We start from the raw sequence: 115,343 nt of genomic DNA on the forward strand, positions 1-115,343 counted from the left end.
TTCCTTGAGGTCGATCTTGCTGTACGAGATCAGCACGGACAGCTCGGGACGGGTCAGGCCATGGCCTGCCGCAACGCGCTCGTTGATCTGCTCTTCGGTCGGCAGGAACTCGATGGCACGGTCCAGCTTGCCACGGCCTTCCAGATCGCTCATCAGACGCTTGTACTCGGCAATGCGCTCGTAGGCACGACGCGCCGCCAGGGACAGAGCCTGAGTCTGCTTGTAGTTGTTGCCCAGCACCAGACCACCGACTTCGTCGGTCATGCTCGCCAGCAACTGGTTGCGTTGCTTGTCGGTCATGTCGCCGGCCTGAACCACTTCGTTCAGCAGGATCTTGATGTTCACTTCGTGGTCGGAGCAGTCCACGCCACCGGCGTTGTCGATGAAGTCGGTGTTGGAACCGCCGCCATTGAGACCGAATTCCACGCGACCCAGCTGGGTCATGCCGAGGTTACCGCCCTCGCCCACGACTTTGCAGCGCAGCTCGTTGCCGTTCACGCGCAGTGCGTCGTTGGCCTTGTCGCCCACGTCGGCATGGCTTTCGCTGCTGGCCTTGACGTAAGTGCCGATACCGCCATTCCACAGCAGATCCACCGGCGCCTTGAGCAAGGCGTTCAGCAGTTCGGTCGGGGTCAGCTTGTCGGCCTTGATGTCGAAGCGTTCTTTCATCTGCGGCGAGATGGCGATGCTCTTCGCGCTGCGCGAGAAGATACCGCCGCCTTCGGACATGATGCTGGTGTCGTAGTCGGTCCAGGCCGAACGCGGCAGGTCGAACATGCGCTGACGCTCGACGAAACTGGTGGCCGGGTTCGGGTTCGGATCGATGAAGATGTGCATGTGGTTGAACGCAGCAACCAGTTGCAGCTTGTCGGACATCAACAGGCCGTTACCGAATACGTCACCGGCCATGTCACCGACGCCGACCACGGTGATGCTGTCTTCCTGGACATTGATGCCGCGCTCGCGGAAGTGGCGCTGTACGCCGACCCACGCGCCCTTGGCGGTGATGCCCATTTTCTTGTGGTCGTAACCGGCGGAACCACCGGAAGCGAACGCGTCGCCCAGCCAGAAGCCGTAGTCGATGGCGATGCCGTTGGCGATGTCGGAGAAGGTCGCAGTGCCCTTGTCCGCTGCCACCACCAGGTACGGGTCATCGTCGTCATGCCGCACGACGTTGGCCGGCGGTACCAGCGCGCCGTCTTTCAGGTTGTCGGTGATGTCCAGCAGACCGGAAATGAAGATGCGGTAGCAGGCGATACCCTCGGCCGCGATCTCGTCACGGCTGCCGCCCAATGGCAGACGACGCGGCAGGAAGCCGCCCTTCGCACCCACCGGCACGATGACCGAGTTCTTCACTTGCTGGGCTTTTACCAGGCCGAGGACTTCGGTACGGAAGTCTTCTTCACGGTCGGACCAGCGCAGACCACCGCGCGCAACGTTGCCGAAGCGCAGGTGCACGCCTTCGACGCGTGGCGAGTAAACGAAGATTTCGAACTTCGGTACCGGCTTCGGCAGCTCTGGAATTGCGTGCGGGTTGAACTTGAAGCTGAAGTACGACTTGTTCTGGCCGTTGGCGTCAGTCTGATAGAAGTTGGTGCGCAGCGTGGCTTTGATCAGGTCCAGGTAACGACGCAGGATGCGGTCTTCGTTGAGCACCTGAACATCGTCCAGTGCGGTCAGAATCGCCTGTTCCAGACGCTGTTGCTTGTCTTCCAGATCATCACTGCCCAGCTTGCGCGCCAGGTAGAAACGGGTCTTGAACAACCGGGTCAGCTCGCGAGCGATGTCGGTGTGGTTGTTCAGGGTGCTGGCGATGTAACCCAGGTCGAAGCCCAGACGGATCTGCTTCAGGTAACGGGCGTAGGCGCGCAGCAGCGCCACATCGCGCCATGGCAGACCGGCGGTCAGCACCAGACGGTTGAACGCATCGTTCTCGGCATCGCCACGGACGATGTGGACGAACGCGTCCTGCAGGGTGTCGTTGAGTTGCTGGATATCCAGCTCCAGACCTTCGGCTGCGGTGAACGCGAAGTCGTGGATCCAGAACTCGCGGCCATTGGTGTGACGCAGACGGTACGGGAACTCACCCAGCACGCGCAGGCCGAGGTTTTCCAGAATCGGCAACACGTCGGACAGCGCCAGCGGGGTGTCGGCGTGGTACAGCTTGCAATGCAGCTCGCGCTGACCAGACACCTGGCCCAGCGGCTGATAGAAGCTCATCACCAGCGGATTTTTTTCGTTCAGGCTCAGCAGGTGCTGCATGTCGACCACGGCCGAATGCGCCGCGAAACGCTCGCGGTAACCTGCCGGGAAGCCTTTCGGGAAATCCGCCAGCACGTTGGTGCCGTGGGCTTCGCCGAAGCTTTCGACGGTCAGGGCGGCGTAGTCGTCCTGCCAGCTGCGGCAGGCCTGTACCACTTCTTTTTCCAGCAACAGCGGGTCGATGTCGATGCGGTTCTTCGGATCGACACGCAGGATCAACTGCACGCGAGCCAGCACGGACTCGGAGAAGAAGGTCCAGAACTCGCAGTCGGTGGCCTTCAGACGCTCCATCAGCACCTGCTGGATCTTCTGGCGCACTTCGGTGGAATAGATGTCGCGCGGCACGTAGGCCAGGCAGTAGCAGAAGCGACCGTACGGGTCTTTGCGCAGGAACACGCGGATCTTGTTGCGTTCCTGGATCTGCACGATCGACATCACGGTGCTGAACAGTTCGTCGACCGGGGTCTGGAACAGGTCGTCACGCGGCAGCACTTCAAGCACCTGCGCCAGTTCCTTGCCCAGGTGAGCCTTGGACTGGAAGCCGGAACGGCGTTCGATTTCTTCGACCTTGCGGCGGATGAACGGGATGACCCGCACGCTCTCGCCATACACCGAGGAGGTGTACAGGCCCATGAAGCGGTGTTCCTTGATGACGTGGCCGTCGGCGTCGATTTCACGGATCGACACGTAATCCGGGTAAGCCGGACGGTGTACGCGGCTCGGGTGCGCAGCCTTGGCGAACGACAGCAGGGTCGGTTCGCGCAGGTAGTTCACCGCGTAGTCTTCGATGTGCCGGTCTTCGTTGGTCAGGCCGGTGCGCAGCAGCTTGGTCAGACCGAGGAAGGAATTCTGGTCGTATTCGATATGGCCGCCATCGGCCTGATCGACAACGGTGAACTCTTCGTAGCCGAGGAAGGTGAAGTGGTTGCCCACCAGCCATTCCAGAAAGCTCTTGATTTCGCTCTTTTCGTCGGCATCGACGGCGAATGCGCTGTGATCGAGCTTGGTGAGGATCTCCTGCACCTTGGCCTTCATCGGCTCGAAATCAGCGACCGCGACGCGCACTTCACCGAGCACTTGCTCCAGCTCTTTGCTCAGCACATTCAGTTCGGCCGCGTTGGCGCAGCGGTCGATTTCCAGGTACATCAGCGACTCGTGCAGCACGCCTTCGCCGGTGCTGCCCTTTGGCAGGATTTCCAGCAGCTCGCCCTTGCTGCCACGACGCACGCTGAGCACGGTGGTCTGCAGGGTGTGGATGCTGTAGCCGCGACGGTTCAGCTCGGTGCGCACCGAGTCGACCAGGAACGGCAGGTCGTGGTGCAGCACTTCGACCGCGGTGTGGGTCGACTGCCAGCCATGACGCTCGTAATCGGGGTTGTAGACGCGCACTTGCGGTTGCGCGTGATCGAAGCGCTCAAGCAGGCGCCACGCGGAAAGAGTACAGCCAGCGAGGTCGGAGAGGCGACGTTGGGTCAGCTCGTCCAGGGAAATGATGCCGAAGAATTGTTCAGCGAACAGCGCCACTTGTGGCAGTGCCTGTTCACTGATGTGCTGCGCCAGTGCCGCTTGCAGTTGGTGCTGGAAGTCGGCTTTGCTGGCTGCGGTGAAGAACGCCATCTGTGGTACTCCGCTTAAGCTTGTTATTGATGGAAAGCGTCGCGTGCAACACCCCTTGCGGGGCTTGTGTCGCCCTGTTCCTGAATCTCGGGCAGAGGAAACAGGGGGACAGGTGGGTGAAGCTGGACGAGACACTCAGGTCACATTCACCTTCCATTGAATGGGCATCTGCAAAAACGACTGTCGAGGCTGCCGACAATGCCTTTACGGGTGCTCATCCGTTGCGCAGCTTAATGGGTGCGACAATGTGTCTGCTTGCGGTGCTGCGACATATTCGGTCATTGGCACGTAAACCAAGGCTTTGGCAACGGTAAACACTAGCATTCATGGCGGAAAACGGCGGCCTGAATACCCGTATTTACGGTACATCTGTGCCAGAAGTGACCTTTGACCTGTGTCGCGTTCACGACACATCCTCTGACACTCTCACATGCAGAAATTCCCAAGGGCTGGCAGAATCGCGCCCAATTGCGACCAACACGCCCGCCGAGGCAGGAATTCCCCCATGCAAATGACCACCGCCCTACTGATCGTCAACCCATGCGACGACGAAGAGGACAACATGGCCATGCTCTGCTGCCATAGCGACAAGGGCGATATGTTTCTGATGAGCCGCTATCCGGACGAGGACGAGTTGGAGATCACTCTGGATGGCGAGCCTTCGACGCTGGACGGCGTAAAGGTAACCCTGAGCAAAACGCAGTTGAAGATCGAGATCGCGGCGGCGGATGCCGATGCGCTGAATGGCGATGATGTGCTGGAGATTACCTTCAACCCGGATATGGTTGATCTGGCTGAAGTTGAAGAAACCCTGAAGAATATTCTGGATGGGACTGGCACCTACATCAGCCAGATTTAAGGGTGCCTGAGCCGGCCTCTTCGCCGGCAAGCCAGCTCCCACAGAGAGCGATGTGTTGCATAAATCGCATTCGCACCGCTGATACCTGTGGGAGCTGGCTTGCCAGCGATGGGGCCAGAACTGCCACCTCACCACTCCCCTGCTACAAAATTCCAACAAATCCCCCAGTCATTTCCCGCACTTTGCGCAAAATGCCGTTAGTCGCCACCCCCCTCGATGGATTAAAGTAACGCCCCCAGCCCCGGCGTTATCCGAACGCCTGCGGCCACCCTTTCCAGGAACAGTCACCGATGGAACATCGTGAAGCGCTGCTGGCGCTGCGAACCTTTCTTTCAACGCAGATTCTCGGCCAGGAAAAACTCATCGAGCGTTTGCTCATCGCCCTGCTCGCCGACGGCCACATGCTGGTCGAGGGCGCTCCGGGTCTGGCCAAGACCAAAGCGATCAAAGAACTCGCCGAGGGCATCGAAGCCCAGTTCCATCGCATCCAGTTCACCCCGGACCTGCTGCCGGCCGACATCACCGGCACCGAGATCTATCGCCCGGAAACCGGCAGTTTCGTGTTCCAGCAAGGCCCGATCTTCCACAACCTGGTGCTGGCGGACGAAATCAACCGCGCCCCGGCCAAGGTGCAATCGGCGCTGCTCGAAGCCATGGCCGAGCGTCAGGTCAGCGTCGGGCGCAGCACGTATGAACTGTCGCCACTGTTTCTGGTGATGGCGACGCAGAACCCGATCGAGCAGGAAGGCACCTACCCGCTGCCGGAAGCCCAGCTCGACCGCTTCCTGATGCACGTCAAAATCGGTTTCCCGGACGCCGCCGTCGAACGCCGGATCCTGCAGCAGGCCCGTGGCGAAGCGCTGAATGGCGAAACCAAGCCTGAACGCCGGGTCAGCCAGCAGGCGATTTTCGCCGCGCGCAAGGAAATCCTCGGTCTGTACATGGCGGACGCCGTAGAGGAATACCTGGTGCAACTGGTCATGGCCACGCGCACCCCGGCCAAGTTCGACCCGGAAATGGCCGAGTGGATCGCCTACGGCGCCAGCCCGCGCGGCTCTATTGCCCTCGACCGTTGCGCCCGGGCTCACGCCTGGCTGGCGGGTCGCGATTTCGTCAGCCCCGAAGACATTCAGGCGGTGCTGTTCGACGTGTTGCGTCACCGCATCATTCTGTCGTTTGAAGCCGAAGCCGCCGGCATCGATCAGGATCGGGTGGTGCAGCGGATTCTCGACGTCGTAGCCGTCGCTTGACCCCCATGAACGTCCCCCTGCCGTCCGAACCGGGCATCCGCATCAGCCTCACCGACCTGATCGAAATGCGTCACCGTGTGCGTGAAGTGCAGCTGTTTTCCACGCCAAGTCAGCGCAGCCCGCTGATCGGCCTGCATCACTCGAAATTTCGCGGACGCGGGGTCGACTTCGATCAGGTGCGGGTGTATCAGGCCGGCGACGACGTGCGCACCATCGACTGGCGCGTGACCGCGCGCACCCAAGAGCCGCACACCAAGCTGTTCCACGAGGAGCGCGAACGACCGATTTTTATCATGGTCGAGCAAAGCACGCGGCTGTTTTTCGGCTCTGGGCTGATGTTCAAGTCAGTGCTCGCTGCGCAAGCAGCGGCGCTGATCGGCTGGGCCGCGCTGGGGCACAATGATCGGGTTGGCGGGCTGGTGTTCGGCGACAACGAGCACTACGAAATCAAGCCGCGCCGCAGCAAGCAGAGCCTGCTGCAATTGCTCAACCGTCTGGTCAAGGTCAATCAGTCGCTGCACAGCGAACGCGAGCCGGACCGCGACGCCCTCGGCGTGGCGTTGCGCCGGGCGCGCGAAGTGTTGCGCCCGGGCAGTCTGGTGATCGTCATCTGTGACGAGCGCGCGCTGACCGACAGCGCCGAGCAGCAACTGAGCCTGCTGGCGCGCCATTGCGACCTGCTGATGCTGCCGCTGTCCGATCCACTGGACCACGCCCTGCCCGCCGCCGGGCTGCTCAGATTCGCGGAAAGGGGCGCGCAACTGGAAATCGATACCCTCAATTTCGAGCTGCGCCAAACCTATCGCGCGCAGGCCGAGGCCCGTATCGCCCGCTGGGAATTGCTCGCGCAAAAACTGCGGGTGCTGCTGATGCCGTTGAGCACGCAAAGCGAAATGGTCGAGCAGATGCGCGAGTTCCTCAATCCGCAGCGCCCGGGGAGCAGTCGATGAACGGCCTCGAGCAACTGCAACCGCTGATTTCCCCGCCACCGATCGACTTTTGGCCGCCAGCACCCGGCTGGTGGCTGCTGCTGTTATTGCTGCCGCTGCTCGGGTTCGCGGCGTGGCGTTTGCGCCGGTTCATTCCGCTCAAGAAACGCCCGATCGTGCGCGCCGAACAGCCGCTCGATCCGCTACGCATCGCCGCGCTGGCCGAACTGGCACAAATGCCCAAACCCTACGATGGTGCACCGGCCGGGGCGTGGCTGCAGCAGCTCAACGGATTGCTCAAGCGGCTGTGCCGCAACCACTACCCTTACAGCCAGAGCCACACGCTCAATGGCCGCAAATGGCTGGCATTTCTCGACAACCGTTGCCCGGCGGCCGGTCTGACGCGCTGGATGGTGCTGGTCGAAGGCGCCTACAAACCGGAATGCAAACTTGACGACAAAGCCATCGCCGGCCTGACCCAAGCCGTCGAAACCTGGATTCGCAAGCATGTTTGAGTTCGCCTGGCCGTGGATCTTCGTGCTGCTGCCGCTGCCGTGGCTGATGCGTCTGGTGCTGCCGGTGGCCGACAGTGGCGAGCCGGCGTTGCGCGTCAGTTTTCTCTCGGACCTCGAAGGCCTCGCCCGTCGCCGGGCCCGCGCCAACCTGCCGGCGTGGCGTCAGCAGGCGCCGTTTCTGTTGCTGTGGCTGCTACTGCTGAGCGCCGCGGCGCGCCCGCAATGGCTCGGCGAACCGTTGCCGATTGCCGCCAGCGGCCGTGATCTGCTGGTGGCGGTGGACGTGTCCGGTTCGATGGATTTCCCCGACATGCAGTGGCAGGACGAAGACGTCAGCCGCTTGTCGCTGGTCCAGCATCTGCTCGGGGATTTCCTCGAAAGCCGTGATGGCGACCGCGTCGGTCTGATCCTGTTCGGCAGTCAGGCGTATCTGCAGGCACCGCTGACGTTTGACCGCCACACCGTGCGCGTCTGGCTCGATGAGGCGCGCATCGGCATTGCCGGCAAGAACACCGCCATCGGCGATGCGATCGGTCTGGCGCTGAAGCGCCTGCGCCTGCGTCCGGCGCAAAGCCGAGTGTTGATTCTGGTCACCGACGGTGCCAACAACGGTGGCGAAATCGATCCACTGACCGCAGCAAAACTGGCCGCCAGCGAAGGGGTGAAAATCTACCCGATCGGCATCGGCGCCGACCCCGAAGACAGTGGCAGCACCGGCCTGCTCGGGGTCAATCCGAGCCTGGACCTCGACGAGCCGGCGCTCAAGGCGATCGCCGCAGCCACTGGCGGCCAATACTTTCGCGCCCGCGACGGCAAAGAGCTGCAAGCGATCAGGGACACCCTCGACCAACTCGAACCGGTCACCCAGCAACCGACCCAGGCGCGCCCGGCGCAAGCCTTGTATCACTGGCCGCTGGCGTTGGCCCTGCTGCTGAGCCTGTTGCTGGTCGTCCGCGAATTGTGGCCGGACAACCCGCTGCAACGCCTGTTTACCAAGGAGCTGTATCTGCAAAGTCCGTTGCCTGACTGGCGTGAGCGTCTCAAACGCCTGCGTCTGCGGAGGCGCCGATGATCGCGCTCTGGCCGCACTGGTTCCGCCCTTGGTGGCTGCTGCTCTTGCCGCTGCTCGGCTGGCTGCTCTGGCAACTCTGGCACCGGCAGAAACGCGCCGGACGCTGGCAGATGATTCTGCCGCCAGCGTTTCACTCGACGTTGCTCAGCGGTGGCGGTGGACGCGACAGCAAGCTGCCGTGGGTTGCCCTCGGCGTGGCGTGGTTGCTGACCCTCGTCGCGCTGCTCGGGCCGAGCTGGGAGCGCGTCGAACAGACCAGCCAGAAACCCGCCGATCCGTTGGTGGTGGTGCTGGAGCTGACCCCGGAAATGCTCGCCACCGACTCGCCGCCAACGCGACTGGAACAGGCCCGGCGCAAGCTGTTCGACTTGTTGCAGGCGCGCAGCGATGCGCAGACCGCGATCGTCGTCTACGCCGGCAGCGCGCACACGCTGGTACCGCTGTCGGATGACCTGGCGACCAGCCGCAACCTGCTCGACGCCCTCAAGCCGTCGCTGATGCCGGAAAGCGGCCACCGCGCCGACCTCGGCGTGGGCAAAGCATTGGCGTTGCTCAAGCAAGGCGCTCTGGGCCAGGGACGCATCCTGCTGATCGGCTCCTCGCTGACCGAGGAGGAACGCCAAGGCATCCGCCGTGCCCTCGGCGAGCAATCGGCGCAACTATTGATGCTCGGCATCGGCACCGCTGAAGGCGCGCCCATCGCTCAGGAGGACGGCAGTTTCCTCAAGGATGAACAAGGCGCGATTCGCGTACCGCAACTCGACAGCCCGGGCCTCGGCGCGTTCCTCGCCAGCGTCGGCGGTGAATACCACAGCGCGCGTCTGGACGAGTCCGACTTGCGCGCCCTCGGCCTGCTCGATGGTCCACGCAGCCTGCGCAACCATGGTCAGACCGTGCGTCTGGAGACCTGGGCCGATCAGGGCTACTGGCTGTTGTTGCCGCTGTTGCTGCTCGCCGCGTGTGCCGGACGGCGTGGCTGGTTATTCTGCCTGCCGCTGCTGCTGTGCCTTCCGCAGCCGAGCTACGCTTTCGACTTCGAAGACCTGTGGCTGCGTCCTGACCAACAGGGCTTGCACCTGCTCAAGCAGAAGCGCCCGGCCGAAGCCGCCGAACACTTTGAAGATCACCAGTGGCAAGGGCTGGCGTTGTATGAGGCCGGCGATTACAGTGGCGCCGCTCAGCGTTTCGCCGAAGGCAGCGACGCCCGTGCCCACTACAATCGCGGTAATGCGCTGGCGAAAAGTGGCGAGCTGGAAGCGGCGATTGATGCCTACGAGCAAGCGCTGGAACTGCAACCGGATTTGCGCCCGGCGCTGACCAACAAGGCCCTGGTGGAAAACCTGCTCAAGCAGAAGAACACCCCGCCGCCGGCCGAACCACAGCCGCAAACGGCCCAGCCGAACGTGCCCGGCGATGAACCACCGCCAGCGACCGCGCCGCCACCGACGGTCAAAAACGAGACCCCGAGCGAGGCTCAGCCCGGCGAGTCGGCCACCGAGCCGCCGACCACGCCCCCGCAACCGGGCCCCAACGAGGTGCCGGGCATCGACGAGACGGAAGAAACGGACACCGTGCCGACGCTGCGCCCGAGCGAGGACAACCTCGAAGGCGAACAGCGTCAGGCACTGGAACAATGGCTGGGCAAAATTCCGGACAACCCGGGCGAATTGCTGCGACGCAAATTCTGGTACGAACAGCAACAACATCAGGATCAGGAAAAAACTCGATGACCCGCTTCAGCGCCCTCTTGCTACCCCTGCTGCTCTGCACGGCCACCGCCCAGGCGGCCGAGCTGACGGCCAGCGTGGATCGCAGTCGCCTGAACTCCGGCGAGACGGTCGAGCTCACCCTCGAAACCAGCGATGTCACCCAGTTCGGCAAGCCCGACCTGACCCCGCTGGAACCGTTGTTCGAGGTGCGCGGCACGCGTCAGGTCAACCAGTTGAACACGCTTAATGGCGACAACCGCGCCACCACGCGCTGGATCATCACCCTGCTGCCGAAAGAGAACGGCAGCGTGGTCATTCCACCGCTGCAACTGGGCGATGTGCAGAGCCAGCCTATCACCGTGCAAGTGGTCGAGAGCGATACTCGCGAAGAAAAAAACAACCCGAACCCGGTGTTCATCGAGGTCAGCCTCGATCAGTCCAGCGTTTACGTGCAAGCCCAGGCGGTTCTGACCCTGCGCATCTACCATTCAGTGTCGCTGTACGACGACAGCAGCCTGACCCCGCTGCAAATCGCCGATGCGCGGATCGAACAGCTGGGCGACATGCGTACCTATGAGAAAGACATCAACGGCGTGCGCCATGGCGTGATCGAGATGCGCTATGCGATCTACCCGCAGCACAGTGGTTTGCTGCTCATCGCCCCGCAAACGTTCAGCGCCACGCTGGTCGACACCCAGCCCAGCCAGGACGCCACCGCGCAAGGCCCGAAACCGGGCAAATTGCTGCGGGTCAATTCCGCCGAGATCGCCCTGACGGTCAAACCGAAACCGCTGACCTATCCGGCCGATGCGCCGTGGCTGCCCGCTCGCAGCCTGAGCCTGAGCGAAAGCTGGAACCCGGAGCCGGAGCACATTCAGGTCGGTGACTCGCTGACCCGCAGCCTGACCCTGAAAGTCGAAGGCCTGGCCAGCTCGCAGTTGCCGGCCCTGCCCGGCACCGAAGCCAACGGCCTGCGCCGTTACCCGGATCAACCGGTGCTGAGCAACCAGAGCGGCGAGCGCGGCCTGATCGGCAGTCGTGAAGAACGCGAAGCACTGGTGCCCAGCCGCAGCGGCAGCATCGAGCTGCCCACCGTCGATGTGGTCTGGTGGAACACCTTCGAAGATCATCTGGAACACACCAGCCTGCCGGCGCGCACCCTGCAGGTGGCGAACAACCCGAGCCTGCAAGTCGACACCCCGGCGGGCACCCTGCAATCGGGCAGTGTCGACAGCGACACCCTGTGGTGGTGGAAACTCAGCACGCTGATCCTCGCCTGCACCACCCTGCTCGGCTTCGGCCTGTGGTGGCGCGCGCGCTGGCAACCGGCGGTGCATCGCGCCGCCCAGACCGGCCCAAGCCCGCGCACCTTGCTGGACGACATCAAGCGGGCGTGCCAGGCGAATGATCCGCAAGCGACGCGGCAGGCACTCGATGCCTGGGCGCGGCAGCAGCCGGAGACACTGGCGGACATGGCGGCGCGGTTTGTGCCGTTGTCCGACGCGCTGGACGGGCTCAATGGCGCGCTGTACAGCGAGACCGGGCAGCATTGGCAGGGCGAGGATCTGTGGCGGGCGATCCGCACGATTCCGGCGGCGGAGCGGGTGCAGGATCCGGTGGGTGACAGCGGGTTGCCGCCCCTTTATCCGAAGTAAAAAGTAAAAGATCGCAGCCTGCGGCAGCGCCTACAGGGATCACATGTAGGCGCTGCCGCAGGCTGCGATCGTTCAGGCGTTGGCGATGTTATGAGGTTTGTTGACTTTCTGCCGTTTCTAGCAATCGCGTCTCACGCATTCCCAAACCACGGGACAGCGCTGTAGCTTCGTAGAAGATTTTGCCGTTGAGCTGATCGGCGACGGCATCGCTGTCCCCACCGGCCGGACCACTCCCCCAGGTCACGACGTCTCCGCTGGACGTCAGTGCAGCGAAGGCATGGGTGTTGCCATAAATGGCACGGACGTTGATCAATCTGGCCGTAATGGCATCCGGGATTTCACCGCCTCGATCAGCAGCCCCCCAAGCTAAAACGGTGCCATTGGCCCGCAGCGCGGCAAAAGCAACTCCCCCACTTACCACCTGAACGATGTCAGTCAGCGCTGCAACCGACGCCGGAATTGCCAGGTTCCCCCACCCCACTACACGCCCACTGCTCAGCAGTGCGACGAATGATGCGTAGTGCCCCGTCACCGTCCGGATATCCGTCAGGGCTGCGATTGGCGCAGGAACGGATGCGCCATATGTCGAGTACCCCCAAGCAACGACGCTGTCATTGCTTCGTCGGGCGGCAAATGCCCTTTGAGTAGCGCTCAGTTCGATAATGTCTGTGATGACTCCAATCGCGGCAGGCACACTCCCACCGCTGAAGCTGGATCCCCAGGCCACGACCTCACCATTGGCACGCAAGGCTGCAAAGGCGTAGTCGTTAGCCACTATATCGACGATGTCAGTCAAGGCCGCAATGGCCGCAGGCACATTTCCTCCGTTGCTTTGGTGCCCCCACGCCACGACCGAACCATTGGCTCGAAGCGCAGCAAAGGCGTAGAGGTTGCCAATCACTCTGACGACATCCCTCAATGCAGGGATTGGCTGTGGAAGCGTCGCCCCCATACTAGGGTTTCCCCACGCCACCAGACTCCCATCGCGACGCAGCGCGCAGAATGCATAACCGTTGCCACTCACTGCCACGATATCCCGCATGAGACTGATGGGTTCGGGTAGCGCTCCTCCGCCTGTTTCGGCCCCCCATGCCAATACCCCACCGCTGGCCTGACGCGCCGCAAAGGCATAACCGCAGGCACTCAGCGATAAGGCATCAGAAACGGTCGGTAACGAATCCCCCAAATCCCCACCACTGCTGCGCTTGCCCCAGGCCACCAAGGCTCCACGTTCAGTCCGTGCTGCAAAGGCTGCGTTGTTTAATTCAGAGACAGAAACAAAATTACCGTTCCCGCAAAGGTTCAGCGGATTGACTGTCACTTGATCATCACTGATCCGCACATGCAGCAGTCGGTCCGGGCGGGTGTCACGAAACGTCATACCACTGACCTCGCCCTCCTCGCCGTTATAACGCCACCAGGCCTTGACCGGCTGCCGGGTGGTTGCCTCCAGCGCAGTCAACCAAGCAGTCCCGCCGCCATAAATCTGATAATTGCCCCGCGAGCGCGCGCCCATTACCAGCAAGCGGCCTGTCCCCAGCGAAGCACGCACGTCATAAACCGCCACGCGCGAGTACTGTTGACCACCGGCCTGACGCACTACGGTGCAATCCAGCGAGATCTCCTGCCCGACGTTGGCCAACACCACTGACTGCGGCACGCTGATCAGTTTGTCGCGTCCCGCTTCTCCGCTTTCCACGCGAAATGGCACCATCGCCGTGCCCTCTCCGGCAACGCCGATCCAGCGGATCTCGCCGCGGTCGCCAACCTTCAGGCCATACGTCGCGGCAAGGCGCACGGTGGCACCCACCGCAGGTACCGCGCTCGCATCGATCTGGTCGCCGCGAGCGCCATCGATTGAGGGCGGATCGAAATCCAGCAGGGCATTGCCGACCCGCAAGGTCAACGGAAAGGAGTAACCCAGGGTCTTGCCGTTACGCACGATAAAGTAGTCGATGACGATCCGCCGATTGAGGTTGTTGGTCACAAACTGTTTAGGCACGGTGAACGGCACCTCTTTGCCGGCGGTTTGCGATGTCAGGTGCAGCGAGCCGCTGGTACTGCCGCTGGCGGCCGACCCGCGCCAGCGATAATTCACCACGTCTTCGGGCAGCGTCTGCAGATACGGCACAATCAATTTACAGCCCAGCGGCGGTACGGCTTCCGGATCGATCAACGACGTGCCAGGCACCGCCTCTTCCACGCGCGGCGTCACGAAAAGCGGTTGCACCTCGCCCACCTGCATCTCGAACGGCAACGACTCGCGCACGTTGAGTGTCGCCTCGTCATCATTGGCAACGGTATAGAACACCGAAACCTTCAACCCGTCGAAACGCTGGATCACCACATTCGAGACGTTGCGCAACACCGGCTCGTCATCCGGCAAATCACCAACCGGACGCGGATCTTCGTAATAGACGATGCCGCCGCCGGGACGCGTGGCCTGCCAGATCAACGTCAACAGGTCACTGGCGGCACGTCCCGCAAACCAAGGAATGCGCACGGTGGCCCAGCGTTCGTCCGGGTTCAGCGTACCGGTAGGGGCTTCGTCCACTGTAGGAGAAGGCAGTCGGAAGGCCTCCCCCGTCACCGAGATACCGACGGTCTTGGACGGCCGATCAGCCTCGCCCGCTCGCTTGAGGATGTAGGAGACGCTGGCCCGGCCTTTGGCAATGGCCCGTACCTTGTCGTTCGGGACGCTGAACGGCAGCGCAAGACCGACTCGCGTCACCGGCAGCTCTACCGGGCCATGGTTGATCGGTGCGCCCTGGGCGTTGGTTCCCAGCCAAGTCAACGCGACGATATCCTGTTCCTGGAAGGAGCCGGCGGGGGTGTTGACCAGAACGTTCACGTCGTCATCGTTCAATTCGTCGAGGTCGATTTCGTCAGTCTGCGGATCGGCCTCCAGCACGATAGGCGCATCGAGGCGATTTTCTTTCAGATCCACCACGACGCGGGTTTCCGCTGACCACGGTGAACGCAGATCGGGATAATTGCCGCACTCATCGATCACCTGGTACGTCACGATCACCCCGGCGCTGTCGCCCGCCTGCTCGATCAGTGGTTTCTCGATGGTCACGACCAGCGGGTTATCGTCAGGGTCGTCAATATGTCTTTGCTCGACAAGGACGGTTTTCTCTACGCTGCCCCATGCCACTTTTACAAGGTCGTTGATGCGCATGAAGAGGTACGGCAGGATCGTGATCGGCACACCCGCTGCGGCCTCTTCGGGGCCAACACCGCTGTCGATGATGCTCTGGGGAATATGGTAACGCAGGTTCTGGTTACCGGGCGTCGACTGGTCGTCATCGAAGCCGCCGGGGCGATCCAGTTTGACGAAGAACCTCTCCGGCGGAGTTGACTCAGGCTCCTGAAACGGCCGGGTCACGCGATAGAAAACCGGATAGGCCTCCCCCTTGCGGATATGTCCCTCATCGATAATCCCTTTGATGAGTTCGTTTTCATCTTCTGGCTCGATGTCTTTGCTCCAGACCGGCGTCTGCAGGTCGCCCCAGAACACCTCAATCAGATCACCCGCCTTCATGACCAGCCAGGGAGGCACCAGAAACTCGACGCCTCCCTCCACAGCGGCCACCGGCAACCCACCGTCATAGCCCTGCACGGGAGTCCTGAGCTTGGTGATTTTTAAGGGCTTGAGTGCGCTCACGCCTGGATCAGAAGACGTAGAGGCAGACGATGATTGCGTTTTCATACGAGCAATTCCTCAGGTGACAGAAAGTCCTGGCTTGGCGCCTTGGCGACTGCGGTATCCCATCACCCGACGCCATCTGTCGCTACTGTCAGATCTGACAGTAGCGACAGATGGCAGCGGCTACGGCCTCTTGATCTTGCAAGCCTTTGGGCAAGCCCGCCCGTTTGCCAGTAAACTCCCCCCTCTTTGCCGCCCATCATTTCCCCCGCGGCCATCACCTCTTTCTGTAGCGGAGTCCACCTTGCGTCTGTTCCACACCTCCGACTGGCACCTTGGGCAAAACCTGCATGGCCAGGAGCGCGATTTCGAGCATGCGTGCTTTCTCGATTGGCTGCTGCGCCAACTGCAACTGGCGCAGCCGGATGTGCTGCTGATTGCCGGGGACATCTTCGACACGGTCAACCCACCGGTCAAAGCCCAGGAACGCCTCTACGACTTCATCGTCAGCGCTCACGAACAGCAGCCGTTGCTGACCATCGTAATGATCGCCGGCAACCACGATTCCGGCTCGCGCATAGAACTGCCCGCGCCGTTGATGCGCCGTTTGCGCACCCATGCGCTGGGTCGGGTGTTGTGGCTGGATGACGGGCAACTGGATGCCGAACGCCTGCTGCTGCCGTTGCCGGATAAAACCGGCGAAGTCGCCGCGTGGTGCCTGGCGCTGCCGTTCCTGCGTCCGGCGGAAGTGACCGGTGCGCATCTGGGCGACGACTATCTGCGCGGTATCGGTCAGGTGCATGAGTGGCTGATCGAAGCGGCGAATGCCAAGCGCCAGCCGGGTCAGGCACTGGTCGCCATCAGCCACGCGCACATGGCTGGCGGCTCGGTCTCGGAAGACTCCGAGCGCAGCCTGATCATCGGTAATGCCGAGGCGCTGCCCGCCAGCCTGTTCGGGCCGAGCATCAGCTACGTTGCCCTCGGCCATTTGCACAAGCCGCAGAAGGTCAACGGTGAAGAACGCATTCGCTACAGCGGCTCGCCGATTCCGCTGTCGTTTTCAGAGATCGGCTATCAACACCAGATTCTCGACATCACCCTCGACGGCGAAACCCTGGTCAGCGTCGAGCCGAAACTGATCCCGCGCTCGGTCAACCTGCAACGCATCGGTCCGGCGCCGCTGGCGGAGATTCTGCTGCAACTGGCGGACTTGCCGAACATCGATCTGCTCGCTGAAACCCAGCGTCAGCCATGGCTGGAAGTGCGCGTCACCCTCGACGAGCCGCAGCCGGATCTGCGCCATCAGGTGGAAAACGCCTTGCAAGGCAAAGCCGTGCGCCTGGTGCGGATCGCCGCCGAGTACGCCGGCAACCGTGGCGCTGAGGGCAGCGATGACGGCAGCGCACTGGTCGAACTGGATCAACTCACTCCGCAGGAGCTGTTCAGCCGCGCCTGGCTCGACAACTACGGCAACGAGGTCGATGAACAGACGCTGAAGGACTTCGCCGAGCTGCTGCAGGACGTGCAACTGGAGGGCGAGCAGCCATGAAGATTCTCGCCATTCGCTTGAAGAACCTCGCCTCTCTGGCCGGGCCGTTCGAGATTGATTTCACCGCCGAACCGCTGGCCAGTGCCGGCCTGTTCGCGATCACCGGGCCGACCGGCGCCGGTAAAAGTACCTTGCTCGACGCCTTGTGCCTGGCGCTGTTTGGCGCCGTGCCACGGCTGAACAACACCGGTCGTGACGCCAAGGTGCCGGATGCCGACGGCGAAATCGCCACCGGCGACCCGCGTACCTTGCTGCGCCGTGGTACCGGTGAAGGTTACGCGGAAGTGGATTTTGTCGGCGTCGATGGCCGGCGTTATCGCGCGCGCTGGGAAGCCAACCGCGCCCGGGAAAAGGCCGGCGGCAAGTTGCAGGCCAGTCGCCAGAGCCTGCGCGACATCGATCAGGATCAACTGCTCGCCAGTCAGAAAGGCGAATACAAGACCCAACTCGAAGCCGCGCTGGGCCTGAACTTCGAACAATTCACCCGTGCCGTGCTGCTGGCCCAGAGCGAGTTCAGCGCGTTTCTCAAGGCCGACGACAACGACCGCAGCGAACTGCTGGAGAAACTCACCGACACCGCGCTCTACACCCGCCTCGGTCGCCGCGCGTTCGACAAGACCAAAGAGGCCCGCGAAGCGCACAAGCTGCTGCAGGATCAGGCCACTGGCGTGACTCCGCTGACGCCCGAAGCGCGGGCCGAGCTGGACGAACGCTTCAACGCCGCCCAGCAACAGTTGAAGTTGCAGCAGGCCCAGCTCAAGCAACTGGAACAACAGCACAGCTGGCTCAAGGATTTGCGCCAATTGCAGGACGCGCAACAAGCGGCCGCCGAACAACTGCAGAGTGCACAGCAGCAGTGGGAAGGTCTGGCTGGCGAGCGCCTGAAGCTGACGCGCCTGGAGCAACTCGCGCCGCAACGCCACCAGTTCGCGCGCAAGACTGAACTGGATGCGCAACTGACGCCGCTGGCGGCACAGATTGCCGCGCATACCCAACAACACGGCGAGCTCAACGAGCGCCAGACGCAACTGGAACAGGCGCTCAATGCGGCAAACATCGCCCTGAGCGAAGCGCAGCAGCGGCACAGCGAAAGTGCCCCGCTGCTGCGTCAGGCCTTCGACGAGCAAAGCACCCTCGCCCGCCTCGCCAAGGAAACAGCCCTCAGCGCCGAAACCCGGCAAGCCGCCGAGCTGGCCTGCAGCGAAGGCCAGGGCGCAATTCAGGCCTTGCAGACGAAACAGGCCGAAGTCGCTGAACGCCTGCAGAAAATCGCCGCCGGGCTGGAGCAGAGTGCGGGTCTGGCGCCGCTCAGCGATGCATGGAATGCCTACCGCGATCGCCTGCAACAGCTGATGCTGATCGGCAATCGCCTGAATAAAGGTCAGGCCGAACTGGCGACCCTCGAACAGAACGCGGCGCTCAGCGCCGAGACGCTGGCCGCGCAAAAACAACAACTGGAAGTGCTGTTCAAGGAGGCCGGCGCCGAGCCGGATGCCGTCGCCGAACAGATCGGCATCCTTGGCAATCTGCTGCAGGACAACCGCAAACAACTGCGTGCCATCGAAGACCTGACGCGGCTCTGGGCCAGTCAGCAGGCGCTGGAAAAACGCGGCGTAGAGCTGCAACAGCGTCTGCTCGATGCACAGCAGGAACGCGAGCGCCTGACCCAGGACGGGGTGAAAACCAAGGCCGAACTGACTGTCGCTGAGCAAACCCTCAACGTCACCCGTGAGCTGCTTGAACGCCAGCGTCTGGCCCGCAGCGCCAGTGTCGAAGAGCTGCGCGCGCAGTTGCAGGACGATCAGCCGTGCCCGGTCTGTGGCAGCAACGAGCATCCGTATCATCAGCCGGAAGCGCTGCTGCAAAGCCTCGGCCGTCATGATGAAAGCGAACAGGCCAACGCCCAGCAAGTGGTCGATCAGCTCAAGGAAAAGCTCATCGAACTGCGCGCCGAAGTCGGTGGCGTGATCGCTCAACAAAAGGAGCTGCTGCAACAACAGGAACAACTGGTCGCGCAGCAACAGGCACTAGCGCCGAGCCTCGACGCCCATCCGCTGTCCGCTCAGTTACTGAATCAGGACGCCGACAAGCGCGACGCCTGGCTGACCCGGCAGAACGATCAGCTGAACCAGAGCATCACTCAGGACGAACAACGCCAGAGCGCCCTGCTCACCCTGCAACAGGATGCGGCGCGCTTGACCCAGCAACTGCGCAATGCCGAAACCGCACATCAGCAAGCGGCGCAGCACCTGAGTAACCAACAACGCGAACTGAGCAGCGACCGTCAGCGTCTCGACGAAGAGCTCAGCGCGTTCGCAAGCCTGCTGCCAGCCGACACCCTCGAAGCCCTGCGCGTTGAACCGGCGGCAACCTTCATGCAGCTGGATCGGCAGATTGCCGAGCGTCTGGCGCAGGTTGAGCAGCAGAAGGAAGAGTTGGCCGAACAGCAACAACGCCAGCAAACGCTGGAGAAAGAACAGGACCGCCAACATAGCCGTGTACAACAGCTGCAAAGCGCCGAGCAGCAGTTCAGCGCCCTGGCCGAGCAGCAACAGGCCAGTCAGGAAAAACTCGCGCGCCTGCTGGGCGAGCACAGCAGCGCCGAGCACTGGCAGCAGCAGCTGGAACAGGCTGTGGAACAGGCGCGCAACGCCGAAACCAGCACTGCTGCACAACTGCAGAGCGTGCGTACGCAACTTGTGCAAATTGGCGCCGAACTCAAGGCACAACAAGAACGCTTGCAGGCACTGCAAAGCGAAGACAGCGAACTGACGCAGAAGATTGCCGACTGGCGCGCACGCCATCCTGAATTGGATGACGGCGGCCTCGAAGACCTGTTGCGCGTCGATGACACACAGCTCAGTGAACTGCGCCAGCGCTTGCAGCACAACGAAAAAGCCATCGAACAGGCCAGGGTGCTGCTGCAGGAGCGCGATCAGCGCCTGGCCGATCATCAGGCGCAGCACAACGGCAATCTCGATGCCGAGCAACTCGCCAGCGCTCTCGCCGAGCTGCAGAACCAGTTCAATCTCAGTGAACAACAGTGCGCCGAACTGCGCGCCGAGCAGGCCGAAGATCAGCGCCGGCAGAACGCCAATCAGGCACTCGCGCAGCAGATCGCCGACGCTTACGCCGAGTACCAGCGCTGGGCGCGCCTGAACGCGTTGATCGGCTCGGCCACCGGCGACACCTTCCGCAAGATCGCCCAGGCCTACAACCTCGACCTGCTGGTGCATCACGCCAACGTGCAGTTGCGCCAACTGGTCAAACGCTATCGCCTCAAACGCGGCGGCAGCATGCTCGGCCTGCTGGTGCTGGATACCGAGATGGGCGACGAATTGCGCTCGGTGCATTCGCTGTCCGGCGGCGAGACCTTCCTGGTGTCACTGGCCCTCGCACTGGGCCTGGCCTCGATGGCGTCGAGCACGCTGAAAATCGAATCGTTGTTCATCGACGAAGGCTTCGGTAGCCTCGATCCGGAATCGCTGCAACTGGCCATGGACGCCCTCGACGGCTTGCAGGCCCAGGGACGCAAAGTCGCGGTGATTTCCCACGTGCAGGAAATGCACGAACGGATTCCGGTGCAGATTCAGGTACAACGCCAAGGCAACGGCTTGAGCACACTGGAGGTGAAATGAACACGCTGTATTCGTTCCGCCGCTGCCCCTACGCGATGCGCGCGCGGATGGCCCTGCGCTATTCGGGGGTACCGGTGGAGATCGTCGAAGTCAGCCTCAAGGCCAAACCGGCCGAGATGCTCGCGATCTCACCCAAAGGCACGGTACCGGTGCTGGAGGTCGATGGACAGGTGATTGATGAAAGTCTGGAGATCATGCGCTGGGCGTTGGCGCAGCACGATCCGGATGATTGGCTGCTCGATGGCGATTCACGGATTGCCGGGTTGATCGAGGCCAATGATCAGGGGTTCAAGGTGCAGTTGAACCGCTATAAATACGCCGAACACTATCCGGAGCAACCGATGGAGGTTTATCGGGCCGAGGGCGCGGTGTTTTTGCAGCGGCTGGATGGGTTGCTTGAAGGTCGGGATTATTTGCTGAGTGATCATCCGTGTCTTGCGGATATCGCGCTGCTGCCGTTTGTGCGGCAGTTTGCTCACGTCGATCGTGAGTGGTTTGCGCAGACGCCTTACGTTCGCTTGCAGGTCTGGTTGCAGCGTTTCCTCGACTCCGAGCTGTTCACCTCAATCATGAAGAAATAACTTTCTCTTCTTGCTTGCCGAACACCTGTGGCGAGGGGGCTTGCTCCCGCTCGGCTGCGCAGCAGTCGCAAATCCATTCAACACGGATCATCAGAAATAGGGGATCGCCGCATTTGGGGCTGCTTCGCAACCCAGCGGGAGCAAGCTCCCTCGCCACAGGTTATGCAAGAGCATCGCACATGCCCAACGCCATGCAATCCACTTCAAACGGCCCAAGAAAATCGACCTCAGCCTTGATCGGCGGATTACCGGCCAGCAACCCCTGCGAATTGGCCCGTTCGATATTGTGCGCAATGCTGTGATTGGCCTCTATGGCCCGCGCCAGCGCACCCACCGAACCCTGGCCGAAGCCGAGTAACGCCGCGCCATTGGTCATCAGTGCCAGTCCGGCGATGACCCAGAGTCTGTAGCCTTTCATGCGCCGCTCACTCCTGCGAGTTCAGCACGATCAACCAGCACGTCTGCGCGGTGTTCGAACTGGATGCCGGGGTGTGCGACCTCGATCGGTGCGTCGAAGCTGTGTTGGGTTTGCGCAGCGATGCTGACGAACAGCACCAGGGCCAGGTAAAGACCGATGGCCAGGTAGGCGCCGCGCTTGGCTGAGGTGATGATTGAACTGGCCATGATGTGCTCCGTGGGCATGTTTCAGTGCCGTCAGGATCAATCAAAAAAGCCGTGGTAACCACTCAGGGTTTGCCATAGTAAACATCAGCTTCGTTGATTATTTAGGCCGTCTATCTCAGCGTTGGAGAAAACCTATCGAGCGGAGATTTTTTGATCACGCATACGTGTAGGAGCTGCCGAAGGCTGCGATCTTTTGACGTTGAAGATCAAAAGATCGCAGCCTTCGGCAGCTCCTACAGGGAGTTGTTCGAAGCGGGCATTTCAGTGTTGGGCTTTGTGATCCAGAGCGGCGTAGAAGTTGGCGCTCTGTTGCAGGTATTTCTGGGTGTAGCTCTGGGTGTGGGATTTTTTGCTGGCGATTTCAACGTTGGCACTGGCTGGCAATGCAACGGTGGCAGAGATGGCGGAAGCGGCGATGACGGAGAAGAGATTGAAGTTCATGGCGGTAACCCTCGTGTTCGGTTGGCTTGCTTTGCCCGGTTGGGCCGTGAAGCAAACTTAACGCTCGAGGGTTGATCGCTTGAAATGCTTTGTAGCATTACCGGATATCAGCGCGATTAATACAAAGAGACAGGCCCCGTAAACCGGGGCCTGTGGCTTATTGTCGCACGATAAACTTCAGGTCACTGGGCGCGTCCATCGGCAGTTTCTGCACGGTTTTGCCGAGCAGACCGGTCTTGGCGTCGCGCTCGACGACGACAATTTCGTTGCTCTTCTGGTTGGCGATCAGCAGGAATTTGCCACTTGGATCGAGGCTGAATTCGCGCGGGTGATCGCCTTCCACTGAACGTTTTTGCAGTTCCTTGAGCTGGCCGGTTGCCGGATCGATACTGAAAACCAGTAGCTGATTGGCGGTACCACGGTTGCTGACGTAGAGGAACTTGCCATCGGCCGAGGCATGCAGCGCGGCGGCGGCTTTGTCCGAAGTCGGCTGACCGGCGGCCAGATCGACCAGTTGCGTCTGGGTCAGCACGCCATCGTGGTAGTCGAACACCGCGACCTGCGCGCTCATTTCCATGGTCAGCCAGGCATGTTTACCGTCCGCGCTGAACAGCAAGTGACGCGGGCCGCTGCCGGCCGGCAGGCTCACCGAAGCAGTTTTCGCCGGGGTCAACGGCAGCTCCGGGTTGGCTTTCGGGTCGAACTGGTAGATGAAGACCTTGTCCGCCCCCAGGTCGTTGGAGAACACGTAGCGGCCATCCGGCGAGGACACCGTCGAGTGCACGTGGTTCGAGGCCTGACGCTCGGGGTTGACCCGGCTCGCCGGGTGCGCGCTCATCTGCACCACCGGTTTGAGTTTGCCATCGGCACCGACCGGCAACACCGCGAGGGTGCCGCCCGGATCTTCGACCACCGAATAGTTGCTGACGAACAGATGGCTGGCATCGCCGCTGAGGCTCGAATGGGTCGGCTCGTTGCCCAGGCTCTGCACTTGATTGATCAGCGTCAGGACGTGGGTCTTGGGATCGATCGAATAGCTGCTGACGCGGCCGACCGGGTCTTTCTGGCCGGGACCGTTTTCATTGACCACGAACAGCTGCTTCTGGTCTTTGGACAAGGTCAGCCATGATGGGTTTTCGCTCTTCACCACTTGCAGCGGCTTGGCGGCGATCTGGCCTGTGGCGCTGTCGAAATTCATTCGATAGATGCCCTGGCTGGTGCCGGCGGTGTAGGAGCCGACCAGCAATTGATAGCTCTCGGCGCTGGCACTGGACAGGCCCATCGCACCGACGCTGCCAGCCATCAGCAATGGCCAGAATTTACGCATGTTCATTAATTGTCATCCTCGTCGTCGCTGCTGCTGAGCACATCACCGAGGCACACCAGACGGTGTTCGCCAGTGGTCTTGGTGTCGCTGGCGTAGCCAATGATCAGCCAGCTCTGCAGGTCTTCGTCAAACGTCGCTGCTTCAACCTGAGCCGGCGTGAATTCCCAATGCTTGGCCTCTCGGCCGTCGATGCATTCAATGTGCAGGTTGTCGTCTTCGTCGAGGGCGAATTCGAAGGCGTGCAAGCCATCGATTTCGACCATGCCGCAGTGTTCGAGGGCGTTGAGAAGGGTTTGGGCAGTCATGGCAATCAAGTCTTTCAGGGAGGGAAACCGGCAATGATAGCTCATTGTTGACGCAGGACCCTGTGGGAGCTGGCTTGCCAGCGATGGCAATTTGTCAGACACATCAATGTTGAATGTGCCGTCCTCATCGCTGGCAAGCCAGCTCCCACAGGGAAATTGGCGGACCGTTACAACGCGTCGCGCGAGGGCTTGCCGTCTACCAGCCGTTGAATGCGCAACGGGTTGGCGTTTTTCAGCGGTTCCGGCAGCAAGCTATCGGGGTAATTCTGGAAGCATACCGGGCGCAGGAACCGATCGATCGCCAGCGTCCCCACCGAGGTACCGCGCGCATCGGAAGTCGCCGGATACGGCCCGCCGTGCACCATCGAATCACACACCTCCACACCCGTTGGATAACCATTGAGCAGGATTCGTCCGACTTTCTGTTCGAGCAGCGGCGTCAGTTCCGGGAAGCGTTCGAAGTCAGCCTGCTCGCCGATCATCGTCGCCGTCAGTTGGCCGTGCAGCCCCTGCAGCGCCGCGCTGAGCTCGGCCTTGTCCGCCACTTCGACGATCACCGTGGTCGGGCCGAACACTTCTTCCTGCAGCACTTCATCGCCGTTGATCAACAGGCTGACATCGGCCTTGAACAGTTGTGGCTGCGCCTGATTGCCCTGTTGCGGATTACCCGCCAGATGCTCGATGCCGGAATGTGCCAGTAACTTTTGCAGACCTTTGCCGTAACTGCCAAGGGTGCCGGCGTTGAGCATGGTTTGCGCCGGTTGGTCGCCAATCAGCCCGGCGACTTGCTGGACGAAGGCGCTGAACTGCGGCGAGCGAATACCAATGACCAAACCCGGATTGGTACAGAACTGACCGCAGCCCTGCACCACCGAGGCGGTCAGGTCGCGGGCGATGGCTTGCGAGCGCTCAGCCAAGGCTTGAGGCAGAACGATCACCGGGTTGATGCTCGACATTTCGGCGAACACCGGAATCGGTTGCGGCCGCGCCGCTGCCATGTCGCAGAGTGCCCGACCGCCCTTGAGCGAACCGGTAAAACCCACTGCCTGGATCGCCGGATGCTTGACCAGCCATTCACCGACGCCACCGCCGTAGATCATGTTGAACACGCCTGCCGGCATCGCGGTTTTTTCGGCGGCACGAATCAGTGCGTCGGCAACAAGTTCAGCGGTTGCCATGTGGCCGCTGTGCGCCTTGAACACCACCGGGCAGCCGGCGGCCAGCGCCGCAGCGGTGTCGCCACCGGCCGTCGAGAACGCCAGCGGGAAGTTGCTCGCACCGAACACTGCGACAGGGCCGAGGCCAATGCGGTATTGGCGCAGATCTGGACGCGGCAATGGCTGACGATCCGGCAACGGCAAATCGATTCGCGCACCGTAGAAATCTCCGCGCCGCAGGACTTTGGCGAACAGGCGCATCTGCCCGCTGGTACGCCCGCGCTCGCCCTGAATCCGCCCCGTCGGCAGCGCGGTTTCGCGGCAGACCAGCGCGACGAAATCATCACCCAAGGCATCCAGTTCATCGGCAATCGCGTCGAGAAATTGCGCGCGACGTTCGGCGCTGAGGCTGCGATAGGCCGGGTACGCTGCGGCGGCGGCTTTGGCGGCGGCATCGACTTCGGCTTCAGTCGCTTGAATGAATGCGTACGGCAGCTGTTCGCCAGTGGTTGCGTCGACGCTGTGCAGTGTCACGTTGCCCGCTGCGCTGCGCTGTCCGCCAATGAAGTTGTGTCCAAGAATCTGCGTCATGGGAGCTCCTTAAAGGGTGCCGATGCTGTCCGGTTGAAAGGCCGCTGCTGCCGGCGCGATGCCGTTGACCAGCGGTGCGCCGAATTCGGCCTGGCTGATTTCAAACTGGTCGCCCGGTTGGGTGCGGATGCCATCGGCGAACGACAGGGTCGCGGTGCCGAAAAAATGAATGTGCACGTCGCCCGGACGCAGGAACTGACGGTATTTGAAGTGGTGGTATTCAAGGTTGGCGAGGCTGTGGCACATGTTGGCTTCGCCGCTGAGAAATTCGTTTTGCCACAGCACTTCGCCGTTACGCAGGATGCGACTGCTGCCGGCCAGATGTTGAGGCAATTCACCGGTGCGCAGTTCCGGGCCGTAGCTGCAACTGCGCAGTTTTGAGTGGGCCAGGTACAGGTAATTCTTGCGCTCCATGACGTGGTCGGAGAACTCGTTGCCCACCGCGAAACCGAGGCGATACGGTTTGCCGTCATGACCGATGACGTAGAGCCCGGCCATTTCCGGTTCCTCGCCGGCATCCTCGGCAAACGGCGGCAACGGAAAGGCCTCGCCCGGACGCACGACGATGCTGCCGTCGCCCTTGTAGAACCATTCCGGTTGCACACCGGCCTGCCCTGCCGCCGGTTTGCCGCCCTCCACGCCCCACTTGAAGATGCGCATGGTGTCGGTCATTTGTGCTTCGTCGCCAACCTGCTGGTGCATCTTGTCCCGCGCCGAGGCGCTACCCAGATGCGTGAGGCCGGTACCGCTGACCAGCAAGTGCGCCGGGTCCGGGTGATCCAGCGGTGGCAGGATGCGCCGGTCTTTGAGCAACTGCGCATAGTCATGACTGATGCCCAGGCCGTGGGTTTGTACTTGCTGCTCCAGAGTGCCGCCGGCCTCAATCGCGGCCAGCGCGAGATCGCGTACGCTGCGGGCGTCCTGCACTTCGCGGATCAGACCGTTGTCGACCATACCGACTCGGCGCTCGCCGTTGATCAATTCGAATTGAACCAGATGCATAAATTTCTCCTGTAAACAAAACTTCGAAACACTGCAAAACCCTGTGGGAGCTGGCTTGCCAGCGATAGCAATCTGTCAGATACCGCTATGTTGGATGTGCCGCCGCCATCGCTGGCAAGCCAGCTCCCACAGGGTTTGCGGTGATGGTTCGTTTGATATCAGGTGCGGGTGGCGCTGCGTGCGCTGGCGGCGAATTGCTCGGTTGGCAGGACGTGTTTGCGCTCAAGCACGCGGTAAACCACGCCGGTCAAAATCAAACCGAACACCATCACTGCGCTGAGGAAATACAACCCCGAACCCAGATTCCCGGTGTATTCCTTCAATGCGCCAATCACGAACGGCCCGATGTAACCACCGAGGTTGCCCACCGAGTTGATCAAGGCGATCCCCGCTGCCGCACTCGCGCCGGCAAAGAACCGCCCGGGCAAGGTCCAGAACACCGCCGTGCAGGAAAACAGCGCGAACGCCACCAGACACAGCGCCGCCAGTTGCGCCACCGGCAGGGTCAGCCAGGCGCTGAAAAACAGGCCCAGTGCACCCAGCACATAGAGCACCGCCAGGTGGCCGTAGCGATCGTTCATGCGGTCGGAGCTGCGTGGCACGATCAGCAGACCAACGATGCCGAAGATGTACGGCACCGACGAGACGAAACCGGTGACCAGATCGCTGCCGCCGAACTGTTTGATCAGCGTCGGCAGCCACAGGCCGAGGCCGTAAATGCTCAGAGTCACCGGCAGGTAGAACAGCGCCAGCAGCAACACGCGTTTGTCCTTGAGTGCATGCAGCGGGTTGCCGTGACGGGTCTGGCCGTATTCCTGCAAATCCTTTTTCAGTTCGCCGGTCAGCCAGTCCTTCTCGGCCCGATCCATCCACTTCACGTTTTGCGGGCCATCGGGCAGCCAGCGCAGTACTGGCCAGGTCAGCAGGATCGCCGGGGTGCCGATGACGATGAACAGCCACTGCCAGCCGTGCAGCCCGAGGATGCCGTCCATGCCGAGCAAGCCGCCGGACACCGGGCCGGTGATCATCATCGCAATCGGTTGCGAAAGGATGAACAGGCCGAGGATCTTGCCGCGATGGCGCACCGGGAACCATTGGGTGATGTAGTACAGAACACCGGGGAAGAACCCCGCCTCCGCCGCGCCGAGCAGAAAGCGCATCACGTAGAAACTGTGCGGGCCCTGGACGAACGCCATGCCGATGGTGATCGCGCCCCAGGTGATCATGATCCGCGCGAACCAGCGCCGCGCACCGAAGCGTTCGAGCATCAGGTTGCTGGGGATTTCGAGAAGAAAGTAGCCAATGAAAAACAGCCCGGCACCGAGACCGTAGGCCGCATCACCGATGCCGATGTCAGCGCCCATGTGCAGCTTGGCGAAGCCGACGGCGGAGCGATCCACATAGGCGATCAGGTACAGCAGGATCAGGAAGGGAATCAGTTTCAGCGTGATGCGGCGGATAAGCCGCAATTCCTGGCTCATGGGATCGGTCTCCGATTGTTGTTTTTATAGAACCTCGGGGGACGCCTCTCGCGAAAAATCGCCAGGGCCAATCCCTCCGTCGAAAACGACTATATAGTAATACTAATTACCCAACAACACTTCCAAAGCGGCGATTTTGCGCTTATGTTTAGCCATGACTCGCAAACAATAGTCTTACAATAAGAGAATCGATCATGTCTGAGAAGAAACCCACCCTGCGCTCCGCCCAATGGTTTGGCACGGCCGACAAGAACGGCTTCATGTACCGCAGCTGGATGAAGAATCAGGGCATCGCCGACCACCAGTTCCACGGCAAGCCGATCATCGGCATCTGCAATACCTGGTCGGAACTGACCCCGTGCAACGCGCATTTCCGCCAGATTGCGGAGCACGTCAAACGCGGGGTGATCGAGGCTGGCGGCTTTCCGGTGGAATTCCCGGTGTTCTCCAATGGCGAGTCGAACCTGCGCCCGACCGCAATGCTCACCCGCAACCTGGCAAGCATGGACGTCGAAGAAGCGATTCGCGGCAACCCGATTGACGGCGTGGTGCTGCTGACCGGCTGCGACAAAACCACCCCGGCGCTGCTGATGGGCGCGGCCAGTTGCGATGTGCCGGCGATCGTCGTCACCGGCGGGCCGATGCTCAACGGCAAGCACAAGGGCAAGGACATCGGCTCGGGCACCGTGGTCTGGCAGCTCAGCGAGCAGGTCAAGGCCGGCACCATCACCATCGACGACTTCCTTGCAGCCGAGGGCGGTATGTCACGCTCGGCGGGCACCTGCAACACTATGGGCACCGCGTCGACCATGGCTTGCATGGCCGAAGCACTGGGCACGTCGTTGCCGCACAACGCGGCGATTCCGGCAGTCGATGCGCGGCGTTACGTGTTGGCGCACATGTCCGGCATGCGCGCGGTGGAGATGGTGCGCGAAGACTTGCGCCTGTCGAAGATCCTGACCAAGGAAGCCTTTGAAAACGCCATTCGGGTCAACGCCGCTATTGGCGGATCGACCAACGCGGTGATCCACTTGAAAGCCATCGCCGGGCGCATCGGTGTCGAGCTGGATCTGGACGACTGGACGCGTATCGGGCGCGGCATGCCGACCATTGTCGACCTGCAACCGTCCGGGCGTTTCCTGATGGAGGAGTTCTACTACGCCGGAGGCTTGCCGGCGGTGCTGCGGCGTCTCGGCGAGGCTAATCTGATCCCCAATCCGAACGCGCTGACCGTCAACGGTAAATCGCTGGGCGAGAACACCAAGGACGCGCCGATCTATGGCGAGGACGAAGTGATCCGCACCCTCGACAATCCGATCCGCGCGGACGGCGGTATCTGCGTGTTACGCGGCAACCTGGCGCCGCTGGGAGCGGTACTCAAGCCGTCCGCCGCGACCCCGGAATTGATGCAGCATCGCGGTCGTGCGGTGGTCTTCGAGAACTTCGACATGTACAAGGCGCGGATCAACGACCCGGAGCTGGATGTCGATAAAGACTCGATTCTGGTGATGAAAAACTGCGGGCCGAAGGGTTATCCGGGCATGGCCGAGGTGGGCAACATGGGCTTGCCGGCCAAGCTGCTGGCCCAAGGCGTGACCGACATGGTACGCATCTCGGATGCACGGATGAGCGGCACGGCGTACGGCACCGTGGTTTTGCACGTTGCCCCGGAAGCCGCTGCCGGTGGGCCTTTGGCGGTGGTGCAGGAAGGCGACTGGATCGAGCTCGATTGCGCCAGCGGGCGTTTGCACCTGGACATTCCGGATGCCGAACTGGCGGCGCGCATGGCCGATCTGCAACCACCGCAGCAGCTACTGGTCGGCGGCTATCGTCAGCTGTACATCGACCATGTGCTGCAGGCGGATCAGGGCTGTGATTTCGACTTCCTGGTTGGCTGTCGTGGAGCGGAAGTCCCACGCCATTCCCACTAACACCGTCACCCCTGTGGGAGCTGGCTTGCCAGCGATTACGGTCTGCCAGCTGACATTCATGTTGACTGACACCCCGCCATCGCTGGCAAGCCAGCTCCCACATTTGCTTTGTGTATCCACCTCAAGATTGTCTGGTGCCTGCTATGATGCGCGGCATCTCCATCGCTCAGGATCGCGCCGTTCCCCATGGATTACCGCAAACCTTCCGACCGTAAAAGCATGCACTCGCGCATTGTCCAGGAACTGGGCATGCAGATCGTCTCCGGACGTTTTTTGCCCGACGACAAACTGCCCGCCGAAGCACTGCTGTGCGAGGAATACGCGGTCAGCCGCCCGGTGTTGCGCGAAGCCACGCGAGTGCTGGTGGCCAAGGGGCTGGTGTACTCCAAACCACGCGTCGGCACGGTGGTCAAGGCGCGCCGCGAATGGCACATGCTCGACCCGGACGTGCTGCACTGGCTGATGCAAAGCAGTCCGCAGAATGAATTCTTCAATGTGCTGACCAGCGTGCGCAGCATCATCGAACCGGCCGCTGCCGCCCTCGCCGCCCAGCACGCGACCGAGGCCGACATCGCCGCCATCGGCGAGGCCTATCAACGCATGGAAGCCGCGCCGACCCCGGAGGCCTTGCTGCAACCGGACCTGGACTTCCATAGCCGGATTGCCGATGCGACGCACAACGATTTGCTGGCGAACCTGTGCAACATGCTTTCGGTGGCGATTGCCGAGGCGTTGAAGCATTCCAACCAGCGACCGAATCTGCATGAGCTGGCGTTGCCACGGCACAAGGCGATTCTTACCGCGATCGAGAACCGCGATGCACTGGGTGCCCGCCACGCGACGCTGGTGCAGCTGGATGATGCGCGCAGTGCGTTGAGTGTTGTGCTTGGGGCGGATCTTTCGTAAGCCTTGAGACCGCTTGCCCTCACCCTAGCCCTCTCCTCGAGGGAGAGGGGACCGATCCGGGAATATTGACGACCTACACCGACGTGAACGATTTTCTTTGAATCCATAATCGGCTGGTATCTCAAATCTCATGATTTGCTGTGAATCCATAATCGATTCGGTATTTCCAGGTCGATGTATCAAGCCGCACACCTCGGTCAGTCCCCTCTCCCTCTGGGAGAGGGCTAGGGTGAGGGGCTTTTGATCTTGACTCATAAAAAAGCCGCAACCCTGAGGTTGCGGCTTTGTCGTTTCAGGCGTCCGGATCAGTGAGCAAACAGCGAGTTGCCCTTCTGCCCCGCCAGTTTCTCCGGCTTGATCAAGAACTTGGCCAGGGCCGGCAACAGCCACAGCGCACCGAACATGTTCCACAGCAACATGAAGGTCAGCATCAGGCCCATGTCGGCCTGGAACTTGATTGCCGAGAAGATCCAGGTGCACACGCCGATGGCCAGGCACAGGCCGGTGAACAGCACCGCTTTACCGGTGGATTTCAGGGTCTGGTAATAGGCTTCCTGCAACGGCAGACCGGCGCGCAGGAAACTCTCCAGACGGCTGTAGATGTAGATGCCGTAGTCCACGCCAATCCCCACGCCCAGTGCCACCACCGGCAGGGTCGCGACCTTGACGCCGATGCCCATGAACGCCATCAGTGCGTTGCCCAGCACCGAGGTCAGTACCAGCGGCAGGACGATGCACAGCGTCGCCGCCCATGAACGGAAGGTGATCATGCACATCACTGCGACGCAGATGTACACCAGAATCAGGATGGTCAGCTCGGCCTGTTTGATCACCTCGTTGGTGGCTGCCTCGATCCCGGCGTTACCGGCGGCGAGGATGAATTCCAGACCGTCCTTGTTGTTGGCCTTGGCGAATTCCTGCACCGCATGCACCGCGCGGTCGAGGGTTTCGGCCTTGTGGTCGTTGAGGAAAATCAAAACTGGCGCCAGCGAACAGCTGTTGTTGTACAGGCCGTCGGCGCGGGCGATCGAGTTGTTCAGCACGTCCGGGTTGCGCGACAGGGTTTCCCATTTCAGGTTGCCCTCGTTCATGCCCTTGATCATCTGCTTGGATACGGTCACCAGCGAGATCGCCGACTGCACGCCCTCGGTGTTCTGCATCTTCCACATCAGTTCGTCGATCGGCGCCATCGCTTCGTAGCGCGAGCAACCTTCAGTGGCGGTCTTGACCATCACCACCAGCACGTCGGAACTGGTGGAATAGTTGTTGATGATGAAGTTGTTGTCCTTGTTGTAGCGCGAGTCCGGACGCAGCTCCGGCGCGCCCTGGTCGAGGTCGCCGATCTTCAGGTTCTGGCTGTACCAGAGGCCGCCGCCGAAGGCGAGCAGCGCCAGAGCAATCGAAACCGGGGCAACTTTCGGGCTGGCGAAATTCGACAGCAGGCGCCAGAACGGATGTTCGCGATTCGCGTCCTTCTTGCTCTTGGCAATCGCACGCTTGCTGATGCCGACATAGGAAATCGCCACCGGCAGCAGAATCAGGTTGGTGAACACGATGACCGCCACGCCGATGGACGCGCCGATCGCCAGTTCGCGGATCACCCCGATATCAATGATCAGCAGGGTGATGAAGCCCACGGCGTCAGCGAGAATCGCGATCATCCCCGGCAGGAACAGTTGCCGGAAGGTGCGCCGCGCGGCAGTCAGGGCGTTGTCCGCTTCACTCGATTGCAGGGCGATACCGTTGATCTTCTGCACGCCGTGGGAAATGCCGATGGCGAAAATCAGGAACGGCACCAGCATCGAATACGGATCCAGCCCGAAACCGAAGAAGTGCATCAGCCCGAGTTGCCAGACCACCGCCACCAGCGTGGTGCTCAACACCGCAATGGTGCTGCGCAGGCAGTTGGTGAACCACAGCAGCAGAATCAGGGTGATGACGAAAGCGATGCCGAAGAACATCACCACCATCACCAGGCCGTCGATCAGGTCTCCGACCTTCTTGGCGAAGCCAACGATGTGGATCTTGACGTTGGGGTTCTGCGCTTCGAACTTGTTGCGGATCTTGTCTTCGAGCTCATGGGAGAACTGGCGGTAGTCCAGCGCCAGCAGCTTGCCCTGATCCTGCGGGTCCGGGTAGGACTCCAGCAGCGGGATATCGACGATGCTCGATTTGAAGTCGTTGGCCACCAGGCGCCCGACCTGCCCTGACTTGAGCACGTTGTTGCGCAACATGTCGAGGCTGTCCGGCGAGCCGTCGTAGCTCTGCGGAATCACTTCCCCGCCGGCAAAGCCCTCTTCGGTCACTTCGGTCCAGCGTACGCTCGGACTCCACAGCGATTTGAGGCCGGAACGGTCGACGCCGGAGATGTAGAACACCTCGTCGTTGATCTGGCGCAGGGTCTCCATGTATTCCTTGGAGAAGATGTCGCCGTCTTTGGCTTCCACCGAAATCCGTACGGTGTTGCCCAGGTTCGCCAGATCGTTGCGGTGCTCCATCATCTTCTCGATGAACGGATGCTTGAGCGGGATCATTTTTTCGAAACTGGTGGAGGGGCGAATCAGCGTGGCCTGCCAGAACAGGAAGACGCTGACCACCAGGCAGATCAGGATCACCGCCGGGCGGTTGTTGAAAATCAGACGTTCGAGGAACGTCGCCTTGTCCTGATGATGAGTGCTCAAGGAAGTCATAGCCCCGCCTTCTTATTATTGATGTCGGCGCCGTTGGGCTGCGTGGTGTGCACGCCGCCCTGCCCGGTCAGAATCAGATTGCCGTCGCCGGCCGCTGTCACCGAGGACAGCGAAATGCGGTCCGGGCGGTTGAACACGCTGAAGGTTTCGCCGTTGTCGCTGCTGCTGATCACCGAGCCGCCGTTGCCGACGATCACGATCGAGCCGTCGGCGAGCAGCGTGGCGCCGGACAGACCGAACTCCAGCGCACCACGCGCGGCTTTGAGTTCGACCTGCTGCCAGGTGCTGCCGAAATCGCTGGAACGATAGAGGTTGCCGCGCAGGCCGTAGGCCAACAAGGTCTGCGCCTGGGCGGTGCCGATCACGCCGAACAGCGAGCCTTGATATGGGCCCTGGAGTTTTTCCCAGGTCTGGCCCCAGTCCGGGGAGCGGAACATGCTGCCCTGCTCGCCGACGATGAACAGCCCGGCGTCCTTGACCGCCGAGATGGCGTTGAGGTGGAACTGGTCCTGGTTGTCGAGGCGGTCGCTGACGTCCTGCCAGTTCTTGCCGCCATCGGTGGTTTCCAGCAAGGCACCGTAGGCGCCTACGGCGACGCCGTGGTTGACGTCCTGGAACCAGACGTCGAGCAGCGGTGCTTCGCGCTTGAGGTCTTCGAACTGTTTGCTCCAGGTCAGGCCGCCGTCAGCGCTGGCGAGGATCTGCGCGTCGTGGCCGACCGCCCAGCCGTGCTTGTCGTCGGCGAAATACACCGCCGTCAGCAGTTGCCGGGTCGGAACCTTAGCCTGGGTCCAGGTCTTGCCTTGGTCATCGGAATAGAGAATGTGCCCACGATCACCCACCGCCACCAACCGGGTGCCGGCGTGGACAACATCGAGTATCAGGCTTTTGGCGGCTTTGGCCGATTCGGTGGAGTACACCCCGTCGGCGGGCGCTTCGGCGGCCAGAACGGGTGCCGACAAGGCAGCACAGCCCAGCAGTGTGAGTGCTGTGGCCAGCAACGCGGTGTTGCGTAACGCCGGCGGGCGGCAACGACTCATAGACCTTCCCCTATTTATTATTGTTAGGCCATTGGGCCTTAGGGCGCCGCAAGGGTGCTCGTGGTGACTGATGGGTCACAAGCATAGCCGTGAAACCCGCAGTCCAGAGCGCCTTGGGAAGCTGGCTCATCCTATCGGGCTTTGGAAACGTCTGACAATCGGCGCCACGTTATCTTTTGTTAACCAAATGACCCCGACACAACCCCCTGTAGGAGCTGCGGCACGCTGCGATCTTTTGATCCGGGTTTTTAAAAACAAGATCAAAAGATCGCAGCGTGCCGCAGCTCCTACATCGATATCGCGTCGTGGCGGATTGATGAGGATGGCAGGCGAATACACCGCCATTCGCCGGATCGATGCGGCAAATCTTGCGTGGGGGACTTGCGCGATCGGTATTATGGTATACCATCAGACGCACAGACACTCTCAATTCCCCTACGGAGCAGCTCATGAGTTTCGAAATTCGCAAGATCGTCAGCTATGTCGAAGAAACCTTCATCGAAGGCGGCAAGGCCACTGACAAGCCAGTGACCATGGTTGGCCTGGCCGTGGTGATGAAGAACCCGTGGGTCGGCAACGGCTTCGTCGAGGACCTGAAACCGCAAATCCGCGCCAACTGCTCCGACCTCGGCGCAATGATGGTCGAGCGTCTGGTGGGCATCATCGGCGGTGCCGAGAAGATCGAGGCTTACGGTAAAGCCGCAGTGGTCGGCGCCGACGGCGAAATCGAACACGCCTCGGCGGTGATCCACACCCTGCGCTTCGGCAATCACTACCGCGAAGCGGTCAAGGCCAAGAGCTACCTGAGCTTCACCAACAAGCGCGGCGGCCCGGGCACGTCGATCCAGATCCCGATGATGCACAAGGACGACGAAGGTCTGCGCTCGCACTACATCACCCTGGAAATGCAGATCGAAGACGCGCCGCGTGCCGACGAAATCGTCGTGGTGCTCGGTTGCGCCGACGGTGGTCGCCTGCACCCGCGCATCGGCAACCGCTACATCGATCTGGAAGAACTGGCCGCCGAAAAAGCCCAGTAATCACAATAAAAAGGCATTGCAGGAGCGCTCCATGATTCGGCTCACCGCTGAACTCACCCCGGCTGGCACCAGTTACCTGGCGACCGGCCAAGGCCAGCCCGTGGTCTTGATCCACGGCGTGGGCCTGAATAAAGAAATGTGGGGCGGCCAGATCGTTGGCCTGTCTGCCCAATACCAGGTGATCGCCTACGACATGCTCGGCCATGGCGCCAGCCCGCGCCCGGCCAGCGGCACCGGCCTGCTCGGTTATGCCGATCAGTTGCTGGAACTGCTCGATCACTTGAATCTGCCCCAGGCAGCGGTGATCGGTTTCTCCATGGGTGGCCTGGTAGCGCGGGCGTTTGCCCTGCATTACCCGGAGCGCCTGCAAAGCCTGGTGGTGCTCAACAGCGTGTTCAACCGCAGCGAAGAACAACGCGCCGGGGTCATCGCCCGCACCGCGCAGGCCGCCGAACACGGGCCGGACGCCAATGCCGAAGCGGCGCTGTCGCGCTGGTTCAGCCGCGAATATCAGGCGGCGAACCCGGCGCAGATCGCGGCCATTCGTCAGACCCTGGCCGGCAACGACCCGCAGGGTTATCTGACTACCTATGAATTGTTCGCCACTCAGGACATGTACCGCGCCGACGACCTCGGCAGTATTCAGGCGCCGACGCTGATCGCCACCGGCGAATTGGACCCCGGTTCCACCCCGGAAATGGCCGAGCAACTGGCCCGGCGCATCCCCGGTGCGAAGGTTGCGGTACTGCCCGAGCAACGGCATATGATGCCGGTAGAGTCGCCGCGCCTGGTCAACCAGACGTTGCTGGAATTTCTCGACTACGCACACGCCCGACAAAACCCTATAAAGGGGATCGTTGCATGACACTCCAACGCTTCCAGATGTGCATCGGCGGAGAATGGGTCGACGCCCTCTCCGGCAAGACTTTCGAAAGCCTCAACCCGGCCAGCGCGCAAGCCTGGGCCGAACTGCCTGACGCCGATGAAGCCGATGTCGAACGCGCCGTGCAAGCGGCGCAGACTGCCTTCGACAGCCCGGCCTGGCGCGGCCTCACCGCCACCGCCCGCGGCAAACTGCTGCGGCGTCTCGGTGACCTGATCGCGGAAAACAAGGAACAACTGGCGCAGCTGGAAAGCCGCGACAACGGCAAGCTGATCCGCGAAACCCGTGGTCAGGTCGGTTATCTGCCGGAGTTCTTCCACTACACCGCAGGTCTGGCCGACAAGCTCGAAGGCGGTACGTTGCCGCTGGACAAGCCCGACCTGTTTGCCTACACCGTGCACGAAGCGATGGGTGTGGTTGCCGCGATCATTCCCTGGAATAGCCCGCTGTACCTGACCGCGATCAAACTGGCGCCGGCCCTCGCCGCCGGCAACACCATCGTGATCAAGCCGTCCGAGCACGCTTCGGCAACCATCCTTGAGCTGGCACGTCTGGCCCTCGAAGCCGGAGTTCCGCCGGGCGTGGTCAACGTCGTCACCGGTTACGGCCCGAGCACCGGCGCCGCCCTCACCCGCCATCCGCTGATCCGCAAGATCGCCTTCACCGGCGGCGCGGCCACGGCCCGGCATGTGGTGCGCAGCAGCGCCGAGAACTTCGCCAAGCTGTCGCTGGAACTCGGCGGCAAATCGCCGAACATCATCTTCGCCGACGCCGATCTGGACAGCGCGATCAACGGCGCCATCGCCGGGATCTACGCCGCCTCGGGCCAGAGCTGCGTGTCCGGTTCGCGCCTGCTGGTGCAGGACGAAATCTATGACGAGTTCGTCAACCGCCTGGTGGAACGCGCCCAGCGCATCCGCATCGGCAACCCGCAGGAAGACCACAGCGAAATGGGCCCGATGGCCACCGCGCAGCAATTGGCGGTGGTCGAAGGTCTGGTGGCTGACGCTATTGCTGAAGGCGCGCGGTTGCGCACCGGCGGCAAGCGTCCGGCCGACCTCGGTGACGGCTGGTTCTACGAGCCGACGCTGTTCGAGTGCGACCGCAACTCGATGAAGATCATGCAAGAAGAAGTCTTCGGCCCGGTGGCATCGGTGATTCGCTTCAAGGATGAAGCCGAGGCGCTGGCGATTGCCAACGACTCGCAGTTCGGCCTTGCCGCCGGCATCTGGACCCGCGATCTGGGCCGCGCCCATCGTCTGGCCCGGGACGTGCGCTCAGGGATCATCTGGGTCAACACCTACCGCGCGGTATCGGCCATGGCGCCAATTGGCGGTTTCAAGAACAGTGGCTATGGACGCGAAAGCGGCATCGATTCGGTGCTGGCCTACACCGAACTGAAAACGGTGTGGATCAATCTCTCTCAGGCCCCGATGCCTGACCCGTTTGTGATGCGCTAGGAGTCCTGCGACATGATCGAACCCGGCATTTACAAAGACGTCATGAGCTCGTTTCCGTCCGGGGTCACGGTGGTCACCACCCTCGACCCGGATGGCGCCATCGTCGGCATCACCGCCAGCGCCTTCAGTGCGCTGTCGATTGACCCGGCGCTGGTGCTGTTCTGCCCCAACTACGCCTCCGACACCTACCCGGTGCTGCGCGACAGCCAGAAATTCGCGATCCATTTGCTGTCCGCCGAGCAGACCGCCGAGGCCTACGCCTTCGCCGGCAAAGGCAAGGACAAGGCCAAAGGCATCGAGTGGCACTTGAGCGAACTGGGTAACCCGATCCTCGCCAAGGCCACGGCGATCATCGAGTGCGAGTTGTGGCGTGAATACGACGGTGGTGATCACGCGATCATTGTCGGCGCGGTGAAGAACCTGATCCTGCCCGAGCAACCGGTGACGCCGATGATTTATCACAAAGGCAAGCTCGGGCCGTTGCCGACCCTTGCTTGAAAGAACAATGCAAAACCCTGTGGGAGCTGGCTTGCCAGCGATGACGTCGGAACATTCAACATCAATGCTGACTGAACCACCGCTATCGCTGGCAAGCCAGCTCCCACCGGGATTGAGGTGAGCCGAAGAATATGAGTAACGAAAAATACGAAAAAGGCCTGAAGATCCGCACCCAAGTGCTGGGCGAAGCCTACGTGCAACGCTCGATCGAGAACGCCGACGACTTCACCCGCCCACTGCAGGAAATGGTCACCGAATACTGCTGGGGCCACGTCTGGGGCCGTGAGGGTTTGTCGCTCAAGGAGCGCAGCATGATCAACCTGGCGATGATCTCGGCGCTCAACCGCCCGCACGAACTCAAGCTGCATGTGCGCGGCGCCTTGCGTAACGGCCTGAGTCGTGAGCAAATACGCGAAATTCTGCTTCAGGTCGGTATTTATTGCGGCGTCCCGGCAGCCGTGGACAGTTTCCGGCTCGCCCGTGAAGCCTTCGCCGAAGCCGACGCCGAGGCCTCCAGTTAACCCCTCGGCTGTTTAGATGCCCGTCTGGCATGGACAGCCAACTTAAAGAGCGGACCCCATGAAACGCCAGCCACTCGACGACAGCTTCAAGGTCAATCGCAACCCCGTTACCCTGCGCGAAATCGTGCTGGACAAACTGCGTAGCGCGATCATGAATTTCCAGCTCATGCCCGGCGATCGTCTGGTTGAGCGCGATCTGTGCGATCGCCTCGGTGTCAGTCGCACGTCGGTGCGTGAAGCCTTGCGTCACCTGGAGTCCGAAGGCCTGGTCGAATTCGCCGATGCCAAAGGCCCGCGCGTAGCGATCATCACCCTCGCCGATGCAGTCGACATCTATGAACTGCGCTGCGTGCTCGAAGGCCTGATCGTCCAGCTGTTCACCCTGCGCGCCAAGGCCAAGGACATCAAGGCCCTGGAAAAAGCCCTCGACGAGAACCGCAAGGCACTAAAGGACGGCGAACTGCAACAGGTGATCGACTCGGTGCAGGGCTTCTACGACGTATTGCTGGAAGGCTCGGGCAACCATGTTGCGGCCACGCAGTTGCGCCAGTTGCAGGCGCGCATCAGCTACCTGCGGGCGACCTCGGTGTCCCAGGAAAACCGGCGCGGCGCGAGTAATCACGAAATGGAAAAAATGGTCGAGGCGATCAAGAGCGGTGATCCGCTGGCGGCGCATCAGGCCTGCGTCGATCACGTGCGTGCGGCGGCTGCCGTGGCCCTCGATTATCTGAAGCGCAAACAGGAAGAGACCGGCGCCACGCCGGCGATCACCCTGCCCATCGCGCTGAAAGAACCGCGCATAGGTCACTGACATGTTCAGCCCGAGCTTTTGCCCGAAATGCGGTGGCCCTGACCTCGGTCAGCAAGTTCCGCCGGGCGATACGCACGAGCGCCTGATGTGCCGCGGCTGCGGCTACATCCACTATGTGAACCCGAAAATCATCGCCGGCTGCATCATCGAGCAGGACGGCAAATACCTGTTGTGCCAAAGGGCGATCCCGCCGCGCCCCGGCACCTGGACGCTGCCCGCCGGCTTCATGGAAAGCGGCGAAACCACCGAGCAGGCGGCGCTGCGCGAAGTCTGGGAAGAAAGCGGCGTACGCGCGGAAATCGTCTCGCCGTATTCGATCTTCAGCGTGCCGAAAATCAGCGAGGTATACATCATCTTCCGCGCGATCGCGCTGGAAATCACCGGGCAGTACGGGCCCGAGACTCTCGACTACAAGTTCTTTGCCCCTGAAGACATTCCGTGGGAGCAGATCTATTACCCGGCGATCCGGCAGATCCTCGAGCGTTACATCGAGGAGCGTCAGGCCGGGGTGTATGGGATCTACATGGGTAATGATGACAGCGGCAAGATCCACTTTATCCGCTGATACCTGACCCCTGTAGGAGCTGCCGCAGGCTGCGATCTTTTGACTTTGATTTTAAAAAAACAAGATCAAAAGATCGCAGCCTGCGGCAGCTCCTACAATGGCTAGGGTGCCAGACCTTCGACGATAACGATCTCCGCCCGCGCCCATTCCTCGCGATAATGTTTCGCTTCCTGATACACCGCCGAGTGGTAGCACGCCAGCGCCTGCTCGTAGCTCTCGAACTCGATCACCACGCTACGCTGAGGCGTAGCCCTGCCCTCCAGCGCTTCGCTGCGCCCGCCACGCGCTAAAAACTTCGCGCCGAATTCGGCGAACGCTTTCGGCGCGCGCTGGGTGTATTGGCTGTAGTGCTCGGCATCGTCGACATCCACGTGAGCAATCCAGTACGCCTTCATAGTGACCTCATTGTTGATTTTGTATTATGGTATACCAATATTATTTGCAACCAACCCTGAGAGTCCAGCATGGCCTTCAACAGCATCGAAGAAATCCTCGAAGATTATCGCCTCGGCAAAATGGTCTTGCTGGTCGATGACGAAGATCGGGAAAACGAAGGCGACCTGCTGCTGGCCGCCGACTGCTGCACACCCGAGGCGATCAGCTTCATGGCCCGTGAAGCACGCGGTTTGATCTGCCTGACGCTGACTGACGAACACTGCCAGCGCCTGGGCCTTGAGCAGATGGTCCCGAGCAATGGCAGCGTGTTCAGCACCGCGTTCACCGTGTCGATTGAAGCAGCGGTCGGCGTCACCACTGGCATTTCTGCGGCTGATCGCGCGCGCACGGTCGCGGCCGCTGTGGCGAAAGACGCCCGCGCTGAAGACCTGGTGCAACCCGGCCATATCTTTCCGCTGCGCGCCAAGGAAGGCGGCGTACTGACCCGCGCCGGCCACACCGAGGCCGGTTGCGATCTGGCGCGCCTCGCCGGTTTTACCCCGGCCTCGGTGATCGTCGAGGTGATGAACGACGACGGCACCATGGCCCGCCGCCCGGATCTGGAAGTGTTCGCGCGCAAGCACGGGATCAGGATCGGCACCATCGCCGACCTGATCCACTATCGCCTGAGCACCGAGCACACCATCGAACGCATCGGTGAGCGTGAGCTGCCGACGGTGCATGGCACCTTCCGCCTCATCACCTTCGAAGACCGCATCGAGGGTGGCGTGCACATGGCGATGGTCATGGGCGATCTGCGCCGCGAAGAGCCGACGCTGGTGCGCGTGCATGTGATCGATCCTCTGCGTGATCTGGTCGGCGCCGAGTACAGCGGGCCGAGCAACTGGACGCTGTGGGCGGCGCTGCAACGGGTCGCGGCGGAAGGTCATGGGGTTGTGGTGGTATTGGCCAATCATGAATCGTCACAGGCGCTGCTTGAGCGCGTACCGCAACTGACTCAGCCGCCACGGCAGTTCAGTCGCTCGCAATCGCGGATTTATTCGGAGGTCGGCACCGGGGCGCAGATTCTGCAGAACCTCGGCGTCGGCAAACTGCGCCATCTTGGGCCGCCGCTGAAGTATGCGGGGCTGACCGGGTATGACCTGGAGGTGGTGGAGAGCATTCCGTTCAGCGAATAACTCCCAGACACAGGTGATTTCCTGTGGCGAGGGAGCTTGCTCCCGCTGGACTGCGCAGCAGGCCTCAGCTTTTCAGAGAAGCGAGGGTCGCTTCGCAACCCAGCGGGAGCAAGCTCCCTCGCCACAATTTTCCATCTGTCACAAAACTTCCAGCGGTAAAAAACACATTCCCCAGATAACCGGTAAGGCAAAGTGCTTGCACAAAGTTTGGAATACCATAATATGATATTCCATAGACCGGACGACCTGAAAAACCGTCCAGCTACTGCTCCCGACAGGCGGGCAACAACGCAAGCCCGCTCAAAAACACAACAATGAGGGCGTAAAAATGGTGTTGAACAAAGCTGCAACCGCAATCCTTTTTGCGGGACTGCTGAGCGTGACCGGCCAGGCTGCAATGGCCGCCGAGAGTGTGAACTTTGTCAGCTGGGGCGGTAGCACCCAGGATGCGCAGAAACAGGCCTGGGCCGATCCGTTCAGCAAGGCCAGCGGCATCACCGTGGTGCAGGACGGCCCGACCGACTACGGCAAACTCAAGGCCATGGTCGAGAGCGGCAACGTGCAGTGGGACGTGGTCGACGTCGAAGCCGACTTTGCCCTGCGCGCCGCTTCCGAAGGCCTGCTCGAACCCCTCGATTTCAACGTCATCCAGCGCGACAAGATCGACCCGCGTTTCGTCAGTGACTACGGCGTCGGCTCGTTCTTCTTCTCCTTCGTCCTCGGCTACAACGAGGGCAAGCTCGGCGCTGCCAAGCCGCAAGACTGGAGCGCCCTGTTCGACACCAAGACCTATCCCGGCAAACGCGCGCTCTATAAATGGCCAAGCCCCGGCGTGCTCGAACTGGCGCTGCTGGCCGACGGCGTGCCGGCCGACAAGCTCTACCCGCTGGACCTTGATCGCGCCTTCAAAAAACTCGACACCATCAAGAAAGACATCGTCTGGTGGGGCGGCGGCGCGCAGTCGCAGCAACTGCTGGCCTCCGGTGAAGCGAGCATGGGTCAGTTCTGGAACGGCCGGATTCACGCCCTGCAGGAAGATGGCGCCCCCGTCGGTGTGAGCTGGAAACAGAACCTGGTCATGGCCGACATTCTGGTGATTCCAAAAGGCTCGAAAAACAAGGACGCGGCGATGAAGTTTCTGGCCAATGCCAGCAGTGCCAAAGGCCAGGCGGACTTCTCCAATCTGACCGCCTACGCCCCGGTCAACGTCGACAGCGTGGCGCGCCTGGACTCGGTGCTGGCCCCGAACCTGCCGACGGCCTACGCCAAGGATCAAATCACGCTTGATTTCGCGTACTGGGCCAAGAACGGTCAAGCCATCGCGACACGGTGGAACGAATGGCTGGTCAAATGAAAATGGCGGCCACTGCGCCCCGCCCCGCAACGGTGACCGGGAGCGCCACTGGCGCTGCCGGCTCGTCCCCCACCTTCAGACAACGCTGGAAAGGTGCCGGCAACCTGGTCCCGGCACTGCTGTTCCTCGGTTTGTTCTTTCTCGCGCCGTTGATTGGCCTGCTGTTGCGCGGCGTACTGGAACCGACCCCGGGCCTTGGCAACTATGAACAACTGTTCGCCAACTCGGCGTATGCACGGGTGCTGCTCAACACCTTTTCGGTGGCCGGGCTGGTGACGATTTTCAGCCTGTTGCTGGGTTTTCCACTGGCCTGGGCGATCACCCTGGTGCCGCGCGGCTGGGGACGCTGGATCCTCAACATCGTGCTGCTGTCGATGTGGACCAGCCTGCTCGCCCGCACCTATTCGTGGCTGGTATTGCTGCAGGCCTCGGGGGTGATCAACAAGGCGCTGATGGCGCTGGGGATCATCGATCAGCCACTGGAAATGGTGCACAACCTGACCGGCGTGGTGATCGGCATGAGTTACATCATGATCCCGTTCATCGTCCTGCCGTTGCAGGCAACCATGCAGGCCATCGACCCGATGATCCTGCAGGCCGGCTCGATCTGTGGCGCCAGTCCCTGGACCAACTTCTTCCGGGTGTTCCTGCCGCTGTGCCGGCCGGGGCTGGCGTCCGGCGGGTTGATGGTGTTCGTGATGTCGCTCGGTTACTACGTCACCCCGGCGCTGCTCGGCGGGGCGCAGAACATGATGCTGCCGGAGTTCATCATTCAGCAGGTGCAATCGTTCCTCAACTGGGGCCTGGCCAGTGCCGGCGCCGCGTTGCTGATCGCGATCACGCTGGTGCTGTTCTACTTCTACCTGAAGCTTCAGCCGGAATCCCCGGTTGGCGCCAGCAACGCGAGGTAAGCCGAGATGCTCCTGACTCCCAATGCCATGAGCCGGCGGATGCGTTTCGGCTTGTACGCCACCACCGGACTGATCGGTTTATTTCTGCTGTTGCCGATCGTGTTCATCGTCCTGCTGTCGTTCGGTTCGTCGCAGTGGCTGGTGTTCCCACCGCCGGGCTGGACGTTGAAATGGTACGGCCAGTTCTTCTCCAACGCCGACTGGATGAACGCCGCTGCGGCCAGCCTCAAGGTCGCGGTGCTGACCACGATCTGCGCCGTGGCCCTCGGTTTGCCGACGGCGTTTGCCTTGGTGCGCGGGCGTTTTCCCGGACGGGAAATGCTCTACGGCCTGTTCACCCTGCCGATGATCGTGCCGCTGGTGATCATCGCCGTGGCGGTGTACGCGCTGTTTCTCAAGCTCGGTTACACAGGGACGATGTTTGCCTTCGTGGTCAGCCATGTGATCGTCGCGCTGCCGTTCACCATTATCTCGATCATCAACTCGCTGAAGCTGTTCGATCAGTCGATTGAAGACGCGGCGGTGATCTGCGGCGCTTCACGCCTGCAAGCGGTGTTCAAGGTGACCTTTCCGGCGATCCGTCCGGGCATGGTCGCCGGCGCCCTCTTCGCCTTTCTGGTTTCGTGGGACGAAGTGGTGCTCAGCGTGATGATGGCCAGCCCGACCCTGCAAACCCTTCCCGTGAAAATGTGGACCACCCTGCGCCAGGACCTGACCCCGGTGATCGCCGTCGCTTCGACGCTGCTGATCGGCTTGTCGATTTTGGTCATGGTCATCGCCGCCGCGCTGCGCCGGCGCAACGAAATCAGCGCCTGAGCGCCCAGGAGTACGACATGAGTGCCGTGATCAAAGACGCCTCCCTGCAGAACGACAAACCTCTGGTCAGCCTGCGCAACCTGAACAAGCACTACGGCGACTTTGCCGCCGTCGACAACATCTCGCTGGACATCAAGGACGGCGAGTTTCTGACCTTCCTCGGCTCCAGCGGCTCGGGCAAAAGCACCACGCTGTCGATGCTCGCCGGCTTCGAAACGCCGAGCAGCGGCGAGATCCTGGTCAACGGGCAGTCGCTGGTCAACGTGCCGCCGCACAAGCGCGACATCGGCATGGTGTTCCAGCGTTATTCGCTGTTCCCGCATCTTTCGGTGCGCGACAACATCGCCTTCCCGCTGGCGATCCGCAAACTCGCCGCCGCCGAACGTGACAAGCGTGTCGATGCGATGTTGAAACTGGTGCAGCTCGAACAATTCGCCCATCGCCGCCCTTCGCAATTGTCCGGCGGCCAGCAACAACGCGTCGCCATCGCCCGCGCGCTGGTCTACGAGCCACGCATTCTGTTGATGGACGAACCCCTCGGCGCGCTGGATAAAAAACTGCGTGAAGACCTGCAGGATGAACTGCGCCAGTTGCATCGGCGCCTGGGCATCACCATCGTCTACGTGACCCACGATCAGGAAGAAGCCATGCGCCTGTCGCAGCGCATCGCGATCTTCAGTCACGGCAAGATTGTCGGCCTGGGCAGCGGTTACGACCTGTACCAGAATCCGCCGAACGCGTTTGTCGCGTCGTTCCTCGGCAACTCGAACTTCCTCAAGCTCAAGGCCCAAGGCAATGCGGCGGCTTCGTTTGAAGGACAGTCATTGTCGATTCGACTGACCGCCGGGTTGCACACCGATCAGGATGTGCTGCTGATGGTGCGTCCGGAAAAGGCTGTGGCGCTGAGCGTGCAGCAGGCGAGCGCAGAGCCGCTGGCAGCGGGTTGGAACGAGGTGTCGGCGCAGGTTGTGGAAGTGTTGTTTCTCGGCGAAAGCCAGACCTGCAGCGTGGTCACTTCGGGCGGTACTTCGATGACGGTGAAAGCCTTGTCAGCCGCCGGCATGCCGCTCAAGGCTGGCGACCCGGTGCGGGTGCGCTGGGCGACAGCGGATGCCTGTGTCTACAGCGAATGGGCTGAAAGCGACCTCAACAAAGCCGCCGGTTCTCACTGATATACCCCGCGCAATACACCTCCCTGTGGGAGCGGGCTTGCCCGCGAAGAGGCCGGTACATTCAATATCAATGTTGAATGTGCTGACGTCTTCGCGGGCAAGCCCGCTCCCACAGGAATCTCAGTGTTCAGGCGATCGGAGTGAACCCTTCAATTTCGTCCGGCCACGCCGTGAGGATTTCGAAGCCGGTTTCGGTCACCGCGACCATATGCTCCCACTGCGCCGACAACGAGCCATCCTTGGTCAGCACGGTCCAGCCGTCCGGCATGTTCTTCACATGGCGCTTGCCGGCGTTGAGCATCGGTTCGACGGTGAAGATCATCCCCGCCTTGAGCTTCAGGCCCTGATTGGGGAACCCGTAATGCAGGATCTGCGGTTCATCGTGGTAGACCTTGCCAATGCCATGCCCGCAATACTCGCGCACCACGCTGAAGCCTTCTTTCTCCGCCAGACTCTGGATCGCATGGCCGATGTCACCCAGCGTCGCTCCGGGACGCACCCTGCGAATGCCGGCGCACATGGCGTCGTAGGTGGTCTTGATCAGGTGTTGCGCCTCAGGCGACGCCGTGCCGACCACGTACATGCGGCTGGTGTCGCCGAACCAGCCATTCTTGATTACCGCGATGTCGAGGTTGACGATGTCGCCATCCTTCAGCGGCGTGCCCGACGGGATGCCGTGGCACACCACGTCGTTGACCGAGGCGCAGACGGTTTTCGGGAAGCCGTGATAACCGACGTTAGCCGGAATCGCTTTCTGCACATTGACGATGTAGTCGTTGCACAGGCGATCCAGTTCATCGGTGGTCACGCCCGCCTTCACATGCGGTACCAGCATCGCCAGCACCTCGGCGGCCAGCTTGCCGGCAGCGCGTGACTGAGCGATTTCGGCGGGGGTGTTGATCTTGATCTGGTTTCTCATGCGCTGACGGCTTCCTGAGTCAGTTGGTGCAGATCCAGCCCGCCGTTCTGTACGGCGCGGATCAGCAAGCGGCAAATGGCGCTGTGGTCGAGGTTGGGGTGCAGTTCGGCAAGCATGCCGATGCGCATCCAGTGCTCGGCCTGCGCGTTGATCGAGCGGCTGAGCGCGGTGCTGGAGATGCGCAGGTTCTCGTGCATGTCTTCTGAAATCTTTACGATGCCCATATCCGAATCCGATACGAAGTGTATATGGATCGTATATTAGCCAAGCGACACCCACGATTGCAAACCTTGCGCACGGATTGCCAAATCGCAGGCAAAAAAAAGCTGCCAGAAGAGGCAGCAAATACTTTAAGAACACGCGATGTATTGGGTTCAGGATAGACGCCGGATAATGACAGTGTCATGACAGCCAACCCTTCACTGAAGCGCCCCTGCCCCGTCATCAGGATGTCATCAACCGCACCGCAAAATCCTCGCAAACCGTCTTGAGCCTTCGACGGATGCTTTGCAGGGATTCCCATGAAACAAGACGCCTCGCTGTTTGCCGCCATCGACCTGGGTTCGAATGCGTTTCGCCTGATGATCGGCCAGTCGGTACGCAGTCGACAGGGCTTGATGATTCAGGAGGTCAAAACCCTGCGTGAGCCGGTGCGACTGGCCGAAGGTTTCGAAGGCGGTGCTCTGGACGCACTGGCGCTGGATCGGGGCTGGCAGGCGCTGGCGCGGTTCGGCAAGAAACTGCGCGGATTCGAGGCCGGCAAAGTGCGGGCCGTGGCAACCAGCGCGGTACGCGAGGCCGACAATGCGCAGCTGTTTCTGCACAGCGCCGAACGTCATCTGGGGTTTCGCATCGATGTCATTTCCGGCCATGAAGAGGCGCAACTGGTCTATGCCGGCGTCGCCCATTCCCTGCCGGGCGCTGAAGACATGCGGTTGGTGGTCGATATCGGCGGTGGTTCAACCGAGCTGATTCTCGGCCAGGGGTCGCAGCCGCTGCTCACCGAAAGCATCGCCATCGGCAGCGGCACGCTGGGCGCACGCTATTTCCCTGACGGGCGCATCGCGCCCGGTGCGCTGCAGGAAGCCGAACGCGTGGCGATCCTGCAATTCGAGAAAGTCGCCCGCCGCTACCGCGCACAGGGCTGGCAGCAGACCATTGGCTCGTCCGGCACGGCGCGGATGCTGGCGAAAGTACTCAAGGCCAATCGCTTGAACGACCTCGGCCAGGATGGCATTACCTATGGTGGGTTGTTGCGTTTGTCGCTGTTGCTGCTGAAGGTGAAGAACGTTCAGCAGTTGAAGCTGGCAGGTTTGCAGCCGCATCGCCAGAGCATTTTGCCCGGCGGATTGGTATTGATGCTGGCGGCGTTCAAGGCATTCGGGATTTCGCAGATGGTGCCGTCGGAACCGGGGCTGCGCCTGGGTGTGCTGCATGGTTTGATTAGCCGGCACTGATACCCTACACACTCCAGTGTGGGAGCGGGCTTGCCCGCGAAGGCGGAGTGTCAGTCGAGAATTATTCAGCTGACACTCCGCTTTCGCGAGCAAGCTCGCTCCCACAGGGTTTGTATTCAGGCTTCAGGCCAGTTCTTTGCGCAGTTGCCGGGCAGCGGCAACCATGTGCACCAACGCCGCTTCTGTCTCCGGCCAGCCACGGGTTTTCAGACCGCAATCCGGGTTGACCCACAACCGCTCGGCCGGAATCCGCTGCGCTGCCTTGCGCAGCAAATTGGCCATCTCCGAAGCATCGGGAACGCGTGGCGAGTGGATGTCGTAGACACCCGGGCCGATCTCGTTCGGATAGGCGAAGGCTTCGAAGGCGTCGAGCAACTCCATGTCCGAACGCGAGGTTTCGATGGTGATCACGTCGGCATCCATCGCCGCGATGGACTCGATCACATCGTTGAATTCGCTGTAGCACATGTGGGTGTGAATCTGGGTCTCGTCACGCACCCCCGAGGCGCACAGGCGGAACACTTCAGTGGCCCAGTCCAGATAATGCTGCCACTGCGCGCGGCGTAGCGGCAGACCTTCGCGGAAGGCGGCTTCGTCGATCTGCACGATCCTGATTCCGGCGGCTTCCAGATCCACCACTTCGTCACGGATCGCCAGCGCCAGTTGCCGCGCCTGCACCTCACGGGACACGTCTTCACGGGGGAACGACCACATCAGCATGGTCACCGGGCCGGTCAGCATACCTTTCATGACCTTGCCGGTGAGGTCCTGAGCATAGCGGATCCAGTCCACGGTCATGGCTTGCGGACGGCTCAGATCACCGAAGATCACTGCCGGTTTCACACAACGTGAACCGTAGCTCTGCACCCAGCCAAAACGGCTGAACACGTAGCCGTCGAGTTGCTCGGCGAAGTACTCCACCATGTCGTTGCGCTCGGCTTCTCCGTGCACCAGTACATCGAGGCCCAGTTGCTCCTGGATCTCCACAGCGTGACGAATTTCGCTGTACATGGCTTCGGTGTATTCGGCTTCGCTGAGCTTGCCTTGCTTGAACGACTGACGCGCCAGACGAATCGAGGCGGTCTGCGGAAACGAACCGATGGTGGTGGTCGGGAACAGCGGCAGGTCGAGGCCGGCGCGCTGCTTGGCGATGCGCTGGGTAAACGGCGATTGGCGCTGGCTGTCCTGCGCTGTAATGGCCGCCACACGGGCCTGCACCGCCGGTTTGTGAATACGTGGCGAGGCGGCGCGACTGGTCTGTACCGAGCGGCTTTGGGTCAAGGCGCGGAGCACTTTTGGTGACTCAGGCTCGTTGACGGCCTGAGCCAGCACGGCGACTTCTTCGCACTTCTGCACGGCAAACGCCAGCCAGCTTTTCAGCTCGGCATCGAGCTGGTCTTCGCGGCTCAGATCCACCGGACTGTGCAGCAGCGAGCAGGACGGCGCGACCCACAGCCGATCCCCCAGACGTTCATGCGCATGCTGCAACGTCGCCAGCGCATGTTCCAGATCGCAGCGCCAGACGTTGCGACCGTTGACCAGGCCCAGCGACAACACTTTGTAGGCCGGCAGGCGATCAAGAATGGTCGGGTACTGTTCCGCTGCACGCACAAGATCGATATGTAACCCATCGACCGGCAGATTGGCGGCCAGACCGAGGTTTTCTTCCAGACCACCGAAGTAAGTGGCGAGCAGCTTTTTCAACGGATCGCGCTGGATCTGGTTGTACGCACGCTCGAAGGCGTTCTTCCATTCCTGCGGCAGGTCGAGCACCAGAATCGGCTCGTCGATCTGCACCCATTCCACACCGAGTGCGGCGAGGCGCGCGAAGATCTGCCCGTACAGCGGCAGCAGGCGGTCGAGCAATTCCAGCTTGTCGAATGCGGCGCCTTTGGCCTTGCCCAGCCATAGATAAGTCAGTGGGCCGATAATCACCGGTTTGACGTTATGGCCGAGGGCACGTGCCTCTTCGACTTCTTCGAACAACTGTTCCCAACCGAGCTGGAACTGTTGATCGGCGCTGAATTCCGGGACCAGATAGTGGTAGTTGGTGTCGAACCACTTGGTCATTTCCTGAGCGTGTGCACCGCCGCAGCAACTGTCGCTGACACCACGGGCCATGCCGAACAGGGTCTGCAGGCTGGCTTTGCCGTCGTGCGGACGGAAACGCTCGGGGATCACCCCGAACATCAGCGAGTGAGTCAGCACCTGGTCGTACCAGGCGAAATCGCCCACCGGCAGCAGCTCGAGGCCGGCGTTTTTCTGCAAGTCCCAATGGGCCTTGCGTAGTTCACGACCCACTTCACGCAGGCCGGCCTCGTTCAGTTCTCCTTTCCAGAACGCCTCTTGCGCTTTTTTCAGTTCGCGGTCGCGACCGATGCGCGGAAATCCGAGGGAATGGGCCAGTGCCATGACAAACAACTCCAAATGTCTTGTTGATGGCGGCCATTGTCGGGATCAGGCACTAGTGAGACAAACTCATTTTAATCTTGATGATCACAAGTTTCCCTCATGATCGAATGTCACCTGTATGCCCGCTGAAAACATGTTTTGCCCTGCAGGATATTCATCCGCGAATCAAGCTGGCGAGCGCGGTCACGACGCCCTTTGAATACTCAATGGCGCCTTGATGTAAACCCTCTGAAACCGCGCCGTTGCAGGCTTCGATTCTGTTCTATGGTTAGATCGAAATGGCTGTATCTGCGGCTGACTAATGGTTGCGACAGATCCTGTCTGCGCCTATGTTGCACGCGAGCTTTTCCCCGCGAATGGAACGCGATCAACACCACTACAAGAGGTGAAGAAATGTCAAAGGATTCACGCCCTGCCGTACTTGGGCTGATCGGCAATACGCCGCTGGTACAAGTTACCCGCTTCGATACCGGCCTCTGCACACTGTTTCTCAAACTGGAATCACAAAACCCCGGCGGCTCGATCAAGGACCGCATCGGTCTGGCGATGATCGACGCCGCTGAACGCGATGGGCGCCTGCAAACAGGTGGCACCATTGTCGAGGCCACCGCCGGCAATACCGGTCTGGGCCTGGCACTGGTCGGCCGGGCCAAAGGCTACCGCGTGGTGCTGGTGGTGCCGGACAAGATGTCCACCGAGAAAGTCCTGCACTTGAAAGCCATGGGCGCCGAAGTGCACATCACCCGCTCGGACGTCGGCAAGGGCCACCCCGAGTATTACCAGGACGTCGCCGCCCGCCTGGCGAAAGACATTCCCGGCGCGTTCTTCGCCGACCAGTTCAACAACCCCGCCAACCCGCTGGCACACGAGTGCAGCACCGCGCCGGAAATCTGGGCGCAGACCGAACATGATCTGGACGCGATCGTGGTCGGCGTCGGGTCTGCCGGCACCCTGACCGGGCTGAGCCGTTTCTTCAAACGCGTGCAGCCGGATCTGGAAATGGTCCTCGCCGATCCGGTGGGTTCGGTGATGGCGCAATACAGCCGCGACGGCACGATGCCGACGCCCGGTTCGTGGGCGGTGGAAGGCATCGGCGAAGACTTCATTCCGTCGATCACCGACCTCAGCAGCGTGCGCCACGCTTACTCGATCAGCGACGAAGAAAGCTTCGATCATGCCCGACAGTTGCTCAAGGCCGAAGGCATTCTCGGGGGTTCGTCCACCGGCACCTTGCTGGCTGCCGCGTTGCGTTATTGCCGCGAACAGACCGAGCCCAAACGCGTGGTCAGCTTCGTCTGCGACACCGGCACGCGCTATCTGTCGAAGGTCTACAACGACCAGTGGATGACCGATCAGGGCCTGTTGCAACGCAAACGCTATGGCGACCTGCGCGATCTGATCGCGCGACGTTTCGAAGACGGCCGCGTGATCAGCGTCGGCCCCGACGACACCCTGCTGACCGCGTTCCAGCGCATGCGTCTGGCGGATGTCTCACAACTGCCGGTGCTGGTGGAAGGCAAACAACTGGTCGGCGTGATCGACGAATCCGACATCTTGCTCGCGGTGCACGAAGACGCCGCGCGCTTCAGTCAATCGGTGTCCAGCGTGATGACCGACAAACTGCAAACCCTCGCACCTGGCGCCCATCTCACCGAGCTCGAAGCGGTTCTCAGTCGTGGCCTCGTGGCGATAATTGCCGACGCTTCGGGCTTCCATGGTCTGATTACCCGCACCGACATGCTCAACCAATTACGGAGATCCCTCGCATGAGTCAGCACGACGATAAATCCCAAGGCTTCGCGACCCGGGTGATCCATGCCGGGCAAACGCCTGACCCGACCACCGGTGCGCTGATGCCGCCGATCTACGCCAACTCGACGTACCTGCAAGACAGCCCCGGCGTGCACAAGGGCTTTGACTACGGGCGCTCGCACAACCCGACGCGTTTTGCGCTGGAACGCTGCGTGGCGGATCTGGAAGGCGGTACCCGCGCGTTCGCTTTCGCGTCCGGGCTGGCGACGATTTCCACCGTGCTTGAACTGATCGATGCCGGTTCGCACGTGATCTCCGGCAATGACCTGTACGGTGGCACATTCCGCCTGTTCGACAAGGTGCGTCAGCGCAGTGCCGGGCATCGTTTCAGCTACGTCGATCTGACTGACCTGGCGGCGTTCGAAGCGGCGCTGCAGGACGACACGCGCCTGGTGATTGTCGAGTCGCCGACCAACCCGCTGCTGAGCCTGTCGGATCTGGCCGCGATTGCACGCATCTGCCGCGCACGCGGGATCATCAGCGTTGCCGACAACACCTTCGCCAGCCCGTATATCCAGCGCCCGCTGGAGCTGGGTTTCGACATCGTGCTGCACTCGACCACCAAGTACCTGAACGGTCACTCCGACGTGATCGGTGGTATCGCAGTGGTCGGCCAGAATGCCGAACTGGCGGACAAACTCGGCTTCCTGCAGAACGCGGTCGGCGCGATTTCCGGGCCGTTCGATGCATTCCTGACGTTGCGCGGGGTGAAAACCCTGGCGCTGCGCATGGAACGTCATTGCAGCAACGCACTGGAACTGGCCAAGTGGCTGGAGCAGCAGCCGCAGGTCAAACGCGTTTACTACCCAGGCTTGCCGTCGCACCCGCAGCACGAGTTGGCCAAACGGCAGATGCATGGTTTTGGCGGGATGATTTCGGTGGATCTGAACAGTGATCTGGAGGGTGCACGGCGCTTTCTGGAAAACGTGAAGATCTTCGCACTGGCCGAAAGCCTCGGCGGCGTCGAAAGCCTGATCGAGCATCCGGCGATCATGACCCACGCGACCATTCCCGCTGAAACCCGCGCCAAACTGGGCATCGGCGATGGCCTGGTGCGTCTGTCGGTGGGCGTCGAAGACCTCGAAGACCTGCGCGCCGATCTGGCGTATGCGCTGACGAAAATCTGATCCTGCAACAACGACAAAGCCCGCAGTGATGCGGGCTTTGGTTATTCGAGTAGGCGGCCAGTGCTGGTCTCTGGCTTACAAGGTTTATCGGGCCTCTCACAGTACAAAAGCAACCATGGAAAAAGAACGGTGCTTTGCTGCCTCACACGGCATAAGGGCTGGATCTCAGCGCGGAGATCTTTCTAACCGTGTACCCTTCGGAACGCGCCCCACGTCCCCTTGCTATCCGCTTGCGCATCAGTCTGCGTCTTCGCCTACACCTTTGAGGCTAGCAAACGCCATCGGCTGATGGGTGAGTGTTTTTAGACTGATTTCCTTTCTGCGCCCCCTTGCAAGGAAGCGAAAAGACTATCGGCTTCACGGCTCACTAGCACATTTGTGCTAATCGACCGCCCCGCCCCCCGGCGCTATATTCCCTCGCAACCCCCGATGTTCCCCAACATTGCCACTGTGCAGTGCGCGGGATCGTTGTGCCTGGAAATCAGAACAACACCAAGGAAGAAGCACCATGAAACTGCATTCCAATCTGTGCAAAGTGGCCATTGTCGGCGCCCTGATGCTGGGCGCCAGCGGTTGCCAGACTGCCAAACCCACCGAAGCCAGCATGAAAGAACGGGCCCAGACCGTCATCGGCAAACCGGTGTCGAAAATCGACAACATCCGCAGCGACAGCACCCTCACCTACTACACCGCGTATACCTCGGCCGGCGAGTACAACTGCGAGTTGCCCAGCGGCGCGATTATCGCGGTGGCGAGCATGGGCATCATGACTCCGCCGCTGTCTTGCCTGCCCAAAGGCGCCTCACCGATCCCCGTTCAGTAATTGATTTCCCCGGTAAAGGACGACGCTCATCATGAAAATCCTGATCGCTACTCTCACCCTCACCGCCCTCGCCCTGACCGGCTGCGCCACGCCCAAACAGTGGGAAGCCACCGGCGGCAGCAAGAACGACGGCGTGGTTCAGGTTTCCTACGAACTGGGCCAGTTCGAAAGCGGCCAGACCAACGCCGCGCAAGGTCTGACTGTCGCGATGGAGCGCTGCAAGACCTGGGGTTACAAGAACGCCGAGGTGACCGGTTCGGAGAAAAACATCTGCCGCACCATGGGCCAGTACAACTGCCTGCAAACCACCATCACTCAGGACTACCTCTGCAAGCGTTGAGTCAGACCTGTTCGACCGGTTCGGTTTGCCGGTCGCGCAGGGCTCGCAAGGTCGCGCGCAGCTCGGCCGGGCGTACCGGTTTGGACAGGATGGCAATTTGGCGGTCGTGCAAGGCCGCCTGTATTTTCTCGATGTCATGCCCGGTAATGATCATCGCTGGCACCGCAAAACCACGCTGGCGCCGCACCTCGTCGATGCACTCGATCCCGGTCGAATGCGTACCCAGATCGTAATCGGCGACGATGATGTCGCAATCGGTGACCAGCCCCTGTCCGCTCAACTCGCCCTGCACCACACAGCCCCAGCGCTCAAGCAGCGCCGACGTCGCCAGCAACACGTTGCGATCGTCCTCTACCAGACACACCTTCAGCCCGGTCAACAGGCCGGCCTGCCGCACATCGTCACGCATGGCCGGCAACTGTGGCGCCACGGCCACCGGCAAGCCATACAGCGTGACCGCCGTGCCGCGCCCAAGCTGCGAGCGCAGCGCCACATCGACGCCGATCAACTGCCCCAGACGCTTGACGATCGACAGCCCGAGGCCGACGCCTTCCACGTCCTTGTCACGCACCTGACGCACCCGATAAAACTCCTCAAACACTTTCGGCAGATGCTCCTCGGCAATGCCGTTACCGCGGTCATGAATCACGATGGCCAGCCCGACACCGCGTTTGCGCACGCCGATCAGCACCGGGCGTTGCGCGCCGTATTTGAAGCAGTTGGAAAGCACGTTCTGCACCATGGTCGCAAGCAGCGCCGGATCGCTCCGCACCCAGTGTCGGCACGGGCGCAGGCGCAATTCCACACCGGCCCAGCGCGCAGCTTCGGCGTTCTGGCGGACCAGGTCGGCCAGCCACTCGCCCAGATTGAACACCTGCAACCTGGGCAGAACGCGCCCGTTGTCGAGGGTGTAGAGGTCAAGAATCGAACGGAATAACTGCGAGACGTTGAGCAGCGATCGGTCAATGTTGTCGACCAGTTGCCGCTCCTGCTCACCCAGCCGCGATTCACGCAGGCACGCCGTGAACAGACCGATGGAGTGAATCGGCTGGCGCAGATCGTGGCTGGCCTGGGCGAGAAACCGCGACTTTTCCAGATTGGCTGCGACGGCTTCTTCAGAGGCCTTGCGCGTGCGCTCCAGCAGCAAGTGCGCGTAGAACGGAATCACCGTGCTGGTGAGCATCAACATCAGCACCATGTACGGTTGCGCCTGCCACACCGGCGTCAAGCGATAAACCGCCAGCAACGCCAGCAGCGCCAACCCCGTGGCGATCGCAAGATAGCGCGAGCCATAGCGCATGCCATTACCGAGGTTGACCCAGATGATCACCGCGTACAGCGGCAACGCCGCTTCACCGCCGAGCACCAGGCCGAAACAGGTGCCGGTGTAATCGTGGATCATCGCGAATATTCGTCGCGCCGGGTAATGCCCCGGCCAGCGCGCGATGGCCTGGCGCAGGACAATCGACGCCAGCAGAAACAGCGTGATGTAGACCACCACCGGCAGATAGACATCGAAGCGCTGACCCGGCAATACACCGAGCACGCAGATGTAAACCATGGCAATGCTGGCGATGATGATGCGCAGATTGGCCTGATCCAGCTCGGTGTTTTTCTCGAACTTCATGGGCAACGTCCTTGTGCGACAGTCGTCAGTTTCAGCACCGGCCAGCAGGCAATCCGCGTCTGCGGTGCTAAGGTGCATGCCGTAAACCACGCCTGATCCAGGGAGGGTCACGCCATGACCGGCCGAATCATCATAGCCGACGATCACCCGATGTTTCGCGAAGCCATGCGGCGCACTGTGCAGCGCCTGTTGCCCGAGGCAACTATCGAGGAGGCCGGCGATCTCGACGCCGTGCTGGCCTTGCTGCCCGCCGGCAACGAGCCGGACACGCTGATTCTCGACCTGCGCTTCCCCGGCCTGACCTGCATCAGCCAACTCGCCGAGCTGCGCCAAAGACTGCCACGCACCACATTGATCGTAGTGTCGATGGTCGACGACGAGGCGTTGATCGGCGAAGTAATGGCGGCCGGCATCGACGGTTTCATCGGCAAGAACATCGCCCCGGATGAGATCGGCCAGGCGATTCTGGCGATCCGCGAAGGCGAGGTACTGGTCAGGTTCGCGCCTTCCGGGCTGCTGCCGCTGGAGACCGGCACCGCCCTCACCCCGCGTCAGCAGGATGTGTTGCGGCTGATCGCCCAAGGCAAGACCAACAAGGAGATCGCCCGGGAGCTGGATATCTCGCCGTTCACCGTGCGCATCCATGTGTCATCGTTACTGCGCACGCTCAATGTGCCGTCGCGGGCAGCCGCTGCGGTGAAGTATTCGGGAGGCAGCGGCGCAATTTAAATGAACCCTGCGCGTTTGGACTCACCTAACTGAAAGACCATCAGGAGGTAGCCCATGCAAATTGAACCCGTCTGGATCGTACTCGCCGTCGTTCTTGTGATCATTGAACTGTGGGCGATCAACAGGGTGCGCAAGAGCGCAGGCAAAGGCAGCAATAAAGGCGTGTGGATTATCGCCATCGTGTTCCTGCCCTTGTTTGGCCTGATTGCCTGGGCACTGGCCGGCCCGAAACACGTTACGCAGGATTGATACAACACAATCCCCTGTAGGAGCTGCCGCAGGCTGCGATCTTTTAAAATCAAAAGATCGCAGCCTGCGGCAGCTCCTACCAGGGAAGCGGTGTTTTACGGATCAACCTGCGCCATCAACTCCGGCACCGATTCCGGCCGTTTCGCGTAACGCTGCGCCAGCACTGCACAGACCATCAATTGAATCTGATGGAACAGCATCAGCGGCAGGATCAACACGCCAATCGTGCTGCCGGCAAACAACACCTGCGCCATCGGCACGCCAGTGGCCAGACTCTTCTTCGAACCGCAGAACAGAATGGTGATACGGTCTTCCTGGCTGAAACCGAACGCCTTGCCCAGCAAGGTCGACGCCAGCAACACCAGCGCCAGCAAGATGCAGCAAACCACCACCAGCCCCAACAGATCGACCAGCGGAATCTGGTGCCAGATGCCTTCGTTGACCGCCTCGCTGAATGCGCCATACACCACCAGCAGAATCGAACCCTGATCGACAAACTTCAGCCAGTTCTTGTTGCGGCCGACCCACGCACCGATCCAGCGGCGAGCGATCTGCCCGGCAATGAACGGCAGCAGCAGTTGCACGCTGATCTTCAGAATCGCATCGACGGTCGAACCGCCGTCACCGTGCACGTTCAGCAGCAGCGTCACCAGCAACGGCGTGAGGAAGATCCCGAACAGGCTCGATGCCGCCGCACTGCAGATCGCCGCCGGAATATTGCCCCGGGCCAGCGAAGTGAAAGCAATCGCCGACTGCACGGTGGCCGGCAACGCACAAAGGTAGAGCATGCCCATGTACAGCTTGTCGCCGATCAGCGGTGACAGCAGCGGTTTCAATGCCAGACCGAGGAGCGGGAACAGCACAAAGGTCAGGCCGAACACCAACAGGTGCAGGCGCCAGTGGCCGGCACCGGCGATGATCGACTCACGCGAGAGCTTGGCGCCATGCAGGAAAAACAGCAGCGCGATGGCGATGTTGGTCAGCCAGCCGAACCCGACCGCGACCTGACCGCTGGCCGGCAGGAAACTGGCCAGCAGCACAACGCCGATCAGGGTCAGGGTGAAGTTGTCGGGCAGGAATCTTGGTCGGGTCATGGGTCTGTTCATCCGGGGGTTGCCAGTACGTGACTGCAACTCTAACGTGAGCAGAAATTACCGACTAACGCCGAAGAGCCAACAGATGCCGCCTAAAGGACACGAGAAAAGCTTCCGGCGCAGCATTCCCGGGCTGCCGAGCCTGCCGCGTGCGCTGTACGGGCGCACCGAATCGCTGCCCAATCGCGCGCTGACCCGACGTCACAGTCACCCGTGGGTGCAATTGTCGTACGCGATTCAGGGCGTGCTTGAGGTGCAGACCAGCGCCGGACGTTTCGTCGCGCCGCCGGAGCGCGCGGTGTGGATTCCGGCGGGCGTGCCGCACCGAGTGTTCAGCTCGCCGCACACCGAAATGCGCAGCCTGTACATCGATTGCAGCGTGGCCGGCTGGGCGCTTGAGCGCTGTCATGTGCTCGGCGTCAGCGACCTGCTGCGCGAGCTGATCCGCGCGTTCAGTCTGGTGCCGGTGGAATACGACGAGAGCGGCGCCCATGGCCGGTTGGCCCAGGTGATCCTCGATCAACTGGCCGAGGCACCGCAGATCGACCTGATGCTGCCGTTGCCGCAGGACAGCCGTCTGCGGCAGATCTATCAAAGTCTGGAGCAACATCCGGAACAGCAGACCACACTGAACCATTGGAGCGAAAAATTCGGTGTCACCGAGAAAACCCTCAGCCGACTGTTTTTACGCGACACCGGCCTGACCTTCCGCGCCTGGCGTCAGCGCTTGCGTCTGTTGGGTGCGCTGACCCCGCTGGAACGCGGCGAACGGGTCACCGACGTGGCTCTGGCCTGCGGTTATGACTCGACCTCGGCGTTCATCGCGGCGTTTCGCCAGCAGTTTGGTGAAACCCCGGGCGAATTTTTTCGCTGACTTTTGTCGATATTTATCGAATTAGCGCATGCCATTCGGCAAAGTTCAGGGTAGAGTTTCGCCCATACGAAATTCTTCACGCATTTCGACGATAACCCTAATGACCCAACCCTTTAGCGAACCTGTCGGCGGTAACAGCATGATCGAAGTCACTGAAGTCTCCATTGCTCAATTACGCGCGGCGCTCGACGCCGGCCAGACCACCGCGGTTGAACTGGTGCAGGCCTATCTGGCCCGGATCGACGCCTACGACGGCCCGCACACCGCCACCGCACTGAATGCGGTGGTGGTGCGCAATCCTGAAGCGCTGGCCGAAGCCCAGGCGTCCGACACGCGCCGGGCCAAGGGCGAAACCCTCGGCCCGCTCGACGGCATCCCTTACACCGCCAAGGACAGCTATCTGGTCAAGGGTCTGACCGCCGCCTCCGGCAGCCCGGCCTTCGCCGATCTGGTGGCGCATCGCGACGCCTTCACCATCGAACGCCTGCGCGCCGCCGGGGCGATCTGCCTGGGCAAGACCAACATGCCGCCGATGGCCAATGGCGGCATGCAGCGTGGCGTCTATGGCCGGGCCGAGAGCCCGTACAACGCCGCCTACCTGACCGCGCCGTTTGCCTCTGGCTCGTCCAACGGCGCCGGCACCGCCACCGCCGCGAGTTTCTCGGCCTTCGGCCTGGCGGAAGAAACCTGGTCGAGTGGTCGCGGCCCGGCGTCGAACAACGGTTTGTGCGCCTACACGCCGTCGCGCGGGGTGATCTCGGTGCGCGGCAACTGGCCGCTGACGCCGACCATGGACGTGGTGGTGCCGTATGCACGGACCATGGCCGATCTGCTTGAAGTGCTCGACGTGGTCGTCGCGGAAGACCCCGACACCCGTGGCGACCTGTGGCGCCTGCAGCCGTGGGTGCCGATCCCGAGCGTCGCCTCGGTGCGCCCGGCGTCCTACGCCGAGCTGGCAGTGAAACCCGCGGCACTGGCCGGCAAACGCCTCGGTGTGCCGAAGATGTACATCAACGCCGACCCTGAAGCCGGCACCAGCGAAGCGCCGGGCATCGGCGGCCCGACCGGGCAACGCATCAACACCCGCCCTTCGGTGATCGACCTGTGGAAACAGGCCCGCGCGGCTCTGGAAGCGGCCGGCGCCGAAGTCATCGAAGTGGATTTCCCGCTGGTCTCCAACTGCGAAGGCGACCGTCCGGGCGCGCCGACCGTGTTCAATCGCGGCATCGTTTCCAAGGAGTTCCTGCACCACGAACTGTGGGACCTGTCGGCCTGGGCCTTCGACGATTTCCTGCGCGCCAACGGTGATCCGAAGCTCAATCGCCTGGCCGATGTCGACGGGCCGAAAATCTTCCCGCACGACCCGGGCACCCTGCCCAACCGTGAGGGCGACCTGGCCGCCGGCATGGACGAATACGTGCGCATGGCCGAGCGCGGCATCACCCCGTGGGATCAGATTCCGACTCTGCCGGACGGCCTGCGCGGCCTGGAGAAAACCCGCAAGCTCGATCTGGAAGACTGGATGGACACGCTGAAACTCGACGCGGTGCTGTTCCCGACCAACGCTGACGTCGGCCCGGCAGATGCCGATATCAATCCGGAATCGGCGGACATCGCCTGGAGCAATGGCGTCTGGGTCGCCAACGGCAACCTGGCGATCCGGCACCTCGGCGTACCAACCGTCACCGTACCGATGGGGATCATGGCCGACATCGGCATGCCGGTCGGCCTGACCTTCGCCGGTCGCGCCTACGATGACTCGAATCTGCTGCGCCTGGCCTCGGCGTTTGAGGCGACTGGCTCGAAGCGTCAGGTGCCGCCGCGCACTCCGGCGCTGACTGCCGGCAAGTAATCAGAACGACGGGGTTGAGACCGCAAAAGGTCTCAATTCCCGTCGTCGCTATTCCCCCTCCCTGATCGCGACACTTCGCTTTTCCCGAACTATTGCTCAGAAATAAGCGATTTTTCTTGCAACCAAACTCGCCGCTAGCATGGCCCTGCCTGACCCTAATTCAATAAAAGCCAGGGAGCCAGCCATGCCAACCACCAACATCAATATCGGCGAACCATGGATGTGGGGCGCGTTTATCGTCTTCGTTCTCGCCATGCTTGCGCTGGATCTGTTCGTTTTTGGCGGACGCAAGGCGCACCGCGTTTCAGTGCGGGAAGCGTCCTGTTGGGTGATCGCCTGGTGTGCGCTGGCGATGGCTTTTGCCGGGTTGCTCTGGTGGTATCTGCACGGCGAGTTCGGCGCCGACATTGCCCAGCGCAAGACGCTGGAATTCCTCACTGGTTATCTGATCGAGCAGTCACTGTCGATCGACAACATGTTCGTCTTCGTGATGATCTTCAGCTACTTCGCCGTGCCACCGGAATTGCAGCGCCGGGTGCTGCTGTATGGCGTGCTCGGGGCGATCGTGATGCGCGCGGCGATGATCTTTGCCGGGGTGTGGCTGGTGTCCCAGTTCGAGTGGCTGTTGTATGCCTTCGGGGTGTTCCTGATCATCACCGGGATCAAGATGCTGATGTTCGCCGAGCAGCAACCGGATCTCGACAAAAACCCGCTACTGCGCTGGGTGCGCGGGCACATGCGAATCACGCAGGGCTTTCACGGCGAGCGCTTTTTCGTGCTGCAGAACGGCGTACGCTGGGCCACGCCGATGTTTCTGGTTCTGGTGCTGATCGAGGCCAGCGACCTGATGTTTGCGGTCGATAGCATCCCGGCGATTTTCGCAGTCACCACCGATCCGTTCATTGTGTTCACCTCGAACATCTTCGCGATCATGGGCCTGCGGGCGTTGTATTTCCTGCTGGCAGACATGGCCGACCGCTTTCATCTGCTCAAGTACGGACTGGCGATCGTGCTGGTGTTCATCGGCGGCAAGATGACGCTGATGCCGTGGTTTCACATGCCGGTGGAATGGTCGCTGGCGGTGGTCGGCGGGGTGATTCTGGGGTCAGTGGTGTTGAGCCTGATCGTCACTCGCAAGGAAGACCAAACTCAATCCCTGTAGGCGCTGCCGCAGGCTGCGATCTTTTTTAAAGCAAAATCAAAAGATCGCAGCCTGCGGCAACTCCTACAGGGAGGAGGCGGTTACTTGTCGGACTTGATGCTGGTCCACACCCGGGTGCGTACGCGTTCGAGTTTTTGCGGTAGGGGCTGGACGACGTAGAGGGTTTTCAGGGCTTCAGGCGTTGGCGTCAGGTTCGGGTTGGCGGTGATGTCTTTGTTCACCAGCGGCATCGAGTCCTTGTTCACGTTCGGGTAGCCGAGGAAGTCGCTGATCGGCGCAATGACTTTCGGATCGAGCAAGGTGTTGAGGAATTCGTGGGCCTCTTCGACGTTCTTCGCGCTCTTCGGAATGGCGAAGGTATCGAACCAGATCGGCGCACCTTCCTTCGGCAAGCGCCAGTCGACCACCACACCGTTGCCCGCCTCTTTCGCACGGTTGCCGAACTGATAGAAGCTGCCGGAGTAACCGATGGCCACGCAGATGTCGCCGTTGGCGATGTCGGTCATGTACTTGGCCGAGTTGAAGTAGGTCACGTACGGACGAATCTTCAGCATCAGGTCCTTGGCCTTTTCATAGTCGGCCGGGTTCTGGCTGTTCGGGTCGAGGCCCAGGTAATGCAGGGCCAGCGGCAGAATTTCCGAGGGCGAATCGAGCATCGCCACGCCGCAGGATTTGAGCTTCTCCATGTTTTCCGGCTTGAACACCAGATCCCAGCTGTCCACCGGCGCGTTGTCGCCAAGCGCGGCTTTGACCTTGGCCGGGTTGAAGCCGATCAGCACCGTGCCATACATGTAGGGCACGCCGTACTGGTTGCCTGGGTCGTTGGCGTCGAGCAGTTTGAGCAGCGCCGGATCCTGATGGCTCCAGTTCGGCAGTTTCGACTTGTCGAGTTTCTGGAACACACCGGCCTTGATCTGGGTGTCGATGAACTGGTTCGACGGCACCACCAGGTCGTAACCGGAGTTGCCGGTGAGCAACTTGGCTTCCAGCGATTCGTTGGTATCGAAGGTATCCCAGGTCACTTTGATGCCGGTCTTCGCGGCGAAATCCTTGGGCACCGACGGCAGAATGTAATCCGCCCAGTTGTAAACCCGCAGCTCGCGCTGCTCGGCGTGTACCGCGCTGGCCAGCAGCGTCAGCCCACACACGGTGGCACCCAGAATGCGTTTCATCGTGACCATGGTTGTTTCCCCGGAATGCGACGTGAGATCGATGGTTTTTATGTTCTGTACACGGCAGCGGCTGTAAAAGTAGCCAAGGGCAAGTAAAGTCCAGCGTTTTGTTGTGGCTTTGATTCTTGCCGACCGCGGGGTTGCGGCACAGTGGGTGATGGGCCAAAAGGGGATCGAAATGGCCAATTTGAATGACCGCACGAATGCTCAAGGTCTAAGGAAACATCACTTGTGGTGAGGGAGCCTGCTCCCGCCGGGCCGCGCAGCGGACCTCGCTCTTCAATTCAGAAAAGCAGGGGCCTGCTGCGCAGTCCAGCGGGAGCAAGCTCCCTCGCCACGGTTTTATTGGTGATCGGGTCAGTCGGTATAAGTCAACTGCGCCGCCCTGCTCTGCCGGGTCTGCCCGCGTGTGGCGAGGCAGTAATACAACGGCACCGTCACCACCAGGCCGAACAGCCACGACAGATCTGCACCGTCGACCAGATTGGCGTAAGGCCCGACGTACAGCGACGTATTGGCGAACGGCAGTTGCACAATGATCCCGATGAAATAGGCAATGATCGCGTGCAGATTGAAGCGCCCGTAAATGCCGCCGTCCGCGCGGAAAATCGAGCTGATGTCATAGCTGCCGCGCTTGATCAGGTAGAAGTCGATCAGGTTGATCGACGCCCACGGCACCAGCACCAGCAACAACGCCAGAATCAGCCCGATGAACTGCGAAATGAAATCCGCCGAGGCACCCAGCGCTACCACGCAGCAACCCGCCAGCACCACGCTCGACAACACCACGCGCACCCTGATGCTCGGCGTCCACTGGCTGGCGAACGTCTGGATCGAGGTGATGATCGACAGCACTGCGCCGTACAGATTCAGCGCGTTGTGGCTGATGATGTTGAGCAGAAACAACACCATCAGTATCGGCCCCAGCCAACCGGTCGACTGCTTGACCGCCGCCATCGCCTCGGTGCCTTCCGGCGTCGCCAGCACTGCCACGGCGCCGAAACTGAACGACAGAATCGTCCCCAGTGTCGCGCCCATATACGTGGCCCAGAACGGTTTGACGATGCCGATATCCGCCGGCAGATAACGCGAATAATCGGACACGTACGGCGAGAAACTAATCTGCCAGATGATCCCCAGCGACACCGTTGCCAGCCAGCCCGACAGGTTGAAGCTGCCGCGCGTCAGGAAGTCCGCCGGCAAATCGTGGGCGAAGATGTAGAGGAAGCCGGCGAGCAGCGCGCTGCCCATCACCCAGGTGCCGATGCGGTTGAGTGTGTGAATGAAGTTGTAGCCGATCACGCCAATCGCGGTGGCCGCCAGTGCACCGATCAGAATGCTCAACGGCGCCGGTACCGACGGCGCAATGCCGACAATCGATTTACCGGCAAGCACGATGTTGGAAATGAAGAAGCCGATGTAGATCAGCGCCGCAAAAAACACGATCAACAATGCGCCGTAACGCCCGAACTGACCGCGACTCTGGACCATTTGCGGAATGCCCATGCGCGGGCCTTGCGCCGACGCCAGGGCGATCACTACCCCGCCGATCAGGTGCCCCAGCGCAATCGCCAGCAGCCCCCAGAGCAAATCGAGATGGAACACCTGAACCACCATGGCGCCGGTGACGATGGGCAGTGGCGCGATGTTGGTGCTGAACCATAAGGTGAAAAGGTCGCGAGCCTTCCCGTGGCGTTCCGCGAGTGGGACGTAGTCGACCGTGTGATTCTCGATCAACGGATCTTGCCGGGACATCTGGGACATATGCATGAACTCGAGTTTGTCTGTTCTTATCTTTGTATGAAGCCAAACCGGGGGGACTCTGCGGTCGCCCCTCAGATGCAGACCATATTATGGTATTCCAAACATTTCACAAGACTGATCCGTAGTTCAAGGCGCTATCTGATCCGTTATCCTCACTGATTCTGCGGCCTGCAGGCCAGCCGAGAGCTCAATAAACGCTGAGTTTCCGACGAAAGCACCACGTTTATCGGTTCAGCCTAAAAGCCCTTGCAAAGAAAAAATACTGGTATACCATCAGACCAACAAATACATAAAAATCGCGTCACAACACCCGAGGATCGTCCAATGATCGATGCTGCCATCTACAAACAGGTCATGGGCTCGTTTCCGTCCGGCGTCACTGTCATCACCACGCTGGACGATGACGGCCAGGTCGTCGGCCTCACCGCCAGCGCCTTCAGCTCACTGTCGATGGACCCGGCCCTGGTGCTGTTCTGCCCCAACTACAGTTCCGACTCCTACCCTGTGCTGATCAAGAACAAGCGCTTCGCGATCCACGTCCTGTCCGGCGGCCAGCAGAGCGAAGCCTACGCCTTCGCCCGCAAAGGCAAGGACAAGGCGCAGGGCATCGAGTGGACGCTGAGCGAGTTGGGCAACCCGATCCTGGCCAACGCGACGGCTATCATCGAGTGTGAGTTGTGGCGCGAATACGAAGGCGGCGACCACGCCATCATGGTCGGCGCGGTGAAGAACCTGATCGTCCCGGAACAGCACACCGGGCCGCTGGTGTATTGCCACGGCAAGATGGGCGCCCTGCCCGTTCTGGCCTGATCAAGATTTCAGCCCTCCCACACAGTTTTGTAGCCTCAACAACAAAAGATCCGAGGAAGCGTCATGAAATTTTCCCTGTTCATCCACATGGAACGCTGGGACGAAAGCGTCAGCCATCGCCAACTGTTCGAAGACCTGACCGAACTGACCCTGATGGCCGAGGCCGGCGGTTTCAGCACCGTGTGGATCGGCGAACACCACGCGATGGAATACACCATCTCGCCAAGCCCGATGCCGCTGCTGGCCTACCTCGCCGCCAAAACCACCACCATCCACCTCGGCGCCGGCACCATCATCGCGCCGTTCTGGCACCCGCTGCGGGTGGCCGGTGAATGCGCCCTGCTCGACGTCATCAGCAACGGGCGCATGGAAGTCGGCCTGGCGCGCGGCGCCTATCAGGTTGAATTCGATCGCATGGCCGGCGGCATGCCCGCCTCCAGCGGCGGCCAGGCCCTGCGCGAAATGGTCCCGGTGGTCCGCGCCCTGTGGCAAGGCGATTACGCCCACGACGGCGACATCTGGAAATTCCCCACCTCGACCAGCGTGCCGAAGCCCATCCAGAAACCCAACCCACCGATGTGGATCGCCGCCCGTGACCCGGATTCACACAACTTCGCCGTGGCCAACGGTTGCAACGTGATGGTCACGCCATTGATGAAGGGCGACGAAGAAGTCGTCGACCTGAAGAACAAGTTCCAGACCGCCCTGGACAACAACCCCGACGTTCCGCGTCCGCAACTGATGGTGCTGCGCCATACCCACGTGCACTCGGCGGACGATCCGGACGGCTGGAAAGTCGGCGCCAAGGCGATCTCACGTTTCTACCGCACCTTCGATGCGTGGTTTGGCAACAAGGAAGTACCGGTCAACGGCTTCCTCGCCCCAAGCCCGGAAGAGAAGTTTGCCGGGCGTCCAGAGTTTGAGCTGGAGAGTTTGCACAAGACAGCGATGATCGGTACGCCGGAAGAGATCATTCCGCGGATCAAGTATTACCAGGAACTGGGGGTGGATGAGTTCAGTTTCTGGTGTGACAACAGCTTGCCGCATGCGGAGAAGAAGAAGTCGTTGGCGTTGTTCATCAAGCATGTGGTGCCGGCGTTTCGCTAAGGACCCTACAGGTTGAAACCGAACAAACAAACGCTCCAACGCTGTGTCGGGGCGTTTGCATTTAAACCTTCAATCAGTGCACTACGCCAAGTTTCGTCGATACCTCGCCAACCCCCAGCACACGGCCGTCAGCCGCCTGCAACTCAAGCTTTCTGATCGGCTGCCGCTGCTGCGCGTCAACCATCACCGAACCCGGCTCCCCCGGCGCATACAGGTGCTCGCCGCCCCACTGCGACAGCGCGACGATCACCGTCTGCAAAGCCTTGCCGCGTTCGGTCAGCACGTATTCCTTATAAGCACCGCCATCGGCGGCCGGCACCGTTTGCAGAATCCCCTGCTCCACCAGGACCTTGAGCCGGGCGCTGAGCATGTTCTTGGCGATGTCCAGATTCTTCTGAAAATCACTGAAGCGGCGAATGCCCTCCAGCGCATCGCGGATGATCAGCAGCGACCACCAGTCGCCGATCAAATCCAGCGTACGGGCGACCGGGCAGGCGTTGCCGTGCAGGCTTTTGCGCTTCACAGGATGTTTCTCCGTCAAATCCAGCGTGTGGTTGCATCTTACAACTGTGTTCGCGGAAAAGAACCACGCCGACAGCGCAGCACCTGCATACAAGTGGCCACGGTCGATTGCGCGGATAGTGAATCCTGCTTTTACAGCCCCTCCCCAACGCGTACTCAAGCAAGGAGTTTCCATGAGCACATTCACTACCGATGACGGCACACAGATCTATTTCAAGGACTGGGGCAGCGGCAAGCCCGTGCTGTTCAGCCATGGCTGGCCGCTGGATGCCGACATGTGGGAATACCAGATGGAATACCTGAGCAGTCGCGGCTACCGCACGATTGCCTTCGACCGCCGTGGTTTCGGGCGCTCCGATCAACCGTGGAACGGCTATGACTACGACACGTTTGCCGACGACATCGCGCAACTGATCAAACACCTCGACCTGCGCGACGTCACGCTGGTCGGTTTCTCCATGGGCGGCGGCGACGTCAGCCGCTACATCGCCCGCCACGGCAGCGAGCGCGTTGCCGGGCTGGTGCTGCTCGGCGCGGTGACGCCACTGTTCGGCAAGAAGGCCGACTATCCGCAAGGTGTCGACACTTCGGTGTTCGACGGAATCAAGGCCGGCCTGCTCAAGGATCGCGCGCAGTTCATCGCGGACTTCGCCGCGCCATTCTACGGCACCAATCAGGGCCAGAAAGTCTCCGACGGCGTGCTTACGCAAACCCTGAACGTCGCCCTGCTCGCCTCGCTCAAAGGCACCGTGGATTGCGTCACCGCATTCTCGCAAACCGACTTCCGCCCGGACATGGCGAAGATCGACGTGCCGACTCTGGTGATCCACGGTGACGGCGATCAGATCGTGCCGTTCGAAACCACCGGCAAGCAGGCCGCCGCGCTGATCAAGGGCGCCGAGCTGAAAGTCTACGCCGGCGCGCCCCATGGTTTTGCCGTGACCCACGCCCAGGCGCTGAATGAGGATTTGCTGGCCTTCCTCAACCGCTGAAAACACCGCGCTGACCAGGTGCAGCCCGGTCAGCGCACGTTGCGATACAACATCAGCCGCGCACTCTCGTGCAGGCCCCGCGTCAGCTCCATCAGGCGCTGGAATTCCTCGGGGTTCTGCCCGGCGACGTTATCCAACGGGGTCTTCGACGCCAGATCATGCAGGGTCGGCGAGCTGCCGTCATGCTGCATCTGCAGGAGGAAATCCTTGGTTACCCCGCCAATTACCGGGAACGTCCCCTCGCGCAGCACCAGCGGCACCACGCGCTCACCTTCCGGCGCCGGTTGCTGGACATCGCGGCCCATCGCACCATTGCTGAACGGCACGCCAGCCATCCCCGCCACCGTCGGCAGCAGATCCGTCAGCCCCACGGCTTCCTCGATGACCTTTGGCGCCAGCAGCCCCGGCGCATGAATCAGCATCGGCACATGATTGCTTTCCAGCCCCAGTTGCTCAAACGCCGGCGGCATGTGCGGGATCTGGCTGATGCGCGTGTTGTGGTCGCCGAAGAACACAAAAATCGTGTTGTCGTAATAGCCGCCGGCCTTGGCCAGCTCCATCAACTTGCCGATATTGAAATCCAGCAGGCGCACCGCGTTGTATTGCTCGACGCTACGTGACCCAGCGGCCTGCACCTGTTCCAGCGACAGGTTGCTGACCCGGAAGCCGTCGTTGTCCTTGGGAATGGTGAACGGCCGATGGTTGCCCGAGGTTTGCACGTAAGCGAAGAACGGTCGGTCCTTCGTCAAGTCGCGCAAGATGCGGTCGCTCTCCTTGAACAGATCCAGATCGGAAATCCCCCACACGTCCACCAGCGGCGAACGCCAGTCACTTTCGTGATACAGGCGCACGCCATCGATGCTCTGTTGGATCAGCGCATTGATATTGGCCCAGCCGGCGTTGCCGCCGATCATGTAGAGCTTCTGGTAATCGGTGAACGCATTGATCAACGTGTGCTGACGGGTGATCAGTGGATGACGCGTTGCGGTCTCGCGGCGGGTCACATCGGGAACACCGGTGATGCTCGCCCACACGGTTTTCGCGGTGCCGGTGACTGGCACATAGAAGTGCTTGAAGAACCAGCTTTGGCTCGCCAGTTGATCGAGGTTCGGCGTCGGGTTCAGCGGGTTGCCATAGGCGCCGACGGCGCTGGTGCCCAGCGATTCGAGCATGACGAACATCACGTTCGGCGTGCCCTGAAGCCGATACGGCTGCACGCCTTGCTGACGTTCGAACGTCAGGCGTTGCGGGTCCGGTCGATCCACGCCCAGATAGCGGGCAATCAGCGGATAGTGCTCGCGCACCTGCGCCTCATCGAATTGCGCCTGCCCGGTTTTCAGCGTGTCGTACAGGAACAGCACCGGGTTCAGACCGACCGCGGCGATCTGCGCGTTACCGGAAAAGAACGCATCGCTCCAGCGCAGCGGCACCGGGTTTTCCAGATTGAGATTGTCCACCCGGCCAAGCAATGCCAGCAGTACCGCGACCACCCCCAGCCCTGTGCCAAATGCCAGCGATGGACGCCGGACAGATTTGGCTTCACGGGCCAGCGTCAGACGTTCCAGTTGCACGAAACCGTAGAACCAGACGCCCAGCACAGCCAACCAGCCGAGCGCGATCCACAGCACCGGATAAGTTTCCCAGACCATCTGTTGCGAGATCTGCGCGTCTTCCAGATAACGCAGCACCGTGGCGTTGATCCGCACGCCAAGATAGGCGTAATGACCGAAATCGATGATGTACAACAGTCCGATCACGCCGAGCGCCAGCAGCCAGTAAACCCGTGCGACCCAGCGTAACCACGGCAACCGCGTGAGGTTCCAGCGCGGCACCCAGGCCAGCAGCGACAACGGCAGGATCAGCAACACGGCGAGGCGCAAGTCGAAACGCAAGCCGATGCCCAAGGTTTCGCGCAGTGTCGGGTTATCGACGAACTCACTGGGCGCGATCCCGGAAAACCCCAGCACGAACACCAGCCTGAGCACGGCAAACAACAAGAACGCCAAACCTGCCGCACCCACGCCGTAGCGCAGGCGTCGCGATTGCAACCCGCCCATCATTGACCTCAGTGTCGTTGGTTCAAATAGAAGATGTCGTGCTTGCCGGTGCGGCTCGCAGCAGACGCCAGACCTCGCGGCTGCACAGCGCCGCAGCGGTGACCAGGCAATAACCCAACAGCAGCGGATCGATCAGGTAGTCCCAATAGTTTTCCGAAGCCTTGAGACGCAAGGCGAACGCCAGCGTGCCCATCGCGAGCATCGACACGGCCAGCGTGTTGCGCAGCCACAACAGCGCCAGTGCCAGCACACCGATACAGACGATCATCGGCCGTGGGTTGAAGCCCCAGCGGTATGGATCGAAATAGGTCAGGCCCATCGTCGCCGGGTACAACAGCGCGGCCAGCACGGTGAACAGCACCAGCATCTGCACCCGTGCCGACAATGTCTGCCGCTCGACAACACCCAGCCGAACCAGACTGGCCCAGCCGAGCAACACCAGCGTGGTAATCGCCAGATCATCGGTGACACTGCGCACGTACGCCGCTAACGGCAGATCGTTGACTGGCACAAAGCTGACCAGCGCCAGCAGCGGCAACAGCCACGGACGCCAGCGTTGCGTGAAGTGCAGCGAGCCGAGCAAGACAAAAGCGAGCAGGACGAACGTCAAATGGGCTTGCCAGAGCAACAGCATCACAGGCGCTCCTCGAGCCACGCTTCATTGAAGCTGACGTGTTTGATGAAGGTGTTATTCCACGAATACACCAGGTGATAGAGCCCATCGCTGCCGCGACTGAAGTACGGATACTCATACTCGAAATCACAGCCCTGCGGCTTGCACACCCGGTAGTCCAGATTGCTCAGAAAGCGCGCTTCCAGCGGCAGACGACGCGCCCCGCTGGAAGCACGAAAGCCTTCGCCGATGATTGCCTTGTAAGCGTCGGGCGCGAACGGCTGGCCAAGCGGATCGGGCGACTGATCGAGTTCGATCACATTGCGCCAGTTGCTCAGGTTGGCATCGGTGCCGTAGAGGCTGAGTTTGAAGCGTCCGTCCTGCAGATCATTGAGCGCCACCAGCAAACCGTTGTCGTCGGTACCCACGGCCGCCAGCGACGAATTGGGGTTGGCCGGTTCCAGCGGATACGGCTCGCTCCAGGTCTGCCCGGCATCCTCGGTGCGGCTGGCCAGTACTCGATGATGAGTGTCGCCGGCATAACGCAGCATGGCCACGGCACGTTTTCCGTCCAGCGGCACAATGGTCGGCTGCAACGAATGCTTGCCACGGCTGATACGGAATTTGTCGATCACCGCGCCGTCGGCGCTCAGGTACAGGTACTCGGCGAATTTGCCCATGAACTCGTGATACACCGGCAGGCCGATCGAGCCGTCGGCATGGAACACCGGCGCAGCGCGCACCAGCGTACTGATGTTGAAAAACGGTGAGGTGATCAGCTGTCGCGGGGCTGACCAGTTGCGCCCGAAATCATCCGAGACCATCACGTTGATCGCACTGGTGGCCCAGCCGCCGACGGATACCGAGACATAGAACATCCACAACCGTTGATCCGGCGCGAGGGCAATCACTGGATTGCCCAATTTGCGGATATAGCGACGGGTGCCGTCGCGGGTCGATTCGCGGGTGGCCAACACCTGCTCGGCGCCCCACTCCGCGGAGTTGGCGTCGTAACGGGCGGTACGGATCTGTACGTCGGCAGCGCCCTCGCGGGAACCGGCGAACCACACCGCCATCAGGTCGCCGCCCGGCAGCGCGGTCACCGACGACGAGTGCACGAAATCATTCAATTGCGAGGAGACGAAGCGACTGCTGTACAGCGGCTCTGGTGACTGCAGCGAAGCATCCACCGGCGGCGTGGCCACGGCAAATGGCGCCAGCAAATGAGCCGGATGACTGCGCCAGGCGCCCCAGAAAACCAGGCTCACGGCCAGTCCGCCCAGGACAAATTTCAAGCGATCAGGAAGCGCAAGCATAGTGGACTCACGGCAAAAACAGGATGGAGGGCAATCGGCAAAACATCCTTGTCAGCGCGGCGGATCGTCCGGCAAGCGCCGTCGGCGTCCGGTGAGCATCGACAACGGCAAGTTGTCGCGCAGCAGAAAACTCTCGAATAACGCGGCGGCGATGTGCAGACACACCAGCACCAGCAAGGTGTCGGTAGCGAATTCGTGTACCTGCAACGGCCAGTCGGCACCCCACAGGGCGTCGATCTCTTCCATGGCCCAGCCGCTCACACCGGCGGTGAACATCGCCAGCAACATCGACAGCATCACCAGTGCGCCAATCGGTGAATGCCCGAGGCGATGCTCGGGCCGTCCGGCAATCAGCGAGCGCGCATGAGCGATCAACCGCGTCGGTGTCGGCCAGAAATCCGCCCAACGCGCACTGCGCGGCCCGACGAATCCCCAGACCAGCCGCACCAGCAGCCAGCCCATGGCGTAATAGCCGAGCCAGATGTGCCAGGCGTCACCGGCTTCATTGAAGAAGTAATTGGCAACGAAGACGCCCGCGATGGACAGATGAAACAGCCGCACCACGGGGTCCCACAGGCGCACGGAGGCGTTCGGCATCAGCCCTTGATCTCGGTTTTCACCGCTTTGCCGCTGACCGGGTCGTGGTAGATCTCGACTTTGCGCTTGTCCTTGTCGAAGCCGTAGATCTCGTAGCAGTTGCCGTCGGTAACCTTGAATTTGCTGATCTCGTAGCCCTGAGCCTTGAGCTGCTCCTGAAAGGCTTTCTGGTCTTGCCATTGCGAGCGTTCGGCGGTGGTGCATTGCGGGCCGGCGACGGCCAACGGGCTGGCAACGATGAGGGACAACAGCAGAAGTTTGCGCATGGAAACACTCTCGCTCGATGAGGAAGGCCTCACTGTGCAAAAGCAACCTTAGTCGAAGCTTAGTTGGCAACGAGTCGTTACATCTTTCCCGTCGGGTCAGCTGCCACAGCCGGCTGCACAGCGGCATGATGCCGCCGGTCAACCGCCCGTATTTGCTCAAGAGAATCCGTTATGCGCCTATTGCTGGTCGAAGATGATCGCGCCCTCGGTCAAGGCATTCGCGTTGCCCTCGGCAGCGAAGGCTACACCCTCGACTGGTTGCAGGACGGTGCCAGCGCCCTGCACGCCCTGCGCAGTGAAAGTTTCGACTTGTTGTTGCTCGACCTCGGCCTGCCACGGCTCGACGGTCTGGCGCTGCTGCAACGCTTGCGTGGCGAACAACAGGATTTGCCGGTACTGATCCTCACCGCCCGCGACGGCACCGCCGAACGCATTGCCGGGCTGGATGCCGGCGCCGACGACTACCTGATCAAACCCTTCGACGTCGATGAATTGAAGGCGCGCATTCGCGCCCTGCTACGCCGCAGTCAGGGCCGTGCGCAACCGGTGCTTGAGCATGCGGGCGTGTGTCTCGATCCGGTCACGCAGCAGGTCACTTGGCAAGGCACTGACGTGGTGGTGACGCCGATGGAATATCAACTGCTGCATCAACTGATGGCTCGTCCGGGCAAGGTCGTCACCCGCGAACGCCTGTCGCGAGCGCTGTACGGCTGGCAGGACCGGGTCGAAAGCAACACCCTCGAAGTGCTGATCCACAACCTGCGCAAAAAACTCTCGAGCGAATTGATCCGCACCGTGCGCGGCGTCGGCTATGTGCTGGAGCTCAAGCCATGATTTCCATACGTGCGCGGATTCTGGTGCCGGTGCTGATTCTGGTACTGATCGGCGACCTGCTGATCAGTTGGCTGGTGCTGCGCGACAGCCACCATGAAATCGAAGAGGTCTACGATGCCCAACTGGCACAAAGCGCGCGCCTGTTGCAAGGCGTGCTGGCCCAGCGCGCGCCCGGCGACAACGACTGGAGCCGGCTCTATCAGGCCTTCGATGACGCCATGAGCCGGGTCGGCGACGGCGAGGCCGCGCACCCTTACGAAACCCGTCTGACTTTTCAGGTTTGGCGCAACGACGGGCAATTGCTGGTGCGCTCGGCCGAAGCGCCGGAGCTTGCCGCACCACCCACCACCCTCGGCTCCCACGACCTGATGGAGAATGGCCGCGACTGGTGCGCGTTTCTGCTCAAGGATTCGCAGCAAGGATTGCTGATCTGGGTCGGCGAGCGCGACGACATCCGTCAGGACCTGATCGAGCGCATCGTCGGCCACACGTTATGGCCGAGCCTGATCGGCGTACCGCTGCTGGCCGCGCTGATCTGGCTGACCATCGGCTGGGGCCTGCAACCGCTGCGAGCGATGGCGCAGAGCATTCGCGGACGAGATACCGAAACCCTGAAACCGCTGCACCTCAGCCCCCTGCCCCACGATCTGGAGCCGATGCAGACTGCGCTCAATCGCCTGTTGCAGCAGATCGACAATCTGCTGGCGCGGGAGCGACGCTTCATCGCCGACGCCGCCCATGAACTGCGCACGCCGCTGGCGATCCTGCGGATCCACGCGCAAAACGCGCAACTGGCCGCCACGCCGCAACAACGCGAAGAGGCACTGGAATATCTGGTCAGCGCAGTGGATCGGGCGACGCGCATCGCCAGTCAATTGCTGACCATGGCGCGCATCGAACCGCACCTGGCCAATCCCGACACCCGCACTGTGGATCTGACCGAACTGGTGCGCGAAGAGCTCGCCGAACTGGCGCCGCTGGCCATGGAAAAGGACGTCGAACTGATCCTCGACAGCGACCACCACTGCCCGGTCGACACCGACCCGGTAGCCCTCGCCATCGCTTTGCAGAACCTGGTGACCAACGCCCTGAATTTCGCCCCGCCGGGCAGCGAGGTACGGGTTCAGGTGCAACCGCAGGCGGGAGGCGCGGTATACATCAGTGTCGAGGACGCCGGGCCCGGTATCAACGAGCAGGAATACGCACGACTGTTCGAGCGTTTCTACAGCCACGGCCACGGCAACGGCGCCGGGCTGGGGCTGGCGATCGTACAGATGATCGTCAGCAAGATCGGCAGCACGTTGCAGCTGTACAACCGACCGCAGGGCGGGTTGTGCGCGGAGTTGCGGATCAATGAGCTGACAGGTTCGAGCGTAACTCTGTGTGAAGATATCTGTGGCGAGGGAGCTTGTCGAATCGTCGCACCGTCCCGCTGGACTGCGCAGCAGGCCTTCTGCTGTTCGACAAAAGAAGGGCCGCTTCGCGACCCGGCGGGAGCAAGCTCCCTCGCCACAGAGTCTTGCGTTTATCGATCGCCTCAATGCTTTTGACAAAATTTTCATGTTTGCCCCCATAAGATTCGCAGCCTCGTTGGGGAGTAGCCTGTTTCCGAGTCCCTCGGAAGCGTTCGTATCAACATTCTCGGCAACCTGCCGTGGTACGAACACCTTTTGGTTGGTGAGACCGACGACACATCCATGCCTGAAGTCGGGCGTGTGGTTGTGTCGTTGACTCATAGCCCGACTGGAAGTGTGCCCCCGTGAATCCTGTTTCCCTCATATTCCTTGCTTTGGCCATGTCCACGGATGCGTTCGCCGCAGCCATCGGCAAAGGCTCCAGCCTGCACAAACCACGTCTGAGCGAAGCGCTGCGCACCGGCCTGATCTTCGGCGTGATCGAAGCCATCACCCCGATCATCGGCTGGCTGATCGGCCAGGCTGCCACCCGCTGGGTCGCCGAATGGGACCACTGGATCGCCTTCACCCTGCTGCTGATCCTCGGTCTGCACATGATCTATAACGGCCTGAAGCACGAAGACGAGGAACAAGAAAAACCCGGTCAGCACTCGTTCCTGATTCTGGCGGTCACCGCGTTTGCCACCAGCATTGACGCGCTCGCGGTCGGCGTCGGCCTGGCGTTTGTCGACGTGAATATCTGGGTGGCTGCAGCGGCCATCGGCTTGGCGACCATGACCATGGTGACCATTGGCGTGATGCTTGGTCGGGTGCTCGGTGCGGTCGTCGGCAAGCGTGCGGAAATCGTCGGTGGCGTGGTGCTGATGATCGTCGGCGCGACCATTCTGTATGAGCACTTGTCAACCTGATTCAAGCCCGGCTCAGCGCCGCCAGCGTCATCGCGTTGCCCAACGCGGCGCCGCTGGCGGTGTTGTCGAAGATGCACCATACGCTGGCCCCATCAGCAGCGCAAAGCTGCATGTCCTGCGCCAGCTGCCGCAGATAAGGCAACTCATAAGCACTGTGATAAATCCGTGGCGACCCGTGCAGTCGCCAATAGCGCACCCCCGTCCAGCCCTGCGCCGAACCATCGGTACTGATCCGCGACGGATCGACCATGGCCTGGGCAATCCGATACGCCTGCAGCATCGGCGCCGCCGCCACCCATGACTCATGCCGTGGCTCAAGCACCACGGCACCGGCGAAGCGTTGACGCAATGCCACGAAAAACGCCTCTGCGCTTGTCGGTTCAAAGGCCAGCGATGGTGGCAGTTGCACCAGCAAGCATCCCAGCCGATCGGCCAGACCCTCGCACTGCCCAAGAAACTCGTCCAGCGCTTGATCACAGTCCCGCAGACGCCATTCATGAGTGATCTGCTTTGGCACCTTCACTGAAAAGCGAAAGCCCGGCGGCACCGAATCTGCCCAGCGTTCATAAGTCTGACGCCGATGCGGACGATAAAACGAGCTGTTGATTTCCACGCAGTCGAACCGCGCCGCGTAACGCTGCAGATGCGTGCCCTCGGCCGGAAACTCCGGCCAATACTCACGCCCCAGACTCCAGCCTGCGCAACCGATGAACATCAAAAAAGCCCCTTCGCCGCTTCACGCATGAAAATCTCCACGGTCTCGTTCACAGATATCAGGCACGACGAAGTGCCTGTGGGAGCTGGCTTGCCAGCGAAGGCGTCGACATCTCCACAATCGCTGCACCTGAAACAACGCTTTCGCGAGCAAGCTCGCTCCCACAGGTTTCGGCGGTGCTCACAGCTTTGGTGCACGACGAAGCGCCTTCACGATTATTTTTTGCCGGGCAGGACGCTGGCCAGTACCTGTTTGGCGGCCTGCACGATCACCCCCGCCTCGTCCGGGTCGCCCTTGAGCAAGGTCGTGGCGAATTTCTTCGCCTGTTCGAGCTTGATGTGCGGTGGCAACGGCGGCACGTTGGGGTCGGTCTTGAACTCGATCAGCACCGGTACGTCCGAGGCCAATGCCTGCTCCCAGGCGGCAGCGACGTCCTCGTCGCGGTCGACGAAAATCCCTTTCAGGCCGATGGAAATGGCGAACAGGTGATACGGCACATCGGGAATGCTCTGCGAGGCTTCGAACTTCGGATCGCCCTCCATCACCCGCTGCTCCCAGGTGACCTGATTCAGATCCTCATTGTTGAACACCGCGCAGATCCATTTCGGGCTGCTCCATTGGCGCCAGTATTTGGCGACGGTGATCAGTTCGGCCATGTTGTTCATCTGCATCGCACCGTCACCCACCAGCGCAATCACCGCACGCTCGGGGTGCGCAAACTTGGCGGCGATCGCATACGGCACGGCAGCGCCCATCGAGGCCAGGCCACCGGACAGCGAACACTGCATGCCCCGGCGAATCTTCAGATCACGCGCGTACCAGTTGGCGCAGGAACCCGAGTCGCTGGTGATGATCGCCTGCTCCGGCAGGCGCGGTGACAGCTCGTACACCACCCGCTGCGGATTGATCGGATCGGCTTTGGCCATCGCACGCCTTTCCAGGGTTTTCTCCCAACTGCCGCGCCAGCCCTCGATCTTTTTGCGCCACTTGTGCGAGGTCTTCTGTTCGAGCAACGGCAGCAGCGCGGCGAGGGTTTCGGCGGAGTCACCGACCAGATTGACCTCCATTGGATAACGCAGGCTGAGCATGTCTGGCTGCAGGTCGATCTGCACGCCGCGCGCCTGACCTTCCTTGGGCAGAAATTCGGCATAGGGAAAACCCGAACCGATCATCAACAAGGTGTCGCACTCGCTCATCATCTTGTAGCTCGGCTCGGTGCCCAGCAGGCCGATACTGCCGGTGACCCACGGCAAATCGTCCGGCAGCGCGGCCTTGCCGAGTAACGCCTTGGCGACGCCAGCACCGAGTTTCTCCGCGATGGCGATCACTTCATCCGTCGCTTGCAACGCGCCAGCGCCGACCAGAATCGCGACTTTTTCACCGCTGTTCAAAACGTCGGCGGCGCGCTGCAGATCGGCCTCGTAGGGCAGCACTTTCGGCTTGGTATAACCGACGCCAGAGTGCGCGGTGCCGTGCGCCCGCGCTGGTGGCTCGTACGCAAGATCCTGCAAATCATTGGGCAGGATGATCGCCGTCACCCGCCGCTCGCCAACTGCCGTACGCACGGCGCGATCAAGCAAATGCCGCACTTGCGACGGCGCCGACGCCTGCTGCACAAACGCCCCGGCCACATCCTTGAACATCGACACCAGGTCCAGCTCCTGCTGGTAATGACTGCCGAGCGCCGTCCGTGCCTGCTGGCCGACAATCGCCAGTACCGGTTGATGATCCATGCGTGCGTCGTATAAGCCGGTGATCAGGTGCGAAGCACCCGGTCCCGAAGTGGCGATGCACACGCCCAACTCGCCAGTGAACTTGGCGTGGGCCGACGCCATGAACGCGGCCATTTCTTCGTGCCGGGCCTGAACGAATTCGATCTTGCCATTGGCTCGGGCGAGCGCTCCGAACACGCCATTGATGCCGTCCCCCGGATAACCAAAAATCCGCGTGACGCCCCATTGGCTGAGCCGCTCAACCAGAAAATCGCCCACTGTCGTCGTCATTTCGTTCCTCGCCTGTCACCGATACATGAAGCCTGCCCGGCGAGACATCCGCCGGGCGGTACATGGGTCTGGACAGTCGGGACGCGCGCGAAGTTTCGATTGTTTTTTCCCGACGGCATTGCCGAACCGCTCACTGTAGGAGCTGCCGCAGGCTGCGATCTTCTGACGTTGTTTTTGGTGCATGCAGGAACGAGCGGCGATGACGCCTGACCCATTGACTGCAGCCCCTCTGTCGTCAAGGCTTCAGATCATCCACGAGCGGTGGGCTGCACGCACTCATCTGCTGGGTAATCCACTCGCGAAAAAGCATGGCATTGGCGCTCTGTTCAAAGGGGCGCGGTGACAACAGGCAATAGCTCGAACCGTCCCGCACAAAGCCGAACGGCGCGATCAACTGGCCGGATTTGAGTTCGTCCTGCACCATCAGAAACGACGCCATACCGACCCCCAGCCCGGCCAGCGCGGCCTGAATGCACAGGTAGAAATGCTCGTAATCGACCCGACTGACATCCGATGCATTCATGCCAGCCAGTCGTATCCAGTTGTCCCACGCCTGCGGGCGCGTCTTGCTGTGCAGCAGGCAGGCGCCATGCAAATGATCACCGTCAGGTCGACTGGACGGCACGCAGACCGGGCCGATCCACTCTTCACAAAGCGTCACGCCGTGCACGGTTTCGTCCCAATGGAAATCGTCACGGCGGATCGCCAGATCCACGCCTGAACGAGCGAAGTCGATCGGCCCGCCGGCCGTCAGCAATTGCACTTGCAACTGTGGATGCGCGCTGTGGAAGTCGGGCAGACGCGGGATCAGCCATTTCATGGCGATGGTCGGCTCGCAGGACACCACCAGCACGTCATCGTGGACTTCGCGTTGCAGACGATAAACCGTGCTCTGCAACTGTTCGAACATCGGCGCGGTGACATTGAACAGCAAACGTCCCGCGTGATTGAGAAAGATCGCGCGGTTACGCCGTTCGAACAACTCGACCCCGATCGCCTCCTCCAGCAAACGCACCTGGCGGCTGACTGCGCCGTGGGTGACGTGCAGCAGCTCGGCAGCCTTGACGAAACTCTGGGTCTGGGCGGCGGTGTTGAAGAAGCGAAAGGCAGCCAGCGGAGGCAGGTTCATATAGACGATGATTTCTCACAGATTTTCGCGACTATAAATCGTTTTTTTTGCCAGTGACAATTCCCCATCATGTCGCCACTCGGAGCCTGCCGCATCCTTCTAAATTTTTGCAAGAATGACTTCGGACAGTGCATCTGTGAAATCAAGTAGCGCAAATGACGCGATGGAGCGTAGGGATGAATGAATTGTTTCTGGTAATCGCCATCACTGTTCTGGCGGTGATCAGTCCCGGCCCGGACTTTGCCATGGTCACTCGCAACAGCTATGCCTACGGCCGACGCAGTGGTCTGCTCGCTGCGCTGGGCATCGCTTGTGGCGTGCAGGTTCATGTGTTCTACACGGTGTTCGGGGTGGCGCTGATCATCACTCAGTCACCCATGCTGTTCTGGATGATGAAGCTGCTGGGCGCCGGCTACCTGGTCTATCTGGGCATCAAATCCTTTACCAATCAATCGGTGCTGACATTTGCCGATGCGAGCGCTTCGGCACCCCGTGCCTGGAAGGTGTTCTGCTCAGGTTTTCTGACCAATGCACTGAATCCGAAAACCATGTTGTTTGTGGTGGCGGCGTACAGCCAAGTGGTGGAACCTGGCAGTTCGCTGACGGTGAACTTTGCCTATGGCTTGTTCATGTCGGTCATTCATTGGCTGTGGTTCAGTCTGGTTGCGCTGTTTTTCTCCACTGAACGGTTACGCCGTCGCCTGCTGGAAAAACAGCGGCTCCTCGACAAGTTCATCGGGATTGCGCTGATGGGGCTGGCGGTGTGTTTGATCATTCCGGGGGTTGCGCAGTCTTGAGCTAGAGCGTTTATGCTGTCGTGTCTGATACCCGTCAGCTCATTCTCGGCAAGTTCACCATGAGGCCCATTTCATGAGTAAAGCGCCCTACGCTCCGCCCAAGGTCTGGAAACACGAAGCGCCGTCCGGCGGCCATTTCGCCAGCATCAATCGCCCGATTGCCGGGCCGACGCATGACAAGACATTGCCTGTCGGCAAACACCCGCTGCAGTTGTATTCACTGGCGACGCCCAATGGCGTGAAGGTCACCATCCTTCTGGAGGAGCTGTTGGCGTTGGGGCATTCCGGCGCCGAATATGACGCCTGGCTGATCCGCATCAACGAGGGCGATCAGTTCTCCAGCGGTTTTGTCGAGATCAATCCGAACTCGAAGATTCCGGCCCTGCTCGACCGCAGCGTACAGCCGCCGATTCGGGTGTTCGAATCCGGTTCGATCCTGCTGTATCTGGCAGAGAAATTCGGCGCCTTCCTGCCGAAAGACCCGGCTGGCCGCACGGAAACCCTGAACTGGTTGTTCTGGCAGATGGGCTCTGCACCTTATCTGGGCGGCGGCTTTGGGCACTTCTATGCGTACGCGCCGGAGAAGCTCGAATACCCGATCAACCGCTTCACCATGGAAGCCAAGCGTCAGCTCGATGTACTCGACCGACGCCTCAAGGAAAGCCGCTACCTGGCCGGCGACAGCTACACCATCGCCGACATCGCGGTCTGGCCGTGGTACGGCCAACTGGTGCGCAACAACGTGTATTCGGCCGCCGAATTTCTAGCGGCCCACGAATACACCCACGTGCAGCGCTGGGCAGAGGACATCGCTCAACGCCCTGCGGTGAAGCGTGGCCAGCGCGTCAATCGCACCTGGGGTGACGAGGCGAGCCAGGTTGCGGAGCGACATCAGGCCACCGATCTGGACTGACGCCACATTCCCACAAAGATTTGTGCTGGACAGGGGCATCCCGGTTCACAGCAACCTTTGTGGGAGCGAGCTTGCTCGCGAAGGCGCCAAGTCAGTCAACACTGACATAACAGACCTACCGCTTTCGCGAGCAAGCTCGCTCCCACAGAAAATTCGGGTTGGACATGAGGATTTGTGAACCTCAGCAATTACAGTGAGACCACACCACCACTGTCGTATAAGGATCTGCAATGCCTGCTGGAAAACGAGAACTGGCGCGGATCGAGCGGCGCTTGATTGCCACGCTCACCGACGCATGTGAAGCCGCAAAAGCTGAAATCCAGGGCTTCACCTGGCTGACCCACACCGCTGACCTGAACGCGTTTGAGGCGACCCTGAAAGTGATCTGGGTGTTCGATACCGAGGCCGACAAACATCTCGCTTTCACACAAGCCAAAGCGCGGATCTTCGAACTGACGACCACTGCGCTGAGGGAGGCCGATATCGACTTCTCCCCTTCAGAGCGCAACGTGGGTTTCGACTCCGAGCAAGCGTGCATGCGTTCGCACGGTGGCAACTGGCGTGAGCGTTTGGCCCGCTATTCCTAGCCCTTGCGTTGCTGTTGATACTGCGCCAACAGCTTGTCGAGGAACTCGAACAGCTTAAGGTTCATCTGCTCATAAGCGTTGGTGCGAAGCGCCGCCGGCTGCTGAACGAAACGACGATCCAGCGCCGCCGCCAGCTCGTCAGGGGACGCGGCAATCAAACGCTCCACGACCTCCGCCGTGAACTCCATGTGGCACTGGAAGCCGTAGACCAGATCGCCGTACTCGACAATCTGGCGCGGACAGCCCTCACTGACGGCGAGGACCTTCGCCTGCGCCGTAAGCCCCGGCATATCGTTGTGCCAATGACCGACGTCGAGCGCATCGCCGAAGTGCGCCACCTTGGCGTTGTTCTTGCCCGCCTCGGTCAAGGTGATCGGAAAATTGCCGATTTCCTTTTCCGGGCTGTGACCATGCGCAGCACCCAGCGCTTCGCCGAGCAATTGCGCCCCCAGGCAAACGCCGACCACTGCCTTGTTCGCGTTGATCGCTCTAACGATCAGGTCGCACTCGGCAGCCGCATCGAAATGCGGACATTCCTCTTTGCTCGTCGCCGGCGATTGCGGGCCGCCCAACACCACCAGCAGGTCGATGTTCTCGACGCTCGCGGGCAAGGCCTCAAACGCATGCACGCGCGAATAACTCGCTTCATGGCCACGTTCGCGCACCCAGGTTTCATAGGCGCCGGGCGATTCGAATGCTTCGTGAACCACGAAATGAACATTCATTGGAAATCCTTGATGAGGGGCTGGATGAGTGATGCGCCAAAGACTATATGACACACAGTGTCATTGGCAAATCCGTTGCTGGAGCAGAGCTGCCAACTCCACGATCACTCTCGCACTTCTCTCAACCGGTCGCGTTCGACTCGACAAAATGCACTTGTGCAGCGCTGCGCCCCGCTAACCAGGCGAGCACCGACGCAATCACTAACACCGCCGCGCTCAGCTCGAAGGTGGCTTTGTAACCGCTCAGGTCAAATGCCAGGCCACCGACGACGGCCCCTCCGGCGATTGCCAGTTGCACGATGGCCACAAGCAAGCCTCCGCCGGCCTCAGCATCCTCCGGGAGCGTCTGCGCCAGCCATGTCCACCAGCCCACGGGCGCCGCCGTGGCGACCAGCCCCCACAATCCGAGCAGCACCGCAGTCAGCAACGGCGAAGCACCGAAGTTGACCAGCGCCAGGGCGATGAGCGCCATTATCAGCGGGATGATCGTCAGCGTGCGGTACAGGCCGGTGCCGAGGAATCTTTCGATCACAAAGGTCCCGATGACCCCTGCAAGCCCCAGTCCCAGCAGCATCAAGGACAGGGTTGAGATGCTGACCCCGGTGACCTCCTCCAGAAAGGGCCGCAGGTAGGTGAACAGCATGAATTGCCCCATGAAAAATACGCTGACGGCGACCATCCCCAAAGCGACTGGCCATTGCTTCATCAGCCGCAGGGCGTTGCCGCTACCGGCCTGACGCTCGAGCTTGAAGGACGGCAGACTGATCAGCAGCCATATGGCCGCCAGCGCCGCGACCGGAACCACGCAGAAAAATGCGCCGCGCCAGCCTATCAACGCGCCGAGGAAACTCCCCGCCGGAGCGGCAATTACCGTCGCCAGCGCGTTGCCGCCGTTGACGATCGCCAGTGCCCGGGACACTTGGTCAGGCGGCACCAGACGCATCGCGGTTGCCGCTGACAACGACCAGAAACCGCCAATGGCGATGCCGATCAAGGCCCGCCCGAACATGAACGACGGATAGCCCGGCGCGAACGCGACCACCGTGCCCGAGACGATCATCAGCAAGGTCAGACCCAGCAACAGCTTCTTGCGCTCGACGCGAGCAGCAACCGCTGCAATCACCAGGCTGGTCACCAGGGCGAATGCACCGGACACGGAAATCCCCTGCCCGGCCTGGCCTTCGCTGATCTGCAGTTCGGCGGCAATCGGCGTCAGCAGACTGACCGGCATGAATTCTGAAGCGACCAGGGCGAAGGCGGCCAGAGACATGGCCAGCACCGCGCTCCAGCCGCGCTGTTCTGTAGAAAGGGAAGTCATTGGAACTACCTGTATGGCGAGAGGCGTCCGGGCGATGGCCCGGACGCACTGTTTTTCACGGTGCCAGCGTCGCGTTGTCGATCACGAAACGGTATTTGACGTCACCTTTGAGCATGCGCTCGTACGCCTCATTGATCTGCTCGGCACGGATCAGCTCGATGTCCGAGACGATGCCGTGTTCGGCACAGAAATCGAGCATCTCCTGAGTCTCTGGAATACCGCCGATCATCGATCCCGCCAGGGTACGACGCTTCATGATCAGGTTGAACACGTTCGGCGATGGATGCGGTGACGCCGGAGCGCCCACCAGTGTCATCGCGCCGTCACGCTTGAGCAGCACCAGCAAAGCGTCGAGGTCGTGGGGGGCGGCCACGGTGTTGATGATCAGGTCGAAGCTTTTCAGGTGCGCGGCCATTTGCTGGGCATCGCTTGAAACCACCACCTCATCGGCGCCGAGGCTTTTCGCGGCCTCGCGTTTCGATTCGGACGTGGTGAACGCCACTACGTACGCGCCCAACGCGTGCGCCAGTTTGATGCCCATGTGGCCCAGACCACCGATGCCGACCACGCCGACTTTTTTGCCCGGGCCAGCGTTCCAGTGCCGCAGCGGCGACCAGGTGGTGATGCCCGCGCACAGCAGCGGCGCCACCGCAGCCAGTTGAGTTTCAGGATGACGAATCCGCAATGCGTAGCGCTGGTGCACCACGATCGCTTGCGAGTAACCGCCCAGGGTCCAGCCGGGCGCATCTGCAGTCGGGAAGTTGTAGGTGCCGATCATGCCGTCGCAGTAATTCTCAAGACCCTCGGCACACTCTTCGCAATGTTTGCAGCTGTCGACAATGCAGCCGACGCCGACCAGATCACCCGGAGCGAAGCCGCTGACCTGTTGGCCTACGGCGGTGACCCGACCGACGATCTCGTGACCGGGCACGCAAGGATATTGTGTGCCCTCCCATTCGGCCCGCACCTGGTGCAGGTCGGAGTGGCAGATACCGCAATAGGCAATTTCGATCTGCACGTCTTCCGGGCCGGGATCGCGACGGGTGATGCGCAGAGGTTCAAGCGGTTTGTCGCCCGCATGGGCGCCATAAGCGAAGACTTGCATGGTGGCTCTCCTGTAATGGTTTGACACATTCTCCCGGTCGATTCACCTCTGCCCTAGTGCATTCCTCTTGAATGCTTGCCTGATCCTCTGAGGTTGCGGGGTGGTGTATAGGAAACGCCTGTGCAGCGGATTAGAGTTCGATCAACAGGAGTTGTCCGACATGATCCCTACCCCGCTGCGCCACGCATCACCTTTGGCGTTGAACATTGACCCGCGCGTGAGCGTGCCGGGTGACTTCGCCACGTCGATACCCGGCCTGTCGCTGTTTCGTCGCGATCAGCCGGCGCCTCCCGCCGTGTGCATGATCGAGCCGAGCCTGATTCTGGTGGGCCGTGGGGAAAAGCGCTTGTGGGTCGGCGGTGAGGGTTACCGCTATGACCCTTCGCGATTTCTGGTCACTTCACTGGATCTGCCCGCCAATTCCGAAGTGCTGGCGGCCAGCCCCGAGCAGCCCTGTGTCGGGCTGGTGCTGAAACTGGATGTCGGCATGCTCGCCGAAATCCTCAGCAAAGGTGGCTTGCCTGCGAAACGGCAGCCGTCGATGAACGCGGGCACTGGCATTGGCAGCATGTCGTCCGCGCTGGAAGGCGCGCTTGAGCGCCTGCTGGCATTGCTCGACGAGCCTGAAGCGATCCCGGTACTGGCGCCGCTGGTGCTGCGGGAAATCCACTATCGCCTGCTCCATACCGATCAAGGCGCGCGGCTGCGGCAGATCACGGCCGTCGATGGCCAGGGTTATCGCATCGCCAAAGCCATCGACTGGCTCAAGGTCAACTACACCGAGGCGCTGCGCATCGATGAATTGGCGGCGCGGGTGCAGATGAGCGCACCGACTTTTCACCACCACTTCCGCCAACTCACCGGCATGAGCCCGCTGCAGTACCAGAAGTGGCTGCGATTGAACGAGGCGCGCCGATTGATGTGGATGGAGCGTCTGGACGTTTCGCGAGCGGCGTTTGCGGTCGGCTATGAAAGTCCCTCGCAGTTCAGCCGTGAATACGCACGCCTGTACGGCACCGCACCCAGTCGGGACATCGCGCTGCTGCGTGGTGAACCCTTCGCCGCAGAAGCACTGGGCAACGCGGCCAGTTGAGCAAAGAACACGCTTTACCGGTGAGGCGCCTCGCCGCGTTTCACCGTTTATAAAAATGCACGTCAACCGATGATCGAGCGGGTGAACCATGGAACTACGAATCAACCAGAAAACCTATCAGGTCGATGCCGACGCCGATACGCCCCTGCTGTGGGTGATCCGCGATGATCTGGGCATGACCGGCACCAAGTACGGCTGTGGATTGGCGCAGTGCGGCGCCTGCTCCGTGCTGGTGGACGGCAACGTGGTGCGCTCGTGCGTCACGCCGGTGGCCGGTGTGGTCGGTCGCGAGGTCACCACCATTGAGGCGATCGAGGCCGATGATGTGGGCAAACGGGTGGTCTCGACCTGGGTTGATCTGCAGGTCGCCCAGTGTGGCTACTGCCAGTCCGGGCAGGTGATGGCCGCCACGGCACTGCTCAAGCAGAATCCCAAACCCAGTGATGCGCAGATCGAAGCGGCGATGGTCAACCTGTGCCGCTGCGGCACGTACAACGCCATTCATGCCGCCGTGCATGAGCTGGCCGGCAAGGGAGACGCCTGATGAACGTGCGTATCGATCCTGCTCAGGAAGCATCAGCACTGGCTCTGCACGAACCAATCAACGTGTCGCGCAGACGTTTCCTGGCCGGCACCGCTGTCGGCGCACTGGTGCTCGGTTTCGGCCTGCCGCTGGGCACGACGCGCGTGCAAGCGGCAGTGGCGGCCGCGACTGCCGAGCGTGGCACGCAGGTGCCGGCGTTTCTGGAAATTCGCCCGGACAACCGCGTGCGCCTGCTGTGCCCGTTCATGGAAGGCGGACAAGGTACGTTCACCGCGATGGCGCAGATCGTCGGTGAAGAACTGGATGCCGACCCGGCGACGTTCCTGGTAGAAGCCGCGCCGCCCGGCGAAGCCTATGTCGTGATGGAGAACGGCATGCGCATCACCGGCGGCAGCATGTCGGTGCGCATGAGTTACCCGGTGATGCGCCGCCTCGGCGCCCTCGCCCGCGCCATGCTGCTGCAGGCGGGCGCGCAGAAACTTGGGGTGCCGGTGAGCGAACTGACTACCGAACCCGGCAAAGTCGTGCACGCCAGGTCGGGCCGCTCGCTGGCCTACGGCGAACTGGCCGAACACGCCATGGATCTGCCGGTTCCCGATCCGGCCTCGGTGCAACTGCGTGATCCGAGCCAGTTCCGCTGGATCGGTAAACCGGTGAAGCGCGTCGATGCCTACGACAAGTCCACCGGCAAGGCGCTGTACAGCATCGACCTGAAGGTCGACGACATGCTGCATGCCGCCGTTCAGCACGCCCCGCGTTTGGGCATGACCGTGGGCAACCTGCGCAACGAAGAGCAGGTCAAAGCGATGAAAGGCGTGCATTCCGTGCATCGCCTGCCGGGGGCCGTGGCGGTGGTCGCCGAGCGCTGGTGGCACGCCAAACGTGCAGTGGAAGCGATTCAGGTCGACTGGCAGGAGCCCACGGCCGACAGCAAAGTACGGCCGATGCCCGCAGATTTTTCCAGTGATGCCTGGCTCAAACGCCTGGCTGACGACAAAGGCCCGGCCAGGGATGATGAAAATGAGGGCGATGTGGCTGCAGTTCTGGCCAGCGCCAAAACGCGGATTGACGCCACTTACCACAACCAGTATCTGAACCACGGCCAATTGGAGCCGCCGTCGGCGCTGGCCCGCTTCAATCCCGACGGTTCGCTGGAAGTCTGGCTGCCGAATCAGGCGCCGGACATGTTCCGTGCCGACATCGCCAAACGCACCGGACTGGACCCGTCGCTCATCACCTTGCATTCGCCATTGCTGGGCGGCTTCTTCGGTCGGCATTTCCTTTACGACGCCGCCAGCCCCTACCCGCAGGCGATCGAGTTATCCAAGGCGGTTGGGCGCCCGGTCAAACTGATCTGGAGCCGCGAGGAAGAGTTCCTGCGCGACGTGCTGCGTCCTGTAGCCGCGGTGAATTTCCGCGCGGCGCTGGACAACGACGGCTGGCCGCTGGCGATCGAAGCGGTCAGCGCCACCGAAGGCCCGACCGAGGCACTGGCCGGCAAACAGGGTGAAAAACTCGACCCGACGGCGCTTGAAGGCTTGTCGGGCAAGTCCTACGCGATCCCCAACAAGCGCATCGCGCAGATCTACGCCAAAGGCCCGGCGATGCTCGGTTACTGGCGTTCGGTGGGCAATTCGCTCAACGACTTCTTCTATGAGTCGTTCCTTGACGAACTGGCCGACAAGGGCGGCAAGGACCCGTTCGAACTGCGCCTGCATCTGCTGCGCGACAACCCGCGACTGACCACGCTGCTGCACGCAGTGGGCGATCTGTCGGGTGGCTGGAAGCGTGGGCCGTTTACCGCGGCGGACGGCAGCAAACGTGCGCGAGGCGTGGCGATGGCGTCGCCGTTCGGTACCCAGACGGCGGTGATCGCCGAGGTCTCCATCGAGCACGGTCAGGTCAAGGTGCACGACATCTGGCAGGCAATCGACCCCGGCAGCATCGTCAACCCGGCGATTGTCGAAGCGCAGGTCAATGGCGCGGTGGCGCTGGGACTGTCGCAAACCCTGGTGGAGGAAGCCGTGTGGATTGATGGCAAACCGCGTGCGCGCAACTACGACTTGTATCCGATCCTGCCGCCTGCACGGATGGCCCGGGTCCACGTGCGTGTGGTCGAGAGCGGGGAAAAAATGGGCGGTATCGGCGAACCACCGCTGCCCGCCGTCGCGCCCGCCGTCGCCAATGCCGTGGCAACGCTGACCGGGCAACGGGTGCGCAGCCTGCCCATGAGCCGCCACACCTTCACTTGATCAGCGCCGGAGCGTCCATGAATAACCGCCGATTCGCAAGAACCGCAGGCTGGCTGGCAGTGCCGTGCCTGGTCGCGGCAGGCCTGCTGGCCTGGTATGTCACCCGCGAGCCTGTCTCGCGCCTTGAAAACAACCACACCGCCGTGGCCGACATCGACCCGGCGCTGGTCGCTCGTGGCGAATACGTCGCCCGACTCAGCGATTGCGTGGCATGCCACAGCGTGCCGGGCGGTGCGCCGTTCGCTGGCGGTCTGGAAATGGCCACACCACTGGGCGCGATCCACACGACCAACATCACCCCCGAGCCGGAAACCGGCATCGGTCGCTACAGCCTGGCGGACTTCGATCGTGCGCTACGCCACGGCGTGGCACCCGACAGCCGCCGTCTGTACCCGGCGATGCCCTACCCGTCCTACGCCAAGCTCAGTGACGACGATGTGCGCGCGCTGTACGCGTTTTTCATGAAAGGCGTGGCACCGGTCAAGCAGGCGAATATCCCGAGTGCGATTCCTTTCCCGTTGAACCTGCGCTGGCCGATTGCGCTGTGGAACGGTGTGTTTGCCGAGACCCAGCCTTACGTGGCCAAACCGTCGCAGGATGCCGTGTGGAATCGCGGCGCTTATCTCGTGCAAGGCGCCGGGCACTGCGGCAGTTGCCATACGCCGCGCGGTCTGGCGTTCAACGAGAAGGCTCTGGATGAATCCGCCACGCCGTACCTCGCCGGCGCCTTGCTCGATGGCTGGTACGCGCCAAGTCTGCGTGACGACCACAACACCGGTCTGGGCCGCTGGAGCGAACCGGAGATCGTGCAGTTCCTCAAGACCGGGCGCAATAAACACGCGGTGGTTTATGGCTCGATGACCGAGGCGTTCAACAACTCGACGCAATTCATGAGCGATGACGATCTGACCGCGATTGCCCGTTATCTCAAGTCATTGCCCGGGGACCGTCAGCGCGACGGCCAGCCATGGCAGTACCAAGCGGTTTCGGCGACGGAACGTCTGGACGCGCCCGGTGCCCATACCTACGTCACGCGCTGTGCTTCGTGCCACGGTTTGGACGGCAAGGGCCAGTCCGAATGGATGCCGCCGCTGGCCGGCGCCACCTCGGCACTGGCCAAGGAAAGTGCTTCAGCGATCAACATCACCCTCAACGGTTCGCAACGGGTGGTGGCCGCCGGAGTACCGGACGCCTATCGCATGCCGGCCTTCCGTGAGCAGTTGTCGGATCAAGAGATCGCCGAAGTGCTGACCTTCATGCGCAGCACCTGGGGCAATCAGGGCGGTGCCATTGAAGCGCAGGCGGTCAACAAGCTGCGTGAACGTACCGATCCGGCCAGCAGCAGCCCGATCATCCTGCAAATGCGTTAGAGGAACGTTTGATGGAAAGCATCGACTTGCTGGTCCTGCGCACCGCGCGGGACTGGCTCGCCGCCGGCGAGCGAGTGTTGCTCGCCACGGTCGCGCGCACATGGGGCTCTTCGCCGCGCCCGACAGGGTCGATGATGGCCTTGCGTAACGACGGGCGCGTGGTCGGCAGCGTGTCCGGCGGCTGCATTGAGGACGATCTGATCCATCGTTACACCACCGCGCAGGGCGGCAGCGGCCTCAAGGACAGTGCGCCCGAGGTGGTGCGCTACGGCGTCAGCGCCGACGAGGCGCATCGTTTCGGTTTGCCCTGTGGCGGCACGCTTGAGCTGATTCTTGAGTTCAATCCCTCATGGCAGGTGCTGGACCAACTGCTGCAGCAACTGGATGCCGGGCAACTGGTACGCCGCTGCCTGGCACTGGATAACGGTCGCGTCACACTGCAAGCCACAGCCATCCCGGAGCAATTCAGTTTCGACGGCCAACAGATGCTCAATACCCTCGGGCCGGGGTATCGGCTGCTGATGATCGGTGCCGGCGCACTGGCCGAGTATCTGGCGACCATGGCGCTGTTCAACGGCTTCAAGGTCGCGGTGTGCGATCCGCGTGCCGAATACATCGACACCTGGGCGGTGGACGGTGTGGAGCGGATCATTGGCATGCCGGATGATGTGGTGCGCGACTTCGCGGTCGATCTGCGCACCTGCATCGTCGCCTTGAGTCATGACCCGCGACTCGACGACCTGGCATTGCTCGAAGCCCTGCACAGCCCGGCGTTTTACATCGGCGCCATCGGTTCGCGGCGCAACAGTCAGCTGCGCCGCGAACGGCTGATCGAGCATTTTGGTGAGACCCAAGCGTCACTCGAGCGCCTGCACGGGCCAATCGGCATCTACATTGGCAGCAAGACACCGGCGGAGATCGCGGTCAGCGTGATGGCCGAGATCCTGGCCGCGAAGAATGGCGCCCGCCTGCCGAAGGCGTTTTCGATTGCCAGCGCCAAGGCGCAGGAAGCCTGACTGGCGGACACATTCAGCACCTGCGTGATGACGCTGAATCAACCTTCAACGTGAGGCGCCTGCACGGGTGAACTGCTGTTCCGTGACCACACTGCCCCACTGGCTGCCCTGCTCTTCCATGGTCAATTCGAACCCGGCCGCTTCGTACAGTCGGCGCGCGGCGTCGAGGCCCTTGAAGGTCCAGAGCTGAATCGCGTCAAAGCCGTGCTGATCGCAAAACTCCACCGCCGCGCTCAGCAGTTGCCGACCGACGCCACTGCCGCGGCAGCCGTCGTCGAGGATGAACCAGCGCAAATGCGCCTGATTGTTACCCAGATCCTGCCCGTCGATCGCGATCGAGCCGACGATGCGCTCATCAAGCATCGCCACCCAGATCTGGTTGCAGGGCTGATTGAGGCGCCCGACAAACTCCGCCGTTTCACTGGCGACGCGGCTTTCAAAGATCGCGCCGAAACCGGAATGCCGCGAATAATAATCCGCATGCATTTGCGCCACACGGCCGATCAGGCCGGGGCGATAGCCGGCGCTGATGTGCAGGTTCGGCGTGAGTGGCCGGTCAGCGCCCAGACGGATGCTTTTGAGCGCATGGGCGTAGGTTGCAAGGCCCTGCGCCACGCTCTGTTGCTGCGACGGATTGAGCGTGTTCAGTGCGTTGCTGACCTGCGCCCGACCGTAGGCATGAATGTCGGCGACGGTCTGCCGGCCCTGCGCGGTCAGCTGCAACAGCTTGACCCGGGCGTCCTCGGCGGCGCGCTCCTCGATCTCCCCGGCCTTGATCAGTTTGCCGACCATGCGGCTGACACTGGACTTTTCCAGACCAAGGCTTTGCGCCAGTTGTGCAGCGCTGACGCCGTCCCCGGCCTCGATTTCCAGCAATGCGTGCACGCCGGAGGCGGAATAGTCGGTCGCCGCCAGGGTGGCGCGCAGGAAACCGAATTCACGCACCATCGTGCGCGACGCTGTACGGATTTCTTCGATCAAGGCTTTAGGGACACTCATGACACATCACCGCTGAAACTTAGTTGCACTATACAACCATATCCCCTGTCGCCGACGCAAGCAGCCGACCACGCCGGGCAAGCGTCAGCGTGCCGACATCAACACCGCAGCAAACGTCAGGCAAAAAAAGCCCCGCAACCGGATGAGGTGCGGGGCAAAGTATTGGTTGGTTGCGGCCAACCAAAGGAGCTCGGTCAGAACGGTTTGCGCGGCCGGGTCAGATGCAATCCTGGGCAGCGCGTTCAAAACTGGAAGGCAGGAAATTCGAGGCCAGCAAATGGCGCTCATAGATGAACACTTTGCCGCCGTTGCCGGCCTTGTAGGCTTCCAGCACGTTGTCTGCCGACACCTTGCTCGGCACCACGATCCGGTAGCTGCGCTGGGTCTGCGAGACGGTCGGGTTCAGCGCACTGCTCTGCAGCTTGGGCACCACGCAATCGGCGTATTGCGCCGGGGTCTTGCGGGTCTGCAAGGTGAGCGTCGGGTCGTTCGGTGCGGAGGCGCAACCGGCGAGCAGCAAGGAGGCAACCGCCAGGGTCGGGGCAAAAAAAGTACGCATCGGTGTAATCCTGAAAATAAAAGTCCGGTTCATCCGGCAACGGTTCAGCGTCACGGCGCCGCCGCTGCCCTTTTGGTTTTGAGTGTTCAGCTGGAAGCCACCAGCGCCTTGAGCGAGGCATCGAACTGCTTCAAGGCATTGAGTTGCAGATCACGTTGCTGCTCGATCTGCGCGGCAATCTCCTGCGCCGCTTTGTCGTGTACCCAGACCGACGGAATCTGTTTCTCCACCGAGCCCTCGGCCTTGCCGATGTACTGCAGGTCGGCATCGTAGAAACGCGCGATGAAATGCGCCTCGTACAGGCTGTTTTGCTGGGTCAGCAAGCGGTTGAAGGTGTCGAGTTTCACCACAATGTCCGGGTGTGCCTGAATCAGCGCATCAAGGCTGTCGTAAACCGTCACCGACGAAAAATGACGCTGCAGCGAGCTGAGCAACCAATCAATGGCCAGTTCCGGGTCGGAGCTGCTGACAAAGGCTGCGCGAATTCGCGAATCCAGCGCATCCTTGGCGCCGTGCAACGCCATGTCGTGGTAGCGCGTCAGGTATTGCAGGTTTTCCCGGGTGTTTTCGCTGTACAGCACACCCACGGTCTGTGAATGTTGCAATGTCGCGCTGCTGCCGGCGATTGGCTGAAGATGACACGCACAAGCGTCGTCTGCGTAAGACGGTGCCGTGGCTACCATGCCGCTCATCAGCAGAGCGGTCAGCGCCAGTCGGGTCAGGGTCTTCATCGCGCAATTTCCTTGAGCTGCGTTTTCAATGAAGGCAATTTTCCGCCTATTGCTTGCAAAGCTGAACTTGCGTTTCGTGATGGTCACTATTACTTCTAGCGATAGTTACCGACGATAACGTTTGATCCATGCTCATCTCTAATGACTAAAACAACAGTGAGGACGCCGCTTTGAGAACCTTTGACCTGATCCGCGACGCGGTTTTGCCCGACTTTCGCGAGCGGGTGGCGGAATACCTGGTGCAGTACGAAAACGTGTTGCTGGACAAGGACATCACCGATGTGCAGCTCAAACGCGATACGGCCAATCAGTTGCGTGGCTATCTGCGCGGGCTGAACACCACGCGGGTGCTGGGTATGGCTTATTGGGAAGAACTGGATCGGCGGGTCGTCGACACCTGGCTCACGCCACAGTCATGACGGCGAACGCCCGGCCATGACATCAGCGTGCGGAGCCTGCCAAAACGGCCCCGAACGCTTACAATCGCCGGCCCTACCGACCTTCTGACAGGCTCCCCCGGAAATGCCGCTCGACCCACTGACGATGCTGACCATTTCGATCGCTCTCGCAGCCGCCGCCGCGCTGTATCTGGCGGTCGAGTGGCGCAGCATTCGTGAGCCTTCGCTGCTGTTCTGGAGCGCCGGTTTCGCCACTATCACTATCGGTTCCACCCTGGCCCTGCTGCGCAGCAACGGTTTTCTGCTGATCGGCATCTGGTTCGCCAACGGCTTGCTGGTGACCGCGCACTTTCTGTTTCTGCTGGGGGTGGCGCGCTTCACGCAGATCCGTCTGTCCCCGGCCTGGTATCTGATTTTCGTCAGCTGGCTGGTCATGCTGTTGTTGCCGGACGGGCCGCTGTGGTCGAAAGTCATGCTGGCCGCCAACTCGCTGCTGGTGGCCGCCTCGACGCTCAAGGCCAGTCTGCTGCTGCGGCCCCATGGCAGCTCGCTGAGCGTCGGCGCGGTGCAACTGCGCTACGTGTTGCTCGGTCACGGGCTGTTCTATGTGGCCAAGGCCCTGACCGTGATGATCCCGGGCACGCTGATCGATCTGGCGGCGTTCCGGGGTGAAATCATTCAGATATCGCTGGTCGAAGGCGCAATGGCGATCATGCTGATTGCGCTGTCGATGACCGGCACCGAACGCTACCGGCGCGAGGAACAGATCGCCCGACTGGCCGCCCGTGATCCGCTGACCGCGCTCTACAACCGCCGCGCCCTCGATGTGCGCGCGCCGCGCTTGCTGCAGGACGTCTCCCCGGCGCATCCGGGTGCCCTGCTGCTGATCGACATCGACAACTTCAAATCGGTCAACGATCAGTACGGCCACAGCGCCGGCGACCGTTTGCTGGTGGCCTTGAGCGAAATGATCCGCGCCGAGACCTCCGATGAGGCGCTCGCCGCCCGTTTGGGCGGCGACGAGTTCGTGATTTTACTGAGCAACGCGCCCAGTGATCACGTCGTCAGACTCGGCGACGCCCTGCGCGATCAGTTTCACCGCAGCGCCGCCCAGGCATTCCCGACACCAGAGCCGGTGACGTTAAGCATCGGCGCCACCCTGTTCAACCAGCCGCCGGCCAGTCTCGCGGCATTGATCGAACAAGGCGACGCCGCGCTCTATGAATCCAAGCGCGGTGGGCGCAACCGCCTGCGCCTGACCGGAATAACCCCTTCAGGATGACCAGCCCCATGACCCGTTCCGAAACGCCCCTGCAAGACCTCGCCGCCCCCGAAGGCATCTGCTACGGCTGCGGCGGCCGCAACCCGCATGGGCTGCACGTCAAAAGCTTCTGGCACGAGGACGGCGTGCATGTGATAGCCGAACACCTGCCGGACGACAAATACTGTGGCTGGCCGGACCTGGTGTACGGCGGGTTGCTGGCGATGCTGGTCGACTGCCATTCCAACTGGACCGCGATGGCTTACCACTACCGCGCCGAACAGCGTGCCCCGGGCAGCCTGCCGCGCATCGACTGCGTCACCGGCAACCTTGGCCTCAAGTTCATCAAACCCACACCAATGGGCGTCACCCTGACCTTGCGCGCCAGGGTCGAAGGCGATGTCGGGCGCAAGACTCGGGTGATCTGCGAGGTGTACGCCGGGGAAGTGCTGACGGCGGTGGGCGATTCGGTGTTCGTGCGGGTCGATACCGGGCAACTGGCGGACGCGGCGCACGGCCGCTGACTCCACACGCTCTCCTGTAGGAGCTGTCGAGTGCAACGAGGCTGCGATCTCTTGATTCTGACCTTGATGGAGGACGCCAAAAATCAACCTCAAAAGATCGCAGCCTTCGGCAGCTCCTACAGAACCGATACTTGAGCAAACCCGGCTAGGCGCGCCTACGCCAAAATCGACGAGGCTATAGCCGACCGCACTTCCAGGAGTCTCCACCAAGTGTCCGACCTGCCGACCCACCGCGCCTATACCCGGCGCTTCCACAGCGTGCTCGCCTACATCGACGCCCATCTCGAGGGCGACCTGTCGGTGAACACGTTAAGTCAGGTGGCGAACTTTTCGGCGTTTCACTTCCATCGGCAATTCAGCGCGTTCATTGGTGTGCCGGTGTCGCGCTATGTGCAGCTGATGCGCTTGCGCCGGGCTGCCCATCGGCTGGCCGCGCAACCGCAGCACTCGATACTCGACGCCGCGTCTGACGCCGGGTTCGAGAGCCCGGAAGCGTTCAGCCGGGCGTTCCGACGCGACTTCGGCATGACGCCCAGTGCCTTCAGGAAGCAACCGAACTGGCAGACCTGGAATGCGGTATTCGCCATCCCTCACTTTTCCAGGAGCGTCATCATGCAAACCAGAATCATCGACTTCCCGACCGTGCGGGTCGCCGCGCTTGAGCACCGCGGCGCGCCAGGGGAGGTTCAGCAAAGTGTGCAGACCTTCATCGCCTGGCGCCTGCACAGCGGGCAGTCGCCCGTGGCGTCGAGTCGCACCTTCGGCATTCCCTTCAACAACCCCGACACCACGCCTGCGGAGGATTTTCGCTTCGCCATCTGTGGCGAGCTTGAAGAGCCGGTAGCACCGAATACGTTCGGCGTGGAGGAACTCGTTATTCCCGGAGGCCGTTGTGTGGTGGTGCGGCACGTCGGTTCACCTGACCACATCGGTGAAACGATCTACCCGATCTATCGCGACTGGCTGCCCACCAGCGGTGAGGAGTTGCGCGATCATCCGCTGTTTTTCCATTACCTGAGCGTCTATCCCGAGACGCCGCAAGAGCAGTGGCAGACGGACGTGTACGTGCCTTTGCAAGGGTAAGTGCCACTGAGCTGTTTTTCCGCTTGTAGTGCCCAAGGACAACCCTTTATAAGAGCGGCTTCTCTCTCGAAATAAAGGGTTCACCATGAGCAATGCCTGGAACGAAGGGTATTTCACCGACGAGGGCTACACCTACTCGTATAGCCGGGAAATCAATCCGGTGTTCCAGCGTTTTTGCCTGTTGTTGCGCGGCTTTGCCACGCTGGAGAGTGCCGCTGGCTACCACTGCGAACTGGGCTTCGGCCAGGGTGTGTCGATCAACATCCATGCTGCCGCCAACCCGGGAAACTACGTCGGCACCGATTTCATGCCATCCCAGGCCGCGCATGCCATTGCATTGGCGAGCGACTGGAACAGCCAGGCCCGCCTGTATGACGACAGTTTCGAGCAACTGCTGGCCCGGGATGACCTGCCGGCCTTCGACAGTATCAGCCTGCATGGCATCTGGACCTGGGTCAGCCGCGACAATCAGCAACTGATCGTCGAATTCGCCCGCCGCCATCTCAAACCCGGCGGCCTGTTGTATGTCAGCTACAACTGTTTCCCGGGCTGGTCGCCTTCGGCGCCCTTGCGCAATCTGTTCAGTCTGCATAACCGCTTTGCCAGCCACGCCTCCACCAGCCCGGCCAAACGTATCGATGCCGCGATGCAATTTTCCGAAGCGCTGCTGGCGGCCAATCCGAAGTACGCCAGAACGGCGCCGGCTCTCGGTGCCCAGTTGCAGAGCATCAAGGGCCAGAATCGTCAGTACGTGGCCCATGAGTACTTCAATCGCGACTGGAACTGCATGTATTTCACCGACGTGGTCGACGCCATGGCGGCGGCCAAACTCGACTACGCCGCGACCGCCGTGCCGTTGGATAGCGTTGCTGCGCTGAATCTGAGTGCAGAAGGCATGGACTTTCTGCAGGGGATCGAGCATCCGGTCATGCGCGAACAGGCGCGCGACTACTTCATCAATCAGAACTTCCGCCGGGATCTGTACATACGCGGTGCCAATCGGTTGTCTGCCGCCGAACAGCGCGATGCCCTGCTGAGAAGCCGTTTTGTCCTGTTGCAAGCCATTGAAAACATTCCCGACACCGTCACGGGTCCGGCCGGTGCGGCTTCGCTGCAAGCGGAGATTTACAGCCCGGTGCTCGCAGCGCTCGCAGCCAATGCCTATGCCGCGAAGACCCTGCAGCAGTTATCGATGGCCGTGGGCTCCGTGTCTTACGACGACCTGGTGCAGGCTGTCACCGTGCTGATCGGCATGGGCGTCGCCGCCCCGTGCCAGAGCGAAGCCGCTGAAAGACAGGTGCAGGAACGTTGCGACACCCTCAACCTGCAACTGTGCAAGCGGGCGCTGTTCAACAGCGATATTCAGGTGCTGGCCAGCCCGGTCACCGGCGGTGGCGTGGCAGTCAGCCGCGTCCAGCAGTTGTTCCTGATTTCGCTCAAACAAGGCATGACTGACCCGCAAGACTGGGCGCAACTGGCGTGGGCCGTCATCGGTGAACAGGGCGAAGTGCTGCTCAGGGGTGACCAGCCGCTGCTCACCGCCGAAGAAAACCTTGCCGAGATGACTGAGCAGGCCCGGGCATTTGCCCAGACACCGCTGGACATTCTCATGGCGTTGAAGATTGCCTGATCCCTCCCCCCGAACGACTGGCCGCGATCACCAGCGGCCGATCGTCTGCGTTGGCGGCCATGAATGCCGTCTCCGGACTTGACCTCCAGCACTTCCATCCCTGACTCCCCGGCGAAAAAGCAAAATTGCCATGTGTTTCCATCGTTCCTTCTGGCGTCGCACTGTTCATTGCCCGTCCCTGTCTGTCTGGAGTTTCTCGATGCCGTCGCCCAAATCCCTGCCCTCTGCCCTGCTGGGCCTGGCCCTCGCCTGCCCGGTCATGGCCGCGGAACCCAAAGGCATGGAGTTGGGAAAGGTGCTGATTTCCGCTGACGAGCAAAGTGGCACCGATGCCTCCGTGGCCGAGGCCGAAGCGCGTCTGGCGCAAGTGCCCGGCGGCAGCAATGTAGTCGACATGCGTCAGCCGTTGCAGGGCCGGGTGGCGAGCAATCAGGACGTCCTGGCGTATCAGCCGGGGGTCTACGCGCAGTCGGCGGGCAACGAAGGGGTGAAGATTTCGATCCGTGGTTCGGGGATCAACCGCGCACCCGGCGCCCACGCTTCGGGGTTGTACACGATGCTCGACGGCCTGCCGCTGACCGGCCCCGGCGGCACGCCCTACGAATTGCTCGAACCGCTGTGGCTCGACCATGTGGAGGTGCTGCGCGGCGCCAACGGCTTTGATCGTGGTGCGCTGGCGCTGGGCGGCGCCGTCGATTACGTCAGCCACACCGGCTACGACGCGCCGAAATTGCAGGTGCGCTATGCCACCGGCAGCCATGGTTATCAGCAGCGTCAGGTGAGTTCCGGGCAGGTGCTGGGCGACTTCGACTACTACGTGTCGCTGACCGACGCGAACGCTGACGGCTATCAGGATCACACCGCCAGCGAGAGCCAAGGCGTGATCGCCAACTTCGGCTATCGCTTCAATCCGAACCTGGAAACCCGCTTCTATTTCCGTTACCGCGAGACCGACAACGACCTCGCCGGCCGTGTAACCAAGCATTCGATCGAGCACACGCCACGGGCGGCCAACCCGGCTTACGTGGCGCGCGACGACAGCCGCAAACAACCGGGCAGCACCTTCATCGGCAACAAGACCACCTACTACATCGACGATGATTCGAGCATCCAGACCGGCCTCGTCTATCACGACTACCCGATGGACTTGCGTGAAGGCCCGAACCGTCTGAAAGTCGCCTACACCGACGTCAGCGGCACCTTCGACTACAAGCGTCGCGACACTTTGTTCGGCATGGAAAGCCATAGCACCGTGGGCCTGCGCACCACCAAACACCTGCCCAACGACGGCGCCAGTGAATTCGTGCGCATCCCGTCCGGCAACACCGCCGCGTATGCGCCGGGCACCCGCATGCGCAACTTCACCTATCAGGGTTCGGACACCGTCCTACACGTGGGCAACGACCTGGAAATCGCCGACGACCTGTGGCTGACCACCGGCCTCGCCGCCCTCTACACCCGCCGCGAAAGCGCCGTCACCTACCCGCAAAGCGGCGGCAAGACCAGCATGAGCGACTGGGACTATGCGCCGCGTCTGGGCCTGCGCTATCAGGTCACGCCGGACCTGCAGTTGTTCGGCAACCTCAGCCGTTCGGTCGAAGCACCGCACCCGTGGTCGCTGATCTACAGCTCGAACATCCGCTTCCCGGCCGGCAACGGCGCGGCGACCGGCACCCAAAGCGACCCGATCAAACTGCAGAACCAGACCGCGACCACCCTCGAACTCGGCGGTCGCGGCGACAGCGCGCTTGGCCAGTGGAGCCTGGCGTGGTACTACGCGCAGGTGCGCCACGAATTGCTGTCGGTGCTGCCGGACGCCAACGCCGTCACCCCGTACGAACTCAACGCCAGCCCCACCGTGCATCAGGGTGTCGAAGCCAGCTTGCAAAGCACGCTGTGGTCAGCCGCCGACGGACGTAAATTGAGCCTGCGTCAGGCCTACACCTTCAGCGACTTCCACTACCGCGACGATCAGCGCTTCGGCGACAACCGCCTGCCCGGCCTGCCGATGCACTACTACCAGGGCGAACTGCGCCACGACTGGCCACAAGGCTTCTTCGCGGCGATCAACACGCAACTGGTGTCCAAAGTCGCGGTGGATTACGCCAACAGCTACTACGCCGATCCCTACGCACTGTTCGGCGCCACCGTCGGCTACAACGCGCCGAAAAACGACTGGCAAACCTGGCTCGACCTGCGCAACCTGACCAACAAGCACTACGCCGCCACCGTTACGCCGGGGTATGACGACAAAGGCCAGGATGCGGCGCGGTCTACGCCGGGCGAAGGGCTGGGGGTTTATGTCGGGGTGTCGTGGAATTTGCTCTGACCGCAGGATCTGACCCGTAGCGGCAACAAACAGCGGGTCAAAACGGCCCCTGCGTCATCACCCGCGTCTCGATGATGTTGCGCAGCGCGTCAACCCGCTTCTGATACAGCTCAGTCAAGCAACCGACCTTCGCGCCACAGGCCTTGCGGCGTTTCAGGAAAGCCTGCTGCTCGCCGATCAGCGCGTCGCGCCCGCCCATCGGCAGCAGGCGTTTGTCGAGGCTGAACAGCTCGCCCATGGTCACGTCCAGGTCGTTCAGCGAGCGGTTGGCGCAGACTGCTTTCTCGTCTGCCGCTTTGGCCTTGGCACAGTCGAAACTGGCGGCGTGTGCTGAATTGGCAGCGATTAGCAGCGCACAGCCGAGGGCCGCGGCGGTCACCCGTGAAATTTCTCGAACTCGTGTCATGTCGTCGTATCCAACGTTGTAAGCCAATGGAGGTATGAGAAATGAAAAGCACCGACGACAGCAAGCCTGCAACCCCTCACAACGCACCACCGCTGGATGCGGCGGGCAAACCGGTGGATGTGGTTCGCCGGGATCTGCAGGACAGCGACGACGACACCAAGGCTGTGGACGAGGTGCTGACGCCGACCTCGATTCGCACCAAGGAACAGGAGGCCGAGGAACTCAAGCGCAAGACCGATGCGATCGAGCGCAAAGTCGCCGACGGCAATTAATTCGTCGAACACAGGGTAGCGTTGCGCGAATATGCGCGTTGGATGGATTGCTTATTGCCAATGATTCCATGCGTTGCGCGCGCCTCTCTTCCCTCCCGATAACTGTGTCCGTTCAAAGACTTGAAGGTCTGGAGCGGATACGTTCTGCTGACCGTCAAACTCCCGCCCACGACCGTTCGGCGCTTTCGCTGGCAGGGCCGCCAAATCGCATCTAGGGTTGCGTGGCTGGCGATGTGCCAGCGACCCGCGAGCGGCGGTCACGCGCTCGCCCGTAGTAGCACTGGAAAAGAAATCAGGGATGGTTTTTGTGCTTGCGGTTGTTCTGCGCGCCACCGGGCGCGCCACTGATCCCTGCGTTTCGTTGTGTTCTCTCAAGGATAGAAAGATGAACAACGTACCGGTCATTTCCCCTTGCCAGCCCCTGAGGCAGGCCACTTGCGAAACACCCGACGTCCCGCCTGGCGGTTTCGGCTGAGGACACGCGCGGCCTCGGCGCATGGCGCCTGCGCCGTGCACCCGGACATCACCCTTGAACAGATCCCGACGGATCAGGTTGCTCGCCTGCCGGTGCTCCACAAGGCAGAGGCTGCCTGTCTGTCAGGTAAGGCGCCCCTTCTCGTCAGGGGGCGGTTTTGCAGCACCAATGAGGAAACCCTCGCTATGTCCCGTTCAACGGCCAACATCCCGCCTTACGGCGTCGCCATTCAAAGTGCGATCAAGCAAGGCGATGTGCAGCACATGAAGACGCTGTTGCAGCAACGCGACACCAGCAAGCCCGAAGCGCAAGACCTGAAAGACGCGTACGAAAAACTGGCCAGGGAAGTTTCCAGGCACGAAAAGTCCTGAAGCCATCAATCACATTGCAATGGAGGCAATCAACATGTCCGGATCCACTGAAAATGTCGGCCTGTTCCCGGTGAGCTATCGTATCGGCACCGGCGCTCCCGGTGCGCAGTCGCTGGCGCTGCACCTGCTGGTCTCGACACCCGATACGAAAGTCAACGGCACCGCCGCGATCACCCAGGCGACCAATCCGCCACTCGACGTGCATTCCGACGTCTGGGGCGAGTACACCTACCTCACCGTGATGTCGCCCGGCGTCAGCAAGATTCTCGTGACGGCCCAAGGCAATCACGGCGGCCCAGGCGCCAACTCCCTCGATAACTTCGAGGTGCGGCTGGTGGTGGGCACTGACTGGCGCGAAGGTGTCGCCAACTATCGCTACTTCGATGGTCAACGCTGGCATGAGGTCAACAACGTCCCGGCGCATCTGGTGGAGTCGATATCTTCACCGTTCAATCCCGGCCCGGTGATCAACCCGCACCCACCGATCCTGCCGCTGTATGCCGCGCCGATTCAGAGCGCCATTGCCAGCGGTGACCTGGCGCAGATGAAAAATCTCGCCCGACTCGCCGAACAGCAACTGGAGCAACTGCCAAAATTGCGCGACGCACTGGACACCGCGAAGAAAGAGGTCAGCCGGCTGCAGAGCCGCTGAGTCAGACCACTTGATTCACCATTCACTTCAGGGAGTAGCACCATGTCGATTGGACTTTTTCACACTCGTCTCTACATCAGCAACTCACTGCTTGGCGCACCGGTTCTGACCCTTGATCTGCTGGTCGACACCGCGCATGAACGGGTCAGCGGGATTGCCAGCGTGTTCCAGGCCACCTGGCCGACGGTCAATTTCCGGACTCAGGTCTGGGGCAGTTTTTCCGAAACCAAACTGACTGCAAACGTCGAGAACCACATCATCCTGACCCTTGACGGCGGTCCGAGCGGCCCGCTCAGCCAGATCGCCCAGACCTTCCACCTCAGAGGCATCCTGGGCGGCGACTGGGCCAGCGGTTTTGTCGATTATCGCTATGAAGAAAAGGGCCAGTGGCACGAGGTAAAGCACGTTGCGGTGCATCCGGCACCCAGCGAGCAACCGCACCCTACGCCGCATCCGCAACCCCTGTACGCCGTGGCCGTGCAGCAGGCGCAGGCCGGCGGCGATCTGGCGCAGCTCAGATCCGTGGTGCAACAGGCCGAGCAACAAGTGGCGCATGAGGGCGCCTTGCGCAGTGCGCTTGAGCATCTGAAAGCGGAAATCACGCGTCTGGAAACACGCTAACCGACCGGCCCCGGGCGCGATTGCACAGGATCGCGCCCGGGGCTAGTTCAACGGCGGTCAATGCCTTCGTAGCGCGCACAGGATGGTGCGCAAGGATTTCCCATGTCAGACGTGCGCCCTGCCCGTTATCTCAGCGACACCGATCTCAAACGCTACGTGCCAGTGCACGTGGTCTGGGAGATCACCCTGGCCTGCGACTTGAAATGCCTGCATTGCGGCTCCCGCGCAGGGCATCGCCGGCCTGACGAACTCAACACCCGCGAATGCCTGGACGTCATCGACTCACTGGCCGCGCTCGGCACTCGCGAAATCACCCTGATCGGCGGTGAAGCCTATCTGCGCAAGGACTGGACACAACTGATCAAGGCCATTCACGACCACGGCATGTACTGCGCGATCCAGACCGGCGGGCGCAACCTGACCCCGGCGAAGATGCAGGCGGCGGTGGATGCCGGGCTCGACGGCGTGGGCATTTCCCTCGATGGCCTTGCGCCGTTGCACGATGCGGTGCGCAACGTTCCCGGCTCGTTCGACAAGGCCGTGGACACCCTGCGCCGGGCCAAAGCCTCGGGGCTGGCGGTGAGCGTCAACACCCAGATCGGCGCCGCGACCCTGCCCGACTTGCCAGCGCTGATGGACACCATCATCGAACTCGGCGCCACCCATTGGCAGATCCAGATCACCGTCGCCATGGGCAACGCGGTGGATCATCCGGAGTTGCTGCTGCAACCCTATCAATTGCTCGAAGTGATGCCGCTGCTTGCGCGGCTGTATCGCGAAGGTGTCGACCGTGGCTTGCTGATGAATGTCGGCAACAACATCGGCTATTACGGCCCGTATGAACACCTGTGGCGCGGCTTCGGCGACGAGCGCGTGCACTGGACCGGTTGCGCCGCCGGCCAGACCGTTCTGGCGCTGGAGGCCGACGGTACGGTCAAAGGCTGCCCGTCCCTGGCCACCGTGGGTTTCTCCGGCGGCAATGTGCGCAACATGAGCCTGCACGACATCTGGCACTACAGCGAAGGCATGCATTTCGGGCGCCTGCGCTCAGTGGATGACATGTGGGGTTACTGCCGTGGCTGTTATTACAACGACGTCTGTCGCGGCGGCTGCACCTGGACTTCGCATTCGCTGCTCGGCAAACCCGGCAACAACCCCTATTGCCATTACCGTACGCTGGAGTTGCACAAGCGCGGGCTGCGCGAGCGCATCGTCAAGGTCGAGGACGCGGCGCAGAAATCATTTGCGGTCGGCCGTTTCGATCTGATCACCGAACGCATCGACACCGGCGAAAAAGTCAGCAGCGTCAGTGACAGCGGTCAGGTAATCAAACTGGCGTGGATCAATCAGGGCCAGCAATCGCCGGAGCAAGGCCGGATCGCCCCGCAACTGAGCCTGTGCCGCAGTTGCTTGCAGTACATCTATCCGCACGAGGTGATCTGTCCGCACTGCGCCGCCGATGTCGCCGCCGCCGAAGCCGAGCACCAGGCCAATCGCGCGCGGCAGCAGGCAATCATGAATACGCTGACCGGGCTGCTGGGCATTGCGCCCAGTCACTTGAACTGATTTTCGTGCAGTAAAACAGTCTGGATCAAAGGCTGAGCAATAAAGGCGCCCATATCCTGAAATGAGCGCCTTTTTCTCTGATTGCCGAATCAAACCACGCCGACAAAGTCACTGGCTGTCAACGCGATATGCCCCACCAGATCGATCTGAATATCTGCACCCGATCCTGAATTGACATTGCCCTCCACGTAAGTGTGATCCACGCCGCCAACGTTCACGAAGTGATACTTGAGCTGCGCTTGATTGTTGAACTCGGTACCCACGCCATTCCACTCGCCGAGGAACGTAAAGTCCTGATTGCCGGCAGAACCCGCTCCGGAAGTTCGCGCATCGATCAACGATAGATCGATGTGATCCTGGCCTTGGGTGAAGTCATTGATGACGTCCCGCGTCAACGTTGACGTGCCCGAGTCGCCCGTGGCGGAAAAAACGAACAGATCATTGCCCGCGCCGCCGGACAAGATGTCGCGATTGCCGCCTCCTTCGAGGGTGTCGTTGCCGCTGCCACCACCGAGTGTGTCCGTGCCGCCCTGCCCGGTCAGCACGTTGTCGCCACCATCGCCGGTCAAGGTGTTGGCACCGCTACCACCGATCACGTTTTCAACATTGATCAACGTATCACTACCGGTCTGCGAACTGCTCGCCAGACCTGTCGCCAGGTTAACCGTGGCGCTGGCGGAGGTTGCTGACAGGTCATAGGTGTCGACATCGCCGCCGCCATCGTAGCTGTCGTTACCGTCGTTGACCGACGCCCGCAAGGTGTCATTGCCCAGTCCGCCGAACACGCTGTCCAGTCCTTGGCCACCCACCAGGGTGTCGCCACCGCTGCCGCCATCCAGCCAGTCGTTGCCACCCTGGCCTTGCATCAGGTTGCTGGCACCATCGCCCTGAATGTGATCGTTGCCGGAACTGCCGTTGACATTTTCGATGCTGGTCAAGGTGTCGCTACCAGTCTGGGTGCTGGTGGAGGTGCCTGCCTGCAAATCCACCGTGGCCGCCGCCGACGTGGCAGACAGATCATAAGCGTCGGTGCCGGTTCCGCCGTCGTAGTGGTCGTTGCCATCGTTGAGCGACGCCAGCATCGTGTCGTTGCCACCGCCACCGAACAACGTGTCGTTGCCGGCCAGGCCGGTGAGCTGGTTGTTGCCACTGTTGCCGGTGATGATGTTGTCCAGACTGTTGCCGGTGCCATTGATGTTGTTGGAGCCGAGCAAGGTCAGGTTCTCGACGTTGGCGCCCAGCGTATAGCTGATTGACGACGTCACCGTGTCGGTGCCCTCGTTGAGGCTTTCCTGCACCACATCGCCATTGGCGTCGACCACGTAGATGTCGTTGCCGGCATTGCCCCGCATTGTGTCGTTGCCACTGCCGCCATCCAGCAGGTCCGAGCCGAGACCGCCATTGAGTACGTCGTTGCCCGAGTAGCCCATCAGGATGTCCTGATAGTTGGTGCCGTTCAGCGTATTGCTGAAGAAGTTGGTGCCTTCGATGAAACGCCCGACGGCTTCAGTAGGATCCGACGTCAGTTGCTCCACCGTGCCACTGTTGTCGGTGTAGGTGGTCAGCACTCGCACCTGCTGTCCGAACTGTGCCGAAGTCGGAGCAAATGTCGAAGCATTGGCGCCGGAGATGTTCAGCCACGTGGCGCCCACCAGTGCCTGCCATTGATAGGAGAAACCGCTGGGGCCGGGCAAACCATCGGCATCCTGAATGGCCGAGGTGTTGGCAGTCAGCCGGTACTGCGCCGGCACTGGCCGGCTCGGTGTGGTCGGCGCCGTGGCAAATCCCGACACGGCGACATTGCCGGTCGGCAGGTGGTTGTTGATGCTCAGGTTGACCGTGCGATCGGCGAAGCGCAGCTTTTCGACACCGATAACGATGTCGGTGCCGTCGACATTCGCGGCTCCCGCGCGCAGATCCACAACCTTGAACGCAGTGATCAACTCACCACCCGGCCGGGTGTCGGTGAACTTGGTGATGCTGTAGTCGGCGAAGTTGCCACTGAGGATCGCAGTATCGGCTGCACCATCAGCCGTGCCGGGTGCGGCATGGTTGTCACCCAGAATGAAATCCGGGCGACTGGCCTGCAGGCCGGTAAAGTGCTGGGCGTAGCCTTGGCCGGCGAGCAGGTGATTGAGGTCGGCGAGTTTGATCGAATCGCCGACGATCACATCATTGCCGCCGTTGCCTTGGGCGACATCGTCACCACTGCCGCCAATCAGCCAGTTCTCAGTCGCATTGCCAATCAGGCCGGCCGTCGGATTGGCCGGCGCGGCGGTGTTGGGCCGACTGTCACTGAAGCGCGAACCGATCAACCCTTCAATGTCGGTCAGCAAGGCGTTGAACGGCTGGAACAGCACGCCAGTACCCGGTGCGGCGACGATGTTCTGATTATTCAGATCCGCCGCCGCATCCAGCGCGATGTTCACATCGCTGAACGCGGCAATGTCGAAGCCGACATCCCCAATGGCCTCGTCGCCATCGCCCTGGCCTGGAGCACCACCGAGGCCCGGCAGAAGAATATCGTCGCCGGTACCGCCGAACTCCTGGTCACCGGTCGAGCCGCCGGAAATGATGTCGTCGCCGTCCTCACCGAACAGAATGTCCGGGCCGTCGCCGCCATAAATTTCATCATTGCCGTCGCCGCCATGCACCAGGTCAGTATCGCCACCGGCATCGATGTAATCATTACCGGCACCACCGTACAGCTCATCGATACCGGCTTCGCCGTAGAGGTGATCATTGCCATTACCGCCGATCACCACGTCGAGGGCACCGGCACTGGTGCCGGCGTAAATGGTGTCGTCGCCTTCCCCGCCATCGAGGAAGTCTTCGATATCTCCGCCGTAGATCACATCGTTACCGTCGCCACCGTAGATATGGTCGGCGCCGGCCTTGCCATCGAGAATGTCATCGCCACCCTCGCCGTAGATCGTATCGTCACCGTCGCCGGCATCCAGCCAGTCGTTGTAGTCGGTGCCGACCAGCACTTCGTGAGAGTTGTACCCCACAGCCGCCGTGCCATCGGGATTCTGGCCCTGATCCGGACGATAGTCGCGGATGTAGGTCTGCGAGGTATGCGTTTCCGGATTGCTCAAGCTCACCAGCAAGCCGTTGCCACCAATCCCGCCGACGCCACCGGTGGAATAGACGCCCATGTGGTTGGCTTCGATCAGCGTGCCGTATTTGTGTTCGCTCTTGTACGCGGTGGCACTGGCACCGGAGTCGGTGTAGCTCAATTCGACGTAGCTGTCGGCGTAGCCAAACACATCACCCGCCAAGTGCCGTGCGTCGGTGGTGCGCTCGATGATGTCCTTGAACTGCTCGGTGACCACCTGCTCGTTGAGGTTGGTCATCGCCGGCAAGCCGAGGTCGAGGCGGAACAGGTAGTAGAAACGGTCACCGTCCATCAACCGCTCCATCTGATCCTCGAAGATCGCATTGAAGGTCGTGCCCAGTTGTCCGGTGTAGACGTGTTTTTCCGCCAGACCGCCGATCCACAGATCGATGGCGTTGTAGCCGTCATAACCGGCGACATGGTTACCGTTCGGATCTGCCGCGCCGGAAAGGAAATAGGCCGCTTGCTCTGCCGTCACGCTGCCACCGGCGTAGTTAGTGGTCAGGCCGGTGGCGTCGGCATCGATGATTGCCTGCGCGTGGGCGACATCGCCGTCAAACGAATAGGCGGCAATGAAGTTCACCAGTGACTCGGGGTGAATCATGTTGTTGGCGAAGTCACTCCAACTGGTATAGGGCGTCAGCCCATCGACGATCAGATTCGTATGGTGTTGCGCGCCGGCCGGTGAAGCCCGTTCGGCAACCAGTGCATCGTGGATCTGCTGTCGCGCCTGATTCAGGGTTGGCAAGCCCAAATCACGACCGCGTGCAAGGTTGATGGTCGCCAGATCCAGCGGCTGACCAAGTAAACCCTGCTGCAATGCCGGAGTGACGAACTCGTCGATTTCGTTGCTGATCTGCCGGGTCATGCCCAGCGCGATGGCGGTTGGGCCCACTTCGGCAAAACCACCCGGATTGAGGAAAGCCTGCTCCAGTGCGTAGTGGGTGATCGCACCGGTCAGGTCGTAGCTGCCACTGGCATTTTTTTCCAGAGCATCAATGGTTTCACGCAGTTGCGAATGCCCGAAGCGGAACGCTGCCTGCCCATACTCCAGCGAAATATTGGTGTTGATGCCCGAGTCGTAGGTGACGAACTCAGGCAGGTCCGGGGTGATCAACCGGGCGTATTGGTCGATCGCCACATGCTGGTATTCCATCTCCACGGTCAGCTTGGCGGCGTAGAAGAGTTTGTCCTGATCCCAGGACACCGTGACGCCGTCAGCCAAGGTGAAGTTGCCATTGGCGTCGGTGTAAAAACCGCCATTGCCATTGCTGATCTGCACCTGCCAGTTGTGCCGTACATTGACGTCAGTCTGGCTCAGCACTTCGTTCTGCAGATTGATCAGCTGCACGTTATGGTCTTCGTGGAATACGTGATGAATCGCGGTGAGGCCGAAGTTTTCGTTCACCCGTCCGTCGCCGGCAATGTAGTGATCGCCCACCGATTGCAGCAACAGTTCGTTGGCCACTGCGTAATCGGCACTGCCCGGCGCTGCACTGATGGTGAAATCAGCGAAGTTGACGAAGCTGAACAGATTCTTCGGCCCGGCATTATCGTAATTGACGACCATGCCGTAAGGGTTGTTGCCATCGAAGGTGATGCTGGTGATGTGCGAATCCAGCGACATCAGGCGAGCCTGGTCGATATGCGCATCATCGAAGTGCGGATTCATGTCCAGCAGCAGCGCTTCACGGGTGTAAACCGCCTGCACGCCTGCTGTGTTGGGGTCGGCATCAAGCACATGGCCTTGGGCGTCGCGCACACGAAAGTTGGCGATATCGTCCCAGGTCAGGTCGTCACGACCGGTGGCCAGCACATGCGCGCGTAACTCGCTCAAGGTGGGCAGGGTCTGGTGAGTCAGTACGCCGTTAAGCGTCCAGGCCGCCTCATCACTCAAGGTCGTACCATCGAACAGGGCCGCTCCGGGGATGAATTGCCCGGGATGATTAGGGTCAGCCACCCACTGGCGCAGCAACTGCGTGACTGCGTCATTGGAGCCGTAAGTCTGATTCTGATCGATGTAGGGCGAGTCGAGGTTGACGTACTGCGCCTGCCCCTGCCCGTCCACTTCAGCCACGGAGGCGCGGTGGACTTTGATCGAGTACACCGGTTGCCCATCCGGGCCGATCGTGCCGTAGAGCGGATCGTCCGGCGCCAGCGGAATCGTGATGGTCGCGTTCTGGTTGGGTTTGTTGATGAAGTCCAGACCATGGTCGAAGAACTGCCCGAACAGGGTGAACCAGCCAGTGGTCGAGGGGTCACCCGACACGGTGTTCTGGTTACGGATGTAGTACTGGCCGGAATCCGGGGCACTGGTGTCGATTTCACCCAGGGTGCCGAGAATGCCCGGGTCAGTGACGATCGCCACGCCGGTGGCAGTGTGCTGAATATGACCATTGGCGTCGGTTGCGAAAGTGACGCCACCGCTGACGATGGTCTGGCTGATCATCCGGGGGGTGTAGTCCACCAGCGACGCTGTCGGATCGCTGTACAGTGAACTACTGTCAGACATGGGCGTGATGCCTGCAGGCACACCGGCGCCGAGGGTCAACGCAGCATTGCTCAGGTTTTGCTGGACGTAGTGACTGTAGTCCGAATGCGTCAGACGAATGAAATTCTGCCCGAAGCTGCCCCAGCTCTGGCCGTCCTGGGTCAGGTTATTGAAATGGCCGGAGACGTTGCGCAGCCCGATCGGATCGCGGGCGCCGTTGTACCAGACAGCTTCACCGGGCGGTGTATCGAGCGGATTGAAGCTGCCAAGCAAACCCAGCACATGGACGTTGCCGTCCGAGCCATCGTAGCCATACAACGGTTGGCCAGCGCTGTCGTAGCCAACGATATGGATAGTCGGAAAGGATACCTGCTGTTCAAGGAACGAAATATCGTTGGCATTGAGGGTAAAGCGCTTTAGCTGGTACATGGCAAACTCCGGATATCCGTTGGCTCGCAAGGTTTTTCAACCGACTTACCACGATCATCAGGAAATCGACGCGATGGCAAAAGATGCAAAAGTCGAATCAAAACACGAGACTTTTGTCGCCGACGAGACTGAGACTTTGGTCGAGTCAAGGTCCGTCTCCAGAGGCGCCTGGCGCTCGCGCTTCAAACTGCGCACACGTCATTTGAGCCGCTCCACCCAGTTTGTAATGGCCGCTGCGCTGATCCTCGGGCTGACCATGTTGTTCGTCGGCAAACTGGTGAGTGCGCGCATAGAACGGGCGGCCGTGCAAAGTGCCGCCGAGGCTGGCGCGCATTACATGGAAGCGTTTCTGGAGCCTTACGTGCAGGAGATGAGTCGCGATAACGGCCTGTCACCCGCCAGCATCAAGGCGCTGGATCGACTGATGGAAAGCCGTTCACTGAAGCGCCACATTGTCTCGATAAAGATCTGGCGCGCCGATGGCACCGTGGTTTACAGCACGGACAAGTCCATCACCAACCGGCAGTTCCCGATGGATGAAATCGCCGATGCGCTCAAAGGCGAAGTGGTCACCGACCTCGAAGATCTGGATCAGGAAGAAAACGAATTCGAGCGCAAACTCAACGTTCCGCTCTACGAAATTTATGCACCATTGCGCGAGTTCACTACCCGAAAAGTGATTGCCGTGGGTGAGTTCTATGAAAAGGCTGAAAGCCTGGAGCAGGAAATCAGCCGCGTGCGCCAGCAGGTCTGGCTGGTGGTCGGTACCGCCACCCTGGCGATGCTGACGCTGCTGTTTTTCCTCGTGCGACGCGGCGACCAGATCATCCAGCGCCAACAAGTGTCACTGCAATTACGTTTGCTGGAACAAACCCGACTGCGCGTCAGCAATGCGGCACTGCATCGCAAGATCAACACCGCGACCCAAGAATTCTCTCGCATCAACGAATTGACCCTGCGTCGCATCGGCGCCGACCTTCACGATGGTCCAGCGCAATTGTTGACCCTGATTCTGATCCGCCTGGACGATCTCGCCGAGCACTGCGACACGCTCGATCAGGAATCGCTGGAAACCATCCGCGGCGCCGCTACTGATGCGCTGCGCGAAGTGCGCGATCTTTCGCGAGGTCTGGCCCTTCCGGAAATCAACGACCTGACGTTGACGCAAGAACTGCATCTGGTGGCGCAGCGGCATGAGCAGCGCACCGGCAGCAAGGTGCAGCTGAACGTCTCGCCGCTGCCCGACTCCGCACCGCTACCGGTCAAGCTGTGCCTCTACCGGTTTGTTCAGGAAACCCTCAACAATGCCTATCGCCATGCGCAAGGCAAAGACCAGGCGATCATCGCTCATCATATCGACGGAGCGTTGCTGGTTACCGTCAAGGATGGCGGGCCCGGAATGGCCGCGGATGCATTGCTGGTCGATGACCACGGTAGAAACCGGCTGGGTCTGGCCGGTCTGCGTTATCGCGTAGAGTCGCTGGGCGGCGTGTTCAGGATCCAGTCGTCACCAGACACCGGCACCGCGGTCAGTGCACAACTCAAATACTGATCAGGAACCCCCGTGGGCATCCAGCTGTGACGGTACCGAACCGATATGCAAACGACCGACAGCCTCACGCTCCCAATGGCGCCTGAGCGCCGTGACCGCTTCAACACGGTTGCGCGCATGCAACTTCTGCATGACACAGGTCATGTAGTACTTGACGGTTTTTTCGCTGATGAAGAGCTTCGATGCCACTTCCTTATTGGTCAGGCCTTTTGAAACCTCGCGGATGATCTGCTCCTCCCTGTGCGTGAGGTCGATCTTGCGCACCTCAGCTTCATGCCGCTTGAAATTGCTCAGCAGTTTGTTGGCAAATTCTGGGGTGATAAACGTTTCGCCTCTGGCAATCGAACGGATGGCCTGCACCAGATCCGGTCCGCTGACGCCCTTCAACACATACCCACGCGCGCCGGCCTCCAGTGCCGAATAGGCGTCATCCTCAGATTCGGAGACGGTCAGCATCAGCACCTTTACCTCCGGCAGTTGCGTGGCGATGTATTTGACTGCGGCAAATACATCGCCCGGCATATTAACGTCCATCAACATCACGTCCGGCCTCATCCGTTGTGCGATATCACGAGCGTCATCAGCACTGCCACCCTGCTCCACAACCTGCAGGTCGGTCCTTTTTCGCAGGGTATTGGCGACACCTTCACGCAGCAGAGGATGATCATCGGCAATGCCGATGCGGATGAAAGGATTCATGACGCACTCCTGAAATGGCTGAGCATTCAGACACCCAGTGATTAATAGCAGGAAACCTGCAGCGATGCCGGGTACCGGCGGCGTCCGTGGCGGGGAAATTAGACTTAAGTCGGGCGATTTTTAACCGTCAATAAGCTTTCTTCGTAACAAGAAACTCAAAAGATCCACAACAACCTGTTGTTTTGCAAAGCGCTACTGACAGTCAAAAATATGCCGCTCGCTAAAAAGCCGGATCGCACCTTTATCCGACCAACAGTCACTCTCCTACGCTGAGCTACATGACGCTACGGCATTGGAACCTTCCCGATGAACAAGAAAAATCACTCGCGATCCGAGTTGGCCGACGTGTTTTTTCGGTTGCGCCGCACGTTTTAT

General features: G+C 61.3%; 99 protein-coding genes and 1 riboswitch (2 of these 100 cut by a window edge). Of the genes, 61 read left to right on the plus strand and 38 right to left on the minus strand.

Annotated elements, in window-relative coordinates:
• Positions 1-3,879, minus strand: the 5' portion of a protein-coding gene (locus OC71_RS00230) for an NAD-glutamate dehydrogenase (protein WP_041062444.1). The gene continues 1,017 nt to the left of window position 1, outside the view; 3,879 of the gene's 4,896 nt are visible here — the first part of the coding sequence; the start codon lies at positions 3,877-3,879; the stop codon falls past the left edge of the window.
• Between the two features lie 505 nt (positions 3,880-4,384).
• On the opposite strand from OC71_RS00230, the gene OC71_RS00235 reads away from it, so the two are divergent.
• The 7 genes from OC71_RS00235 (at position 4,385) to OC71_RS00265 (ending at position 11,868) form a co-directional block, all read left to right on the plus strand.
• Positions 4,385-4,738: a hypothetical protein gene (locus OC71_RS00235; protein ID WP_041062446.1), complete on the plus strand. Its 354-nt coding sequence runs from the start codon at positions 4,385-4,387 to the stop codon at positions 4,736-4,738.
• Between the two features lie 290 nt (positions 4,739-5,028).
• Positions 5,029-5,988, plus strand: a complete 960-nt coding sequence (locus OC71_RS00240; RefSeq protein ID WP_003218556.1) for a MoxR family ATPase — start codon at positions 5,029-5,031, stop codon at positions 5,986-5,988.
• 5 nt (positions 5,989-5,993) lie between these two features.
• Positions 5,994-6,938 carry a DUF58 domain-containing protein gene (locus OC71_RS00245; RefSeq protein WP_041062467.1) on the plus strand — a complete coding sequence of 315 codons (945 nt, stop codon included), beginning with the start codon at positions 5,994-5,996 and terminating at the stop codon, positions 6,936-6,938.
• Entirely contained in the window at positions 6,935-7,432 is a 498-nt protein-coding gene (locus OC71_RS00250) for a DUF4381 domain-containing protein (RefSeq protein WP_041062469.1), read from the plus strand. The genes OC71_RS00245 and OC71_RS00250 overlap by 4 nt, the downstream gene beginning before the upstream one ends.
• Positions 7,425-8,504 (plus strand): VWA domain-containing protein, encoded by a 1,080-nt coding sequence (locus OC71_RS00255; RefSeq protein WP_041062472.1) that lies wholly within the window; start codon positions 7,425-7,427, stop codon positions 8,502-8,504. Before OC71_RS00250 ends, OC71_RS00255 begins: the two co-directional genes overlap by 8 nt.
• Positions 8,501-10,234, plus strand: a complete 1,734-nt coding sequence (locus tag OC71_RS00260; RefSeq protein WP_041062475.1) for a tetratricopeptide repeat protein — start codon at positions 8,501-8,503, stop codon at positions 10,232-10,234. Before OC71_RS00255 ends, OC71_RS00260 begins: the two co-directional genes overlap by 4 nt.
• A complete protein-coding gene (locus OC71_RS00265; RefSeq protein WP_041062478.1) occupies positions 10,231-11,868 on the plus strand; it encodes a BatD family protein in 1,638 nt (545 codons plus the stop codon). The genes OC71_RS00260 and OC71_RS00265 overlap by 4 nt, the downstream gene beginning before the upstream one ends.
• An 88-nt stretch (positions 11,869-11,956) precedes the next feature.
• Here OC71_RS00265 and OC71_RS26780 read toward each other — a convergent pair whose 3' ends face one another.
• Entirely contained in the window at positions 11,957-15,580 is a 3,624-nt protein-coding gene (locus OC71_RS26780; protein ID WP_152620420.1) for a hypothetical protein, read from the minus strand.
• 241 nt (positions 15,581-15,821) lie between these two features.
• Here OC71_RS26780 and OC71_RS00280 point away from each other — a divergent pair, with 241 nt between their 5' ends.
• Genes OC71_RS00280 through OC71_RS00290 form a run of 3 tightly spaced genes read left to right on the plus strand, consistent with a single transcriptional unit; the run spans position 15,822 to position 21,285 of the window.
• On the plus strand, positions 15,822-17,066 hold the full coding sequence (locus tag OC71_RS00280) for an exonuclease SbcCD subunit D C-terminal domain-containing protein (protein ID WP_041062481.1): 1,245 nt from the start codon (positions 15,822-15,824) through the stop codon (positions 17,064-17,066).
• Positions 17,063-20,704 (plus strand): AAA family ATPase, encoded by a 3,642-nt coding sequence (locus tag OC71_RS00285; RefSeq protein WP_041062484.1) that lies wholly within the window; start codon positions 17,063-17,065, stop codon positions 20,702-20,704. Before OC71_RS00280 ends, OC71_RS00285 begins: the two co-directional genes overlap by 4 nt.
• Positions 20,701-21,285: a glutathione S-transferase gene (locus tag OC71_RS00290; RefSeq protein WP_041062487.1), complete on the plus strand. Its 585-nt coding sequence runs from the start codon at positions 20,701-20,703 to the stop codon at positions 21,283-21,285. Before OC71_RS00285 ends, OC71_RS00290 begins: the two co-directional genes overlap by 4 nt.
• Before the next feature lie 160 nt (positions 21,286-21,445).
• Here the strand turns inward: OC71_RS00290 and OC71_RS00295 are convergent, their stop codons facing one another.
• The 8 genes from OC71_RS00295 to OC71_RS00330 all read right to left on the minus strand — a co-directional run bounded on the left by OC71_RS00295 (position 21,446) and on the right by OC71_RS00330 (position 28,213).
• A complete protein-coding gene (locus OC71_RS00295; protein ID WP_041062489.1) occupies positions 21,446-21,703 on the minus strand; it encodes a hypothetical protein in 258 nt (85 codons plus the stop codon).
• Complete coding sequence (locus OC71_RS00300) at positions 21,700-21,909, minus strand: hypothetical protein (RefSeq protein ID WP_041062492.1); 210 nt, start codon at positions 21,907-21,909, stop codon at positions 21,700-21,702. Before OC71_RS00300 ends, OC71_RS00295 begins: the two co-directional genes overlap by 4 nt.
• A gap of 261 nt (positions 21,910-22,170) precedes the next feature.
• Entirely contained in the window at positions 22,171-22,350 is a 180-nt protein-coding gene (locus tag OC71_RS00305; protein WP_041062495.1) for a hypothetical protein, read from the minus strand.
• A gap of 157 nt (positions 22,351-22,507) precedes the next feature.
• Complete coding sequence (locus OC71_RS00310) at positions 22,508-23,683, minus strand: lactonase family protein (RefSeq protein ID WP_041062498.1); 1,176 nt, start codon at positions 23,681-23,683, stop codon at positions 22,508-22,510.
• Positions 23,683-24,027, minus strand: a complete 345-nt coding sequence (locus OC71_RS00315) for a DUF5629 family protein (RefSeq protein ID WP_174376873.1) — start codon at positions 24,025-24,027, stop codon at positions 23,683-23,685. The genes OC71_RS00310 and OC71_RS00315 overlap by 1 nt, the downstream gene beginning before the upstream one ends.
• Before the next feature lie 122 nt (positions 24,028-24,149).
• Positions 24,150-25,730 carry an aldehyde dehydrogenase (NADP(+)) gene (locus tag OC71_RS00320; protein WP_041062504.1) on the minus strand — a complete coding sequence of 527 codons (1,581 nt, stop codon included), beginning with the start codon at positions 25,728-25,730 and terminating at the stop codon, positions 24,150-24,152.
• Between the two features lie 9 nt (positions 25,731-25,739).
• Complete coding sequence (araD1, locus tag OC71_RS00325; protein WP_041062507.1) at positions 25,740-26,732, minus strand: AraD1 family protein; 993 nt, start codon at positions 26,730-26,732, stop codon at positions 25,740-25,742.
• 158 nt (positions 26,733-26,890) lie between these two features.
• The gene (locus OC71_RS00330) at positions 26,891-28,213 is read right to left on the minus strand and encodes an MFS transporter (RefSeq protein WP_041062509.1); all 1,323 of its coding nucleotides are present in this window, start codon (positions 28,211-28,213) and stop codon (positions 26,891-26,893) included.
• 194 nt (positions 28,214-28,407) lie between these two features.
• Here OC71_RS00330 and OC71_RS00335 point away from each other — a divergent pair, with 194 nt between their 5' ends.
• Together OC71_RS00335 and OC71_RS00340 are read left to right on the plus strand one after the other, a co-directional pair.
• Entirely contained in the window at positions 28,408-30,144 is a 1,737-nt protein-coding gene (locus OC71_RS00335; protein WP_027613081.1) for an IlvD/Edd family dehydratase, read from the plus strand.
• Between the two features lie 186 nt (positions 30,145-30,330).
• A complete protein-coding gene (locus tag OC71_RS00340) occupies positions 30,331-31,050 on the plus strand; it encodes a FadR/GntR family transcriptional regulator (protein ID WP_041062520.1) in 720 nt (239 codons plus the stop codon).
• A gap of 305 nt (positions 31,051-31,355) precedes the next feature.
• Here the strand turns inward: OC71_RS00340 and OC71_RS00345 are convergent, their stop codons facing one another.
• Positions 31,356-33,740 (minus strand): RND family transporter, encoded by a 2,385-nt coding sequence (locus OC71_RS00345; RefSeq protein WP_041062522.1) that lies wholly within the window; start codon positions 33,738-33,740, stop codon positions 31,356-31,358.
• Positions 33,737-34,780, minus strand: coding sequence for a YCF48-related protein (locus tag OC71_RS00350; protein ID WP_041062526.1), 1,044 nt, complete (start codon positions 34,778-34,780; stop codon positions 33,737-33,739). Before OC71_RS00350 ends, OC71_RS00345 begins: the two co-directional genes overlap by 4 nt.
• Before the next feature lie 449 nt (positions 34,781-35,229).
• On the opposite strand from OC71_RS00350, the gene OC71_RS00355 reads away from it, so the two are divergent.
• The 7 genes from OC71_RS00355 (at position 35,230) to OC71_RS00385 (ending at position 40,558) form a co-directional block, all read left to right on the plus strand.
• The gene (locus OC71_RS00355) at positions 35,230-35,820 is read left to right on the plus strand and encodes an amino acid synthesis family protein (protein WP_007968626.1); all 591 of its coding nucleotides are present in this window, start codon (positions 35,230-35,232) and stop codon (positions 35,818-35,820) included.
• A gap of 31 nt (positions 35,821-35,851) precedes the next feature.
• Positions 35,852-36,685, plus strand: coding sequence for an alpha/beta fold hydrolase (locus tag OC71_RS00360; protein ID WP_041062533.1), 834 nt, complete (start codon positions 35,852-35,854; stop codon positions 36,683-36,685).
• On the plus strand, positions 36,682-38,163 hold the full coding sequence (locus OC71_RS00365; protein ID WP_041062535.1) for an aldehyde dehydrogenase: 1,482 nt from the start codon (positions 36,682-36,684) through the stop codon (positions 38,161-38,163). Before OC71_RS00360 ends, OC71_RS00365 begins: the two co-directional genes overlap by 4 nt.
• Positions 38,164-38,175: 12 nt before the next feature.
• Positions 38,176-38,661: a flavin reductase family protein gene (locus OC71_RS00370; protein WP_041062538.1), complete on the plus strand. Its 486-nt coding sequence runs from the start codon at positions 38,176-38,178 to the stop codon at positions 38,659-38,661.
• A 131-nt stretch (positions 38,662-38,792) separates the two neighbouring features.
• Entirely contained in the window at positions 38,793-39,182 is a 390-nt protein-coding gene (locus OC71_RS00375) for a carboxymuconolactone decarboxylase family protein (RefSeq protein WP_007968634.1), read from the plus strand.
• Positions 39,183-39,240: 58 nt separating this feature from the next.
• Positions 39,241-39,993, plus strand: coding sequence for a GntR family transcriptional regulator (locus OC71_RS00380; protein WP_041062542.1), 753 nt, complete (start codon positions 39,241-39,243; stop codon positions 39,991-39,993).
• Between the two features lies 1 nt (position 39,994).
• On the plus strand, positions 39,995-40,558 hold the full coding sequence (locus OC71_RS00385) for an NUDIX hydrolase (RefSeq protein WP_041062549.1): 564 nt from the start codon (positions 39,995-39,997) through the stop codon (positions 40,556-40,558).
• Positions 40,559-40,659: 101 nt separating this feature from the next.
• Here OC71_RS00385 and OC71_RS00390 read toward each other — a convergent pair whose 3' ends face one another.
• A complete protein-coding gene (locus tag OC71_RS00390) occupies positions 40,660-40,953 on the minus strand; it encodes a DUF1330 domain-containing protein (RefSeq protein WP_041062552.1) in 294 nt (97 codons plus the stop codon).
• Between the two features lie 69 nt (positions 40,954-41,022).
• On the opposite strand from OC71_RS00390, the gene ribBA reads away from it, so the two are divergent.
• The 5 genes from ribBA (at position 41,023) to OC71_RS00415 (ending at position 46,385) form a co-directional block, all read left to right on the plus strand.
• Positions 41,023-42,132 (plus strand): bifunctional 3,4-dihydroxy-2-butanone-4-phosphate synthase/GTP cyclohydrolase II, encoded by a 1,110-nt coding sequence (ribBA, locus tag OC71_RS00395; protein WP_041062555.1) that lies wholly within the window; start codon positions 41,023-41,025, stop codon positions 42,130-42,132.
• A gap of 328 nt (positions 42,133-42,460) precedes the next feature.
• Positions 42,461-43,486: an ABC transporter substrate-binding protein gene (locus OC71_RS00400; protein WP_041062557.1), complete on the plus strand. Its 1,026-nt coding sequence runs from the start codon at positions 42,461-42,463 to the stop codon at positions 43,484-43,486.
• Positions 43,483-44,397, plus strand: a complete 915-nt coding sequence (locus OC71_RS00405; protein ID WP_041062560.1) for an ABC transporter permease — start codon at positions 43,483-43,485, stop codon at positions 44,395-44,397. Before OC71_RS00400 ends, OC71_RS00405 begins: the two co-directional genes overlap by 4 nt.
• Before the next feature lie 6 nt (positions 44,398-44,403).
• A complete protein-coding gene (locus OC71_RS00410; RefSeq protein ID WP_041062562.1) occupies positions 44,404-45,213 on the plus strand; it encodes an ABC transporter permease in 810 nt (269 codons plus the stop codon).
• Positions 45,214-45,230: 17 nt separating this feature from the next.
• Positions 45,231-46,385: an ABC transporter ATP-binding protein gene (locus tag OC71_RS00415; protein WP_041062565.1), complete on the plus strand. Its 1,155-nt coding sequence runs from the start codon at positions 45,231-45,233 to the stop codon at positions 46,383-46,385.
• 127 nt (positions 46,386-46,512) lie between these two features.
• Here the strand turns inward: OC71_RS00415 and map are convergent, their stop codons facing one another.
• Positions 46,513-47,304 carry a type I methionyl aminopeptidase gene (map, locus tag OC71_RS00420; RefSeq protein WP_041062568.1) on the minus strand — a complete coding sequence of 264 codons (792 nt, stop codon included), beginning with the start codon at positions 47,302-47,304 and terminating at the stop codon, positions 46,513-46,515.
• Positions 47,301-47,528 (minus strand): ParD-like family protein, encoded by a 228-nt coding sequence (locus OC71_RS00425; RefSeq protein WP_041062571.1) that lies wholly within the window; start codon positions 47,526-47,528, stop codon positions 47,301-47,303. Before OC71_RS00425 ends, map begins: the two co-directional genes overlap by 4 nt.
• Before the next feature lie 297 nt (positions 47,529-47,825).
• Between OC71_RS00425 and OC71_RS00430 the strand changes: the two genes are divergently transcribed.
• Positions 47,826-48,761 (plus strand): Ppx/GppA family phosphatase, encoded by a 936-nt coding sequence (locus OC71_RS00430; RefSeq protein ID WP_041062574.1) that lies wholly within the window; start codon positions 47,826-47,828, stop codon positions 48,759-48,761.
• Between the two features lie 123 nt (positions 48,762-48,884).
• Here the strand turns inward: OC71_RS00430 and metE are convergent, their stop codons facing one another.
• Positions 48,885-51,173 carry a 5-methyltetrahydropteroyltriglutamate--homocysteine S-methyltransferase gene (gene metE / locus OC71_RS00435; protein WP_041062577.1) on the minus strand — a complete coding sequence of 763 codons (2,289 nt, stop codon included), beginning with the start codon at positions 51,171-51,173 and terminating at the stop codon, positions 48,885-48,887.
• 393 nt (positions 51,174-51,566) lie between these two features.
• On the opposite strand from metE, the gene OC71_RS00440 reads away from it, so the two are divergent.
• The 4 genes from OC71_RS00440 to yecR all read left to right on the plus strand — a co-directional run bounded on the left by OC71_RS00440 (position 51,567) and on the right by yecR (position 55,275).
• The gene (locus OC71_RS00440) at positions 51,567-52,943 is read left to right on the plus strand and encodes a pyridoxal-phosphate dependent enzyme (protein WP_041062580.1); all 1,377 of its coding nucleotides are present in this window, start codon (positions 51,567-51,569) and stop codon (positions 52,941-52,943) included.
• Positions 52,940-54,112, plus strand: coding sequence for a cystathionine gamma-synthase (locus tag OC71_RS00445; protein WP_041062583.1), 1,173 nt, complete (start codon positions 52,940-52,942; stop codon positions 54,110-54,112). Before OC71_RS00440 ends, OC71_RS00445 begins: the two co-directional genes overlap by 4 nt.
• A gap of 508 nt (positions 54,113-54,620) precedes the next feature.
• On the plus strand, positions 54,621-54,935 hold the full coding sequence (locus OC71_RS00450) for a hypothetical protein (RefSeq protein WP_041062586.1): 315 nt from the start codon (positions 54,621-54,623) through the stop codon (positions 54,933-54,935).
• 31 nt (positions 54,936-54,966) lie between these two features.
• Entirely contained in the window at positions 54,967-55,275 is a 309-nt protein-coding gene (gene yecR / locus OC71_RS00455; protein ID WP_041062589.1) for a YecR family lipoprotein, read from the plus strand.
• Between the two features lies 1 nt (position 55,276).
• Here the strand turns inward: yecR and OC71_RS00460 are convergent, their stop codons facing one another.
• Positions 55,277-56,902, minus strand: coding sequence for a hybrid sensor histidine kinase/response regulator (locus tag OC71_RS00460; protein ID WP_041062592.1), 1,626 nt, complete (start codon positions 56,900-56,902; stop codon positions 55,277-55,279).
• Positions 56,903-57,016: 114 nt separating this feature from the next.
• Between OC71_RS00460 and OC71_RS00465 the strand changes: the two genes are divergently transcribed.
• Both OC71_RS00465 and OC71_RS00470 read left to right on the plus strand, forming a co-directional pair.
• The gene (locus OC71_RS00465; RefSeq protein WP_041062595.1) at positions 57,017-57,631 is read left to right on the plus strand and encodes a response regulator transcription factor; all 615 of its coding nucleotides are present in this window, start codon (positions 57,017-57,019) and stop codon (positions 57,629-57,631) included.
• A 54-nt stretch (positions 57,632-57,685) separates the two neighbouring features.
• The gene (locus OC71_RS00470) at positions 57,686-57,880 is read left to right on the plus strand and encodes a PLDc N-terminal domain-containing protein (RefSeq protein ID WP_041062599.1); all 195 of its coding nucleotides are present in this window, start codon (positions 57,686-57,688) and stop codon (positions 57,878-57,880) included.
• A gap of 95 nt (positions 57,881-57,975) precedes the next feature.
• Here the strand turns inward: OC71_RS00470 and OC71_RS00475 are convergent, their stop codons facing one another.
• On the minus strand, positions 57,976-58,974 hold the full coding sequence (locus OC71_RS00475) for a bile acid:sodium symporter family protein (RefSeq protein ID WP_041062602.1): 999 nt from the start codon (positions 58,972-58,974) through the stop codon (positions 57,976-57,978).
• Between the two features lie 85 nt (positions 58,975-59,059).
• On the opposite strand from OC71_RS00475, the gene OC71_RS00480 reads away from it, so the two are divergent.
• The 3 genes from OC71_RS00480 to OC71_RS00490 all read left to right on the plus strand — a co-directional run bounded on the left by OC71_RS00480 (position 59,060) and on the right by OC71_RS00490 (position 62,862).
• Positions 59,060-59,848: a helix-turn-helix domain-containing protein gene (locus OC71_RS00480; RefSeq protein WP_041062605.1), complete on the plus strand. Its 789-nt coding sequence runs from the start codon at positions 59,060-59,062 to the stop codon at positions 59,846-59,848.
• Positions 59,849-59,987: 139 nt separating this feature from the next.
• Positions 59,988-61,700, plus strand: coding sequence for an amidase (locus OC71_RS00485; protein ID WP_041063035.1), 1,713 nt, complete (start codon positions 59,988-59,990; stop codon positions 61,698-61,700).
• Between the two features lie 184 nt (positions 61,701-61,884).
• Positions 61,885-62,862 carry a TerC family protein gene (locus OC71_RS00490; protein ID WP_041062608.1) on the plus strand — a complete coding sequence of 326 codons (978 nt, stop codon included), beginning with the start codon at positions 61,885-61,887 and terminating at the stop codon, positions 62,860-62,862.
• An 80-nt stretch (positions 62,863-62,942) separates the two neighbouring features.
• Here the strand turns inward: OC71_RS00490 and OC71_RS00495 are convergent, their stop codons facing one another.
• Positions 62,943-64,043 carry a polyamine ABC transporter substrate-binding protein gene (locus OC71_RS00495; protein WP_007960451.1) on the minus strand — a complete coding sequence of 367 codons (1,101 nt, stop codon included), beginning with the start codon at positions 64,041-64,043 and terminating at the stop codon, positions 62,943-62,945.
• Positions 64,044-64,391: 348 nt separating this feature from the next.
• Positions 64,392-65,798 (minus strand): cytosine permease, encoded by a 1,407-nt coding sequence (locus tag OC71_RS00500; protein WP_041062615.1) that lies wholly within the window; start codon positions 65,796-65,798, stop codon positions 64,392-64,394.
• Positions 65,799-66,122: 324 nt separating this feature from the next.
• On the opposite strand from OC71_RS00500, the gene OC71_RS00505 reads away from it, so the two are divergent.
• Entirely contained in the window at positions 66,123-66,608 is a 486-nt protein-coding gene (locus OC71_RS00505) for a flavin reductase family protein (protein ID WP_041062617.1), read from the plus strand.
• Positions 66,609-66,671: 63 nt separating this feature from the next.
• Complete coding sequence (locus OC71_RS00510) at positions 66,672-67,715, plus strand: LLM class flavin-dependent oxidoreductase (protein ID WP_041062619.1); 1,044 nt, start codon at positions 66,672-66,674, stop codon at positions 67,713-67,715.
• 73 nt (positions 67,716-67,788) lie between these two features.
• Here OC71_RS00510 and OC71_RS00515 read toward each other — a convergent pair whose 3' ends face one another.
• Positions 67,789-68,238 (minus strand): helix-turn-helix domain-containing protein, encoded by a 450-nt coding sequence (locus OC71_RS00515; RefSeq protein ID WP_041062622.1) that lies wholly within the window; start codon positions 68,236-68,238, stop codon positions 67,789-67,791.
• A gap of 172 nt (positions 68,239-68,410) precedes the next feature.
• Here OC71_RS00515 and OC71_RS00520 point away from each other — a divergent pair, with 172 nt between their 5' ends.
• Positions 68,411-69,229: an alpha/beta fold hydrolase gene (locus OC71_RS00520; RefSeq protein ID WP_041062624.1), complete on the plus strand. Its 819-nt coding sequence runs from the start codon at positions 68,411-68,413 to the stop codon at positions 69,227-69,229.
• Positions 69,230-69,258: 29 nt separating this feature from the next.
• Here OC71_RS00520 and OC71_RS00525 read toward each other — a convergent pair whose 3' ends face one another.
• Genes OC71_RS00525 through OC71_RS00545 form a run of 5 tightly spaced genes read right to left on the minus strand, consistent with a single transcriptional unit; the run spans position 69,259 to position 74,078 of the window.
• On the minus strand, positions 69,259-71,286 hold the full coding sequence (locus tag OC71_RS00525) for an LTA synthase family protein (protein ID WP_041062627.1): 2,028 nt from the start codon (positions 71,284-71,286) through the stop codon (positions 69,259-69,261).
• A 22-nt stretch (positions 71,287-71,308) separates the two neighbouring features.
• Entirely contained in the window at positions 71,309-71,920 is a 612-nt protein-coding gene (locus OC71_RS00530) for a membrane protein (RefSeq protein WP_041062631.1), read from the minus strand.
• Positions 71,920-73,215: an exo-alpha-sialidase gene (locus tag OC71_RS00535; protein WP_041062634.1), complete on the minus strand. Its 1,296-nt coding sequence runs from the start codon at positions 73,213-73,215 to the stop codon at positions 71,920-71,922. Before OC71_RS00535 ends, OC71_RS00530 begins: the two co-directional genes overlap by 1 nt.
• 51 nt (positions 73,216-73,266) lie before the next feature.
• Entirely contained in the window at positions 73,267-73,812 is a 546-nt protein-coding gene (locus OC71_RS00540) for a cytochrome b/b6 domain-containing protein (protein ID WP_041062637.1), read from the minus strand.
• Complete coding sequence (locus tag OC71_RS00545; RefSeq protein WP_007960465.1) at positions 73,812-74,078, minus strand: PepSY domain-containing protein; 267 nt, start codon at positions 74,076-74,078, stop codon at positions 73,812-73,814. The genes OC71_RS00540 and OC71_RS00545 overlap by 1 nt, the downstream gene beginning before the upstream one ends.
• 171 nt (positions 74,079-74,249) lie before the next feature.
• On the opposite strand from OC71_RS00545, the gene OC71_RS00550 reads away from it, so the two are divergent.
• From OC71_RS00550 to mntP, 3 genes are all read left to right on the plus strand, one after another.
• Complete coding sequence (locus tag OC71_RS00550; protein WP_041062641.1) at positions 74,250-74,912, plus strand: response regulator; 663 nt, start codon at positions 74,250-74,252, stop codon at positions 74,910-74,912.
• On the plus strand, positions 74,909-76,462 hold the full coding sequence (locus tag OC71_RS00555; RefSeq protein ID WP_256198903.1) for an ATP-binding protein: 1,554 nt from the start codon (positions 74,909-74,911) through the stop codon (positions 76,460-76,462). Before OC71_RS00550 ends, OC71_RS00555 begins: the two co-directional genes overlap by 4 nt.
• A gap of 30 nt (positions 76,463-76,492) precedes the next feature.
• Positions 76,493-76,665: riboswitch (yybP-ykoY riboswitch) on the plus strand.
• Positions 76,666-76,671: 6 nt separating this feature from the next.
• Positions 76,672-77,235 (plus strand): manganese efflux pump MntP, encoded by a 564-nt coding sequence (gene mntP, locus OC71_RS00560; protein ID WP_041062644.1) that lies wholly within the window; start codon positions 76,672-76,674, stop codon positions 77,233-77,235.
• A gap of 1 nt (position 77,236) precedes the next feature.
• On the opposite strand, the gene OC71_RS00565 is transcribed toward mntP, so the two are convergent.
• The 3 genes from OC71_RS00565 to OC71_RS00575 form a co-directional block, all read right to left on the minus strand.
• Positions 77,237-77,950: a DUF72 domain-containing protein gene (locus OC71_RS00565; RefSeq protein WP_084234095.1), complete on the minus strand. Its 714-nt coding sequence runs from the start codon at positions 77,948-77,950 to the stop codon at positions 77,237-77,239.
• Between the two features lie 215 nt (positions 77,951-78,165).
• Positions 78,166-79,953: a thiamine pyrophosphate-requiring protein gene (locus OC71_RS00570; protein ID WP_041062650.1), complete on the minus strand. Its 1,788-nt coding sequence runs from the start codon at positions 79,951-79,953 to the stop codon at positions 78,166-78,168.
• A gap of 235 nt (positions 79,954-80,188) precedes the next feature.
• Positions 80,189-81,082: a LysR substrate-binding domain-containing protein gene (locus OC71_RS00575; RefSeq protein ID WP_041062653.1), complete on the minus strand. Its 894-nt coding sequence runs from the start codon at positions 81,080-81,082 to the stop codon at positions 80,189-80,191.
• Between the two features lie 176 nt (positions 81,083-81,258).
• Between OC71_RS00575 and OC71_RS00580 the strand changes: the two genes are divergently transcribed.
• The 3 genes from OC71_RS00580 to OC71_RS00590 all read left to right on the plus strand — a co-directional run bounded on the left by OC71_RS00580 (position 81,259) and on the right by OC71_RS00590 (position 83,379).
• Positions 81,259-81,879 carry a LysE family translocator gene (locus OC71_RS00580; protein WP_041062656.1) on the plus strand — a complete coding sequence of 207 codons (621 nt, stop codon included), beginning with the start codon at positions 81,259-81,261 and terminating at the stop codon, positions 81,877-81,879.
• A gap of 73 nt (positions 81,880-81,952) precedes the next feature.
• Entirely contained in the window at positions 81,953-82,792 is an 840-nt protein-coding gene (gene yghU, locus OC71_RS00585) for a glutathione-dependent disulfide-bond oxidoreductase (protein WP_041062659.1), read from the plus strand.
• A 230-nt stretch (positions 82,793-83,022) separates the two neighbouring features.
• The gene (locus OC71_RS00590; protein ID WP_041062662.1) at positions 83,023-83,379 is read left to right on the plus strand and encodes a hypothetical protein; all 357 of its coding nucleotides are present in this window, start codon (positions 83,023-83,025) and stop codon (positions 83,377-83,379) included.
• Here the strand turns inward: OC71_RS00590 and OC71_RS00595 are convergent.
• The 3 genes from OC71_RS00595 to OC71_RS00605 all read right to left on the minus strand — a co-directional run bounded on the left by OC71_RS00595 (position 83,376) and on the right by OC71_RS00605 (position 86,527).
• A complete protein-coding gene (locus tag OC71_RS00595; protein WP_041062665.1) occupies positions 83,376-84,104 on the minus strand; it encodes a type 1 glutamine amidotransferase in 729 nt (242 codons plus the stop codon). The genes OC71_RS00590 and OC71_RS00595 overlap by 4 nt on opposite strands.
• A 121-nt stretch (positions 84,105-84,225) precedes the next feature.
• Positions 84,226-85,422, minus strand: coding sequence for an MFS transporter (locus OC71_RS00600; RefSeq protein WP_041062668.1), 1,197 nt, complete (start codon positions 85,420-85,422; stop codon positions 84,226-84,228).
• A 55-nt stretch (positions 85,423-85,477) separates the two neighbouring features.
• Positions 85,478-86,527 (minus strand): NAD(P)-dependent alcohol dehydrogenase, encoded by a 1,050-nt coding sequence (locus OC71_RS00605; RefSeq protein WP_041062671.1) that lies wholly within the window; start codon positions 86,525-86,527, stop codon positions 85,478-85,480.
• A gap of 160 nt (positions 86,528-86,687) precedes the next feature.
• On the opposite strand from OC71_RS00605, the gene OC71_RS00610 reads away from it, so the two are divergent.
• The 5 genes from OC71_RS00610 (at position 86,688) to OC71_RS00630 (ending at position 92,802) form a co-directional block, all read left to right on the plus strand.
• Complete coding sequence (locus OC71_RS00610) at positions 86,688-87,620, plus strand: AraC family transcriptional regulator (protein WP_041062674.1); 933 nt, start codon at positions 86,688-86,690, stop codon at positions 87,618-87,620.
• 88 nt (positions 87,621-87,708) lie between these two features.
• Positions 87,709-88,164 (plus strand): (2Fe-2S)-binding protein, encoded by a 456-nt coding sequence (locus tag OC71_RS00615; protein ID WP_027613020.1) that lies wholly within the window; start codon positions 87,709-87,711, stop codon positions 88,162-88,164.
• The gene (locus OC71_RS00620) at positions 88,164-90,416 is read left to right on the plus strand and encodes a xanthine dehydrogenase family protein molybdopterin-binding subunit (RefSeq protein ID WP_041062687.1); all 2,253 of its coding nucleotides are present in this window, start codon (positions 88,164-88,166) and stop codon (positions 90,414-90,416) included. Before OC71_RS00615 ends, OC71_RS00620 begins: the two co-directional genes overlap by 1 nt.
• Positions 90,417-90,433: 17 nt before the next feature.
• A complete protein-coding gene (locus tag OC71_RS00625) occupies positions 90,434-91,786 on the plus strand; it encodes a cytochrome c (protein ID WP_041062691.1) in 1,353 nt (450 codons plus the stop codon).
• Between the two features lie 11 nt (positions 91,787-91,797).
• The gene (locus OC71_RS00630) at positions 91,798-92,802 is read left to right on the plus strand and encodes an XdhC family protein (RefSeq protein ID WP_041062694.1); all 1,005 of its coding nucleotides are present in this window, start codon (positions 91,798-91,800) and stop codon (positions 92,800-92,802) included.
• A 45-nt stretch (positions 92,803-92,847) separates the two neighbouring features.
• Here the strand turns inward: OC71_RS00630 and OC71_RS00635 are convergent, their stop codons facing one another.
• From OC71_RS00635 to OC71_RS00645, 3 genes are all read right to left on the minus strand, one after another.
• Entirely contained in the window at positions 92,848-93,801 is a 954-nt protein-coding gene (locus OC71_RS00635) for a helix-turn-helix domain-containing GNAT family N-acetyltransferase (protein WP_041062697.1), read from the minus strand.
• Positions 93,802-94,018: 217 nt separating this feature from the next.
• Positions 94,019-94,360, minus strand: a complete 342-nt coding sequence (locus tag OC71_RS00640) for a hypothetical protein (RefSeq protein WP_041062700.1) — start codon at positions 94,358-94,360, stop codon at positions 94,019-94,021.
• 86 nt (positions 94,361-94,446) lie between these two features.
• Positions 94,447-95,091, minus strand: coding sequence for a hypothetical protein (locus OC71_RS00645; protein ID WP_041062703.1), 645 nt, complete (start codon positions 95,089-95,091; stop codon positions 94,447-94,449).
• Positions 95,092-95,261: 170 nt separating this feature from the next.
• Here OC71_RS00645 and OC71_RS00650 point away from each other — a divergent pair, with 170 nt between their 5' ends.
• From OC71_RS00650 to OC71_RS00675, 6 genes are all read left to right on the plus strand, one after another.
• Positions 95,262-95,510: a hypothetical protein gene (locus OC71_RS00650; protein WP_041062706.1), complete on the plus strand. Its 249-nt coding sequence runs from the start codon at positions 95,262-95,264 to the stop codon at positions 95,508-95,510.
• A 103-nt stretch (positions 95,511-95,613) separates the two neighbouring features.
• Positions 95,614-96,771: a GGDEF domain-containing protein gene (locus OC71_RS00655; RefSeq protein ID WP_041062709.1), complete on the plus strand. Its 1,158-nt coding sequence runs from the start codon at positions 95,614-95,616 to the stop codon at positions 96,769-96,771.
• Between the two features lie 8 nt (positions 96,772-96,779).
• Positions 96,780-97,274 (plus strand): PaaI family thioesterase, encoded by a 495-nt coding sequence (locus OC71_RS00660; RefSeq protein WP_041062712.1) that lies wholly within the window; start codon positions 96,780-96,782, stop codon positions 97,272-97,274.
• Positions 97,275-97,484: 210 nt separating this feature from the next.
• Entirely contained in the window at positions 97,485-98,357 is an 873-nt protein-coding gene (locus OC71_RS00665; protein WP_041062715.1) for a GyrI-like domain-containing protein, read from the plus strand.
• Positions 98,358-98,442: 85 nt separating this feature from the next.
• Positions 98,443-99,987: a class I SAM-dependent methyltransferase gene (locus OC71_RS00670; protein WP_041062718.1), complete on the plus strand. Its 1,545-nt coding sequence runs from the start codon at positions 98,443-98,445 to the stop codon at positions 99,985-99,987.
• Positions 99,988-100,186: 199 nt separating this feature from the next.
• A complete protein-coding gene (locus OC71_RS00675) occupies positions 100,187-102,316 on the plus strand; it encodes a TonB-dependent receptor domain-containing protein (protein ID WP_041062732.1) in 2,130 nt (709 codons plus the stop codon).
• 37 nt (positions 102,317-102,353) lie between these two features.
• On the opposite strand, the gene OC71_RS00680 is transcribed toward OC71_RS00675, so the two are convergent.
• Positions 102,354-102,722, minus strand: coding sequence for a lysozyme inhibitor LprI family protein (locus tag OC71_RS00680; RefSeq protein ID WP_052510566.1), 369 nt, complete (start codon positions 102,720-102,722; stop codon positions 102,354-102,356).
• Between the two features lie 41 nt (positions 102,723-102,763).
• On the opposite strand from OC71_RS00680, the gene OC71_RS00685 reads away from it, so the two are divergent.
• The 5 genes from OC71_RS00685 (at position 102,764) to OC71_RS00705 (ending at position 106,679) form a co-directional block, all read left to right on the plus strand.
• Positions 102,764-102,994, plus strand: a complete 231-nt coding sequence (locus OC71_RS00685; RefSeq protein WP_041062748.1) for a hypothetical protein — start codon at positions 102,764-102,766, stop codon at positions 102,992-102,994.
• A gap of 660 nt (positions 102,995-103,654) precedes the next feature.
• A complete protein-coding gene (locus tag OC71_RS00690) occupies positions 103,655-103,840 on the plus strand; it encodes a DUF1843 domain-containing protein (RefSeq protein WP_041062751.1) in 186 nt (61 codons plus the stop codon).
• A 34-nt stretch (positions 103,841-103,874) separates the two neighbouring features.
• Positions 103,875-104,492 carry a DUF1842 domain-containing protein gene (locus tag OC71_RS00695; RefSeq protein ID WP_041062754.1) on the plus strand — a complete coding sequence of 206 codons (618 nt, stop codon included), beginning with the start codon at positions 103,875-103,877 and terminating at the stop codon, positions 104,490-104,492.
• Positions 104,493-104,534: 42 nt separating this feature from the next.
• Positions 104,535-105,113 (plus strand): DUF1842 domain-containing protein, encoded by a 579-nt coding sequence (locus OC71_RS00700; protein WP_041062757.1) that lies wholly within the window; start codon positions 104,535-104,537, stop codon positions 105,111-105,113.
• Between the two features lie 102 nt (positions 105,114-105,215).
• Entirely contained in the window at positions 105,216-106,679 is a 1,464-nt protein-coding gene (locus tag OC71_RS00705) for a GDL motif peptide-associated radical SAM/SPASM maturase (RefSeq protein WP_041062761.1), read from the plus strand.
• An 89-nt stretch (positions 106,680-106,768) separates the two neighbouring features.
• Here the strand turns inward: OC71_RS00705 and OC71_RS00710 are convergent, their stop codons facing one another.
• Positions 106,769-112,717 (minus strand): peroxidase family protein, encoded by a 5,949-nt coding sequence (locus OC71_RS00710; protein ID WP_041062764.1) that lies wholly within the window; start codon positions 112,715-112,717, stop codon positions 106,769-106,771.
• 73 nt (positions 112,718-112,790) lie between these two features.
• On the opposite strand from OC71_RS00710, the gene OC71_RS00715 reads away from it, so the two are divergent.
• A complete protein-coding gene (locus tag OC71_RS00715) occupies positions 112,791-114,269 on the plus strand; it encodes a sensor histidine kinase (RefSeq protein ID WP_041063040.1) in 1,479 nt (492 codons plus the stop codon).
• Here OC71_RS00715 and OC71_RS00720 read toward each other — a convergent pair whose 3' ends face one another.
• Positions 114,270-114,968, minus strand: coding sequence for a response regulator transcription factor (locus OC71_RS00720; RefSeq protein WP_041062767.1), 699 nt, complete (start codon positions 114,966-114,968; stop codon positions 114,270-114,272). It lies immediately after the preceding gene.
• A gap of 306 nt (positions 114,969-115,274) precedes the next feature.
• On the opposite strand from OC71_RS00720, the gene OC71_RS00725 reads away from it, so the two are divergent.
• A protein-coding gene (locus tag OC71_RS00725) for a type I secretion system permease/ATPase (protein ID WP_041062770.1) crosses the window boundary here: on the plus strand, positions 115,275-115,343 show its 5' portion. The gene runs 1,668 nt beyond the window's last position; 69 of the gene's 1,737 nt are visible here — the first part of the coding sequence; it begins with the start codon at positions 115,275-115,277; the stop codon falls past the right edge of the window.

The sequence above is a fragment of the Pseudomonas sp. W15Feb9B genome (assembly GCF_000828175.1).
In the GTDB taxonomy this organism is placed as follows: Bacteria; Pseudomonadota; Gammaproteobacteria; order Pseudomonadales; family Pseudomonadaceae; genus Aquipseudomonas; species Aquipseudomonas parakoreensis.

Bases quoted from the DNA above. Each gene is read 5' to 3' on its own strand.
- araD1 (WP_041062507.1), bottom strand. From the start codon at position 26,732: ATGCATCTGGTTCAATTCGAATTGATCAACGGCGAGCGCCGAGTCGGT.
- OC71_RS00255 (WP_041062472.1), top strand. From the start codon at position 7,425: ATGTTTGAGTTCGCCTGGCCGTGGATCTTCGTGCTGCTGCCGCTGCCG.
- OC71_RS00485 (WP_041063035.1), top strand. From the start codon at position 59,988: ATGATCGAAGTCACTGAAGTCTCCATTGCTCAATTACGCGCGGCGCTC.
- OC71_RS00370 (WP_041062538.1), top strand. From the start codon at position 38,176: ATGATCGAACCCGGCATTTACAAAGACGTCATGAGCTCGTTTCCGTCC.
- OC71_RS00285 (WP_041062484.1), top strand. From the start codon at position 17,063: ATGAAGATTCTCGCCATTCGCTTGAAGAACCTCGCCTCTCTGGCCGGG.
- OC71_RS00345 (WP_041062522.1), bottom strand. From the start codon at position 33,740: ATGACTTCCTTGAGCACTCATCATCAGGACAAGGCGACGTTCCTCGAA.
- OC71_RS00720 (WP_041062767.1), bottom strand. From the start codon at position 114,968: ATGAATCCTTTCATCCGCATCGGCATTGCCGATGATCATCCTCTGCTG.
- OC71_RS00595 (WP_041062665.1), bottom strand. From the start codon at position 84,104: ATGAATGTTCATTTCGTGGTTCACGAAGCATTCGAATCGCCCGGCGCC.
- OC71_RS00615 (WP_027613020.1), top strand. From the start codon at position 87,709: ATGGAACTACGAATCAACCAGAAAACCTATCAGGTCGATGCCGACGCC.
- OC71_RS00250 (WP_041062469.1), top strand. From the start codon at position 6,935: ATGAACGGCCTCGAGCAACTGCAACCGCTGATTTCCCCGCCACCGATC.
- OC71_RS00295 (WP_041062489.1), bottom strand. From the start codon at position 21,703: ATGAAAGGCTACAGACTCTGGGTCATCGCCGGACTGGCACTGATGACC.
- OC71_RS00290 (WP_041062487.1), top strand. From the start codon at position 20,701: ATGAACACGCTGTATTCGTTCCGCCGCTGCCCCTACGCGATGCGCGCG.
- OC71_RS00245 (WP_041062467.1), top strand. From the start codon at position 5,994: ATGAACGTCCCCCTGCCGTCCGAACCGGGCATCCGCATCAGCCTCACC.
- OC71_RS00620 (WP_041062687.1), top strand. From the start codon at position 88,164: ATGAACGTGCGTATCGATCCTGCTCAGGAAGCATCAGCACTGGCTCTG.
- OC71_RS00685 (WP_041062748.1), top strand. From the start codon at position 102,764: ATGAAAAGCACCGACGACAGCAAGCCTGCAACCCCTCACAACGCACCA.
- OC71_RS00505 (WP_041062617.1), top strand. From the start codon at position 66,123: ATGATCGATGCTGCCATCTACAAACAGGTCATGGGCTCGTTTCCGTCC.
- yghU (WP_041062659.1), top strand. From the start codon at position 81,953: ATGAGTAAAGCGCCCTACGCTCCGCCCAAGGTCTGGAAACACGAAGCG.
- OC71_RS00500 (WP_041062615.1), bottom strand. From the start codon at position 65,798: ATGTCCCAGATGTCCCGGCAAGATCCGTTGATCGAGAATCACACGGTC.
- OC71_RS00355 (WP_007968626.1), top strand. From the start codon at position 35,230: ATGAGTTTCGAAATTCGCAAGATCGTCAGCTATGTCGAAGAAACCTTC.
- OC71_RS00555 (WP_256198903.1), top strand. From the start codon at position 74,909: ATGATTTCCATACGTGCGCGGATTCTGGTGCCGGTGCTGATTCTGGTA.
- OC71_RS00495 (WP_007960451.1), bottom strand. From the start codon at position 64,043: ATGGTCACGATGAAACGCATTCTGGGTGCCACCGTGTGTGGGCTGACG.
- OC71_RS00690 (WP_041062751.1), top strand. From the start codon at position 103,655: ATGTCCCGTTCAACGGCCAACATCCCGCCTTACGGCGTCGCCATTCAA.
- OC71_RS00480 (WP_041062605.1), top strand. From the start codon at position 59,060: ATGCCGCCTAAAGGACACGAGAAAAGCTTCCGGCGCAGCATTCCCGGG.
- OC71_RS00260 (WP_041062475.1), top strand. From the start codon at position 8,501: ATGATCGCGCTCTGGCCGCACTGGTTCCGCCCTTGGTGGCTGCTGCTC.
- OC71_RS00640 (WP_041062700.1), bottom strand. From the start codon at position 94,360: ATGCGTACTTTTTTTGCCCCGACCCTGGCGGTTGCCTCCTTGCTGCTC.
- OC71_RS00695 (WP_041062754.1), top strand. From the start codon at position 103,875: ATGTCCGGATCCACTGAAAATGTCGGCCTGTTCCCGGTGAGCTATCGT.
- OC71_RS00445 (WP_041062583.1), top strand. From the start codon at position 52,940: ATGAGTCAGCACGACGATAAATCCCAAGGCTTCGCGACCCGGGTGATC.
- OC71_RS00670 (WP_041062718.1), top strand. From the start codon at position 98,443: ATGAGCAATGCCTGGAACGAAGGGTATTTCACCGACGAGGGCTACACC.
- OC71_RS00425 (WP_041062571.1), bottom strand. From the start codon at position 47,528: ATGGGCATCGTAAAGATTTCAGAAGACATGCACGAGAACCTGCGCATC.
- OC71_RS00525 (WP_041062627.1), bottom strand. From the start codon at position 71,286: ATGGGCGGGTTGCAATCGCGACGCCTGCGCTACGGCGTGGGTGCGGCA.
- map (WP_041062568.1), bottom strand. From the start codon at position 47,304: ATGAGAAACCAGATCAAGATCAACACCCCCGCCGAAATCGCTCAGTCA.
- OC71_RS00660 (WP_041062712.1), top strand. From the start codon at position 96,780: ATGACCCGTTCCGAAACGCCCCTGCAAGACCTCGCCGCCCCCGAAGGC.
- OC71_RS00320 (WP_041062504.1), bottom strand. From the start codon at position 25,730: ATGACGCAGATTCTTGGACACAACTTCATTGGCGGACAGCGCAGCGCA.
- OC71_RS00675 (WP_041062732.1), top strand. From the start codon at position 100,187: ATGCCGTCGCCCAAATCCCTGCCCTCTGCCCTGCTGGGCCTGGCCCTC.
- OC71_RS00645 (WP_041062703.1), bottom strand. From the start codon at position 95,091: ATGAAGACCCTGACCCGACTGGCGCTGACCGCTCTGCTGATGAGCGGC.
- OC71_RS00535 (WP_041062634.1), bottom strand. From the start codon at position 73,215: ATGCTTGCGCTTCCTGATCGCTTGAAATTTGTCCTGGGCGGACTGGCC.
- OC71_RS00430 (WP_041062574.1), top strand. From the start codon at position 47,826: ATGAAACAAGACGCCTCGCTGTTTGCCGCCATCGACCTGGGTTCGAAT.
- OC71_RS00605 (WP_041062671.1), bottom strand. From the start codon at position 86,527: ATGCAAGTCTTCGCTTATGGCGCCCATGCGGGCGACAAACCGCTTGAA.
- OC71_RS00475 (WP_041062602.1), bottom strand. From the start codon at position 58,974: ATGACCCGACCAAGATTCCTGCCCGACAACTTCACCCTGACCCTGATC.
- OC71_RS00410 (WP_041062562.1), top strand. From the start codon at position 44,404: ATGCTCCTGACTCCCAATGCCATGAGCCGGCGGATGCGTTTCGGCTTG.
- OC71_RS00600 (WP_041062668.1), bottom strand. From the start codon at position 85,422: ATGACTTCCCTTTCTACAGAACAGCGCGGCTGGAGCGCGGTGCTGGCC.
- OC71_RS00470 (WP_041062599.1), top strand. From the start codon at position 57,686: ATGCAAATTGAACCCGTCTGGATCGTACTCGCCGTCGTTCTTGTGATC.
- OC71_RS00300 (WP_041062492.1), bottom strand. From the start codon at position 21,909: ATGGCCAGTTCAATCATCACCTCAGCCAAGCGCGGCGCCTACCTGGCC.
- OC71_RS00590 (WP_041062662.1), top strand. From the start codon at position 83,023: ATGCCTGCTGGAAAACGAGAACTGGCGCGGATCGAGCGGCGCTTGATT.
- OC71_RS00385 (WP_041062549.1), top strand. From the start codon at position 39,995: ATGTTCAGCCCGAGCTTTTGCCCGAAATGCGGTGGCCCTGACCTCGGT.
- OC71_RS00450 (WP_041062586.1), top strand. From the start codon at position 54,621: ATGAAACTGCATTCCAATCTGTGCAAAGTGGCCATTGTCGGCGCCCTG.
- OC71_RS00350 (WP_041062526.1), bottom strand. From the start codon at position 34,780: ATGAGTCGTTGCCGCCCGCCGGCGTTACGCAACACCGCGTTGCTGGCC.
- OC71_RS00565 (WP_084234095.1), bottom strand. From the start codon at position 77,950: ATGTTCATCGGTTGCGCAGGCTGGAGTCTGGGGCGTGAGTATTGGCCG.
- OC71_RS00540 (WP_041062637.1), bottom strand. From the start codon at position 73,812: ATGCCGAACGCCTCCGTGCGCCTGTGGGACCCCGTGGTGCGGCTGTTT.
- yecR (WP_041062589.1), top strand. From the start codon at position 54,967: ATGAAAATCCTGATCGCTACTCTCACCCTCACCGCCCTCGCCCTGACC.
- OC71_RS00235 (WP_041062446.1), top strand. From the start codon at position 4,385: ATGCAAATGACCACCGCCCTACTGATCGTCAACCCATGCGACGACGAA.
- OC71_RS00610 (WP_041062674.1), top strand. From the start codon at position 86,688: ATGATCCCTACCCCGCTGCGCCACGCATCACCTTTGGCGTTGAACATT.
- OC71_RS00315 (WP_174376873.1), bottom strand. From the start codon at position 24,027: ATGAGCTATCATTGCCGGTTTCCCTCCCTGAAAGACTTGATTGCCATG.
- OC71_RS00705 (WP_041062761.1), top strand. From the start codon at position 105,216: ATGTCAGACGTGCGCCCTGCCCGTTATCTCAGCGACACCGATCTCAAA.
- OC71_RS00575 (WP_041062653.1), bottom strand. From the start codon at position 81,082: ATGAACCTGCCTCCGCTGGCTGCCTTTCGCTTCTTCAACACCGCCGCC.
- OC71_RS00625 (WP_041062691.1), top strand. From the start codon at position 90,434: ATGAATAACCGCCGATTCGCAAGAACCGCAGGCTGGCTGGCAGTGCCG.
- OC71_RS00580 (WP_041062656.1), top strand. From the start codon at position 81,259: ATGAATGAATTGTTTCTGGTAATCGCCATCACTGTTCTGGCGGTGATC.
- OC71_RS00545 (WP_007960465.1), bottom strand. From the start codon at position 74,078: ATGCGCAAACTTCTGCTGTTGTCCCTCATCGTTGCCAGCCCGTTGGCC.
- OC71_RS00530 (WP_041062631.1), bottom strand. From the start codon at position 71,920: ATGCTGTTGCTCTGGCAAGCCCATTTGACGTTCGTCCTGCTCGCTTTT.
- metE (WP_041062577.1), bottom strand. From the start codon at position 51,173: ATGGCACTGGCCCATTCCCTCGGATTTCCGCGCATCGGTCGCGACCGC.
- OC71_RS00630 (WP_041062694.1), top strand. From the start codon at position 91,798: ATGGAAAGCATCGACTTGCTGGTCCTGCGCACCGCGCGGGACTGGCTC.
- OC71_RS00390 (WP_041062552.1), bottom strand. From the start codon at position 40,953: ATGAAGGCGTACTGGATTGCTCACGTGGATGTCGACGATGCCGAGCAC.
- OC71_RS00710 (WP_041062764.1), bottom strand. From the start codon at position 112,717: ATGTACCAGCTAAAGCGCTTTACCCTCAATGCCAACGATATTTCGTTC.
- OC71_RS00680 (WP_052510566.1), bottom strand. From the start codon at position 102,722: ATGACACGAGTTCGAGAAATTTCACGGGTGACCGCCGCGGCCCTCGGC.
- OC71_RS00375 (WP_007968634.1), top strand. From the start codon at position 38,793: ATGAGTAACGAAAAATACGAAAAAGGCCTGAAGATCCGCACCCAAGTG.
- OC71_RS00310 (WP_041062498.1), bottom strand. From the start codon at position 23,683: ATGAACATGCGTAAATTCTGGCCATTGCTGATGGCTGGCAGCGTCGGT.
- OC71_RS00715 (WP_041063040.1), top strand. From the start codon at position 112,791: ATGGCAAAAGATGCAAAAGTCGAATCAAAACACGAGACTTTTGTCGCC.
- OC71_RS00415 (WP_041062565.1), top strand. From the start codon at position 45,231: ATGAGTGCCGTGATCAAAGACGCCTCCCTGCAGAACGACAAACCTCTG.
- OC71_RS00550 (WP_041062641.1), top strand. From the start codon at position 74,250: ATGCGCCTATTGCTGGTCGAAGATGATCGCGCCCTCGGTCAAGGCATT.
- OC71_RS00460 (WP_041062592.1), bottom strand. From the start codon at position 56,902: ATGAAGTTCGAGAAAAACACCGAGCTGGATCAGGCCAATCTGCGCATC.
- OC71_RS00240 (WP_003218556.1), top strand. From the start codon at position 5,029: ATGGAACATCGTGAAGCGCTGCTGGCGCTGCGAACCTTTCTTTCAACG.
- OC71_RS00305 (WP_041062495.1), bottom strand. From the start codon at position 22,350: ATGAACTTCAATCTCTTCTCCGTCATCGCCGCTTCCGCCATCTCTGCC.
- OC71_RS00330 (WP_041062509.1), bottom strand. From the start codon at position 28,213: ATGAGCCAGGAATTGCGGCTTATCCGCCGCATCACGCTGAAACTGATT.
- OC71_RS00465 (WP_041062595.1), top strand. From the start codon at position 57,017: ATGACCGGCCGAATCATCATAGCCGACGATCACCCGATGTTTCGCGAA.
- OC71_RS00700 (WP_041062757.1), top strand. From the start codon at position 104,535: ATGTCGATTGGACTTTTTCACACTCGTCTCTACATCAGCAACTCACTG.
- OC71_RS00520 (WP_041062624.1), top strand. From the start codon at position 68,411: ATGAGCACATTCACTACCGATGACGGCACACAGATCTATTTCAAGGAC.
- OC71_RS00365 (WP_041062535.1), top strand. From the start codon at position 36,682: ATGACACTCCAACGCTTCCAGATGTGCATCGGCGGAGAATGGGTCGAC.
- OC71_RS00635 (WP_041062697.1), bottom strand. From the start codon at position 93,801: ATGAGTGTCCCTAAAGCCTTGATCGAAGAAATCCGTACAGCGTCGCGC.
- OC71_RS00440 (WP_041062580.1), top strand. From the start codon at position 51,567: ATGTCAAAGGATTCACGCCCTGCCGTACTTGGGCTGATCGGCAATACG.
- OC71_RS00405 (WP_041062560.1), top strand. From the start codon at position 43,483: ATGAAAATGGCGGCCACTGCGCCCCGCCCCGCAACGGTGACCGGGAGC.
- OC71_RS00265 (WP_041062478.1), top strand. From the start codon at position 10,231: ATGACCCGCTTCAGCGCCCTCTTGCTACCCCTGCTGCTCTGCACGGCC.
- OC71_RS00655 (WP_041062709.1), top strand. From the start codon at position 95,614: ATGCCGCTCGACCCACTGACGATGCTGACCATTTCGATCGCTCTCGCA.
- OC71_RS00400 (WP_041062557.1), top strand. From the start codon at position 42,461: ATGGTGTTGAACAAAGCTGCAACCGCAATCCTTTTTGCGGGACTGCTG.
- OC71_RS00510 (WP_041062619.1), top strand. From the start codon at position 66,672: ATGAAATTTTCCCTGTTCATCCACATGGAACGCTGGGACGAAAGCGTC.
- OC71_RS00380 (WP_041062542.1), top strand. From the start codon at position 39,241: ATGAAACGCCAGCCACTCGACGACAGCTTCAAGGTCAATCGCAACCCC.
- ribBA (WP_041062555.1), top strand. From the start codon at position 41,023: ATGGCCTTCAACAGCATCGAAGAAATCCTCGAAGATTATCGCCTCGGC.
- OC71_RS00340 (WP_041062520.1), top strand. From the start codon at position 30,331: ATGGATTACCGCAAACCTTCCGACCGTAAAAGCATGCACTCGCGCATT.
- OC71_RS00570 (WP_041062650.1), bottom strand. From the start codon at position 79,953: ATGACGACGACAGTGGGCGATTTTCTGGTTGAGCGGCTCAGCCAATGG.
- OC71_RS26780 (WP_152620420.1), bottom strand. From the start codon at position 15,580: ATGAAAACGCAATCATCGTCTGCCTCTACGTCTTCTGATCCAGGCGTG.
- OC71_RS00335 (WP_027613081.1), top strand. From the start codon at position 28,408: ATGTCTGAGAAGAAACCCACCCTGCGCTCCGCCCAATGGTTTGGCACG.
- OC71_RS00360 (WP_041062533.1), top strand. From the start codon at position 35,852: ATGATTCGGCTCACCGCTGAACTCACCCCGGCTGGCACCAGTTACCTG.
- OC71_RS00490 (WP_041062608.1), top strand. From the start codon at position 61,885: ATGCCAACCACCAACATCAATATCGGCGAACCATGGATGTGGGGCGCG.